This window comes from Streptomyces sp. IBSNAI002 (assembly GCF_052244475.1).
In the GTDB taxonomy this organism is placed as follows: Bacteria; Actinomycetota; Actinomycetes; order Streptomycetales; family Streptomycetaceae; genus Streptomyces.
This window is the reverse complement of record NZ_JBQPXG010000002.1, coordinates 2,421,682-2,532,825: the sequence shown is the minus strand read 5'-3', so window position 1 is coordinate 2,532,825 and position 111,144 is coordinate 2,421,682. Positions and strand designations below refer to the sequence as shown.

The 111,144-nt window shown below is 72.0% G+C and carries 108 protein-coding genes, 2 pseudogenes and 1 riboswitch (2 of these 111 cut by a window edge); of the genes and pseudogenes, 57 read left to right on the top strand and 53 right to left on the bottom strand.

Annotated features, from left to right (window positions below):
• Both ACTVZO_RS12320 and ACTVZO_RS12315 read left to right on the top strand, forming a co-directional pair.
• Positions 1-878, top strand: the 3' portion of a protein-coding gene (locus ACTVZO_RS12320; RefSeq protein ID WP_443298417.1) for an ROK family glucokinase. The gene continues 64 nt to the left of window position 1, outside the view; only the last 878 of its 942 coding nucleotides appear in the window; its start codon lies beyond the left edge, outside the window; it ends in the stop codon at positions 876-878.
• 73 nt (positions 879-951) lie between these two features.
• Positions 952-1,782, top strand: coding sequence for an endonuclease/exonuclease/phosphatase family protein (locus ACTVZO_RS12315; protein WP_443298416.1), 831 nt, complete (start codon positions 952-954; stop codon positions 1,780-1,782).
• A gap of 28 nt (positions 1,783-1,810) precedes the next feature.
• On the opposite strand, the gene ACTVZO_RS12310 is transcribed toward ACTVZO_RS12315, so the two are convergent.
• Together ACTVZO_RS12310 and ACTVZO_RS12305 are read right to left on the bottom strand one after the other, a co-directional pair.
• A complete protein-coding gene (locus tag ACTVZO_RS12310; protein WP_443298415.1) occupies positions 1,811-2,398 on the bottom strand; it encodes a hypothetical protein in 588 nt (195 codons plus the stop codon).
• Positions 2,391-3,170, bottom strand: coding sequence for an alpha/beta hydrolase (locus ACTVZO_RS12305; protein ID WP_443303135.1), 780 nt, complete (start codon positions 3,168-3,170; stop codon positions 2,391-2,393). Before ACTVZO_RS12305 ends, ACTVZO_RS12310 begins: the two co-directional genes overlap by 8 nt.
• Before the next feature lie 170 nt (positions 3,171-3,340).
• Between ACTVZO_RS12305 and ACTVZO_RS12300 the strand changes: the two genes are divergently transcribed.
• The 5 genes from ACTVZO_RS12300 (at position 3,341) to ACTVZO_RS12280 (ending at position 8,286) form a co-directional block, all read left to right on the top strand.
• Positions 3,341-4,093: a lysophospholipid acyltransferase family protein gene (locus tag ACTVZO_RS12300; protein ID WP_443303133.1), complete on the top strand. Its 753-nt coding sequence runs from the start codon at positions 3,341-3,343 to the stop codon at positions 4,091-4,093.
• 33 nt (positions 4,094-4,126) lie between these two features.
• Positions 4,127-5,338: a MacS family sensor histidine kinase gene (gene macS, locus ACTVZO_RS12295; RefSeq protein WP_443298414.1), complete on the top strand. Its 1,212-nt coding sequence runs from the start codon at positions 4,127-4,129 to the stop codon at positions 5,336-5,338.
• Between the two features lie 23 nt (positions 5,339-5,361).
• Entirely contained in the window at positions 5,362-6,006 is a 645-nt protein-coding gene (locus tag ACTVZO_RS12290) for a response regulator (protein WP_443303132.1), read from the top strand.
• A gap of 154 nt (positions 6,007-6,160) precedes the next feature.
• A complete protein-coding gene (locus ACTVZO_RS12285) occupies positions 6,161-7,189 on the top strand; it encodes a 6-phosphofructokinase (RefSeq protein WP_443303131.1) in 1,029 nt (342 codons plus the stop codon).
• A 98-nt stretch (positions 7,190-7,287) separates the two neighbouring features.
• Entirely contained in the window at positions 7,288-8,286 is a 999-nt protein-coding gene (locus ACTVZO_RS12280; RefSeq protein WP_443298413.1) for a 2-hydroxyacid dehydrogenase, read from the top strand.
• 53 nt (positions 8,287-8,339) lie between these two features.
• Here ACTVZO_RS12280 and ACTVZO_RS12275 read toward each other — a convergent pair whose 3' ends face one another.
• Positions 8,340-10,202 carry an anthranilate synthase family protein gene (locus ACTVZO_RS12275; RefSeq protein WP_443298412.1) on the bottom strand — a complete coding sequence of 621 codons (1,863 nt, stop codon included), beginning with the start codon at positions 10,200-10,202 and terminating at the stop codon, positions 8,340-8,342.
• Between the two features lie 368 nt (positions 10,203-10,570).
• Between ACTVZO_RS12275 and ACTVZO_RS12270 the strand changes: the two genes are divergently transcribed.
• Positions 10,571-11,890 carry a class II 3-deoxy-7-phosphoheptulonate synthase gene (locus ACTVZO_RS12270; protein ID WP_443303130.1) on the top strand — a complete coding sequence of 440 codons (1,320 nt, stop codon included), beginning with the start codon at positions 10,571-10,573 and terminating at the stop codon, positions 11,888-11,890.
• A gap of 146 nt (positions 11,891-12,036) precedes the next feature.
• Positions 12,037-12,309 carry a (2Fe-2S)-binding protein gene (locus ACTVZO_RS12265; protein ID WP_443298411.1) on the top strand — a complete coding sequence of 91 codons (273 nt, stop codon included), beginning with the start codon at positions 12,037-12,039 and terminating at the stop codon, positions 12,307-12,309.
• 56 nt (positions 12,310-12,365) lie between these two features.
• On the opposite strand, the gene bfr is transcribed toward ACTVZO_RS12265, so the two are convergent.
• Positions 12,366-12,842: a bacterioferritin gene (bfr, locus tag ACTVZO_RS12260; protein WP_443298410.1), complete on the bottom strand. Its 477-nt coding sequence runs from the start codon at positions 12,840-12,842 to the stop codon at positions 12,366-12,368.
• A gap of 189 nt (positions 12,843-13,031) precedes the next feature.
• Here bfr and ACTVZO_RS12255 point away from each other — a divergent pair, with 189 nt between their 5' ends.
• Positions 13,032-13,664, top strand: coding sequence for a sulfite oxidase-like oxidoreductase (locus ACTVZO_RS12255; protein ID WP_443298409.1), 633 nt, complete (start codon positions 13,032-13,034; stop codon positions 13,662-13,664).
• 21 nt (positions 13,665-13,685) lie between these two features.
• Here ACTVZO_RS12255 and ACTVZO_RS12250 read toward each other — a convergent pair whose 3' ends face one another.
• From ACTVZO_RS12250 to thiO, 6 genes are all read right to left on the bottom strand, one after another.
• The gene (locus ACTVZO_RS12250) at positions 13,686-14,165 is read right to left on the bottom strand and encodes a DUF4396 domain-containing protein (protein WP_443298408.1); all 480 of its coding nucleotides are present in this window, start codon (positions 14,163-14,165) and stop codon (positions 13,686-13,688) included.
• Between the two features lie 92 nt (positions 14,166-14,257).
• Complete coding sequence (locus tag ACTVZO_RS12245) at positions 14,258-15,115, bottom strand: deoxyribonuclease IV (RefSeq protein WP_443303128.1); 858 nt, start codon at positions 15,113-15,115, stop codon at positions 14,258-14,260.
• Positions 15,116-15,124: 9 nt separating this feature from the next.
• Positions 15,125-17,026 (bottom strand): Stk1 family PASTA domain-containing Ser/Thr kinase, encoded by a 1,902-nt coding sequence (pknB, locus tag ACTVZO_RS12240; RefSeq protein WP_443298407.1) that lies wholly within the window; start codon positions 17,024-17,026, stop codon positions 15,125-15,127.
• 98 nt (positions 17,027-17,124) lie between these two features.
• The gene (locus tag ACTVZO_RS12235; protein ID WP_443298406.1) at positions 17,125-17,919 is read right to left on the bottom strand and encodes a thiazole synthase; all 795 of its coding nucleotides are present in this window, start codon (positions 17,917-17,919) and stop codon (positions 17,125-17,127) included.
• Between the two features lie 5 nt (positions 17,920-17,924).
• The gene (gene thiS, locus ACTVZO_RS12230) at positions 17,925-18,125 is read right to left on the bottom strand and encodes a sulfur carrier protein ThiS (protein ID WP_384226841.1); all 201 of its coding nucleotides are present in this window, start codon (positions 18,123-18,125) and stop codon (positions 17,925-17,927) included.
• A complete protein-coding gene (thiO, locus tag ACTVZO_RS12225) occupies positions 18,122-19,291 on the bottom strand; it encodes a glycine oxidase ThiO (protein ID WP_443298405.1) in 1,170 nt (389 codons plus the stop codon). The genes thiS and thiO overlap by 4 nt, the downstream gene beginning before the upstream one ends.
• Positions 19,289-19,401: riboswitch (TPP riboswitch) on the bottom strand. It overlaps the preceding gene by 3 nt.
• An 80-nt stretch (positions 19,402-19,481) precedes the next feature.
• On the opposite strand from thiO, the gene ACTVZO_RS12220 reads away from it, so the two are divergent.
• From ACTVZO_RS12220 to ACTVZO_RS12200, 5 genes are all read left to right on the top strand, one after another.
• The gene (locus tag ACTVZO_RS12220; protein WP_443298404.1) at positions 19,482-20,702 is read left to right on the top strand and encodes an NAD(P)/FAD-dependent oxidoreductase; all 1,221 of its coding nucleotides are present in this window, start codon (positions 19,482-19,484) and stop codon (positions 20,700-20,702) included.
• Between the two features lie 75 nt (positions 20,703-20,777).
• Positions 20,778-21,143 (top strand): Rv2175c family DNA-binding protein, encoded by a 366-nt coding sequence (locus ACTVZO_RS12215; RefSeq protein ID WP_443298403.1) that lies wholly within the window; start codon positions 20,778-20,780, stop codon positions 21,141-21,143.
• A gap of 75 nt (positions 21,144-21,218) precedes the next feature.
• Positions 21,219-21,860, top strand: a complete 642-nt coding sequence (gene thiE, locus ACTVZO_RS12210) for a thiamine phosphate synthase (protein WP_443298402.1) — start codon at positions 21,219-21,221, stop codon at positions 21,858-21,860.
• A gap of 89 nt (positions 21,861-21,949) precedes the next feature.
• Positions 21,950-22,864 carry a methylenetetrahydrofolate reductase [NAD(P)H] gene (gene metF / locus ACTVZO_RS12205; RefSeq protein WP_443298401.1) on the top strand — a complete coding sequence of 305 codons (915 nt, stop codon included), beginning with the start codon at positions 21,950-21,952 and terminating at the stop codon, positions 22,862-22,864.
• A 51-nt stretch (positions 22,865-22,915) separates the two neighbouring features.
• Positions 22,916-23,851 carry a hypothetical protein gene (locus ACTVZO_RS12200; protein WP_443298400.1) on the top strand — a complete coding sequence of 312 codons (936 nt, stop codon included), beginning with the start codon at positions 22,916-22,918 and terminating at the stop codon, positions 23,849-23,851.
• Between the two features lie 22 nt (positions 23,852-23,873).
• On the opposite strand, the gene ACTVZO_RS12195 is transcribed toward ACTVZO_RS12200, so the two are convergent.
• From ACTVZO_RS12195 to ACTVZO_RS12175, 5 genes are all read right to left on the bottom strand, one after another.
• Entirely contained in the window at positions 23,874-25,316 is a 1,443-nt protein-coding gene (locus tag ACTVZO_RS12195) for a phytoene desaturase family protein (protein WP_443298399.1), read from the bottom strand.
• A gap of 35 nt (positions 25,317-25,351) precedes the next feature.
• Positions 25,352-25,978, bottom strand: a complete 627-nt coding sequence (locus tag ACTVZO_RS12190) for a DUF4126 domain-containing protein (protein ID WP_443298398.1) — start codon at positions 25,976-25,978, stop codon at positions 25,352-25,354.
• Positions 25,979-26,069: 91 nt separating this feature from the next.
• A complete protein-coding gene (locus ACTVZO_RS12185) occupies positions 26,070-26,471 on the bottom strand; it encodes a DUF3040 domain-containing protein (protein WP_443298397.1) in 402 nt (133 codons plus the stop codon).
• A gap of 279 nt (positions 26,472-26,750) precedes the next feature.
• Positions 26,751-27,509 carry a class I SAM-dependent methyltransferase gene (locus ACTVZO_RS12180; protein ID WP_384229288.1) on the bottom strand — a complete coding sequence of 253 codons (759 nt, stop codon included), beginning with the start codon at positions 27,507-27,509 and terminating at the stop codon, positions 26,751-26,753.
• A 121-nt stretch (positions 27,510-27,630) separates the two neighbouring features.
• On the bottom strand, positions 27,631-28,113 hold the full coding sequence (locus ACTVZO_RS12175) for an SAV_6107 family HEPN domain-containing protein (RefSeq protein WP_443298396.1): 483 nt from the start codon (positions 28,111-28,113) through the stop codon (positions 27,631-27,633).
• Between the two features lie 172 nt (positions 28,114-28,285).
• Here ACTVZO_RS12175 and ACTVZO_RS12170 point away from each other — a divergent pair, with 172 nt between their 5' ends.
• The 3 genes from ACTVZO_RS12170 to ACTVZO_RS12160 are packed head-to-tail and all read left to right on the top strand — an operon-like array spanning position 28,286 to position 31,788.
• Positions 28,286-29,074 (top strand): ATP-binding cassette domain-containing protein, encoded by a 789-nt coding sequence (locus ACTVZO_RS12170; RefSeq protein ID WP_443298395.1) that lies wholly within the window; start codon positions 28,286-28,288, stop codon positions 29,072-29,074.
• Complete coding sequence (locus ACTVZO_RS12165; protein ID WP_443298394.1) at positions 29,046-31,133, top strand: YhgE/Pip family protein; 2,088 nt, start codon at positions 29,046-29,048, stop codon at positions 31,131-31,133. Before ACTVZO_RS12170 ends, ACTVZO_RS12165 begins: the two co-directional genes overlap by 29 nt.
• 28 nt (positions 31,134-31,161) lie before the next feature.
• On the top strand, positions 31,162-31,788 hold the full coding sequence (locus ACTVZO_RS12160; protein WP_443298393.1) for a TetR/AcrR family transcriptional regulator: 627 nt from the start codon (positions 31,162-31,164) through the stop codon (positions 31,786-31,788).
• 324 nt (positions 31,789-32,112) lie between these two features.
• On the opposite strand, the gene ACTVZO_RS12155 is transcribed toward ACTVZO_RS12160, so the two are convergent.
• The 4 genes from ACTVZO_RS12155 to ACTVZO_RS12140 all read right to left on the bottom strand — a co-directional run bounded on the left by ACTVZO_RS12155 (position 32,113) and on the right by ACTVZO_RS12140 (position 37,611).
• Entirely contained in the window at positions 32,113-34,530 is a 2,418-nt protein-coding gene (locus ACTVZO_RS12155; protein ID WP_443298392.1) for a transglutaminaseTgpA domain-containing protein, read from the bottom strand.
• Positions 34,527-35,912, bottom strand: coding sequence for a DUF58 domain-containing protein (locus ACTVZO_RS12150; protein ID WP_443298391.1), 1,386 nt, complete (start codon positions 35,910-35,912; stop codon positions 34,527-34,529). Before ACTVZO_RS12150 ends, ACTVZO_RS12155 begins: the two co-directional genes overlap by 4 nt.
• A complete protein-coding gene (locus ACTVZO_RS12145; protein ID WP_069919928.1) occupies positions 35,912-36,922 on the bottom strand; it encodes an AAA family ATPase in 1,011 nt (336 codons plus the stop codon). The genes ACTVZO_RS12150 and ACTVZO_RS12145 overlap by 1 nt, the downstream gene beginning before the upstream one ends.
• A gap of 137 nt (positions 36,923-37,059) precedes the next feature.
• The gene (locus ACTVZO_RS12140) at positions 37,060-37,611 is read right to left on the bottom strand and encodes a beta-class carbonic anhydrase (RefSeq protein WP_443298390.1); all 552 of its coding nucleotides are present in this window, start codon (positions 37,609-37,611) and stop codon (positions 37,060-37,062) included.
• 342 nt (positions 37,612-37,953) lie between these two features.
• Between ACTVZO_RS12140 and rsmH the strand changes: the two genes are divergently transcribed.
• The 16 genes from rsmH (at position 37,954) to ACTVZO_RS12060 (ending at position 55,901) form a co-directional block, all read left to right on the top strand.
• The gene (rsmH, locus tag ACTVZO_RS12135; protein ID WP_443298389.1) at positions 37,954-38,883 is read left to right on the top strand and encodes a 16S rRNA (cytosine(1402)-N(4))-methyltransferase RsmH; all 930 of its coding nucleotides are present in this window, start codon (positions 37,954-37,956) and stop codon (positions 38,881-38,883) included.
• Positions 38,880-39,422 (top strand): hypothetical protein, encoded by a 543-nt coding sequence (locus tag ACTVZO_RS12130; protein WP_443298388.1) that lies wholly within the window; start codon positions 38,880-38,882, stop codon positions 39,420-39,422. The genes rsmH and ACTVZO_RS12130 overlap by 4 nt, the downstream gene beginning before the upstream one ends.
• A 93-nt stretch (positions 39,423-39,515) precedes the next feature.
• A complete protein-coding gene (locus tag ACTVZO_RS12125; protein WP_443298387.1) occupies positions 39,516-41,525 on the top strand; it encodes a peptidoglycan D,D-transpeptidase FtsI family protein in 2,010 nt (669 codons plus the stop codon).
• 46 nt (positions 41,526-41,571) lie between these two features.
• The gene (locus ACTVZO_RS12120) at positions 41,572-43,266 is read left to right on the top strand and encodes a UDP-N-acetylmuramoyl-L-alanyl-D-glutamate--2,6-diaminopimelate ligase (protein ID WP_443298386.1); all 1,695 of its coding nucleotides are present in this window, start codon (positions 41,572-41,574) and stop codon (positions 43,264-43,266) included.
• Positions 43,263-44,687 (top strand): UDP-N-acetylmuramoyl-tripeptide--D-alanyl-D-alanine ligase, encoded by a 1,425-nt coding sequence (locus ACTVZO_RS12115; protein WP_443298385.1) that lies wholly within the window; start codon positions 43,263-43,265, stop codon positions 44,685-44,687. The genes ACTVZO_RS12120 and ACTVZO_RS12115 overlap by 4 nt, the downstream gene beginning before the upstream one ends.
• On the top strand, positions 44,684-45,754 hold the full coding sequence (gene mraY / locus ACTVZO_RS12110; protein WP_443298384.1) for a phospho-N-acetylmuramoyl-pentapeptide-transferase: 1,071 nt from the start codon (positions 44,684-44,686) through the stop codon (positions 45,752-45,754). Before ACTVZO_RS12115 ends, mraY begins: the two co-directional genes overlap by 4 nt.
• Positions 45,736-47,181 (top strand): UDP-N-acetylmuramoyl-L-alanine--D-glutamate ligase, encoded by a 1,446-nt coding sequence (murD, locus tag ACTVZO_RS12105; RefSeq protein ID WP_443298383.1) that lies wholly within the window; start codon positions 45,736-45,738, stop codon positions 47,179-47,181. Before mraY ends, murD begins: the two co-directional genes overlap by 19 nt.
• A 63-nt stretch (positions 47,182-47,244) precedes the next feature.
• Positions 47,245-48,606 (top strand): putative lipid II flippase FtsW, encoded by a 1,362-nt coding sequence (gene ftsW / locus ACTVZO_RS12100; RefSeq protein WP_443298382.1) that lies wholly within the window; start codon positions 47,245-47,247, stop codon positions 48,604-48,606.
• Positions 48,607-48,612: 6 nt separating this feature from the next.
• Positions 48,613-49,707, top strand: coding sequence for an undecaprenyldiphospho-muramoylpentapeptide beta-N-acetylglucosaminyltransferase (gene murG / locus ACTVZO_RS12095; protein WP_443298381.1), 1,095 nt, complete (start codon positions 48,613-48,615; stop codon positions 49,705-49,707).
• 31 nt (positions 49,708-49,738) lie between these two features.
• Positions 49,739-50,578 carry a cell division protein FtsQ/DivIB gene (locus ACTVZO_RS12090; protein ID WP_443298380.1) on the top strand — a complete coding sequence of 280 codons (840 nt, stop codon included), beginning with the start codon at positions 49,739-49,741 and terminating at the stop codon, positions 50,576-50,578.
• Positions 50,579-50,856: 278 nt separating this feature from the next.
• Positions 50,857-52,062 carry a cell division protein FtsZ gene (ftsZ, locus tag ACTVZO_RS12085; RefSeq protein WP_384229337.1) on the top strand — a complete coding sequence of 402 codons (1,206 nt, stop codon included), beginning with the start codon at positions 50,857-50,859 and terminating at the stop codon, positions 52,060-52,062.
• A 17-nt stretch (positions 52,063-52,079) separates the two neighbouring features.
• On the top strand, positions 52,080-52,790 hold the full coding sequence (gene pgeF, locus ACTVZO_RS12080; RefSeq protein WP_443303127.1) for a peptidoglycan editing factor PgeF: 711 nt from the start codon (positions 52,080-52,082) through the stop codon (positions 52,788-52,790).
• Between the two features lie 3 nt (positions 52,791-52,793).
• Positions 52,794-53,513, top strand: coding sequence for a YggS family pyridoxal phosphate-dependent enzyme (locus ACTVZO_RS12075; RefSeq protein ID WP_443298379.1), 720 nt, complete (start codon positions 52,794-52,796; stop codon positions 53,511-53,513).
• 149 nt (positions 53,514-53,662) lie between these two features.
• Positions 53,663-54,286, top strand: coding sequence for a cell division protein SepF (locus ACTVZO_RS12070; protein WP_384229343.1), 624 nt, complete (start codon positions 53,663-53,665; stop codon positions 54,284-54,286).
• A 60-nt stretch (positions 54,287-54,346) separates the two neighbouring features.
• Positions 54,347-54,643, top strand: coding sequence for a YggT family protein (locus tag ACTVZO_RS12065; protein ID WP_007263603.1), 297 nt, complete (start codon positions 54,347-54,349; stop codon positions 54,641-54,643).
• Positions 54,644-54,725: 82 nt separating this feature from the next.
• A complete protein-coding gene (locus tag ACTVZO_RS12060; RefSeq protein ID WP_443298378.1) occupies positions 54,726-55,901 on the top strand; it encodes a DivIVA domain-containing protein in 1,176 nt (391 codons plus the stop codon).
• A gap of 538 nt (positions 55,902-56,439) precedes the next feature.
• On the opposite strand, the gene ileS is transcribed toward ACTVZO_RS12060, so the two are convergent.
• Entirely contained in the window at positions 56,440-59,598 is a 3,159-nt protein-coding gene (gene ileS, locus ACTVZO_RS12055; RefSeq protein ID WP_443298377.1) for an isoleucine--tRNA ligase, read from the bottom strand.
• 577 nt (positions 59,599-60,175) lie between these two features.
• On the opposite strand from ileS, the gene ACTVZO_RS12050 reads away from it, so the two are divergent.
• The 5 genes from ACTVZO_RS12050 to ACTVZO_RS12030 all read left to right on the top strand — a co-directional run bounded on the left by ACTVZO_RS12050 (position 60,176) and on the right by ACTVZO_RS12030 (position 64,821).
• Positions 60,176-60,991, top strand: coding sequence for a TraR/DksA family transcriptional regulator (locus ACTVZO_RS12050; RefSeq protein ID WP_443298376.1), 816 nt, complete (start codon positions 60,176-60,178; stop codon positions 60,989-60,991).
• Positions 60,992-61,100: 109 nt separating this feature from the next.
• The gene (gene lspA, locus ACTVZO_RS12045) at positions 61,101-61,664 is read left to right on the top strand and encodes a signal peptidase II (RefSeq protein WP_443298375.1); all 564 of its coding nucleotides are present in this window, start codon (positions 61,101-61,103) and stop codon (positions 61,662-61,664) included.
• A gap of 41 nt (positions 61,665-61,705) precedes the next feature.
• A complete protein-coding gene (locus ACTVZO_RS12040) occupies positions 61,706-62,647 on the top strand; it encodes an RluA family pseudouridine synthase (protein WP_443298374.1) in 942 nt (313 codons plus the stop codon).
• Positions 62,644-63,114: a GNAT family N-acetyltransferase gene (locus ACTVZO_RS12035; protein ID WP_443298373.1), complete on the top strand. Its 471-nt coding sequence runs from the start codon at positions 62,644-62,646 to the stop codon at positions 63,112-63,114. The genes ACTVZO_RS12040 and ACTVZO_RS12035 overlap by 4 nt, the downstream gene beginning before the upstream one ends.
• A gap of 120 nt (positions 63,115-63,234) precedes the next feature.
• Positions 63,235-64,821 carry a Na+/H+ antiporter gene (locus ACTVZO_RS12030; protein ID WP_443298372.1) on the top strand — a complete coding sequence of 529 codons (1,587 nt, stop codon included), beginning with the start codon at positions 63,235-63,237 and terminating at the stop codon, positions 64,819-64,821.
• 68 nt (positions 64,822-64,889) lie between these two features.
• On the opposite strand, the gene ACTVZO_RS12025 is transcribed toward ACTVZO_RS12030, so the two are convergent.
• The 22 genes and pseudogenes from ACTVZO_RS12025 to ACTVZO_RS11920 form a co-directional block, all read right to left on the bottom strand.
• On the bottom strand, positions 64,890-65,885 hold the full coding sequence (locus tag ACTVZO_RS12025; protein ID WP_443298371.1) for an SDR family NAD(P)-dependent oxidoreductase: 996 nt from the start codon (positions 65,883-65,885) through the stop codon (positions 64,890-64,892).
• Positions 65,882-67,084 (bottom strand): UDP-N-acetylglucosamine--N-acetylmuramyl-(pentapeptide) pyrophosphoryl-undecaprenol N-acetylglucosamine transferase, encoded by a 1,203-nt coding sequence (locus ACTVZO_RS12020; RefSeq protein WP_443298370.1) that lies wholly within the window; start codon positions 67,082-67,084, stop codon positions 65,882-65,884. Before ACTVZO_RS12020 ends, ACTVZO_RS12025 begins: the two co-directional genes overlap by 4 nt.
• A 145-nt stretch (positions 67,085-67,229) precedes the next feature.
• On the bottom strand, positions 67,230-68,420 hold the full coding sequence (locus ACTVZO_RS12015) for a site-specific integrase (protein ID WP_443298369.1): 1,191 nt from the start codon (positions 68,418-68,420) through the stop codon (positions 67,230-67,232).
• Between the two features lie 71 nt (positions 68,421-68,491).
• Positions 68,492-68,689 (bottom strand): excisionase family DNA-binding protein, encoded by a 198-nt coding sequence (locus ACTVZO_RS12010; RefSeq protein ID WP_079408054.1) that lies wholly within the window; start codon positions 68,687-68,689, stop codon positions 68,492-68,494.
• 343 nt (positions 68,690-69,032) lie between these two features.
• The gene (locus ACTVZO_RS12005) at positions 69,033-70,574 is read right to left on the bottom strand and encodes a YfjI family protein (protein ID WP_443298368.1); all 1,542 of its coding nucleotides are present in this window, start codon (positions 70,572-70,574) and stop codon (positions 69,033-69,035) included.
• Positions 70,571-70,882: a hypothetical protein gene (locus ACTVZO_RS12000; RefSeq protein ID WP_443298367.1), complete on the bottom strand. Its 312-nt coding sequence runs from the start codon at positions 70,880-70,882 to the stop codon at positions 70,571-70,573. Before ACTVZO_RS12000 ends, ACTVZO_RS12005 begins: the two co-directional genes overlap by 4 nt.
• On the bottom strand, positions 70,879-71,814 hold the full coding sequence (locus tag ACTVZO_RS11995; RefSeq protein ID WP_443298366.1) for a bifunctional DNA primase/polymerase: 936 nt from the start codon (positions 71,812-71,814) through the stop codon (positions 70,879-70,881). Before ACTVZO_RS11995 ends, ACTVZO_RS12000 begins: the two co-directional genes overlap by 4 nt.
• Before the next feature lie 85 nt (positions 71,815-71,899).
• Complete coding sequence (locus ACTVZO_RS11990) at positions 71,900-72,556, bottom strand: hypothetical protein (protein WP_443298365.1); 657 nt, start codon at positions 72,554-72,556, stop codon at positions 71,900-71,902.
• Between the two features lie 138 nt (positions 72,557-72,694).
• Positions 72,695-73,432 carry a DNA cytosine methyltransferase gene (locus ACTVZO_RS11985; RefSeq protein WP_443298364.1) on the bottom strand — a complete coding sequence of 246 codons (738 nt, stop codon included), beginning with the start codon at positions 73,430-73,432 and terminating at the stop codon, positions 72,695-72,697.
• 82 nt (positions 73,433-73,514) lie between these two features.
• Positions 73,515-73,679, bottom strand: coding sequence for a hypothetical protein (locus tag ACTVZO_RS11980; RefSeq protein WP_443298363.1), 165 nt, complete (start codon positions 73,677-73,679; stop codon positions 73,515-73,517).
• Between the two features lie 97 nt (positions 73,680-73,776).
• A complete protein-coding gene (locus tag ACTVZO_RS11975) occupies positions 73,777-73,938 on the bottom strand; it encodes a hypothetical protein (RefSeq protein WP_443298362.1) in 162 nt (53 codons plus the stop codon).
• 18 nt (positions 73,939-73,956) lie between these two features.
• Entirely contained in the window at positions 73,957-74,403 is a 447-nt protein-coding gene (locus ACTVZO_RS11970) for a DUF6197 family protein (RefSeq protein WP_443298361.1), read from the bottom strand.
• Positions 74,400-76,568 (bottom strand): hypothetical protein, encoded by a 2,169-nt coding sequence (locus ACTVZO_RS11965; protein ID WP_443298360.1) that lies wholly within the window; start codon positions 76,566-76,568, stop codon positions 74,400-74,402. Before ACTVZO_RS11965 ends, ACTVZO_RS11970 begins: the two co-directional genes overlap by 4 nt.
• Positions 76,569-76,582: 14 nt before the next feature.
• A complete protein-coding gene (locus tag ACTVZO_RS11960) occupies positions 76,583-76,975 on the bottom strand; it encodes a hypothetical protein (RefSeq protein ID WP_443298359.1) in 393 nt (130 codons plus the stop codon).
• A gap of 16 nt (positions 76,976-76,991) precedes the next feature.
• Positions 76,992-78,002, bottom strand: coding sequence for a hypothetical protein (locus tag ACTVZO_RS11955; protein ID WP_443298358.1), 1,011 nt, complete (start codon positions 78,000-78,002; stop codon positions 76,992-76,994).
• 148 nt (positions 78,003-78,150) lie between these two features.
• Positions 78,151-78,366, bottom strand: a complete 216-nt coding sequence (locus tag ACTVZO_RS11950; protein WP_443298357.1) for a hypothetical protein — start codon at positions 78,364-78,366, stop codon at positions 78,151-78,153.
• Positions 78,367-78,368: 2 nt separating this feature from the next.
• Positions 78,369-78,983: a hypothetical protein gene (locus ACTVZO_RS11945; RefSeq protein ID WP_443298356.1), complete on the bottom strand. Its 615-nt coding sequence runs from the start codon at positions 78,981-78,983 to the stop codon at positions 78,369-78,371.
• 41 nt (positions 78,984-79,024) lie between these two features.
• Positions 79,025-79,363: pseudogene (locus ACTVZO_RS11940) on the bottom strand (RRQRL motif-containing zinc-binding protein); the annotation flags it as partial.
• Positions 79,363-80,217: a hypothetical protein gene (locus ACTVZO_RS11935; RefSeq protein ID WP_443298355.1), complete on the bottom strand. Its 855-nt coding sequence runs from the start codon at positions 80,215-80,217 to the stop codon at positions 79,363-79,365. The gene ACTVZO_RS11935 and the pseudogene ACTVZO_RS11940, both read right to left, overlap by 1 nt.
• Positions 80,214-80,483, bottom strand: a complete 270-nt coding sequence (locus tag ACTVZO_RS11930; RefSeq protein WP_443298354.1) for a hypothetical protein — start codon at positions 80,481-80,483, stop codon at positions 80,214-80,216. Before ACTVZO_RS11930 ends, ACTVZO_RS11935 begins: the two co-directional genes overlap by 4 nt.
• Entirely contained in the window at positions 80,480-80,749 is a 270-nt protein-coding gene (locus ACTVZO_RS11925) for a DUF6284 family protein (RefSeq protein WP_443298353.1), read from the bottom strand. The genes ACTVZO_RS11930 and ACTVZO_RS11925 overlap by 4 nt, the downstream gene beginning before the upstream one ends.
• A 720-nt stretch (positions 80,750-81,469) precedes the next feature.
• Positions 81,470-82,186: a GntR family transcriptional regulator gene (locus tag ACTVZO_RS11920; RefSeq protein WP_443298352.1), complete on the bottom strand. Its 717-nt coding sequence runs from the start codon at positions 82,184-82,186 to the stop codon at positions 81,470-81,472.
• 52 nt (positions 82,187-82,238) lie between these two features.
• Between ACTVZO_RS11920 and ACTVZO_RS11915 the strand changes: the two genes are divergently transcribed.
• The 4 genes from ACTVZO_RS11915 to ACTVZO_RS11900 all read left to right on the top strand — a co-directional run bounded on the left by ACTVZO_RS11915 (position 82,239) and on the right by ACTVZO_RS11900 (position 86,069).
• Positions 82,239-83,054 (top strand): class I SAM-dependent methyltransferase, encoded by an 816-nt coding sequence (locus ACTVZO_RS11915; protein ID WP_443298351.1) that lies wholly within the window; start codon positions 82,239-82,241, stop codon positions 83,052-83,054.
• 502 nt (positions 83,055-83,556) lie between these two features.
• A complete protein-coding gene (locus ACTVZO_RS11910; RefSeq protein WP_443298350.1) occupies positions 83,557-83,784 on the top strand; it encodes a hypothetical protein in 228 nt (75 codons plus the stop codon).
• A 204-nt stretch (positions 83,785-83,988) separates the two neighbouring features.
• Positions 83,989-84,684 carry a response regulator transcription factor gene (locus ACTVZO_RS11905; RefSeq protein WP_443298349.1) on the top strand — a complete coding sequence of 232 codons (696 nt, stop codon included), beginning with the start codon at positions 83,989-83,991 and terminating at the stop codon, positions 84,682-84,684.
• A complete protein-coding gene (locus ACTVZO_RS11900; RefSeq protein ID WP_443298348.1) occupies positions 84,681-86,069 on the top strand; it encodes a sensor histidine kinase in 1,389 nt (462 codons plus the stop codon). Before ACTVZO_RS11905 ends, ACTVZO_RS11900 begins: the two co-directional genes overlap by 4 nt.
• A 27-nt stretch (positions 86,070-86,096) precedes the next feature.
• Here ACTVZO_RS11900 and ACTVZO_RS11895 read toward each other — a convergent pair whose 3' ends face one another.
• Positions 86,097-87,140, bottom strand: coding sequence for a mechanosensitive ion channel family protein (locus ACTVZO_RS11895; RefSeq protein WP_443303126.1), 1,044 nt, complete (start codon positions 87,138-87,140; stop codon positions 86,097-86,099).
• Positions 87,141-87,197: 57 nt separating this feature from the next.
• On the opposite strand from ACTVZO_RS11895, the gene ACTVZO_RS11890 reads away from it, so the two are divergent.
• Positions 87,198-87,767: a dienelactone hydrolase family protein gene (locus ACTVZO_RS11890; RefSeq protein ID WP_443298347.1), complete on the top strand. Its 570-nt coding sequence runs from the start codon at positions 87,198-87,200 to the stop codon at positions 87,765-87,767.
• 41 nt (positions 87,768-87,808) lie between these two features.
• Here the strand turns inward: ACTVZO_RS11890 and ACTVZO_RS11885 are convergent.
• The 6 genes and pseudogenes from ACTVZO_RS11885 to ACTVZO_RS11860 all read right to left on the bottom strand — a co-directional run.
• Positions 87,809-88,765 (bottom strand): annotated as a pseudogene (locus ACTVZO_RS11885) (serine/threonine-protein kinase); the annotation flags it as partial.
• A gap of 40 nt (positions 88,766-88,805) precedes the next feature.
• Positions 88,806-89,756, bottom strand: coding sequence for a zinc metalloprotease (locus tag ACTVZO_RS11880; RefSeq protein ID WP_443303125.1), 951 nt, complete (start codon positions 89,754-89,756; stop codon positions 88,806-88,808).
• Positions 89,757-89,980: 224 nt separating this feature from the next.
• A complete protein-coding gene (locus ACTVZO_RS11875; RefSeq protein ID WP_443298346.1) occupies positions 89,981-91,642 on the bottom strand; it encodes an alkaline phosphatase D family protein in 1,662 nt (553 codons plus the stop codon).
• Positions 91,643-91,774: 132 nt separating this feature from the next.
• Entirely contained in the window at positions 91,775-92,569 is a 795-nt protein-coding gene (locus ACTVZO_RS11870; RefSeq protein WP_443298345.1) for a DsbA family protein, read from the bottom strand.
• 44 nt (positions 92,570-92,613) lie between these two features.
• Positions 92,614-93,303, bottom strand: a complete 690-nt coding sequence (locus ACTVZO_RS11865) for a hypothetical protein (protein WP_443298344.1) — start codon at positions 93,301-93,303, stop codon at positions 92,614-92,616.
• 59 nt (positions 93,304-93,362) lie between these two features.
• Positions 93,363-94,718: a DUF2252 domain-containing protein gene (locus ACTVZO_RS11860; RefSeq protein ID WP_443298343.1), complete on the bottom strand. Its 1,356-nt coding sequence runs from the start codon at positions 94,716-94,718 to the stop codon at positions 93,363-93,365.
• Positions 94,719-94,885: 167 nt separating this feature from the next.
• On the opposite strand from ACTVZO_RS11860, the gene dnaE reads away from it, so the two are divergent.
• The gene (gene dnaE / locus ACTVZO_RS11855; protein WP_443298342.1) at positions 94,886-98,428 is read left to right on the top strand and encodes a DNA polymerase III subunit alpha; all 3,543 of its coding nucleotides are present in this window, start codon (positions 94,886-94,888) and stop codon (positions 98,426-98,428) included.
• Positions 98,429-98,502: 74 nt separating this feature from the next.
• On the opposite strand, the gene ACTVZO_RS11850 is transcribed toward dnaE, so the two are convergent.
• A complete protein-coding gene (locus ACTVZO_RS11850; RefSeq protein ID WP_443298341.1) occupies positions 98,503-98,667 on the bottom strand; it encodes a hypothetical protein in 165 nt (54 codons plus the stop codon).
• 223 nt (positions 98,668-98,890) lie between these two features.
• On the opposite strand from ACTVZO_RS11850, the gene ACTVZO_RS11845 reads away from it, so the two are divergent.
• The 4 genes from ACTVZO_RS11845 to ACTVZO_RS11830 all read left to right on the top strand — a co-directional run bounded on the left by ACTVZO_RS11845 (position 98,891) and on the right by ACTVZO_RS11830 (position 102,794).
• Complete coding sequence (locus ACTVZO_RS11845) at positions 98,891-100,201, top strand: NYN domain-containing protein (RefSeq protein ID WP_443298340.1); 1,311 nt, start codon at positions 98,891-98,893, stop codon at positions 100,199-100,201.
• A 28-nt stretch (positions 100,202-100,229) separates the two neighbouring features.
• Positions 100,230-101,267, top strand: a complete 1,038-nt coding sequence (locus ACTVZO_RS11840) for an ABC transporter ATP-binding protein (protein WP_443298339.1) — start codon at positions 100,230-100,232, stop codon at positions 101,265-101,267.
• A gap of 29 nt (positions 101,268-101,296) precedes the next feature.
• A complete protein-coding gene (locus ACTVZO_RS11835) occupies positions 101,297-102,088 on the top strand; it encodes an ABC transporter permease (protein ID WP_443303124.1) in 792 nt (263 codons plus the stop codon).
• An 85-nt stretch (positions 102,089-102,173) separates the two neighbouring features.
• Positions 102,174-102,794 (top strand): hypothetical protein, encoded by a 621-nt coding sequence (locus ACTVZO_RS11830; protein WP_443298338.1) that lies wholly within the window; start codon positions 102,174-102,176, stop codon positions 102,792-102,794.
• 28 nt (positions 102,795-102,822) lie between these two features.
• Here the strand turns inward: ACTVZO_RS11830 and ybaK are convergent, their stop codons facing one another.
• The 3 genes from ybaK to ACTVZO_RS11815 are packed head-to-tail and all read right to left on the bottom strand — an operon-like array spanning position 102,823 to position 105,708.
• On the bottom strand, positions 102,823-103,317 hold the full coding sequence (ybaK, locus tag ACTVZO_RS11825) for a Cys-tRNA(Pro) deacylase (protein WP_443298337.1): 495 nt from the start codon (positions 103,315-103,317) through the stop codon (positions 102,823-102,825).
• Between the two features lie 23 nt (positions 103,318-103,340).
• Positions 103,341-104,078: an LON peptidase substrate-binding domain-containing protein gene (locus ACTVZO_RS11820; protein ID WP_443298336.1), complete on the bottom strand. Its 738-nt coding sequence runs from the start codon at positions 104,076-104,078 to the stop codon at positions 103,341-103,343.
• Between the two features lie 34 nt (positions 104,079-104,112).
• Complete coding sequence (locus ACTVZO_RS11815; RefSeq protein ID WP_443298335.1) at positions 104,113-105,708, bottom strand: oxidoreductase; 1,596 nt, start codon at positions 105,706-105,708, stop codon at positions 104,113-104,115.
• Between the two features lie 138 nt (positions 105,709-105,846).
• Here ACTVZO_RS11815 and hisD point away from each other — a divergent pair, with 138 nt between their 5' ends.
• The 8 genes in view from hisD to hisF are tightly spaced (at most 1 nt apart) and all read left to right on the top strand, a layout consistent with a single transcriptional unit that may run on beyond the window.
• Positions 105,847-107,169, top strand: coding sequence for a histidinol dehydrogenase (hisD, locus tag ACTVZO_RS11810; RefSeq protein ID WP_443298334.1), 1,323 nt, complete (start codon positions 105,847-105,849; stop codon positions 107,167-107,169).
• Positions 107,166-108,284, top strand: a complete 1,119-nt coding sequence (locus ACTVZO_RS11805) for a histidinol-phosphate transaminase (RefSeq protein WP_443298333.1) — start codon at positions 107,166-107,168, stop codon at positions 108,282-108,284. Before hisD ends, ACTVZO_RS11805 begins: the two co-directional genes overlap by 4 nt.
• Positions 108,281-108,874, top strand: coding sequence for an imidazoleglycerol-phosphate dehydratase HisB (gene hisB / locus ACTVZO_RS11800; RefSeq protein WP_384224146.1), 594 nt, complete (start codon positions 108,281-108,283; stop codon positions 108,872-108,874). Before ACTVZO_RS11805 ends, hisB begins: the two co-directional genes overlap by 4 nt.
• A 1-nt stretch (position 108,875) precedes the next feature.
• Positions 108,876-109,043, top strand: coding sequence for a hypothetical protein (locus ACTVZO_RS11795; RefSeq protein ID WP_031148344.1), 168 nt, complete (start codon positions 108,876-108,878; stop codon positions 109,041-109,043).
• On the top strand, positions 109,040-109,690 hold the full coding sequence (gene hisH, locus ACTVZO_RS11790; RefSeq protein WP_384224144.1) for an imidazole glycerol phosphate synthase subunit HisH: 651 nt from the start codon (positions 109,040-109,042) through the stop codon (positions 109,688-109,690). Before ACTVZO_RS11795 ends, hisH begins: the two co-directional genes overlap by 4 nt.
• Entirely contained in the window at positions 109,690-110,427 is a 738-nt protein-coding gene (gene priA, locus ACTVZO_RS11785; RefSeq protein WP_443298332.1) for a bifunctional 1-(5-phosphoribosyl)-5-((5-phosphoribosylamino)methylideneamino)imidazole-4-carboxamide isomerase/phosphoribosylanthranilate isomerase PriA, read from the top strand. The genes hisH and priA overlap by 1 nt, the downstream gene beginning before the upstream one ends.
• A complete protein-coding gene (locus tag ACTVZO_RS11780; RefSeq protein ID WP_443298331.1) occupies positions 110,424-110,813 on the top strand; it encodes a RidA family protein in 390 nt (129 codons plus the stop codon). The genes priA and ACTVZO_RS11780 overlap by 4 nt, the downstream gene beginning before the upstream one ends.
• Positions 110,810-111,144 carry the beginning of an imidazole glycerol phosphate synthase subunit HisF gene (gene hisF, locus ACTVZO_RS11775; RefSeq protein WP_443298330.1) on the top strand. The gene runs 421 nt beyond the window's last position, so 335 of the gene's 756 nt are visible here — the first part of the coding sequence; it begins with the start codon at positions 110,810-110,812; its stop codon lies beyond the right edge, outside the window. Before ACTVZO_RS11780 ends, hisF begins: the two co-directional genes overlap by 4 nt.

Sequence of the window (111,144 nt, the reverse complement as noted above, 5' to 3'; positions counted from 1 at the left end):
AGGGCACCATCCTTGAGACGTACAAGGTGCCCACCCCGCCGACCGCGGACGGAGTGACGGAGGCCATCTGCGCCGCCGTCTCCGAAGTCAGCAGCAACCACACCATCGACGCCGTCGGCATCGGCGCCGCGGGCTACGTGGACGACAAGCGCGCCACCGTGCTCTTCGCCCCGAACATCAACTGGCGGCACGAGCCGCTCAAGGACAAGGTCGAGCAGCGCATCGGCCTGCCCGTCGTCGTCGAGAACGACGCGAACTGCGCCGCCTGGGGCGAGTACCGCTTCGGCGCCGGCCAGGGCCACGACGACGTCATCTGCATCACGCTCGGCACCGGCCTCGGCGGCGGCATCATCATCGGCAACAAGCTGCGGCGCGGGCGCTTCGGCGTAGCCGCCGAATTCGGCCACATCCGGGTCGTCCCCGACGGCCTGCTGTGCGGTTGCGGCAGCCAGGGCTGCTGGGAGCAGTACGCCTCCGGGCGCGCGCTCGTCCGGTACGCGAAGCAGCGCGCCAACGCCACCCCCGAGAACGCGGCGATCCTGCTCTCGCTCGGCGACGGCACCGCCGAGGGCATCGAGGGCAAGCACATCAGCCAGGCCGCGCGGCAGGGCGACCTGGTGGCCGTCGACGCCTTCCGCGAGCTGGCCCGCTGGGCCGGTGCGGGCCTGGCCGACCTGGCCTCGCTCTTCGACCCGTCGGCGTTCATCGTCGGAGGCGGGGTCTCCGACGAGGGCGACCTCGTCCTCGACCCGATCCGCAAGTCCTTCAAGCGCTGGCTGGTCGGCGGGGCCTGGCGTCCGCACGCGCAGGTGCTGGCCGCCCAACTGGGCGGCAAGGCCGGGCTCGTGGGCGCGGCCGACCTGGCGCGCCAGGGCTGACCCGCCCTCCTCGTACGTGACCGCCCGCCGCGCCCCTTGGGGGAGCGGCGGGCGCCGTCATATCGTGCGGGGCATGGACCAGCTGCCGAAGTCCCGTACGGAGCCCGACGGTTCTGCCGTGATCCGGGTGCTCAGCTACAACATCCGCTCGCTGCGCGACGACGAGGAGGCGCTCGCCCGGGTCATCCGGGCCTGTGCGCCGGACCTCGTGTTCGTCCAGGAGGCGCCGCGGTTCTTCCGCTGGCGCAAGCACGCGGCGCGGCTGGCCGCGAAATGCGACCTGGTCGTGCTGGGCGGGGGCGCGACGGCGGCCGGGCCGCTGCTGATGTGCTCGCTGCGGGTCTTCGTGGAGCGGACCCAGGACGTACTGCTGCCACGCGCCCCCGGCCTGCACCGTCGGGGCTTCGCGACGGCGGTGGTCCGGATCGGCGGCGTCAGGGCGGGCCTGGTCTGCGCGCACCTGTCCCTGGACCGGGCGGAGCGCCGGGACCAGGCGGGTCTGCTCCTGGAGCGGCTGGCGGGGCTGGACGCGCCGTACGGGATCGTCGCGGGCGACGTGAACGAGGGCCCGGCCGGAGCGGCCTTCGGGACGCTCGCGGGGGCCCTGCAGGACTGCTGGTCGGTGGCTCCCTGGGGCGGGGAGCGGACCTTCCCGGCGCCGGCGCCGGACCGGCGGATCGACGCGGTCTTCGCGACGGGGGGTGTGGAGGTGCTGGCCTGCGGTGTCCCCGCGGGACTGGCGGGGGTGAGCGCGGCGGACCTGGCGGCGGCCACGGACCACCTGCCGGTCCTGGCCGCCCTCCGCCTCCCGGCCGGAGCGCCGCCGCCGGGGACCCTGCCCCCGGCGACCCGCGCCCCACGATCCCCCGGACTCCGTCCGGAGGGACCCCCGGGCGGGGTTTGACGTGGCCGGGCCCCGGGGCGGGCCGGGGTCAGACCACGGCTCCGCGGCCGGGGTCGTCGTCTTCGTCGTCGCCCTGGGCCATCCGCGCGACCAGGGTCGCGAAGCCTCCCAGGAAGCCGCCGATGCCCAGCGTCGTCAGCCACCAGGTCATCTCCCACTGCAACAGCACCGCCAGGAGCAGCAGCACCGGCCCGCCGACCACCGCCAGCCAGGCGAACTTCGAGGTGGTGTCCGCCTCCGGCAGCTCCGGCTCCGGCGGGACGAAGTGGCCCTCGTCCGCCGGCTCCGCCAGCGTGTGGTCGCGCGGACCCGGCCCGACGCCCGGCGCGAAGACCACCGAGCTGCCCAGCGCCGCGGGCGGCTCGGGATCCGGCTCGGGCGCGGCCTTGGGCTTCGGCTCCGGCTCCGGCTCGGGAGCGGCCTTGGCCTCCGGCTCCGGCTCCGGCGGAAACGGCTTCACGTCCTCCTCCGGCAGCAGAAGGTTCTCGATCGGCTTGAACGGCCGGGCCCCCGGCGGGTCCGGCGGCTCCTGCCCGTACCCGGCGACGATCGCCGCCCACGCCGCTTCCTCGTCCAGCGGCGGAACCCCGCCCGACTGCTCCTCGTGCTCAGCCACCCGCCTGCGCCCCCTCCCTGCCCACGCTCTCCGCCAGTCGGCCGACGAACGCATAGCTGTCCGCGAAGATCCGCTCCGCGTCATGGTCCAACGTCGCGACGTGGTAGCTCTGTTCCAGCAGGGTCTCGGTGACGTCGGTGGACGAGATCCGCGACAGGATCCGGGCCGAGTCGACCGGCGGTACGACGTGGTCCTGCGGGCTGTGCAGCAGCAGCACGGGCTGCGTGACCTGCGGCAGCTCGGTGTCCACCAGCTTGAAGAGCTTGCGCAGCGAGTGCGCGGCCCGCGTCGGGACCCGGTCGTAGCCGACCTCCTCCGAGCCCGGCTTCGCGATGTCGCTCGCGATGCCCGGAGTGGAGCGGATGAAGTGCTGGGCCACCGGAAGGGCGAAGGCCATCGGGTCGTGGACCTTGTTCGCCGGGTTGACCAGGACGATGCCGCTGATGGCGTCCCCGTGCTTGGCCGCCAGCCGCAGGGTCAGCGCACCGCCCATCGACAGACCGAAGACGAAGACCTGCTCGCACCGGTCCAGCAGCTCCCGCAGCGCGCGGTCCACCTCGGCGTACCAGTCCTGCCAGCCCGTGAGCTGCATGTCCTGCCAGCGCGTGCCGTGCCCGGGGAGCAGGGGCAGCGACACCGTGAGCCCTCGCGCGGCCAGGTACTCGGCCCAGGGGCGCAGCGACTGCGGGGAACCGGTGAAGCCGTGGCAGAGGAGGACGCCGACCTCTCCGCCCTCGTGGCGGAACGGCTCGGCTCCAGGGAGGACGGGCACCAGGGTCTCCTTGATCATGATGTACATCAGGTGGGTGCGTTGCTCTGTGTGACTTCACCGTACGCGACCGGGGTGGCACCGACCAGGGTCGTCGGACGGCTGCCGGGAGAGCCACGGGATATGGTCTGTTCGACAGACACAGGAAGGCTTTCGAGTTGATCTACGGCGCAATGAAGTTCTCCATCGGCGGTTCCCTGAAGCTCGCCTTCAGGCCGTGGGTGGAGGGCCTCGAGAACATTCCCGCGGAGGGGCCGGCGATCCTCGCGAGCAACCACTTGTCCTTCTCCGACTCCTTCTTCCTCCCGGCCGTGCTGGACCGGAAGGTCACCTTCATCGCGAAGGCGGAGTACTTCACCTCCCCGGGCGTCAAGGGCAAGCTGACGGCCGCCTTCTTCAAGGGCGTCGGCCAGCTCCCGGTGGACCGCTCCGGTGCGCGCGGGGCCGGCGAGGCCGCCATCAAGAGCGGCATCGAGGTCATCGAACGCGGGGAGCTGTTCGGTATCTACCCCGAGGGGACGCGTTCACCCGACGGACGGCTCTACCGCGGCAAGCCCGGCGGGCTGGCCCGCGTGGCCCTGGCCACCGGCGCCCCCGTGATCCCGGTGGCGATGATCGACACCGAGAAGATCCAGCCGCCCGGCAAGGTGGTCCCCAAGCTGATGCGGCCGGGCATCCGGATCGGCAAGCCGCTCGACTTCAGCCGCTACCACGGCATGGACGGCGACCGTTTCATCCTCCGCTCGGTGACCGACGAGGTGATGTACGAGATCATGAAGCTTTCCGGCCAGGAGTACGTGGACATCTACGCGACGGCGGCCAAGCGCCAGATCGCCGACGCCGAGAAGGCCGCCGCCAGGGCGGACAAGGCCGAGAAGGCCGAGCAGACGGAAAAGACGGACAAGGCCGGCGGCAAGGCGGAGTAGCGACGGGCGCACCGCCCGCGGGGGGTGGGGGAGATGGCGAAACGCGAACGCGTCGTACGCATGTCGGTCGAGCAGCCGCTCTGGCGCGCCCTGACCGTCTACCGGCTGCTGACCATGGTCTATGCCGTGGGGCTGTTCGGCGCCGCGTACCAGCGCTTCGACCGCCCCGGGATCGCCGTCGGCTACCTCGCCGTCCTCGTGGTCTGGACCCTGGCCACGCACGGCAAGGTGGCCAACGCCGCCAGCTGCACCAAGCGGTTCCTCGGCGCCGACCTGACGGTCGCCCTCGTCGGGATCCTGCTCACCCCGCTCGCCGACACCCAGGAGCGGATCGCGGCCGGCGGTCCCACCCTGCCCACGATCTGGACGGCCGGCTCGGTCCTCGCCTTCGCCATCAAGGGCGGCTGGCGCTGGGCGTGCGTGGCCTCCACCTTCGTGGCCGCGGCCAACATCGCCGTCCACGGCGGCGAGCCGACCCGGGACGCCCTGCACAACGTCCTGCTGGTGTGGGTCGCCTCCGTGGCCATCGGCTACGTCGTCGAGGTGGCCCGGGCCAGTGAGGCCACCCTCGCCCGCGCGCTGGAGATCGAGGCGGCCACCCGCGAGCGCGAGCGCCTCGCCCGCGACATCCACGACGGGGTCCTCCAGGTCCTCGCCATGGTCCAGCGGCGCGGCACCGAGCTGGGCGGCGAGGCCGCCGAGCTGGGCCGGATGGCCGGGGAGCAGGAGGTGGCGCTGCGCACGCTGGTCAGCAGCGGGCTGGTGCACCCCTCCCGGATCTCCCGCGACGGGTCGCGGGGCGCGCTGGTGGACGCGTACGAGGTCGAGGAGCCGGGCGCCGACGAGGGCGAGCTGGACGTGCGGACGCTGCTGGCCCCGCACGCCGGGTGCCGGGTGAGCTTCGCCGAGCCGGGTACCGCGGTGCCGCTGCCGGTGCCCGCGGCGAAGGAGCTGGCCGCGGCCGTGGGCGCCGCCCTCGACAACGTGCGCAAGCACGCGGGGGACGGGGCCAGCGCCTGGATCCTGCTCGAGGACTGGGGCGACGAGGTGATCGTGACCGTCCGGGACGACGGCCCGGGCATCGCGGCGGGCCGGCTCGACCAGGCGGAGGGCGAGGGCCGGATGGGAGTGGCCCTGTCCATCCGGGGCCGGCTGCGCGACCTCGGCGGCAGCGCCGAGCTGGTGTCCGTCCCCGGGCAGGGCACCGAGGTGGAACTGAAAGTACCGAGGGGGAGGACCCAGTGAGCGAGCTGCACGAGATCAAGGTGATGGTCGTCGACGACCATCCGATGTGGCGGGACGCGGTCGCCCGCGACCTGGCCGCCGCGGGCTTCGACCTGGTGGCCACCGCCGGCGACGGCCCGGAGGCGGTGCGCCGGGCCCGCGCCGTCACTCCGCACGTCCTGGTCCTCGACCTCAACCTCCCCGGCATGCCCGGCGTCCAGGTCTGCAAGGAGCTGGTGGGGGCCAACCCCGCGCTGCGGGTGCTGGTCCTGTCGGCGAGCGGGGAGCACGCGGACGTGCTGGAGGCGGTGAAGTCCGGGGCCACCGGCTACCTGCTGAAGTCGGCCGGTGCCCAGGAGCTGATCGACGCGGTCCGCCGGACCGCGGCCGGCGACCCCGTGTTCACCCCGGGCCTGGCCGGGCTGGTGCTCGGCGAGTACCGGCGGCTGGCCACCGACCCGGCGCCGGCCGCCTCCGACGAGGCGAAGGCGCCGCAGCTGACCGACCGGGAGACCGAGGTGCTGCGGCTGGTGGCCAAGGGGCTCTCGTACAAGCAGATCGCGGAGCGGCTGGTGATCTCCCACCGCACGGTCCAGAACCACGTCCAGAACACCCTGGGCAAGCTCCAGCTGCACAACCGCGTGGAGCTCGTCCGGTACGCGATCGAGCGGGGCCTCGACGACGTGTAGCCGGTGGCGTCGGTGGCATCGGTCGTACTTATGTCCTCGTACGAGTGAACTGGTGTACGCAACGCCCCGTGATTCCGCCCGAATTGACTCTTCCGGACCTCTCGCTGTGACCTGGGTCACCACTAGCGTGGCCGTCATGGCGAAGGGAGATTCCATGAAGGTCGGAGTGCTGACCGGCGGCGGTGACTGCCCCGGGCTGAACGCGGTGATCAGGGCCGTCGTCCGCAAGGGCGAGCAGGAGTACGGATACGGGTTCGTCGGGTTCAAGGACGGCTGGCGGGGCGCGGTCGAAGGGGCCACGGTCCCGCTCGACATCCCCGCCGTCCGCGGGATCCTGCCCCGGGGCGGCACCATCCTCGGTTCCTCGCGCACCAACCCGTTCAAGACGGAGAACGGCGTCCGCGGCATCAAGGACAACCTCGCAAAGTACGAGGTGGACGCCCTGATCGCGATCGGCGGCGAGGACACCCTGGGGGTCGCGGCCAAGCTGTACGAGGAGTACGGCATCCCCTGCGTCGGCGTGCCGAAGACGATCGACAACGACTTGTCGGCCACGGACTACACCTTCGGCTTCGACACCGCCGTCGGCATCGCGACCGAGGCCATCGACCGGCTGCACACCACCGCCGAGTCGCACATGCGCGTGCTGGTCGTCGAGGTGATGGGCCGGCACGCCGGGTGGATCGCCCTGCACTCGGGCCTCGCGGGCGGCGCCAACGTCATCCTCATCCCGGAGCAGCGCTTCGACGTCGACCAGGTGTGCGCCTGGGTGACGTCCCGGTTCAAGGCGAGCTACGCGCCCATCGTGGTGGTCGCGGAGGGCGCCATGCCCAAGGACGGGGACATGGTCCTCAAGGACGCCACCAAGGACTCCTTCGGCCACGTCCGCCTGTCGGGCGTCGGCGAGTGGCTGGCCAAGGAGATCGAGGCGAGGACCGGGAAGGAGGCCCGTACGACGGTGCTCGGGCACATCCAGCGCGGCGGTACGCCGAGCGCCTTCGACCGCTGGCTGGCCACGCGCTTCGGGCTGCACGCGATCGACGCGGTGCGCGACGGGGACTTCGGCAAGATGGTCGCGCTGAAGGGCACGGACATCGTGCGGGTCCCCATCGCCGAGGCCACGGCGCGGCTGAAGACGGTGGACCCGGCGCTGTACCGGGAGGTCGGGGTCTTCTTCGGCTGAGCGGCGCGGGCGCCGAAGCGGCGGGCGGCGGGCGGCGGCACGGACCCATGGGTCGTATGGTGACAAACGACCCATGGGTACGAGGTACGGGAGCCGGCGTGGAGATCCTGGCATTCGGTGTGACGGCCGACGAGAAGCCGCTCCTGGAGCGTGCCTTCGCGGGGCAGCACGAGGTGCGCTGCCTGGAGGTGTTCATGACCGAGGACACCGCCCCCATCGCGGCCGGGTACGAGATCGTCTCCTCCAGCGTGAACGCGGACCTGAACGGCCGGGTGCTGCGGACCCTGGCCGCGGGCGGGACGAAGATGATCGCCCAGCGCTCCACGGGCTTCAACAACATCGACCTGGACGTGGCCCGGCAGCTGGGCATGACGGTGAGCCGGGTCTCCTACTACTCGCCGTACTCGGTGGCCGAGTTCGCATGGGCCCTGGCGATGGCCGTGAACCGGCGGATCGTCCGGGCCTCGAACCGGACCAGGGACTTCGACTTCCGCCTGAACGGGCTGATGGGCCGGGACATGCGCGGCCGTACGGTGGGCGTGCTCGGCACCGGAAAGATCGGCGAGGCGTTCACCCGGATCGCGCACGGCTTCGGCATGAACCTGCTGGGCTGGGACGTCGCACAGAACCCGGCCTGCGTGGAGCTCGGCATGAAGTACGTGGACAAGAGCGAGCTGCTCGCGTCCTCGGACCTGATCAGCCTGCACGTCCCGCTGCTGGAGTCCACCCACCACATCATCGACTCGGCGGCGCTGCGGCTGATGCGGGACGACGCGATCCTGGTGAACTCCAGCCGCGGCGGGCTGGTGGACACGGACGCGCTGGTCGCGGAGCTGAGGGCGGGCCGCTTCGCGGGGGTCGGCCTCGACGTGTACGAGGCCGAGGCCGGGGTGTTCTTCCTGGACAAGTCCCTGGAGGCCGTCGAGGACGACACCCTGGCCCGGCTCGTCACCTTCCCGAACGTGGTGGTGACCTCGCACCAGGCGTACTACACGACCGACGCGGTGGGCCAGATCATCGACACCACGGTCGCCAACGTCGCCGACTACGTGGCCGGCCGCCGCTCCGAGAACACGCTCGTCCCGCCCGCTCCGTAGCCGCATCGCGCGGGCGGATCCGGGCCGGCGCGCGCCCGGACCCGCCCGGCGGATCAGGCCGGGGCCGTGACCCCCGTCAGGAGCTCGCGCAGCAGGTCCGCTCCGCGCAGGGTGAGCACGGACTCCGGGTGGAACTGGACCCCCGCGAACCGGCCGGAGGCGGAGCGGAGGGCGTGCACATCGCCCGTCCCCGGGTCGCGGGCGACCTCCACCCCCGCGGGCTCGCCGCCGGCCTCGCACCGCGCGGTGTACGTGTTGTAGAAGCCGACCACCTCCCGCACCCCGAACAGGTCGATCGCCGTCTGCGCCCCCTGCGCCGGCTCCGCCTTGCGGACCAGCGGGAGCCCCAGCTCGGCCGCCAGCAGCTCATGGCCCAGGCAGACCCCGAGCAGCCCGCCCCGGTGCGAGGCCAGCAGCTCGGACGCCAGCCCGCGCAGCATCCGCATCTTGGGGTCGGCCGCGTCCGCCGGGTTCCCCGGGCCCGGGCCGAGCACGATCGGGCCCTCCCAGGCCAGGGCCGCCGCCCGCAGCCCCGGATCGTCGTAGCGGCGTACGGTCACCGTCAGCCCGGCCACCCGCAGGACGTGCGCCAGCATCGCGGTGAAGGTGTCCTCGCCGTCCACCATCAGCGCGTGGCCGGCCGGCGCGGCCGGCTGCTCCTGCATGCGCAGCCAGAAGGGGGCCAGGTCCGCCCGCCGGGCCTCCAGGGCCGCCCGCACCCGGGGATCGTCCGCCAGCCGGGCCCCCTCGAAGGCCGGCCGGGGCGCCGCCGGCCGTACCCCGAGCGCCGCCAGCACCCCCGCGGCCTTCGCGTGGGTCTCCGCGACCTCGCTCGCCGGATCGGAGTGCCGCACGAGGGTGGCGCCGACCGGCACCCGCAGCACGCCGTCCCCGTCGATGTCGGCGGTGCGGATCAGGATGGGGGAGTCGAGGGTCTGGGCGCCCGCCGGGTCCAGGCCGAGCAGGGCCAGCGCCCCCGCGTAGTAGCCGCGGCCCCCGGCCTCGTACCGCTCGATGACCCGGCAGGCGTTCTGCACCGGCGAGCCGGTCACCGTCGCGGCGAACATGGTCTCCCGCAGCACCTCCCGCACGTCCAGCGAGGACCGGCCGCGCAGCTCGTACTCGGTGTGCGCGAGGTGGGACATCTCCTTGAGCCGCGGCCCGATGACGACCCCGCCCCTGTCGCCCACGGTGCACATCATCTTGAGTTCCTCGTCGACCACCATCGACAGCTCCTCGGTCTCCTTGCGGTCGCCGAGGAAGTCGAGGAGCGACTGCGCCGTGGGGCCTTCGGCGGGATACCGGTAGGTGCCGCTGATCGGGTTCATCACGACGGTCCCCCCGGACATCCGTACGTGGACCTCGGGGCTGGCCCCGACCAGGGTGCGGTCCCCGGTGTGCACGACGTACGTCCAGTACGCGCCGCGCTCGCCCTCCAGCAGCCGCCGGAACAGGGCCAGGGCGTCGGCGCGGCCGAAGCCGTCGATCCGGCCCTCGAAGGTGCGCCGGATGACGAAGTTCGCGCCCTCCCCGCGGCCGATCTCGTCCTCGATGACCCGCTCGACCGTGGCCGCGTACTCCTCGTCGGACACGTCGAAGGCGCCCCCGTCGACCCGTACCCGGTGCGCGGGCAGCGCGGCCAGCGCCTCGGCGAGGGGGATCTCGTACGCCTCCTCGGCGGCCAGCACGCTCAGCGGCGTGCCGTCGTCGCGTACGTCGAAGCCGCGCTCCCGGATCTGCCGGAAGGGCACCAGGGCGAGGGTGGGCAGCTCGCGGACGGGTAGGTCGGCGAGGCGCGCGGCCTCGTGGACCGGTCCGATCAGCACCTCGACGGTGTCGTGGCCGCGGCCGGGGGTCCGCCGGCGCAGCAGTGCGAACGGCGGGCAGGAATCGTCGAGCAGTCGGCTGAGGTTCATGGGGAGTGGCGTCCTTCCGTGGGAGGAGCGGCCCATGGTCTGCGCCGAAACGCCGAAGGCCGCCTCTCGGGGCGGCCTTCGCGTCGGTCGGGTCGTTTTCTACGTACGCGCGAGGAGTGGGCCGCCGGAAGCGGGCCACCACCAGTTCAGGTTCGTGTGCGCATACATGCAGTACATCTTAGCCCAGATCGGTCGTGGCGCGCGGATTGTCCCACGGGGCGGGATGACCATGGACGGACGAATCTTCGGGAGCCGTCAACCTTCGGGCCGCTTCCGTCTCATCAGGTGGGCGTGAGGCTGGACGGGACGAATGACACCGTAATGTGTACGAGGTGACCGTGAACGCTGAAATCCAAGCCCCCGCCCCCATGGCGACCTGGCGAGACCTTCCCGCGGCGCAGCAGCCTTCGTACCCCGATGCCGAGGCTCTGCGCGCTGTCGTCGCGGACCTCGAGTCGTATCCTCCGCTCGTCTTCGCGGGCGAGTGCGACCAGCTGCGCGCCCGTCTGGGAGCCGTCGCCAAGGGCGAGGCGTTCCTGCTGCAGGGCGGCGACTGCGCCGAGGCCTTCGACGCCGTGTCCGCCGACCACATCCGCGCCAAGCTCAAGACGCTGCTCCAGATGAGCGCCGTCCTGACGTACGCGGCCTCCGTGCCCGTCGTCAAGGTCGGCCGCATCGCGGGCCAGTACTCCAAGCCGCGTTCCAAGGACACCGAGACCCGCGACGGCGTCACCCTGCCGACCTACCGCGGCGACTCCGTCAACGGCTTCGCCTTCACCGAAGAGGCCCGGATCCCGGACCCCGAGCGGCTCAAGCGCATGTACCACGCGTCGGCCTCGACGCTGAACCTGGTGCGTGCCTTCACCACCGGTGGTTACGCCGACCTGCGCCAGGTGCACGCCTGGAACCAGGACTTCGTGAAGACCTCCCCGTCCGGGCAGCGCTACGAGCAGCTCGCGCGGGAGATCGACAACGCGCTGAACTTCATGAAGGCCTGTGGCACCGACCCGGCCGAGTTCAAGGCCGTCGAGTTCTACGCCTCCCACGAGGCGCTGCTGCTCGACTACGAGGGCGCGCTGACCCGCACCGACTCGCGGACCGGCAAGCTGTACGACACCTCGGGCCACATGGTCTGGATCGGTGAGCGCACCCGCCAGCTGGACCACGCGCACATCGAGTTCTGCTCGCAGATCGCCAACCCGATCGGCATCAAGCTCGGCCCCACCACCACGGTGGACGAGGCGCTGACGTACATCGACCGGCTGGACCCCGAGCGCGAGCCGGGCCGGCTGACCTTCGTCGTCCGCATGGGCGCCGACAAGGTCCGCGACAAGCTCCCCGAGCTGGTCGAGAAGGTCACCGCCTCCGGCGCGACCGTCGCCTGGGTCACCGACCCGATGCACGGCAACACCTTCGAGGCGGCCTCGGGCCACAAGACGCGGCGTTTCGACGACGTGCTCGACGAGGTCAAGGGCTTCTTCGAGGTCCACAAGGGCCTCGGCACCCACCCGGGCGGCATCCACGTCGAGCTCACCGGTGACGACGTCACCGAGTGCGTGGGCGGCGGCGACGAGATCTTCGTCGACGACCTGCACCAGCGCTACGAGACGGCCTGCGACCCGCGGCTCAACCGCAGCCAGTCCCTGGACCTGGCGTTCCTGGTCGCGGAGATGTACCGCGATCAGTAAGTGGCAACCTACGACGATGGGGCGCGGATCGATGTGATCCGCGCCCCATCGTCGTATCGGGGGCTTTTAGGCGACCCTAACTTTGGGTACGGTTAGGTAAGCCTCACCGAATAGGGGTGGCTCGCAGAACCAGTCCGCCCAGGGAGGTGAACCGCGTGTACGTCTGCTCTTGCTTCGGGATCACCGATGAGCAGGTCAAGGACCATGCGGCCGCCGGGGCCTGCACTCCGCGCCAGATCGCCTCGGCCACCAAGGCCGGCACCGACTGCGGATCCTGTGTGCGCACCATCCAGGGCATACTCGGCCGCGGTGCGTGCCCGCGCCGGGAGCTGCTGGAGAAGGGCAACGGGGCGTCCGTGCTCGCCGCCGAGGTGTCGCCCGGCCCGGTTCCGGCACCCTCGCTCGCGGAAGCCGCCTAGACCGGCTGCCACCCGGCCCGCGCCACCGGCCCGGACGCCGTCCGGAGCCGGCCCTGCTAGCTCGGCTGCTCGATCAGCTGCGCGATGTACAGCGGCTCGCCCAGTGACTCGATGAGCTCCAGCTGGGTGTCGAGGTAGTCGATGTGGTGCTCCTCGTCCTCCAGGATGTCCTCGAAGAGGCGGGCGGAGGTGACGTCGCCCTTGCCGCGCATGACCTCGATGCCCCGCTTCAGCCGGTCGATGGCCTCGACCTCGACCTGGCGGTCCGCCTGGAACATCTCGGTGATCGTCTGACCGACCCGCACGTGGAAGAGGCGCTGGTAGTTCGGCAGACCGTCGAGCATCAGAATGCGCTCGGTGATCTTGTCCGCGTGCTTCATCTCGTCGATGGACTCTTCACGCGTGTACTTGGCGAGCTTGGTCCAGCCCTTGTTGTCCTGGATGCGGTAGTGCAGCCAGTACTGGTTGATGGCGGTCAGCTCGCCGGTCAGCTGCTCGTTCAGAAACTCAAGGACCTCGGGGTCGCCCTGCATCGCAGAGGCTCCTTCCAGACAATGTCGTCAATGACGGGGCTGGGGGTACCTCCCAGCCGTGGCCGGGGGATTGCGCGCATCCTTGCACCGCCGCTGAAGGCCGTCCAGTAAGTGCCTCCTTAGTGGGAGTTGCCCGAATCGGTCCAGACCTGGTCATGACCACCCCACCGCGTCTGTCACCATGGAGTCATGGGTCAGCCGGAAAGCCGGGAATCTCCGGGAGCAGAGCAGTCGGAGCTTCCACCGGGGCAGCGGTTGCAGCGGGGCTGGCCGGTCACCCACTACGGTCCTGTACCCAAGTTCAAGCCCGACCGCTGGGAGTTCCGCGTCTTCGGCGCGACGGCCGACGGTGACAAGCACTGCTGGAACCACGAGGAGTTCGCGGCGCTGCCGTTCGAGTCCGTCGTGGCGGACCTGCACTGCGTGACGAAGTTCAGCATGCCGGGCGCCGAATGGGGCGGCGTGCTCGCCCGTGAGGTCCTCGCCCTGGCGCCGCCCGCGCCGCAGGTCACGCACGTGATGGTGTGGGCCGAGTACGGCTTCAGCTCCAACATGCGGCTGGCCGACTTCGCCTCCGAGCGGACCGTCTTCGCCACCCACCAGGGCGGTGAACTGCTCACCGCGGAGCACGGGTTCCCGCTGCGCCTGGTCGTCCCGCACCTGTACGCGTGGAAGGGCCCCAAGTGGGTCCGCGGCGTCGAGTACATGACCGCCGACCGCCGGGGCTTCTGGGAGGAGCGCGGCTACCACAACATCGGCGACCCCTGGCGGGAGCAGCGCTACTCGTACCAGGAGGAGCCGGGGGACGGCCCCGAGTTGTAGGGCGCGTCCGCGTCCGGCGGGTCAGTGGTACCGGTGGACGACCGCATGCCCCTTGCCGCGGCCGATCAGCCACTTGTTGACCGGGACCGTGATCACGAAGGCCGCCGCGAGCGCGATCCCCAGGACGGCCCAGAACTTCGGGTCCGACAGGTGCGCGTCCATCGCGCCCGGCCACAGGGCGATCACGCCGTTGTCGATCAGTTCCATGACGGTGATCGAAAGAGTGTCCGCGGCCAGCGCCACCCGGACGGCCGTACGCAGGCCGACCCCTGCCGCGAGGATCCCGCGCAGGGTGAACGCGTAGCCGAAGAGGAACGCGAGGGCGATCGCCAGGACCATCGTCGGGACGTTCCCCCAGCCCAGCGCGGTCCCGATGACCATGCCGAGCACCTCGCCGACGGCGCACCCGGTGAGGCAGTGCAAGGTGGCCCGGGCGGCCGTGGCCCAGCCGGCGCGTCCATGGCCGTGCGGCTCGTGTGCGTGGTGCGCGTGCTGCTCCATGTCGACCCCCTGGTGGGAAAAGCCGGGTAGCGGTTCCGCCGATAGAGCAGAACCGTATACCCCCCAGGGGTATTCCTCAACGCATCGGGCGGTCACCCGCCCCCGCGCAGCTCCTTCAGCAGGGCCACGTCCGCCGCGTGCCCCTCCTTGCCGCCGCGAGTCTCGATGATCAGCGGTACGCCCGCCATCTCCGGGTGCGTGAACAGCTCGGCGAAGGCTCCGCGGCCGATGTGGCCCTGGCCGACGTTGGCGTGCCGGTCCTTGTGGGCGCCGACCCCCTCCTTGGAGTCGTTCGCGTGGACCAGCTTCAGCCGGCCCTCGCCCACCGTGTCCACCAGCAGGTCCAGCGTCAGCTTCGTCCCGCCCGGCTCCGCCAGGTCGTGGCCCGCCGCGAAGATGTGGCAGGTGTCCAGGCAGATCCCCAGCTTCGGATGGTGGTCCAGCGCGTCGAAGTACGGCCCGAACTCCTCGGCCCGCGAGCACAGCGAAGAGCCCTGCCCGGCCGTGGACTCCAGCAGCAGGAACGGGTCGTCGTCGTGCGTCAGCTCATCCAGCAGCGGCAGCATGTACTCCCTGACCTGCGCGTACGCCGCCTCACGCGGCCGGCCCCCGGTGGCCGAGCCGGTGTGCACGACCACGCCGAGCGCACCGATCTGCCGGGCCCTGCGCAGCGAGTGCCGCAGGGACTCCACCGACTTCTCGACGGTCGCCTCGGTGTGCGAGCCGAAGTTGATCAGGTAGGGGGCGTGCACGTAGGCCGGGAGCGACTCCTGCGCGCACCGCGTCCGGAACAGCTCGTCCTGCGCCGGATTGCCGACCGGCGTGGCCCAGCCGCGCGGATTCGCGACGAAGACCTGCACCGCCTCCGCGCCCATCTCCCGGGCGTACGTCAGGCCGACCGAGGCGAGCCCGCCCGCGACGGGCACGTGCCCGCCCACCGGATTGCGTATCACCGCTGCTCACAGCCCCTTGGTCTTGATGACGATCGTGGTGCCCTCGGGGGCGTTCTGGCCGCCGGCCACGGACTGGGTGTCCACGGTCTTGCTGAACGAGATGAGCGGCCGCTCCACCTTCACCTTGAAGCCCGCGCCCTCCAGGGCCTTGCGCGCCGCGTCCACGTCCTGGCCGGTCACGTCCGGGACGGGGAGCTGGCGCGGGCCCTTGGAGACGGTCAGCGTGACCGTGTCCCCGGCCGCGGCCTGGGTTCCGGCGCCGACCGACTGGTTGGCGACCGTACCGGCCGCGGACGGGGCGTTGACCTGTTCGGGGGCCGTGGCCACCTTCAGGCCGAGGCCCTCCAGGGCCGACTTGGCCTGCTCGAAGGGGAGGCCGGCCACGCTCGGCACCGGGACCGGGCGGCCCTTGCTGACGATCATGGCGACGGCCGTGTCGGGGGCCCGCTTCTCGCCGCCCGCCGGGTCGGTGCTGATCACCGAGCCCTGTGCGATGTCCTGGCTGAAGGCCTGCGTGACGATGCCGGGGGCCAGCCCGGCCTTCGTCAGCTCGGCCTTGGCCTCCTCGAGCGGGCGGCCCTTCAGGTTGGGCACGGCCACGACCTCGGGGCCCCGGGAGACGGTGAGGGTGACCGCGCCGTTGCCGCGGATCCGCTTGCCGCCCGCCGGGTCGGTGTTCATCACCGTGCCGCGGTCGAAGGTGCTGCTGAACTTCCGCTCGATCCGCTTCACGCCGAGGCCGGCCGCCGACAGCTCGGTCTTGGCCTGCTCCTCGGTCTTGCCGAGCAGGTTGGGCACCTTGGTGAACTGGCCGGAGTTGATGTACCAGACCCCCGTGCCGAGGCCGAGCGCCAGCAGCACGCCCGCGACGACCAGCAGCACGCCGCGCCGGGGCCCGCGCGCGGCCGCCGGGGCGGGCGGGAGCGGCGGCGGAACCTGGAACCGGGAGGTCTGGTGCACGGGCCGGTGCGCGGCGACCGGGCGCGGGATCACACTGGTGCGGTCCTCGGCGGCCGTCCGCTCCTCGGCGCGCGCCTGCGGCGGTACGGCGTCCAGCGCGGCGTCGCTGAGCTGTGCGCGGACCTCGCGGCTGAGGCCGAGCAGGGCGGCGGCGTCGTAGGGGCGCAGCTCCGGGTTCCGCGCGGTGGCCTGGGCGACGAGCTCGTCGAGGCCGACGGGCAGGCCGGGGACGGCCGCGGACGGCGGCGGCACGTCCTCGTGGAGGTGCTGGTAGATCACCTGGGCGGGGGAGCCGCCGGTGTGCGGCTTGCCGCCGGTGAGCATCTCGTACAGGACGACACCGCAGGCGTAGACGTCCACGCGGGTGTCGGTGACGCCGTTCTCGATCTGCTCGGGAGCCAGGTAGGAGACGGTGCCGAGGACGGAGCCGGTGGTGCTGGTCACCGAGTCCACGGACCGGACCAGCCCGAAGTCGGCCACCTTGACCCGGCCGTCGTCACCGATCAGGACGTTCTCGGGCTTCATGTCGCGGTGCACGAAACCGGCCCGGTGGGCGGCGCCGAGGGCGGCGAGCACGGGCTCGAGGATGTCCAGCGCGACCCGCGGCTGGAGCGCGCCGCGCTCGCGGAGCACGTCGCGCAGGGTGCAGCCGGAGACGTACTCCATGGCGAGGTAGACGTACGGCCCGTCCGTGCCCTGGTCGAAGACGGCGACGACGTTGGGGTGGGCGAGCCGGGCCACGGACTTCGCCTCCCGGATGAACCGGTCGACGAAGGCGGCGTCCGCGGCCAGCGCCGGGTGCATGACCTTCAGCGCCAGCACGCGGTCCAGGCGGGTGTCCACGGTCCGGTAGACCGTGGCCATGCCGCCGGCGGCGATGCGGGCGTCGACGCGGTAGCGGCCGTCGAGCACGCGCCCGACGAGGGGGTCATCCAGGGTCGTATCCACCCGGAGATTCTACGAGCCGCCGCGAAGCCCCCGGCCTGGGCGGGGCACGTTGCAGCGCAGCTGTGACGTGGGCGCGCCCGGGGCGGGACCCCGTCCCCTCAGAACGCCGGGCGTTCCGGGTCCAGGGCCGGGAGGCCCGAGGCCGGGGACGAGGCGTGGGCGAAACGGCGTTGGGGGATGCGGCCCGCGCGGAACGCGAGCCGCCCCGCCGATACGGCGTCCCGCATGGCCGCGGCCATCAGCGCCGGGGCCTGCGCCCGGGTCACCGCCGAGGCGAGCATCACGGCCGCACAGCCCAGCTCCATCGCCAGGGCCACGTCCGAGGCCGTCCCGGCCCCCGCGTCCAGGATGACCGGGACCCCGGCCCGTTCCGTGATCAGCTCGAAGTTGTGCGGGTTGCGGATCCCCATGCCCGACCCGATCGGCGACCCCAGCGGCATGATCGCCGCGCAGCCCGCGTCCTCCAGCTTGCGCGCCAGCACCGGGTCGTCGTTCGTGTAGGGCAGGACGGTGAAGCCCTCGTCCACCAGGGTCTCGGCCGCGTCGAGGAGTTCCACGCCGTCCGGCAGCAGGGTCCGCTCGTCCGCGACCACCTCCAGCTTGATCCAGTCCGTGCCCAGCGCCTCCCGCGCGAGCCGCGCGGTCAGCACGGCCTCGCCCGCCGTGAAGCAGCCCGCCGTGTTGGGGAGGACCGCGATGCCGAGTTTCGAGAGCACGGACAGGACGGAGCCCTGGACCGTCGGGTCCAGCCGCCGCATCGCCACCGTCGTGAGTTCCGTGCCGGAGGCCACCAGGGCCCGCTCCAGCACGTCAAGGCTCGGTGCCCCGCCCGTGCCCATGATCAGGCGGGAGGAGAAGGTCCGGCCGCCGAGCGTGAAGAGGTCGTCCGCCATGCCGCTCAGCCTCCCTGGACCGCGGTGAGGATCTCGACCCGGTCGCCCTCGCCCACCGCCGTGGCCGGCCACTGCCCGCGCGGGACCACGGTCTCGTTGAGCGCGGCGGCGACCCCGGAGGGAGCCGCGGTCAGGGTGGCGACCACCGCGTCGAGCGTGGTGCCGGCCGCGACCTCGCGCGGCTCGCCGTTGACGGAGATGGTCATGCGTACGACTCCTGACGTGCGGTGGAGAACCGGCGGGGGCTGAAGGGGCGGGCGATCGGCGGCAGTTCGCCGGTGGTCAGCAGGTCCGCCATGACCTCGCCGGTGAGCGGGGTCAGCAGCACCCCGTTGCGGTAGTGCCCGGTCGCCAGGTGCAGGCCCGGCAGGTCGGTCGGGCCGAGCATCGGCGCGTTGTCGGGCGAGCCGGGGCGCAGCCCCGCCCTGGTCTCCACCAGCGGGAGTTCGGTGATGCCGGGTACCAGCTCGTGGGCGTCGCGCAGGAGTTCGTAGACCCCGCCCGCGGTGACCGTGGTGTCCCAGCCCAGTTCCTCGCTGGTGGCGCCGATGACGAGTTCGCCGCTCTCCCGCGGCACCAGGTAGACGTGGCTGCCGCGTACGACGGCCCGTACGGTCCGTGACAGGAACGGCGCGTAGGCGGGGGGCACCGACAGGCGCAGCACCTGCCCCTTCACCGGGCGTACGGGTGCCACCACCTCCGCCGGTACGCCGGCCAGCCGGCCGCTGAGCGAGCCCGCCGCCAGCACCACCTGGTCCGCGCGCAGCTCCGTACCGTCGTCGAGGAGGGCGCCGGCCGCCCGGTCGGACGTGACGAGCAGCTGTTCGGCGGCCGCCCGGTGGACCTCCACCCCGGCCCGTTCGCAGGCGGCCAGCAGGGCGGCCGCGAGCAGCCGCGGATCGACCTGGTGGTCGCCGTCCACGCGCAGCCCGCCGCGTACGCCCGGGGCCAGCATCGGCTCCAGGCGGCGGCACTCGCGGCCGGTGAGCCACTCCGAGTCCAGGCCGCAGCGGCGCTGGAGGGCGTGCAGCTCGCGCAGGTGGAGGCGGTCGTCGGCGTCCAGGGCGACGGCGAGGGTGCCGCAGGCGCGGTAGCCGATGTCCAGACCGCCGCTCGCCTCGGCGAGCTCGGCGGCGAATTCCGGATAGCGCGCGGCGGAGGCGAGGCCCAGGCCCAGCAGGGCCTCCTCGCCGTAGTGCAGCTCCGTGACCGGGGCGAGCATGCCCGCCGCGACCTGGGCGGCCCCGCCGCCGGGGGCCGGATCGGCCAGTACGGTGCCGAGGCCCCGGCGGGCCGCCCGCCAGGCCGTGACGAGCCCGATGATCCCGCCCCCGATGACGAGGACGTCGGATCCCTTCCGAGATGAGTGCATGGGCGTCCAGCCCCTCCCTTCGCCGGCATGACCCGGATCAGGTTCGTACGGTCGGAGGCCGTCCAGCCTCCCTCTCAGCCCGGTGCGCCCGGACTCCCGCGATAGGTACGGTGGCCAGACTAACCCCGCCGCCGGCGGCGGGTAAGGGGCACCTATTCCTGACGGACCGTCAGATGATTAGGGTGGCCGGGTGAACGAGCAGACGGAACAGACTGAGAGCGGCGTCGTGATCGTCGGCGCCGGAATGGCCGGCGTGCAGACCGCCGTCGCCCTGCGCGAGGGCGGCTTCACCGGCCCCGTGACCCTGCTGGGCGCCGAACCCCACCAGCCCTACGACCGGCCCCCGCTGTCCAAGGCGGTCCTGCTCGGCAAGGCCGAGGACTCCGCCTTCGACGTGGACTTCGAGGCGCTGGACATCGGCCTGCGGCTCGGCACGGAGGTCACCGGGCTGCGGGCCGCCGCCCGCGAACTGGACACCGAGGCCGGGCCGGTCCCGTACGGGGTCCTCGTCCTGGCCACCGGCGCGCAGCCGCTGACCCTGCCCGGGACCGACGGCGTCCCCGGCGTGCACCTGCTGCGCACCCTGGACGACGCCGAGCGGCTGCGCCCCGTACTGGCGGCCGCGCCCTCGGTCGTGGTCGTCGGGGCGGGCTGGATCGGCGCCGAGTTCGCCACCGCCGCCCGGGAGGCGGGCTGCGAGGTGACCGTGGTCGAGGCCGCGGACCGGGTCCTGGCCGGCGCGCTGCCCGCCGAGGTGGCCGAGCCGATGGCCCGCTGGTACGAGGAGGCCGGCGCCGGCCTGGTCACCGGGGCCAAGGTCGCCGGCGTCGAGGAGGGCCGGGTGCTCCTCGCCGACGGGCGGGCGCTGCCGGCCGGCGCGGTGGTGGTGGGCATCGGCGCCCGCCCCGCCACCGGCTGGCTGGCCGGGACCGGCGTATCGCTCGGACCCGACGGCTCGGTCACCGCCGACGCCCACCTGCGGACCTCGCTGCCCGGCGTGTACGCGGTCGGCGACTGCGCCTCCTTCCCCTCGGCCCGCTACGGGACCCGGCTGCTCGTGCACCACTGGGACAACGCGCTCCAGGGACCGCGCACGGTCGCCGCGAACATCCTGGCCGGGGAGCCGGCCGAGGTCTACGACCCCGTGCCGTACTTCTGGTCCGAGCAGTTCGGGCGCTTCGTCCAGTACGCCGGCCACCACGGCGGGGCCGACACCCTGCTCTGGCGCGGCGACCCGGGGGAGCGGACCTGGTCGGTGTGCTGGCTGAAGGACGGGGCCCTGGTCGCGCTGCTGGCCGTCGGCAGACCCCGCGACCTGGCGCAGGGCCGCAAGCTGATCGAGACGGGGGTCCTCGTGGACCCGGCCAAGGCGGCGGACCCCGCGACCCCGCTGAAGTCGGCGACGGCCTGACGGCGAACGCCCGCCCGGTCCCCGGACGGGTCGCCCCGGTACCGGCGGCCCGGCCGAGGTGGCAGGCTTGTCCCCGTGACCGAGATTGACGCAAAGATCGATGCCCTTGTCCCCTCGTGGCTGTACCTCCCCGACATCGCGGAGATGCTCGACATCGAGGTGACCCGGGTCCGCCAGATGGTCAAGGAGGGGCAGCTCATCGCCGTACGCCGGGGCGAGAACCGCTCCCTGCAGGTACCGGCCCCCTTCATCGACGGAGACAAGGTCGTGAAGGGCCTCGTCGGACTGCTGACGGTGCTGCGCGACGACGGCTTCTCCGACGCGGAGATCCTGGAGTGGCTCTTCACGGCGGACCCGACCCTGCCCGGCACCCCCGCGCAGGCGCTGAGCGAGAATCGCGGCACGGAGGTCAAGCGCCGCGCCCAGGCGCTCGCCCTCTGACCCGATCGCATCCGCTCCACCGCGGTGTACGGGCCCCCGGGTCCGTACACCGCCTCCATCACGGGGGGTACACCCATGCAGCTGTCCGACGCCCGGCTCTACCTGTGCACGGACGCCCGCAAGCGCCAGGGTGACCTCCCCGAGTTCCTGGACGCCGTACTGGCCGGCGGCGTGGACATCGTCCAGCTGCGGGACAAGGGCATGGAGGCGGGCGAGGAGCTCGAGCACCTCCAGGTCTTCGCCGAGGCCGCACGGCGCCACGGCAAGCTGCTCGCCGTGAACGACCGGGCGGACGTCGCCCACGCCATCGGCTCCGACGTGCTCCACCTCGGCCAGGGCGACATCCCGGTGCCCGCCGCCCGCGCCATCCTCGGCGGCCCCGGCTCCGTGCTCATCGGCCGCTCCTGCCACGCCGAGGACGAGGTCGACGCGGCCGTGGCCGAGCCCGGCGTGGACTACTTCTGCACCGGCCCCTGCTGGCCCACCCCCACCAAGCCCGGCCGCCACGCCCCCGGCCTCGGACTCGTCCGGTACGCGGCCTCCCTCGGGCAGGACCGGCCCTGGTTCGCGATCGGCGGCATCGACGGCGGAAACCTGGACGAGGTGCTGGACGCCGGAGCCACCCGCGTGGTCGTCGTCCGGGCCCTCACCGAGGCCGACGACCCCGGCGCCGCCGCCGCGGAACTCGCCAAGCGGGTCCGCGCCCGCCTCGGCTAGGACGGGCCCGGCACCGGAGGGTGTCCAAAAACGTGTCCAAAAGGCGGACACCGCTTCGGTGTCCGCCAGCCCGCGTCTAACCTGCCCGTATGGCCTCTGGTACCGCTTCCACCTGGTCGGATCGTGCACACACGGTCCGCGACCTCCTCGCGTCCGGGCGCTCGTACTCCTTCGAGTTCTGGGCCCCCAAGACGGAGAAGGGCGAACGCAACCTCTGGAACGCGCTGCGGCGGATCGAGGCGGTGTCCCCGAGCTTCGTGTCCGTGACCTACGGAGCCGGCGGATCCACCCGCGGCGGCACCGTCAAGGCCACCGAGCAGATCGCCTCGGACACCACCTTGACCCCGGTCGCCCACCTCACCGCCGTCGACCACTCCATCGCCGAGCTGCGCCACGTCATCGGCCAGTTCGCCGACGCCGGCATCCGCAACATGCTCGCCCTGCGCGGCGACCCGCCGGGCGACCCGATGGCCGAATGGGTGGCGCACCCGGAGGGGGTCCACTTCGCCGCCGACCTGGTCCGGCTGCTCAAGGAGTCCGGCGACTTCTGCGTGGGCGTCGCCGCCTTCCCCGAGATGCACCCCCGTTCGAAGGACTGGGATACGGACATCCGGCATTTCGTGGACAAGTGCCGCGCGGGAGCCGACTATGCGATCACCCAGATGTTCTTCGATCCGGAGAATTATCTGCGGCTGCGCGACAGCGTCGAAAAGGCGGGCTGCGAGACCCCGATCATCCCCGAGGTCATGCCTGTTGTGGGCATCAAGCAGCTCGACCGGCTGCCCCAACTCAGCAACGCGGTCTTCCCCGCGGACGTGAAAGAGCGCATGCTCGCCGTCAAGGACGACCCGGCCGCTGTACGCTCCATTGGCATCGAGTTCGCCACGGAGTTCTGCGCGCGGCTGCTGTCCGAGGGTGTCCCAGGGCTGCACTTCATCACGCTGAATAATTCCACGGCGTCTCTCGAGATCTACGAGAACCTGGGCCTGCACCAGCGGGCCTGACCGGCGGGCCCCCGTAGCCTGGGCGGCCGGCCGTACCGAGAGGGGCCATGCATGGGTATGACGGTCCTCTACATCGCGTTCGGCTTCGTCGCGCTGTGGTTGCTTGCCGAGGTCCTGATGCAGTACAAGGCCCGGCTCCGCTGGCGCCTGCTCGCCTTCTCCGGCTTCCTCGGCGTGGTCGCCGGGGTGGTCCTGCCGTCGGTGCCGGTCATCGGCGCCGGCGCGGCCGCGTTCGCCGTGGGCCAGACCCTGGTCACGCTCTCCTTCCGCAAGGGCTTCGTGGCCGGCTGGGCGCTGCGGCGCGGCGGGGAACCCGTACGGCAGTCCGGCCGCCGGCGCTCCGGCGGCGCGCGTCCGGAACCGGCCCTCCAGGTCACCGCGCTGGAGTACGAAGGTGCGGACGGGGCCGCGGACACGGGCGAAGACCGCGCCTCGGAACGGCGGTTCCCGCCCGCGGTCGAGGACGTCTACAGCCCGCAGCCGATGCCCGAGGACACCGGCTCCTACGGCATACAGAGCTTCGCGCCCACCGCCGACGCGGGCCAGACGGCCGCCTTCGCCTCGCCGTTCACCACGGCCGAGCAGGACGCCCACCAGTACGCCGCGTACCACGACCCCACCGGCCAGGGCGGGGGCGGCGCGTACGACTACTCCGCCGGCTACCCGCAGGGCGACCAGCAGCAGGTCTACGCCGCCTACTCGGACCCGTACATCGGCACCGGCGGGGTCCTGGGACAGCCGACGTCCTACGACTACCCGAACGACGCGAACTACGCGAACTACGCCCAGTACTCCGCCTACACCCCGTACCCCGACCACGGGCAGCAGCAGTACTCCATGGACACCCCGCCCGGCGGGGTCTGGGTCCCGCAGCAGCGCACCACCGACGGGGGAGCCCAGCCCTACCCGGGGGACGAGCAGGGCGGCGAGCCACCGCAGCAGTACCCCTACCCCCAGCAGGGCGAGTACGAGCAGTACCGCTACTGAGCACCGGCCGGCCGCGGGCGGGTCACTGGGAGCCGCGGAACTCCGCGCCCTCCACGATCAGCCCGGCCACCAGGGCCCCGGTCATCCCGGCGTGCGCCAGCCCGCCGCCGGGGTGCGCCCAGCCGCCCGCCAGGTACAGCCCCGGCACCGCCGTGGCGTTGGCCGGGTAGAGCAGCCGCCCGCCGGCCCCCGCGAGGGCCGGCGCGGGCACCGAGCCGCCCGCGGCGCCGGTCGCCGCCTCGATGTCGGCGGGGGTGTGCGCCTCGTGCCACAGCAGCCGCTCCCGCAGCCCCGGCACGGCCTGCCCGGCCAGCTCCAGCAGCCGGTCGGGGGACGGCTCGGGCGCATCCGCCGCTCCCGCCGCACCCGCCGGGCCGCACACGGCGGTCACCGTGACCGCCTCGTGGGCCGCGCCGGGCCGGGTGGCGGGGTCGTCGGGACGCAGCACGGTGACGTCCAGGCCGGGGGAGTGCACGAGGGTGCGGTGGACGGTTCCCGGGGGCCGGGCGCCGCTCAGCGCCAGGAACAGGGTGAGCCGGCTCGGCAGGTCCGGCCCGCGGGCCGGGACCGCCTCGCGCGGCCAGGGCAGCGAGGCGGCGGGCAGCAGCCGCGGGTCGATCCCGCAGACGACGGAGTCGGCCGCGACCTCACTGCCGTCCGCCAGCCGCAGACCGGCCGCACGGCCCGCGTCGGTGCGGACCTCCCGGACCTCCGCGCCGAAGACGAACTCCACCTTCCGCTCCCGGCAGCGCTCGTGGACGGCGTCGGCCAGGGCCCGCATCCCGCCGCGCACGTACCAGCTGCCGAAGGTCTGCTCCATGTACGGCAGAACGGCGGCCGAGGCGGGGGCCCGCCCGGGGTCGATCCCGTACGCGCGCACCCGGCCGGCCAGCACCTCCCCGAGACCGCCGCCCAGCTCCCGGCCGGCCACGTCGGCCAGCGTCGGGGGGCGGCGGCGCAGCAGGCCGCCGCGGCGCAGGGCGGGATACGGATCGGCGGCCAGGGCCCGGCGGTCGGCGGGCAGCGGCTCCTCCAGCAGGGGCCGGCGGGTGGCGTCCCAGGCGTCCCGGGCGCGGCCCAGCACGGCGTTCCAGCGCTCGCCCGCGCCCTGCCCGAAGGCCCCGTCGAGGGCGGCGGCCACGCCGCCGCGGGAGGCGCCGGGGAGGGCGACGTCGACCCCGTGGTGGGGGAGGACGTGCCGGACGGCCGGGTCCGCCTGCGCCATGTCCACGCAGGTCTCCAGGGACCGCTTGCCGGTCTTGACGAACAGGTCGCGGTAGACGGCGGGCAGGTGCAGCAGGCCGGGCCCGGTGTCGAAGGCGAAGCCCTCGCGCTCGTACCGGCCGACCGCGCCCCCGTACGTCTCCCCGCGCTCGTACACCGTCACCCGGTGTCCCGCCACGGCCAGCCGGGCCGCCGTCGCCATCGCGCCCATCCCGGCGCCGATCACCGCAATTCGTGCCATGCGGCTGAGCCTATCGAGGGAGGCGTCCCCTCAGGTCAGGGAGGTGGGGCGGCCGTCTGCGCGCGGGCTTCGGCGGCCAGCCGCTTCTCCTCGCGGCGCTGGGCGCGGCGGCGCAGGAAGCGGCGGATCCGGGTCCAGAGGAAGATCAGCAGGGCCAGTCCGGCGGCCAGCAGGACCGCCGCGATGACGGCGGCGGCCTCGGGGTTGAACATCGCGAAGGTGACCAGGCCCGCCACGCCGAGGTCCTCGGCGATACTCATGGCGACGTTGCTGAACGGCTCGGGCGAGGTGTTGATCGCCATCCGGGTGCCGGCCTTGACGAAATGGCTGACCAGGGCGGTGGAACCGCCCACCGCGCCGGCGGCGATGTCGGAGAGCGAACCGCTCTGCCCGGCCAGCAGCGCGCCGACCGTGGCACCGGCGACCGGGCGGATCACGGTGTGGACCGAATCCCAGACCGAGTCCACGTACGGGATCTTGTCGGCGACGACCTCGCAGAGGAACAGCACGCCCGCGACGATCAGCACGTCGGTGCGTTGCAGGGAGGCCGGGACCTCGTCGGTCAGGCCGGTCGCGCCGAAGATGCCGAGCAGGAGGATCACGGCGTACGCGTTGATCCCACTGGCCCAGCCGCTGGTGAAGACCAGGGGGAGCACACTCACCCCCACATCATGCCGCAGCCCGGTGCCGCAGAGCAGTGAGGGGACGGAAGCCGGCAGGCTCCCGTCCCCTCACTCACGATGTCCGGGGGCGCTACTGCCCCTGTTCGTCACGGCGGCGCTGCCACCGTTCCTCGATGCGGGTCATCATCGACCGACGCTGCCGGCTGCGGCCACGGGCCGAACCGTCTGAACTTCCGGAGACGGGCTGCTCGCCAGGCTTGGGTGCCTTGCGCCAACCGGTGACGACGAGGACCGTGCAGCCCAGCATGACGAGAAATCCCACCACACTGACCCAGAGCACGTCCTGCCAGATCACACCGGCCATGAGGAGCGCGATACCCACCACAATGCCTGCGACTGCCTGGTAGACCCGTCGCCGGGTGTACGTGCGCAGTCCGCTTCCCTCAAGCGCTGTCGCGAACTTGGGATCTTCGGCGTACAGCGCTCGCTCCATCTGCTCGAGCATGCGCTGCTCGTGCTCCGAGAGCGGCACGGGAGTCCTCCTCATCCGTCGGTCGCGGGGGGTAGCGACCAGGGGTCCCCTTCAGGATAGGCGGGGAATCGCCCCCGTGATACCCGCCCTCTACGCCACGTTCTCGAATAGATCATTCATGGATCCGTATCGACAACGATCCGTGCCGCCGCGGGAGCGGCCACTGAGGCGCTTATTCCCCAATGGCACGTCCACCATGCCGGTCACTGCCCCGATCATACGGGGCCGATCGCCGGTTCGGAGGGTGTGTGGCCGACTCCGTCCGACGAAGATCGCAGATCAGGCCTGCTTCTCGCCCAGCACGTGCAACTGCGTGGCGACCGCGTGGAAGGCGGGCAGCTCCGCGGCGGCCTCCTCCAGGCGCAGCAGTGCCTCCACGGCGCCGGGCTCGGTGTCCACCAGGACCCCCGGGACGAGGTCGGCGAAGATCCGTACGCCGTGCACCGCGCCGACCTCCAGGCCGGCCCCGCCGACCAGCTCGGCGAGGGTCTCGGCGGTGAAGCGGCGGGGTACCGGGTCGCCCGAGCCCCAGCGGCCGGCCGGGTCGGTGAGGGCGGTACGGGCCTCCGTGAAGTGTCCGGCCAGGGCGCGCGCGAGCACGGCTCCGCCGAGTCCGGCGGCCAGCAGGCTGAGCGTCCCGCCGGGGCGCAGGGCGGCGACCGCGTTGGCCACGCCCTCGGCCGGGTCGTCCACGTACTCCAGTACGCCGTGGCAGAGCACCACGTCGTAGGCGTCCCGCTCGACGACGTCCAGCAGGCCCTGGGCATCGCCCTGGACCCCGCGGACGAGGTCGGCGACCCCGGCCTCGGCCACCCGGCGCTCCAGCCCGAACAGCGCGTTCGGGCTGGGGTCGACGACGGTGACGCGGTGGCCCAGGCGGGCCACCGGCACGGCGAACTTCCCGGTGCCGCCACCGGTGTCGAGCACGTCCAGGACATCCCGGCCGGTCGCCTTCACGCGGCGGTCGAGCGCCTCCTTGAGGACCTCCCACACCACGGCGGTGCGGAGGGAGGCACGGGGGCGGGAAGTGTCCGACACGGCTGATGGCTCCTCGGCGCGGTAGGCAACGGGTGAGGGGTCAGTGCCCCACCGGGCCCCACCCTATGGCCTTCCGCGTCGAGGGCCGGTCTTTCGGGGCCGGGTGCCGGGCCCCGGCGGCTCATCCCGCCTCGGGCCGCTCCGGACGGGGCTGGGGCAGGGGCTGTTGCGGAGGCCGGATCGCGAGCATCCGCTCCACCAGGCGCAGGAACATCGAGACCGCGCGCACCAGATCGTCCGCCTCCCGGCTGCTGGCCGCGCCCGGTATCCCCGCCTCGGCCCGGGCCCGGCGGGCGGCGCCGGAGGCGAAGAGCGCGCTCCACTCCGCCAGCTCCGGCGCTATCTCCGGCAGCACCTCCCACGCGCTGCGGATCCTCGGCCTCCGCCGCGGGTTCACCGGTTCGGGCCGCCCCCGCGCCGCGAGCACGGCCGCGGCGGTGCGCAGCGCGGCCAGGTGGGCGGTGGCGTAGCGCTCGTTGGGACGGGGCAGGCGGGCGGCCTCGGTCAGGCCCTCGTGGGCCTTGGCGAGCAGGTCGAGGGCGGCCGGCGGAGCCGCCGACCTCCGCAGGACGGGGTGGACAGGGGACGCGGACGGTGTGGCCATTGCGAACCTCCTGTCGATGCGTTGCCTCCATCGTGACCGGCCCCACTGACAATCGCCCTGACCTGCGGTTTTTGGAGTCTTGTGGGGGTAACTGCCCCCCGCTGCGCGCATGGTGCGGAAAGAGCTGATAGTTTTTGAACTGACCGGTCAGTTCAAAATGAAGGGGGACGGTGTGGACAGCCCGCACGGCGCGGCCGTCAAAGCCGAGGACTTCGGACTCAAGGGCCCGCGCGGCTGGGCCTTCCGCGGCATCGGCATCGACGCGGAGCCCGGCTCGCTCATCGCGGTCGAGGGCCCCTCCGGCAGCGGCCGCACCTGCCTGCTCCTTGCCCTCACCGGACGGATGAAACCCACCGAGGGACACGCCGAGGTCGGCCGCCACCGGCTGCCGAAGAGGATGGCCGCGGTCCGCCGGATCGCCGCCCTGGGACCGGTCTCCGGCGTCAACGAGCTCGACCAGGCCCTCACCGTCGCCGAGCAGCTGCGCGAGGGCGCCCTGCTCCAGCGCCGCTACGAGGGACCGGTCCGCGCCCTGCTGCGCCCCCGCGGCGAACGCCGCGCGAGCAGCACGGCCCGGATCAACGCGGCCCTGGACGCCGCGGGACTGGACCTCACCACGCTGCCCAAGGGGCAGCGCACCTCCGTACGGGACCTGGAACGCCTGGAAGCCGTACGGCTGTCCGTGGCCATCGCACTGCTCGGCTCGCCGCGGCTGCTGGCCCTGGACGACCTCGACATGAAGCTCTCGGACGCCGAACGCACCGAGGCCTGGGCCCTGCTCCGCTCGGTCGCCGCCGCCGGGACCACCGTCCTCGCGGTGTGCAGCGAGGCTCCCGACGACGCGCTCGTCCTGCGGACCGGCGGCAGCGCAGAAGCCGAAGCCGGCACCGAGAACGACACCGAGAACGACGACGACACGAAGGGGGCGGACGATGCGCTCGCCGAAGCTGGCCGCGCTTGAGCTGAAGCGGTTCGGGCGGGGGAAGTTGCCCCGGGCCGCTCTCGTCGCACTGCTCCTGCTGCCGCTGCTCTACGGAGCCCTGTACCTCTGGTCCTTCTGGGACCCGTACAGCCGCCTCGACAAGGTGCCCGTCGCCCTCGTCAACTCCGACCACGGCGCCACCGTCGACGGGAAGCGCATCGACGCCGGCGACGAGATCACCAAGAAGCTCCACGACAGCAAGACCTTCGACTGGCGCGAGGTCAGCGCGGAGGAGGCCGCCAAGGGTCTGGAGAACGGGACGTACTACCTGTCCCTCACCATGCCCGCCGACTTCAGCGAGAAGATCGCCTCCAGCTCCGGCGGGGACCCCGCCACCGGAGCCCTCCAGGTCCGCACCAACGACGCCAACAACTACATCGTCGGCTCGATCTCGCGCACCGTCTTCTCCGAGGTCCGCTCGGCGGCGTCCACCAACGCCTCCCGCGGCTTCCTCGACAAGATCTTCGTCAGCTTCTCCGACCTCCACGACAAGACCGCCGAGGCCGCCGACGGCGCCGACCGCCTCAAGGACGGCGCGGGCAAGGCCCAGGAGGGCGCGAAGGAGCTCGCCGAGGGCCTCGACACGGCCAAGGAGAAGAGCGGCGAGCTCGCCGGCGGCCTGCGCAAGCTCAACTCGGGCGCGGGCAAGCTGAAAACCGGCTCCAAGGACGTCGCGGCCGGCACCCAGAAGCTCGCGAACGAGGTCAACGGGGCCGCCGAGAAGGCCCGCCCGTTCGTCCGGGACCCCAAGAACCTGGCGGACACCGCCGAGCTGGTCGCCGACACCGCCAAGGTCGTCAAGAACCACCTCGACACCTTCGCCGAGAAGGCCCCGGCCGCCGCCTCCGCCGCCAAGAAGGCCTCCCAGGGCGCGGACGCCTACTACACCGAGCACTGCGTCACCCCCGGCAAGGAACCGCACCTGGCCTCCTGCCCCGACCTGAAGAAGGTCAAGGACGACGCGGCCGAGGCCGCCGAACTCTCCGGCGACGTCAGCACCCTGGTCAAGAACGCGAACGGCGACGTCGGCAAGCTCCGCACCCAGCTCACCGACCTGGAGAAGAAGGCCCGCCTCCTCGTCGACAAGGCCCCCGGCCTCGCCGCCGACCTCGACGCGGCCGTCGCCCAGGTCAACGCCCTCAACGACGGCGCCCACCAGGTCGCCACCGGCATGGCCGAGCTGCACACCGGCATCGGCAGCGCCACCACCGGCTCCGGCGCCCTCAGCGAGGGCGTGGGCAAGCTCGGCGACGGCGCGCACAGCCTGAGCGGCGGCATGTTCAAGCTCGTCGACGGCAGCGGGGAGCTCGCCGGCGGCCTGCACGAGGGCGTCGGCAAGATCCCCGACTACGACCAGCAGCAGCGCGACACCCGCACCGAGGTCATGGCCGACCCGGTCCGCCTCGCCAACCAGTCCCTGCACAAGGCGCCCAACTACGGCACCGGCTTCGCCCCGTACTTCATCCCGCTCTCCCTGTGGGTCGGCGCGATGGTCGCCTACATGCTGATCGCCCCGCTCAACCGGCGGGCCCTGGCCGCCGGCGCCTCGCCCTGGCGGATCGCGCTGGCCGGCTGGCTGCCCGTGGCGGCCCTCGGCGCCGCGCAGGTGAGCCTGCTCATGGCCGTGCTCCACTGGGGCCTCGGCCTGGAGCCCGCCCGCCCGGCCCTCACCGTCGGCTTCCTGATGCTGGTCACCGGCTGCTTCGCGGCGATCGTCCAGTGGCTCAACGCCAAGTTCGGCGCCGCCGGGCGGATCCTGGTGCTCGCCGTCCTGATGCTCCAGCTGACCTCGGCGGGCGGCACCTACCCCGTCCAGACCAGCCCGGGCTTCTTCAACGCCATCCACCCGTACCTGCCGATGTCGTACGTCGTCGAGAGCCTGCGCCGCCTCATCACGGGCGGCGACCTCGCCCCCGTGTGGCAGGGCGGCGCGGTCCTGGTGGCCTTCACGGTGGGCGCCCTGGCCCTCACCGCGCTCGCCGCCCGCGGCAAGCAGGTATGGACCATGGACCGGCTGCACCCCGAACTGAGCCTCTGAGAGCCGGTGACCTGTGAGAATCAGCGCCATGGAAAGCAGCAGCACCTCCGCCGCCGTGGGCAGCCGGCGGCAGGCCACCCGCCAGAAGCTCTACGAAGCGGCCGTGACCCTGATCGCCGAACAGGGCTTCTCCGCGACCACGGTCGAGGAGATCGCCGAGCGCGCGGGCGTCGCGAAGGGCACCGTCTACTACAACTTCGCGAGCAAGAACGACCTCTTCGAGGAGCTCCTGCGGCACGGGGTCGGGCTGCTGACCGTCTCGCTGCGGACGGCCGCGGAGGAGACCGAGGCGCGCGGCGGCAGCCGCGTCGAGGCCCTCGACGCGATGATCAGGGCCGGCCTCGTCTTCATCGACCGCTATCCGGCCTTCACCCAGCTGTACGTCGCCGAACTGTGGCGGACCAACCGGGCGTGGCAGTCCACGCTGATGGTCGTCCGGCAGGAGGCGGTGGCCGTCGTGGAGACGGTGCTGCGGGAGGGCGTCGAACGCGGTGAGCTGAGCGCCGAGATCGACGTGCCGCTGACCGCGGCCGCGCTGGTCGGCATGGTGCTGGTGGCCGCGCTGGACTGGCAGTCCTTCCAGAGCGAGCGGTCGCTCGACGACGTGCACTCGGCGCTGTCGCTGCTGCTGCGCGGCCGGGTCAGCGGGCACTGACCCCCGGGGCCGGCCGGCACTGACCCCCAGTCGGCGGTGCCGCCGGGGCGGCGGAGCCCGTACAACTGGTGGGGCCTGCCGCGGCGGCTGAGTATCCGTACCTAGGCACGGAAATGAGTACCTGCGCGGATGGGCCCCCACCTGCGCGGACGCCAGACTGGGGGCAACGGACAGGAGGCCCGGTCCGCACCGCCGACACGGGGCTGCGGAGCGGACCGGGTACCTCCTCCGTGACGTGGTACGCGAACGCGGCGGGGCTCGGGGGGATCGAGCCTCGCCGCGTTCGCGCGTCCGGGGGCGGCGCAAGCCCCCCTCCGGGTCCCCTCAGCCGCGGCCCCGGAGGGGGATGCGCAGGCGGACGCGGCTCGACAGCGCGCCCGCCCGGTCGGCCAGCGCCGACCAGCGGCGGGACGCCGCCCACGCGAGACGGGTCGCCGAACGCGGCAGCAGCAGGGCCCGCAGCCGGCCGAGACGGCCGACGCCGGCCAGCAGCCCCGCCCGCGCCAGCAGGACGTCGCCCGCCAGCTCCGGGTACGACACGGCCGCACCCGGCGGCGCGTACAGGGCCCGCTCCAGCGCCCCCGCGACCCGGTGCACCGCGGCCCCGGCCGCAACGTCCAGCCGCCCCAGCTCCACCACCCGTACGGCAGCCCGCCGCGGCGACAGCGCCTCGTCCGGCCGGACGCCCACGTCCCACGCGGCGTCGCCCAGCTCCCGCCACGCCGCAGCCACCTCCCCGGAACGCAGCCGGCGGGCCCGCACCCGGCCCCGCCACAGCAGCGGCAGCAGCGGCAGGCCGATCACCGCCACCGCCAGAGCGGCCCAGCCGAGCACCGCCGACACCGGGCTACCGCCGCCACCGGACGCGCTGTGCTGCGGCGCGGCCGCACCGCACTCGCCGAGCTTCTTCAGCTCCGGCGGGCACTCGTCCGACCTGGAGGGCGCGGGCGTCGGCTGCGCCGCGCCCTGCGAGGGCAGCGCCGCGGGCGCCGACGGCTGGGCCGTCGGGGCCTGCGCCCGGGAGTAGTCCGGCACGTTGATGCCCGCCCGGGGCGTCGGCTCGAACCGCGTCCACCCCACGCCCTCGAAGTACAGCTCCGGCCAGGCGTGCGCGTCCCGCATCGACACGTTCACGTTGCCGTCCGGCTGCTTCTCGCCCGGGGTGAAGCCCACCGCGACCCGCGCCGGGATGCCCAGCGAACGGGACATCGCCGCCATCGAGAAGGCGAAGTGGACGCAGAAGCCCTCCTTGTCGGCGAGGAAGCGGGCCACCGCCTGCGGACCGGTGCCCGAGGCCGTCTTCGTGTTGTAGCGGAACCCGCCGTTCACGGCGAAGTAGTCCTGGAGCTTCACGGCCCGCGTGTAGTCGTCCTTGGCCCCCTGCGTCACCTGGCGCGCCGTCTCGGTGACCACGGGCGGCAGGTTGTCCGGCAGCTTCGTGTACTCGGCACGGATCGCCGGGTCCGGCTCGGGCGCCGACCGCAGCTGCTGCGCCGTCGGCTTCAGCAGCAGGCTCCGTACGGAGTACTGCGCGCCCTGCACGTTCTGGAACCTGTCCTTGCCCAGCTGGTCCCCGACCAGGGTCCGGCCGGCCGGCTCGAACCGCCACTTCCCCGGGATCTCCACCGAGGTCGCCGGGTACGGCATGGGCAGGTAGCGCTGGGTGTAGGACTCCGCCGCCGACACGTTGGTCTGCACCTCGGCCGCACCCTGGCGGACGTCCCCGCTGAGCCCGGGCGGATTGGGCAGCCGCTCCGGGACGTCGGACAGGGCCCGCCCGGAGGCCTCCCACTTGCTCCCGTTGAACTCGTCCAGCGCCAGGATCCGCAGGTACTGCTCGCCCTGCTGGGGATTGTCCGTCCGGTACTTGAGCACGACCCGGTTGTCCTGCGCGTTCAGGTTGCTCTGCAGGGAGACCAGCGGGTTCACCGCCGAGATCGTCCCGCCCACACCGCCGTCGGTCGCGTCGCCGTCGCCCGGGCCGCCCAGCATTCCGCCGCCGAGCGAGGGCAGCGCCGCCGGCACCGCCAGCGCCAGGCCCAGGGCCATCGCGCCGATCCGCCGGCCGGTCCGCACCGGGGCCGTTAGCCGGCCCTCCCCGCCGCTGCCGAGGCCGGACGCGGACGAGACCCGCTCGCGCGGGGCCGAGCCGAAGACCCGCCCCCACTGCGCCAGCCGGTCCCGGCTCTCGGCCAGCAGCATCATCAGGTAGCCGCAGCCCGCGAGCAGGAAGGAGAACCAGGAGGCCTCACCGCCGCCCGACAGGCCGGCGGCCACCGAGTACAGCGCGAGCAGCGGCAGCCCCGCCGCCGCGGCCGTCCGCAGGGTCACCGCGAGGGCGTCCACCAGCAGCCCGATCAGCAGCACCCCGGACACCAGCAGCAGCCGGATGCCGTCCGTCAGCGGGGCCGGGATCGCGAACTCGCTCACGTCCTGCACACCGCGCTGGAACAGCGCCCCGAAGTCGGTCACCAGGTAGGCCAGCGGCCCGCTCCCGGTCGACTCGCCCTTGCCCGCGAAGAGGACCGCGAGGACCAGCAGCGACACCAGCAGCTGCGCGGCCACGGTCAGCGACCTGGCCAGCGGCACCCGCCGGGCCCCGGCCCCCACCGCGCTCTGCACGGCCAGCAGCAGCGCCGCCTGGAGCAGCCAGCCCGCCGATTCGACCAGCGGGACCAGCGACCACGCGGTGAGCAGCGTCGCCAGCGCCGCGAACAGCGTCACTCGCGCGCGCCCGCTCATACCCGGCCTCCAGAGGTTCCCGTACCGGACGCCGTGCTCCCGGCACGCCGCCACAGCTCGCCGAAGGCGACCCCGGGCGGGACGGCGAGCGCCGTCCAGCCCGCGTCGCGCAGCCTGTGCAGCCGCTGTTCCACCGGGAGCGGGCCCAGGTCCCGCGCCGGCTGCCCGGACCAGGCCGCGGAGTCCAGTACGAAGGCCACCGCGCCCCCGGTGCGCTGGCGCATCTTGGCCGCAAGATCCGTCTGTACGTCGTCCAGGTCGCCGAAGAAGGCGATGAGGAGCCCGTCCCCGCCGGCTTCGCCGAAGCCGCCACCGCCGCCTCCGCGCACGGCGTCGTAGGCCCGGGTCAGGCCCGCGCCGTCCGAGTGCCCGACGACCGCGAGGGTGTCCATCATCAGCCCGGCGGCCTCGGCGGACTCGTGCCCGCCGGAGGAGAAGCCGCCACCGCCCAGCCCGGGCACGCAGTCCCCGGTGTCGGTGAGCAGCCGTACCGCGTAGCCCTGCTCCAGCAGGTGGACCAGGCTGGAGGCGGCCGCGGAGACGGCCCACTCGAAGGCCGAGTCGGGTCCGGCGCCCTCGAAGGCGTCCTGCCGGGTGTCCAGCAGGACGGTGGCCCTGCTGCGCTGCGGCTGCTCCTCGCGGCGGACCATCAGCTCGCCGTAGCGGGCGGTGGAGCGCCAGTGCACCCGGCGCAGGTCGTCGCCGCGCCGGTAGCCGCGCGGGATCACGTCGTCGTCGCCGGCCAGGGCCAGCGAGCGGCGCGACCCGTCGCCGTAGCCGGAGGATTCGCCGGAGAGGCGCACCGGCGGCAGCGGCTCGGTGCGCGGGATGACGGTGAGGGTGTCGAAGGCGCTGAACGAGCGGGTCAGCTCGACCAGCCCGAAGGGGTCGGTCAGCCGCAGCTGGAGCGGGCCCAGCGGGTAGCGGCCGCGCAGGTCGGAGCGGACCCGGTAGGACACCTCGCGGCGGCCGCCGGGCTCGACCCGGTCCAGGACGAACCGCGGCCGCGGGCCGAGGACGTACGGCACCCGGTCCTGGAGCATCAGCAGGCCGGTGGGGAGCCGGGAGGTGTTGTCCATGCGCAGCTGAACCCGGGCCTCCGCGCCCGCGGGGACCCGGCCCGGGGTGAGCCGGCGGCTGCCGGAGACCCGGTGGCGGGTGCGGTGCAGGGCGTAGACGCACAGCAGCGGCAGCAGGGCGAGCAGCAGTCCGACCCGGAGCAGCGCGCCCTGGCCCAGTACGTACGCGCAGACGGCCGCGGCGATCCCGGCGGCCAGGAAGGAGCGGCCGCGGGTGGTCAGGCCGGAGAGCGACGCGCGCAGCCCGCCCCCCTGGCCGCGATCAGCCTGGCCGCCGGCGCCGCGCGGGGCACCGGCGCTCATCAGAAGCCCCGGATGCCCGCGCCGGGCGGCATCTCGCCGCGGGCGTGCGCGGCCGGGACCGGGGTGCGCTGGAGGATCTCGCCGACGACCTGCTCGGCGGTGCGCCGGTTCAGCTGGGCCTGGGCGGTGGGCAGCAGCCGGTGCGCGAGGACGGGACCGGCCAGTGCCTGGACGTCGTCGGGCAGGACGTAGTCGCGGCCGGCGAGCGCGGCCGAGGCCTTCACGGCGCGCAGCAGGTGCAGGGTGGCCCGGGGCGAGGCGCCGAGCCGCAGATCGGGGTGGCTGCGGGTGGCGGAGACCAGGTCGACGACGTAGCGCCGGACCGGCTCGGCCACGTAGACCTCGCGGACGGCCTCGATGAGCTTGACGATCTCGTGGGCGTGCGCGACGGCCGTCAGGTCGTCGAGCGGGGAGAGCCCGCCGTGCACGTCGAGCATCTGCAGCTCGGCCTCGGGGCTGGGGTAGCCGACGGAGACCCGCGCCATGAAGCGGTCGCGCTGGGCCTCCGGCAGCGGGTAGGTGCCCTCCATCTCCACCGGGTTCTGGGTGGCGACGACCATGAAGGGGCTCGGCAGCGTGTACGTCGTGCCGTCGATGGTGACCTGGCGCTCCTCCATCGACTCCAGCAGCGCGGACTGGGTCTTCGGCGAGGCGCGGTTGATCTCGTCGCCGATGACGATCTGCGCGAAGATCGCTCCCGGCTTGAACTCGAACTCGCGGCGCTGCTGGTCGTAGATGCTGACGCCGGTGATGTCGGAGGGCAGCAGGTCCGGTGTGAACTGGATGCGCTGCACCGAGCAGTCGATGGACTTGGCGAGCGTCTTGGCGAGCATCGTCTTGCCGACGCCGGGGACGTCCTCGATCAGCAGGTGTCCCTCGGCGAGCAGCACGGTCAGCGCGAGGCGCACGACCTCGGGCTTGCCCTCGATCACGCTCTCGACCGAGTGCCGCACCCGCTCGGCCGTGCTGGTCAGATCCGCGAGGCTCGCTCGGTCGTCATACGTCGTCACCTGGTTCTCCTCGGCCCATTTCCAGGGCCGACGCCCTTGGCGCATGACCGGCCCACCCCACACACGGACGCCGCACCCGGGGGGTTCCCGGGGGGGCGTCTCCCCGCATTGTTGACGGCGCCGGGGCCCCGTGTCACTCAGGAGTTGGGATCGATCTCCCGCAGGAGGCCGGTGTGCACATCGAAGACGAAGCCTCGCACATCGTCCCGGTGGGGCAGGAACGGGTTGGTACGGACCCTCTGCATGGACTGGCGTACGTCCTGGTCGACGTCCCGGAAGGCCTCCACGGCCCAGGCGGGGCGCTGGCCGACCTCGTCCTCCAGCTCGTGCCGGAAGTCCTCGGTCAGGCTCTCGAGGCCGCAGCCGGTGTGGTGGATGAGTATCACCGCGCGGGTGCCCAGGGCCCGCTGGCTGATGGTGAGCGAGCGGATGGTGTCGTCGGTGACCACGCCGCCGGCGTTGCGGATGGTGTGGCAGTCGCCGAGCTCCAGGCCGAGGGCGGCGTGCAGGTCGAGCCGGGCGTCCATGCACGCGACGACGGCGACCTGGAGGACCGGGTGCGCGTCCATGCCGGGATCGGTGAATTTCGCGGCGTACCGCCGGTTCGCGTCGACCAGCCGGTCGGTGACGGAATCGGCTCCGGCCGCCACGGGCGCGGAGTCGGCGGGCAGGGGTACGGAAGTCGTCATGCATACGACGGTAGTGGTCACAGCCGGTACGGGCATCGAGTGAGGGTGGACAAAGAAGGTCAACAAGCCTTGTTGTGAGCTAACCCACAGGAGTGGGGAGGACGCGGCCGTCCGGGTGATTCGCGGCTTTTGCGGGTTCACCCGGAGCCGCCCGCACGCCGCGCGGGGTGGTTCGTTGACCGCGGCGACCGTTGCACTAAAGTGACGCGAACCGGCCGGAGCCCGGCCCTGACCGGCCGCCCGGCCCCTTTGGTAACACTCCGCGTGCGCGGCGCGGCGTATGCCTGCCGCGCCGTTATCTGAGAGGGCGCTTTGACTAGCGAGTCCCGACATGTCCCGGTGATGCTCCAGCGGTGCCTGGACCTGTTGGCCCCGGCGCTGGAGAGGCCCGGGGCCGTCGTCGTCGACTGCACCCTCGGCCTCGGCGGCCACAGCGAGGCCCTGCTGACCCGGTTCCCCGAGGCGCACCTGATCGGCCTCGACCGCGACAAGGAAGCCCTGCGGCTCTCCGGCGAGCGGCTCGCGCCCTTCGGCGACCGGGCCACCCTCGTGCACGCGATCTACGCCGACCTCGCCGAGGTCCTCGACGGCCTGGGCATCCCGGCCGTCCAGGGCATCCTCTTCGACCTGGGCGTCTCCTCCATGCAGCTGGACGAGGCCGACCGCGGGTTCGCGTACGCGCAGGACGCGCCGCTGGACATGCGGATGGACCAGACGACCGGCATCAGCGCCGCCGAGGTGCTCAACACCTACGCGCCGGGCGAGCTCGTGCGGATCCTGCGCCAGTACGGCGAGGAGAAGCAGGCCAAGCGGATCGTCTCCGCGGTCGTCCGGGAGCGGGAGAAGGAGCCCTTCGCCAACAGCGCCCGGCTGGTCGAGCTGATCCGGGACTCCCTGCCGCAGGCCGCCAAGCGGACCGGCGGCAACCCCGCCAAGCGGACCTTCCAGGCGCTGCGCATCGAGGTCAACGGGGAGCTGTCGGGCCTGGAGCGGGCCGTCCCGGCGGCCGTGGACCGGATCGCGGTCGGCGGCCGGATCGCCGTGCTCTCGTACCACTCGCTGGAGGACCGCCTGGTCAAGCAGGTCTTCGCGGCGGGGGCGGCCTCGACCGCCCCGCCCGGGCTGCCGGTCGTCCCGGAGAAGTACCAGCCGAAGCTGAAGCTGCTGACGCGCGGCGCGGAGCTGCCGACGGAGGAGGAGATCGCCGAGAACCGGCGGGCCGCCCCGGCGAGGTTCCGCGGCGTCGAACGCATCCGGGAGGCGCGACTGTGACCAAGGCCGGGAAGGCCGCCACACGGCTCGGCCGGGCGATCGGCGGGCGCCCCGTCCGGCCCCGGCCCCGTCCGCGTCCGGGCGGGCAGGCGGCCAAGATGCCGTTCGTCCTGCTGGTGGTGGCGCTGCTCGGGGGCGGGCTGATCAGCCTGCTGCTGCTGAACTCGGCGCTGAACGAGGGCTCCTTCCAGCTGAGCCGGCTGAAGAAGGAGACGACCGCGCTCACGGACGAGGAGCAGGCGCTCCAGCGTGACGTGGACGGGCACTCGGCGCCGGACGCGTTGCAGCGGCGGGCGCAGGAGCTGGGGCTCGTCCCCGGCGGCAGCCCGGTCTTCATCGGCCCGGACGGCAAGATCGCCGGCACCCCGGCCGAGGCCGAGCCTCCGCCGCCCCCTCCGTCGCCGTCGGCCTCGCCCCCGGCCTCGCCCCCCGGGTCTCCCGCGGCGCCTCCCGCGGCCGTGCCGGGCTCCGGGGGAACCACCCCGCCGCAGTCCCCGTCCCAGCCTCCGCAGCAGCCCACCCCCAACCCAGGCAGGTGACGTCGTGACGCCGATGGCCAACCCTGCGGGGCCTCCCCCCACCCCGCCCTTCCCCTGTTCCCCCGGCCCGGCCCGGACCGCGGCGGTGGCCCCGTGAGCCCCGCCGGGGAGCCGCGGCGGCGGGTGCCCGGCCCCGGCCGCCCCCGCGGCGCGGCCACGGCACGCCCCGCGGCCTCGCGGCCCGCGACCCGGCGGCCCACCCCGCAGCGCAGGCCGCACACGATCCGGCTCGGCAGCCCCCGCCCCCGCCTGCGCCTCGTCAGCGTCGGCCTCACCCTGGTGATGCTCGCCTTCGTCGTCCGCCTGCTCCAGGTGCAGGCCGTCGACGCGCGGACCATCTCCGCCGAGGCCTCCAAGAACCGCTACACCAGCGTCAAGCTGGCCGCCGAACGCGGGGAGATCACCGACCGCAAGGGCGTGGCCCTCGCCGCCAGCGTCGACGCGTACGACATCACCGCCGACCCGAAGATGTTCACCCCGCAGGACAGCAAGGCCCCCGACGCCCCCGAGCAGGCCGCGGCCCTCCTCGCGCCCATCCTCGGCAAGGACGTCAAGGAGCTCACCAGGAAGCTGAGGACCGAGAACAGCCGGTACACCGTCCTCGCCCACCGCCAGACCCCCCAGGTCTGGAACCAGATCAAGGACCTCAAGCGGGTCTTCGCCGAGAAGGCGGCCGCCGACAAGAAGAACAACGGCCCCGGCGCCAACGTCCTGGCCGGGGTGTTCAACGAGAACAGCAGCAAGCGCGTGTACCCGGGCGGCGACCTCGCCGCCGGGATACTGGGTTACGTCAACGCCGAGGGCAAGGGCGCCGGCGGCCTGGAGTCGTCCCTGGACAAGAAGCTGTCCGGCAAGGACGGCGAGGCCACGTACGCCCAGTCCGGCGGCCGCCAGGTGCCCACCGCGGGCTCCAGCCAGAAGCCCGCTGTGCCCGGCGAGGACATCGAACTGACCATCGACCGCGACATCCAGTGGGCGGCGCAGAGCGCCATCGCCGAGCAGGTCCAGAAGTCCGGGGCCGACCGCGGCTACGTCATCGTCCAGGACACCCGCACCGGCGAGATCCTCGCCATGGCCAACGCCCCCGGCTTCGACCCCAACGACCTGACCCGTGCCCGCTCCGCCGCCATGGGCAACGCGGCGCTCCAGGACGTGTACGAGCCCGGCTCCACCGCCAAGGTGATGTCGATGGCCGCCGTACTGGAGGAGAAGAAGGCCACCCCGGAGACCCGCGTCGAGGTTCCCAACCGGCTGCACCGCGGCGACCGGCTGTTCAAGGACGACATCGACCACCCGACCTGGTACCTGACCCTCAACGGGGTCCTCGCCAAGTCCTCCAACATCGGCACCATCCTCGCCACCGGCCAGCTCGGCCCCACCCAGCCCGAGGCCAACAAGGTCCTGCACTCGTACCTGACCGAGTTCGGCATCGGACGGCCCACCGGCCTGGACTACCCCGGCGAGTCCCGCGGCATCCTCGCCGCCCCCGAGGACTGGTCCACCTCCCAGCAGTACACGATCCCTTTCGGCCAGGGCCTGTCCCTCAACGCCATGCAGGCGGCCTCCGTGTACTCGACCATCGCCAACGGCGGGGTCCGCATCGAACCGACCCTGGTCCGCGGCAGCAAGGGTCCCGACGGCCGCTTCACCCCGGCCCCGGCGCCCGAACGCAGCCGCGTGGTCAGCCCGGAGACCGCCAAGACCCTCGCCGAGATGCTCGAATCCGTGGTCGACGACCAGCAGGGCACCGGCACCAAGGCCCGTATCCCCGGCTACCGGGTCGGCGGCAAGACCGGCACCTCCAACCGGGTGGATCCGGCCACCGGCGGCTACAACGGCTACACCGCCTCGTTCGCCGGGGTCGCCCCCGCGGACAACCCGCGCATCACCGTCTACTGCGCGGTCCAGAACCCCACCAAGGGCAGCCACTTCGGCGGCCAGGTCTGCGGCCCCATCTACAAGAAGGTCATGGAGTTCGCCCTGAAGACCCTCCAGGTCGCCCCCACCGGCACCGCCCCCGCAGGGCTCCCGGTCACCTACGACCCGGGACCGCAGCCCGCCCCGCAGCCGAGTACGCAGCCCAGTCCGCAGCCCGGCCGGTGACCCCCAGCACCCGTCCGGCCCGCCAGAAACGCGTGAGGCACCATCAGTGACAACGATCACCCCGGAACCCGGGAACCAGTCGGCCGCCGGCGGCGAGGCCGGGCCCTCACTTCGCGGGCGGCCCGCCGCGCCCGGTACGCTCACCGCCGTGCCCCACGCTGATCAGCCCAGAACCACCCAGAAAGACGCCCCGGCAGCGCCGCCGGGAGCGCCCCGGCCCGTGTCCGCCCGCCCGACGCCCCTGGGCGAGCTGGCCGCCCTGCTGGGTGTCCGAGCGCCAGGCGAAGCGCAGATCACCGGCATCACGCACGACTCGCGTGCGGTGCGCCCCGGAGACCTGTACGCGGCCCTGCCGGGAGCCAGGACGCACGGCGCCGACTTCGCCGCCCAGGCGGCCGGCCTCGGCGCCGCCGCCGTGCTGACCGACCCCGCGGGCGCCGAACGCGCCGCGGCGACCGGCCTGCCGGTCCTCACCGTCGCCGACCCGCGCGGCCGGATGGGCGAACTCGCCGCGACGGTCTACGGCAGCCCCGGCGAGGACCTGCTCCAGATCGGCATCACCGGCACCTCGGGCAAGACCACCACGGCGTACCTCGTCGAGGGCGGGCTGCGCGCGGCCGGCCTCGGCACCGGGCTCGTCGGCACCGTCGAGATGCGCATCGGCGACGAGCGCATCAAGTCCGAGCGGACCACCCCCGAGGCCACCGACCTGCAAGCCCTCTTCGCGGTCATGCGCGAACGCGGGGTCGAGGCCGTCGCCATGGAGGTCTCCAGCCACGCCCTGGTGCTCGGCCGCGTCGACGGCTGCGTCTTCGACGTCGCCGTCTTCAACAACCTGAGCCCGGAACACATGGAGTTCCACTCCGGCATGGAGGACTACTTCCAGGCGAAGGCGGGGCTCTTCACGCCCCGCCGCGCCCGCCTGGGCGTGGTCAACCTCGACGACGAGTACGGCCGCCGCCTGGCCAAGGAGGCGACGGTCCCGGTCGTCACCTTCTCCGCCGACGGCGACCCGGCCGCCGACTGGCGCGCCGAGGACGTCGTCTTCGGACCGGCGAGCTCCACCCTGACCCTGCTCGGCCCCGAAGGACAGCGCGTCCGGGCCGCCGCACCGCTGCCCGGCCCGTTCAACGTGGCCAACACGGTCGCCGCGATCGTCACCCTCGCCGCCGCCGGCCTCGACCCGCAGACCGCCGCCGACGGCGTCGCCGCGGTGCCCGGGGTCCCCGGCCGGCTGGAGCGGGTGGACGCGGGGCAGCCGTACCTCGCCGTCGTGGACTACGCGCACAAGACGGACGCCGTCGAATCGGTCCTGCGCGCGCTGCGCGAGGTCACCGAGGGCCGGCTGCACATCGTGCTCGGCTGCGGCGGAGACCGCGACACCACCAAGCGCGGCCCGATGGGCGCCGCGGCCGCCCGGTACGCCGACGTGGCCGTCCTGACCTCCGACAACCCGCGGTCCGAGGACCCCCTCGCGATCCTCGCGGCGATGTTCGAAGGCGCCGCGTCGGTGCCGCCCGCCGAGCGGGGCACCGTCCTCGTCGACGCCGACCGGGCCGCGGCCATCGCCGCCGCCGTCGCGCGCGCCCGGCCCGGCGACACCGTGCTCGTGGCCGGCAAGGGCCACGAGCAGGGCCAGGACACCGCGGGCGTCGTACGCCCCTTCGACGACCGCGAGGTGCTCCGCGCGGCCATCGAGACCCAGCAGAGCAAGGCCCGACAGGCCGAGGAGAACCAGTGATCGCCCTCTCCCTCGCCGAGATCGCCGACATCACCGGCGGGCGGCCCCACGACATACCGGATCCGTCCGTGCGGGTCACCGGTCCCGTCGTCATCGACTCCCGCCAGGTGGAGGCCGGCAGCCTGTTCGCCGCCTTCGACGGCGAGCACGTCGACGGCCACGACTACGCGGAACGCGCCGTCGCCGCCGGAGCCGCGGCCGTCCTCGCGGCCCGGCCGGTCGGCGTACCCGCCATCGTGGTCCCCGACGTCGAGAAGGCGCTCGGCGCCCTCGCCCGTGCGGTCGTGGAGCGCCTCGGCACCGATGTGGTGGCCCTGACCGGCTCGGCCGGCAAGACCTCCACCAAGGACCTCATCGCGCAGGTGCTCCAGGCCCACGCACCCACCGTGTGGACCCCCGGCTCGCTCAACAACGAGATCGGCCTGCCGCTCACCGCGCTGAAGGCCACCGGGGAAACCCGGCACCTGGTCCTGGAGATGGGGGCCCGCGGGATCGGCCACATCGCGTACCTGACCGGCCTGACCCCGCCGCGCATCGGCCTCGTCCTCAACGTCGGCACCGCCCACATCGGCGAGTTCGGCGGCCGGGAGCAGATCGCCCAGGCCAAGGGCGAGCTGGTCGAGGCCCTGCCGTCCGAGGCGGAGGGCGGGATCGCCGTCCTCAACGCCGACGATCCGCTGGTGCGCGCGATGAGCAGCCGTACGAAGGCCCGTACGGTCCTCTTCGGAGAGGCCGACGACGCCGACGTGCGCGCCACCGAGGTACGCATGGCACCGGGGGGACAGCCCTCCTTCACACTCCACACACCCACCGGGTGCAGTGATGTGACCTTGCGGCTGTACGGTGAGCACCACGTGTCGAACGCGCTCGCCGCGGCCGCCGTGGCCCATGTACTGGGCATGTCCGTCGAGGAGATCGCCACCGCGCTCTCCGGGGCGGGCACCTTGTCCCGGTGGCGGATGGAGGTCACCGAGCGGGCCGACGGCGTGACGATCGTCAACGACGCCTACAACGCGAACCCCGAGTCCATGCGGGCCGCTCTGCGCGCGCTAGCCGCGATGGGCGGCGCCGCCAGGGCGAACGGGGGACGTACGTGGGCGGTGCTCGGCCCCATGGCCGAACTCGGTGACGCATCGCTCGCAGAGCACGACGCGGTGGGACGGCTTGCCGTCCGGCTCAACGTGAGCAAGCTCGTCGCAGTCGGGGGCAGGGAAGCGTCCTGGCTGCAACTGGGCGCATATAACGAGGGTTCGTGGGGTGAGGAGTCGGTGGTCGTGTCCGACGCGCGAGCGGCGGTCGACCTGTTGCGCAGTGAACTGCGCCCGGGTGACGTCGTGCTGGTGAAGGCTTCGAGGTCGATCGGTCTGGAGCGGGTCGCGCTTGCGTTGCTGGAGCGCGAGGGCGAGGTCGCCGACCGATGAGGCAGATCCTGTTCGCCGGAGTCATCGGACTCTTCCTCACGCTCATCGGCACCCCGCTGCTGATCAAGCTGCTGGCCCGCAAGGGCTACGGCCAGTTCATCCGCGACGACGGCCCCCGCGGCCACGCCGGGAAGAAGGGCACGCCCACGATGGGCGGCATCTCCTTCATCCTGGCGACGCTCATCGCGTACGCCCTGACGAAGGTCATCACCGGTGAGCCGGTGAGCCTCTCCGGCCTGCTCGTGCTGTTCCTGATGGCGGGCATGGGCCTGGTCGGCTACCTCGACGACTACATCAAGATCGTCAAGCGGCGTTCGCTCGGCCTGCGGGCCAAGGCGAAGATGTCCGGCCAGCTGATCGTCGGCATCGCCTTCGCGGTGCTCGCGCTCCAGTTCAAGGACTCGCGCGGGCTGGCCCCGGCCTCCATGAAGCTGTCGTTCGTCACGGACTTCGGCTGGTCGATCGGCCCGGTGCTGTTCGTGGTCTGGGCGCTGTTCATGATCCTGGCGATGTCCAACGGCGTGAACCTGACCGACGGCCTGGACGGCCTGGCCACCGGCGCCGCGGTGATGGTCTTCGGCGCCTACACCTTCATCGGCGTGTGGCAGTACCAGGAGTCCTGCGTGAACGCGCAGGACCTCACCAACCCGGGCGCCTGCTTCGAGGTCCGCGATCCGCTGGACCTCGCGGTCGTCGCCTCCGCCCTGATGGGCGCCTGCTTCGGCTTCCTGTGGTGGAACACCTCGCCGGCCAAGATCTTCATGGGCGACACCGGTTCGCTGGCGCTCGGCGGCGCGCTCGCCGGCCTGGCGATCTGCTCCCGCACGGAGTTCCTGATCGCCCTGCTCGGCGGCCTCTTCGTCCTCATCACCATGTCGGTCGTCATCCAGGTCGGCTCCTTCAAGCTGACCGGGAAGCGCGTCTTCCGGATGGCGCCGCTGCAACACCACTTCGAACTCAAGGGGTGGTCCGAAGTCCTTGTCGTGGTCCGCTTCTGGATCATCCAGGGCATGTGCGTCATCGTGGGCCTCGGTCTCTTCTACGCGGGATGGGCAGCCGACAAGTGACCTCCTGGCAGGGCAAGAACATCACCGTCGCCGGTCTCGGCGTGAGCGGCATCAGCGCCGCCCGCGCCCTGGCCGGCCTCGGCGCGGTCGTGACCGTCGTCGACGGGGGCGACAGCGAGGGCCACCGGGCCCGCGCCGCCGAGCTGGCCGAACTGGGCGTCTCCGTACGCCTCGGCGACGCGCAGACCCTCCCCGAGGGCACCGACCTGATCGTCACCTCGCCCGGCTGGAAGCCCGAGAGCCCGCTCTTCGAGGCCGCCGCGAAGGCGGGCGTCGAGGTCGTCGGGGACGTGGAGATCGCCTGGCAGCTGCGCGGCGAGGACGCCGCGCCGTGGCTGGCCATCACCGGCACCAACGGCAAGACCACCACCACCCAGATGCTGGCGTCGATCCTCAAGGCCGCCGGCCTGCGGACCGCTGCCGTCGGCAACATCGGCACGCCCATCATCGACGTGGTGCTCGGCGAGCAGCAGTACGACGTGCTCGCCGTCGAACTCTCCAGCTACCAGCTGCACTGGGCGCCCTCGCTGCGCGCCCACTCGGCGGCCGTGCTCAACCTCGCCCCGGACCACCTCGACTGGCACGGCTCCATGGAGGCGTACGCCGCCGACAAGGGCCGCATCTACGAGGGCAACACGGTGGCCTGCGTCTACAACGTCGCCGACCCCGCCACCGAGAAGCTCGTCGAGAACGCCGACGTGGAAGAGGGCTGCCGGGCGATCGGCTTCACCCTCGGCGCCCCCGGCCCCTCGATGCTCGGCGTCGTCGACGGCATCCTCGTCGACCGCGCCTTCGTGGAGAACCGGCAGAAGAACGCCCAGGAGCTCGCGCACGTCGAGGACGTCAACCCGCCCGCCCCGCACAACATCGCCAACGCGCTCGCCGCGGCGGCCCTGGCCCGCGCCTTCGGCGTGGAGCCGCGTGCGGTCCGCGACGGGCTGCGCGACTTCCGCCCCGACGCCCACCGGGTGGCGCACGTGGCCGACGTCGCCGAGGTCACCTACGTCGACGACTCCAAGGCCACCAACACGCACGCCGCCGAGGCCTCCCTGGCGGCCTTCGACACGGTCGTGTGGATCGCGGGCGGCCTGGCCAAGGGCGCGACCTTCGACGAACTGGTCCAGAAGTCCGCCAAGCGGCTGCGCGGCGTGGTGCTGATCGGCGCCGACCGGGCGCTGATCGCCGAGGCGCTGGCGCGACACGCGCCCGAGGTCCCGGTCGTCGACCTCGAGCGGACCGACACTGGGGCGATGCTCGCGGCGGTCCGGGAAGCGGCCCGGCTGGCCGAGCCCGGCGACACGGTGCTGCTGGCGCCGGCCTGTGCCTCGATGGACATGTTCGCGAACTACAACAAGCGCGGGGACGCATTCGCCGACGCGGTGCGCGAACTGGCCGCCGGGAGCGGTGCGGACACGGCCCGGGCCTAGGTTCCTGGAAGGGTTCCCTCCGGCCGGTGGCTCGCCTCGTACGAGTGGAGGGGAAGATCACAGATGCCGGCCAAGCAGATGCTGCCGGGACGGCGGCCGTCCGCCGTCAGGGCGCAGGGCCGCAAGCGCCCCGCCGCGGGCGTGCGGGGGCCCGCCGGGCGGGGGCCGCTGGCGGGGCTGAGGCGTACGCAGGAGCGGCTGCGCAAGGCCTGGGACCGCCCCCTCACCGCGTACTACCTGATTTTCGGCAGCTCGATGCTGATCACGGTGCTCGGCCTCGTGATGGTGTACTCGGCCTCCCTGATCAAGGCGAACTACCTCGGCCTCGGTGGCGCCTACTTCTTCAAGAAGCAGTTCCTGGCCGCGCTGATCGGCACCGTACTGCTGCTGGTGGCCTCCCGGATGCCCGTCAAACTGCACCGGGCGCTGTCCTATCCGGTGCTCGCGGGCACCCTGTTCCTGATGGTCCTGGTCCAGGTCCCGGGGATAGGGGTCGCCATCAACGGCAACCAGAATTGGATCTCCCTTGGCGGTCCGTTCATGTTGCAGCCCAGTGAGTTCGGCAAACTGGCACTGATCCTGTGGGGCGCCGACCTGTTGGCGCGCAAGGGCGACAAGGACCTGCTCAGCCAGTGGAAGCACCTGCTGGTGCCGCTGGTCCCGGTGGCCTTCCTGCTGCTCGGGCTCATCATGCTGGGCGGGGACATGGGCACCGCGATGATCCTCGGTGCCGTCCTGTTCGGCCTGCTGTGGCTGGCGGGCGCCCCGACCCGGCTGTTCGCCGGGGTGCTGGTCTTCGCGGGCGTGATCGTCGCACTGCTGATCAAGACGAGCCCGCACCGCATGGACCGGCTGGAGTGCCTCGGCGCGACGGACCCGGGCAAGGACGACCTCTGCTGGCAGGCCGTGCACGGGATCTATGCCCTGGCCTCGGGCGGATGGTTCGGTTCCGGCCTGGGTGCCAGTGTGGAAAAATGGGGGCAACTACCCGAAGCCCACACCGACTTCATCTTCGCCATCACCGGGGAGGAACTGGGACTGGCGGGGACGCTGTCGGTGCTCGCCCTGTTCGCGGCTCTAGGCTATGCGGGTATCCGCGTGGCCGGACGCACGGAGGACTCCTTCGTACGGTTTGCCGCGGGAGGCGTGACCACCTGGATCACGGCCCAGGCCGTGATCAACATCGGTGCGGTGCTCGGTCTGCTGCCGATCGCCGGAGTCCCGCTCCCGCTGTTCTCCTACGGGGGGTCGGCCCTGCTGCCGACGATGTTCGCGGTCGGACTGCTGATCGCGTTCGCGCGGGAGGAGCCGGCGGCGCGCGCGGCGCTCGCGATGCGCCAGCCGAAGACCGGCTGGAGGCGGACCGGGTTGAGATGGAAGTCGATGAGACGGCGCGTCAAGAAGCGTCCGTCCGGAGAGCGGTGAATTTCGGTGCATGTCGTACTCGCCGGTGGGGGGACCGCCGGCCACATCGAGCCGGCGCTCGCCCTCGCGGACGCCCTGCGCAGGCAGGACCCTTCAGTGGGCATCACCGCCCTCGGCACCGAGCGCGGGCTGGAGACCCGCCTCGTGCCGGAACGCGGCTACGAGCTGGGCCTGATCCCCGCCGTGCCGCTGCCCCGCAAGCCCACACCGGAGCTGATCACCGTCCCCGGGCGGCTGCGCGGCACGATCAAGGCCGCCGAGCAGATCCTGGAGCGCACCAAGGCCGACTGCGTCGTCGGCTTCGGCGGCTACGTGGCCCTGCCCGGCTACCTCGCGGCCAAGCGGCTCGGAGTGCCGATCATCGTCCACGAGGCCAACGCCCGGCCCGGACTGGCCAATAAGATCGGCTCCCGCTACGCGCACGCCGTCGCCGTCTCCACCCCCGACAGCAAGCTGCGCGGCGCCCGCTACGTGGGCATCCCGCTGCGCCGCTCCATCTCCACCCTCGACCGGGCCGCCGTCCGCCCCGAGGCGCGCGCCGCCTTCGGTCTGGACCCCAACCTGCCCACGCTGCTGGTCTCCGGCGGCTCGCAGGGCGCCCGCCGCCTCAACGAGACGATCCAGCAGGTCGCTCCGGTCCTCCAGCGCTCCGGGATCCAGATCCTGCACGCCGTCGGCCCGAAGAACGAACTGCCGCGTGTCGACAACATGCCCGGGATGCCGCCCTATGTGCCGGTACCGTACGTGGACCGGATGGATCTCGCGTACGCCGCCGCCGACATGATGCTGTGCCGCGCGGGTGCGATGACCGTCGCCGAACTGTCCGCCGTCGGGCTCCCCGCCGCCTACGTCCCGCTGCCGATCGGCAACGGCGAACAGCGGCTCAACGCCCAGCCGGTGGTGAAGGCCGGCGGCGGCCTGCTCGTGGACGACGCGGAGCTGACGCCCGAGTGGGTGCTCGGCCAGGTCCTCCCGGTGCTGTCGGACCCGCACCGCCTGTACGAGATGTCCCGCGCCGCCGGTGAGTTCGGCCGTCGCGACGCCGACGAGCTGCTGGTCGGCATGGTGTACGAGGCGATCGCGGCCCACCGGAACCGCTGAGGCGGGACGCACAGACGCAGGAGGCGCAGGAGTGGCCGGAGCGACGACCGCACAGCGTGGGACCCCGGGCTCCGGCCCGTCCGCCCGGAAGGGCGGCGGCCCTCCCAAGCCGCCCAAAGCCCCGAAGCCGTCGCGGGGATCCGGCCCTCCGGGCCCCGGTGCGCTCCTGCGCCGCCGGGGCCCCCTGCTGGCCGCTCTGGCCGCCGCGGCGCTCCTCGCGGGGGGCGGCACCTGGGTCCTCTACGGCTCCTCCTGGCTCCGCGTGGAGAAGGTCACCGCGACCGGCACCGACGTGCTCACCCCCGAGCAGGTGCTGTCCGCGGCGGCCGTTCCGGTCGGCGCCCCGCTGGTGAGCGTCGACACCGACGAGATCGAGAGCCGCGTCCGCGGCCGGCTGTCGCGCATCGATTCGGTCGATGTGGTGCGGGCCTGGCCGCACGGGATCGGGCTGAAAGTGACAGAACGCAAACCCGTCCTGCTCATCAAAAAGGACGCCAACTTCGTGGAAGTGGACGCTTCGGGTGTGCGATTCGACACGGTTCCGAAAGCACCCGCGGGCGTTCCGGTCCTCGAATTGAACGCGAAGCAGTCCCCGAGCGCCCGCCGCTTCGACGAGGAGCGGCTCCTGCACGAGGCCGTCCTCGTCGCCGGCTCGCTTCCGGAGCCGATCGCCAAGGAGACCGCGCAGGTCAAGGTGGGTTCGTACGATTCGGTGGTACTGCTGCTCTCGGGGGGCCGGACCGTGGTGTGGGGGAGCGGCGAACAGAGCGGGGCCAAGGGGCGCGCCCTGACCGCTTTGCTGAAGGCCGCGCCCAAGGCCGCCCACTTCGACGTGAGCGTTCCCACCGCCCCTGCGGTGTCCGGGAGTTGACGTCGGGTCGAACAGCGACGCACCCTGGTTGGCCAGCGATACGGGTGATCACATAGGGTGAAAAGAAAAACGGGAGGTTCGGCGTGTTCGTTGAACACGCGCTACTTGTCGACTTAGTGTCCTGTTCGGAAGAGTCCAGAGAACAGACACACCCCTCACCCTAAACTTCAGGGTGAGGGTTCGGGTCGGCGCGTTCGGACCGCCCCATTTCGGCATCAGTCGTCGCAACGCAGGCCCGCGAGGCGGCGACACGTAACTCGAGGCGAGAGGCCTTCGACGTGGCAGCACCGCAGAACTACCTCGCAGTCATCAAGGTCATCGGTGTCGGCGGCGGTGGTGTCAATGCCATCAACCGAATGATCGAGGTCGGTCTCAAGGGCGTCGAGTTCATCGCCATCAACACGGACGCCCAGGCGCTGTTGATGAGCGACGCCGACGTCAAGCTCGACGTCGGCCGTGAACTCACCCGGGGCCTCGGCGCCGGAGCCAACCCGGCCGTCGGCCGCAAGGCGGCAGAGGACCACCGCGAGGAGATCGAGGAGGTCCTCAAGGGGGCCGACATGGTCTTCGTCACCGCCGGTGAGGGCGGCGGCACCGGCACGGGCGGCGCGCCCGTGGTCGCCAACATCGCGCGCTCGCTGGGCGCCCTGACGATCGGTGTGGTCACCCGGCCGTTCACCTTCGAGGGCCGGCGCCGCGCGAACCAGGCGGAGGACGGCATCGCCGAGCTCCGCGAAGAGGTCGACACCCTCATCGTCATCCCCAACGACCGGCTGCTGTCCATCTCGGACCGCCAGGTCAGCGTGCTCGACGCCTTCAAGTCGGCCGACCAGGTCCTGCTCTCGGGCGTCCAGGGCATCACCGATCTCATCACCACCCCGGGTCTGATCAACCTCGACTTCGCCGACGTCAAGTCCGTGATGTCCGAGGCCGGCTCGGCCCTGATGGGCATCGGCTCGGCCCGCGGCGACGACCGCGCCGTGGCCGCGGCCGAGATGGCGATCTCCTCGCCGCTGCTGGAGGCGTCGATCGACGGCGCCCGCGGCGTGCTGCTCTCCATCTCCGGCGGCTCGGACCTCGGTCTCTTCGAGATCAACGAGGCCGCGCAGCTGGTGAGCGAGGCCGCGCACCCCGAGGCGAACATCATCTTCGGCGCCGTCATCGACGACGCGCTCGGCGACGAGGTGCGGGTCACCGTCATCGCGGCCGGGTTCGACGGCGGACAGCCCCCGGCCCGCCGGGACAACGTCATCGGCGCCGCGTCCACCAAGCGCGAGGAGCCGGCCCCGGCTCCGGCCCGCGCCGCCGAGCCGGCCCGCCCGGCCTTCGGCGGACTCGGCACGGTCACCCCGCGCGAGGACCCCCCGGCTCCGGTCGAGGCGGTTCCGGCCGAGGCCCAGGCCCCCGCGCCGCAGGTCCCGACGGCCCGGCCGTACCAGGACAGCCCGGCCGAGGAACTGGATGTCCCGGACTTCTTGAAGTGACACCGGAGCAGCATCACGTGGGCGGCGCCCACTTCGCCTTCACCGACCGGTGGGGCGGAGTGAGCGCCGTTCCGTACGAAGAGCTCAACCTCGGCGGCGCGGTCGGAGACGACCCGGCCGCCGTTCGCGCGAACCGGGCGCGCGCCGCGCGGTCCCTGGGCCTCGACCCGGACCTGGTGGTCTGGATGAACCAGGTGCACGGCCGTGACGTGGCGGTGGTGGACGGGCCGTGGGGTCCGGACGAGACGGTCCCCGCGGTCGACGCGGTGGTGACCGCCCGCCGGGGGCTCGCCCTCGCCGTGCTCACCGCCGACTGCACGCCCGTCCTGCTGGCGGACCCGGTCGCCGGAATCGCCGCGGCCGCCCACGCCGGGCGGCCCGGACTGGTCGCCGGAGTCGTGCCCGCCGCGGTGGAGGCGATGGTCGCCCTCGGCGCCGAGCCCGGGCGGATCGTCGCCCGGACCGGACCCGCGGTCTGCGGCCGCTGTTACGAGGTGCCCGCCGGGATGCGGGACGAGGTGTCCGGCGTGGTGCCGGCCGCCCGGGCCGAGACCGGCTGGGGCACCCCGGCCGTGGACGTGGTCGCCGGGGTGCACGCACAGCTCGCGGAGGCGGGGGTGGCGGATCGCCTCCGATCGGCGGTCTGCACACTGGAGTCGCGGGACCACTTCTCGTACCGCCGCGACCGGGTGACCGGACGGCTCGCCGGATATGTCTGGTTGGAATAGGAAATGACGGACCGTAAGTCGGAGCTCGCGGAGAACCTGGCGCGGGTGCAGGAACGTATCTCGTCCGCGTGCGCGGCCGCGGGACGCAAGCGGGAAGAGGTGACGCTCATCGTGGTCACCAAGACCTATCCCGCGAGCGACGTACGACTCCTGGCGGAGCTGGGCATCCGTCATGTTGCGGAAAACCGTGACCAGGACGCCGCCCCCAAGGCTGCGGCCTGCACGGATCTGCCGCTCAGCTGGCACTTCGTCGGTCAGTTGCAGACGAACAAAGTCCGTTCCGTGGCGGGATACGCGCACGTGGTGCAGTCGGTCGACCGTCTCAGGCTCGTGACCGCCCTCTCCGCGGCCGCCGTGAACGCGGGCCGCGAACTCGGCTGCCTCGTGCAGGTCGCCCTCGACGCCGAGTCGGGCGAACGGGGATCCCGCGGCGGCTCCGCACCCGAGCAGCTCGCCGAGTTGGCGGACCTGGTCGCCGGGGCGCCCGGACTGCGGATCGACGGCGTGATGACCGTCGCCCCGCTGTCCGGTCCGTACGCCGGACGCGAACAGGCGGCTTTCGAGCGGCTGGTGGAATTGTCATCCCGCCTGCGCGCGGACCATCCGGGTGCCACGATGGTGTCGGCCGGGATGAGCACGGATCTGGAACAGGCCGTTGTGGCCGGTGCGACACATGTACGCGTCGGCACTGCGGTACTCGGCGCGAGACCCCGGCTCGGGTAACGTCGCCAAGAAAGTCGGACCACAGCAGAAAATATGGTCATTACCGCTGATGGGCGGGCAGACCACGTGGATCGCGGGCAGTTGGTGACATTCGTGACACAGCAGCACCTGCGACAGGGCGATCCACCACAGAGCGGAGGACTCGGAGAATGGCCGGCGCGATGCGCAAGATGGCGGTCTACCTCGGCCTCGTGGAGGACGACCGGTACGACAACCCGGGGTACGACCCCGACGACGAGTTCGAGCCCGAGCCGGAACCGGAGCGTCCTCGGGACCGGGCCCGGGAACGAGACCGTCAGCCCATGCACCAATCGCCTGTAACGGACGAACCGGTGCGATCGGTGCAGCCTCCGGCGCAGCGGGAGCCCATCCCAATTCCGGTGGAAAACGGACGTCCTGCGCGAATTGCCCCCGTGGCATCCATCACACCTGACCGCACCAACCTGGAGAAGAACGCCCCCGTGATCATGCCCAAGGTCGTCTCCGAGCGGGAGCCGTACCGCATCACGACGCTGCACCCCCGGACCTACAACGAGGCCCGTACCATCGGGGAACACTTCCGTGAGGGCACTCCGGTGATCATGAATCTCACGGAGATGGACGACACCGACGCCAAGCGCCTGGTGGACTTCGCCGCCGGCCTGGTGTTCGGCCTGCACGGCAGTATTGAACGCGTGACACAGAAGGTGTTCCTGCTGTCGCCTGCTAACGTCGATGTAACGGCGGAGGACAAGGCCCGCATCGCGGAGGGCGGGTTCTTCAACCAAAGCTAGACCGATCCGTCAGATACGGGACCGGGAACAGAGCGGGAAACGGGGAGAGGGAAGCGCGGGATGGGCGTCGCACTACAGGTGGTCTACATCGCGCTGATGTGCTTCCTCATCGTGCTGATCTTCCGACTGGTCATGGACTACGTGTTTCAGTTCGCACGTTCATGGGCACCCGGCAAGGCGATGGTGGTGGTCCTGGAGGCCACCTACACTGTTACCGACCCACCGCTCAAGCTTCTCCGGCGGTTCATTCCGCCGTTGCGTCTCGGGGGCGTGGCACTCGACCTGTCCTTCTTCGTTCTGATGATCATCGTTTACATCCTCATCAGCTTCGTGAGCACCGCTGCGAGAAGCGTGTGAACGATGAACTTCTCCGCGCGCGCGGGGACAGTCCCGATACGGTCTTGCCGACTGCCGACGACTACGTAGAGGTGAAGAAGACATGCCGCTGACTCCCGAGGACGTGCGGAACAAGCAGTTCACGACCGTCCGCCTCCGAGAAGGCTATGACGAGGACGAGGTCGATGCCTTCCTCGACGAGGTCGAATCCGAGCTGACGCGCCTGCTGCGCGAGAACGAGGACCTGCGCGCCAAGCTGGCCGCCGCCACGCGTGCCGCCGCGCAGAACCAGCAGCAGCAGGGCATGCGCAAGCCGGAACCCCAGGACCAGCGTGGCCCCGGCGCCCCCGTGCCCGCGACCATATCCGGCCCGCCGCAGCAGCAGCAGCCGCAGATGGGCCCGCCGCAGCTGCCGGGCGGCCAGCCGCAGCTGCCCCCCGGCCCCGGCGGACACGGACCGCAGGGTCCGGGCATGGGCGGCCCCATGCAGCAGCACCCCATGGGCGGACCGCAGGGCATGGGTCAGCAGTCCATGGGCGGCCAGAACCCGCTCGGCCAGCAGATGCAGCCCATGGGCCAGCAGATGCAGCCGATGGGGCAGCAGATGCAGCCCATGGGTCAGCCCATGCACCAGCAGCCGCAGCAGCTCCCGCAGCAGGGCCCCGGTGGCGACAGCGCCGCCCGCGTCCTGTCGCTGGCGCAGCAGACCGCCGACCAGGCGATCGCCGAGGCCCGCTCCGAGGCCAACAAGATCGTCGGCGAGGCCCGGTCGCGCGCCGAGGGCCTGGAGCGGGACGCCCGCGCCAAGGCCGACGCGCTGGAGCGGGACGCGCAGGAGAAGCACCGCGTCGCGATGGGCTCCCTGGAGTCCGCCCGCGCCACGCTGGAGCGCAAGGTCGAGGACCTGCGGGGCTTCGAGCGTGAGTACCGTACGCGACTGAAGTCCTACCTGGAGTCGCAGCTGCGCCAGCTCGAGACCCAGGCCGACGACTCCCTGGCCCCGCCGCGGAACCCGGCCGGTCCGGCGCTCCCGCCGTCGCCGTCCCCCTCGATGGCTCCGGCCGGTGCGATGGGGCACTCCATGGGCGGACCCTCGATGGGCGGCCCGTCCCCCATGGGCGGTCCCTCCCCGATGGGCGGCCCGTCGTACGGCGGCCAGCAGCAGATGTCCCCGGCGATGACCCAGCCGATGGCTCCGGTGCGGCCGGCTGCGCCGCAGCCGATGCAGCAGGCGCCGTCTCCCATGCGGGGCTTCCTGATCGACGAGGACGACAACTAGGCGCCGCCGCGCCAGTCGGCAGTCACGGCCGGGCCCGGTACCCCTTCGGGGGCACCGGGCCCGGCCCGTTTCGCGTGCCCCGGCCGTTGCTCCTCCGTCTGCGGGCCGGCGGCCGCGCCTCAAACGCCGGCGGGGCTGGGTTGGCCCCGCCGGGGCCGGGTTCGGTCGGGTGGGGCGGGGCCCCTCCGGGGGCTCTCCTCGGCTCGGCGCGTGCGGCCCCGTCTCGGCCAGACGGCCCGGGTCGCGCGCTCGTCCTGCGGGGAGCCCCCGGAGTGTCCCCGCCCCACGGCCCCGGCGCGCGGCCGGTGGGGGTGGGGGGTGTCCCCGCAGGACGAGCGCGCGCCACCGGGTACAGCCGAGACCCCGAGTACCGCGCGAGCCGAGGAGACACCCCCCGGCGGCCCCCCGCCCCCACCCCCCGACCGGGGACGACAACCCAGCCCCGCCGGCGTTTGAGGCGCGGCCACCGGCCCGCAGGCGGGGAACGACAACGGCCCGCCCCCCCCGGGAGGGGAAGGGCGGGCCGGTTCGGGGCGGGTTACGCCTTGCGGAGGCGGAAGGTCAGCGACAGGGGCTCGTCCGTGAAGGGCTCGCCGTACGTGGCGTCGGCCTCGCCGGAGGCGAAGTCCGTGGCCAGGACCTCGTCCGAGATCAGGGCCGCGTGGTCGGTCAGGGCCGTCACGACCTCCGGGTCCGCGGCGGACCACCGCAGGGCGATCCGGTCCGCCACGTCGAGGCCGGAGTTCTTCCGGGCCTCCTGGATCAGGCGGATCGCGTCACGCGCCAGGCCCGCGAGCCGCAGCTCGGGGGTGATCTCCAGGTCGAGGGCGACCGTCGCACCGGAGTCGGAGGCCACCGACCAGCCCTCGCGCGGGGTCTCCGTGATGATGACCTCCTCCGGGGTGAGGGTGACCAGCTCGCCGTTCACCTCCACCGAGGCCTCGCCCGAGCGCAGCGCCAGCGACAGCGCCGCCGCGTCGGCCGCGGCCACCGCCTTCGCCACGTCCTGGACGCCCTTGCCGAAGCGCTTGCCCAGCGCGCGGAAATTGGCCTTGGCCGTGGTGTCCACGAGGGAGCCGCCGACCTCGGAGAGCGAGGCCAGGGAGGAGACGTTCAGCTCCTCCGTGATCTGCGAGTGGAGCTCGGGGGAGAGCGACTCGAAGCCCGAGACGGCGACCAGGGCCCGGGAGAGCGGCTGGCGGGTCTTCACGCCCGACTCGGCGCGCGTGGCCCGGCCCAGCTCCACCAGGCGGCGGACCAGCAGCATCTGCTGCGACAGGGCCGCGTCCACCTGGGAGGTGTCCGAGACCGGCCACGAGGACAGGTGCACCGACTCCGGGGCCTCCGGGGTCACCGGGACGATCATGTCCTGCCAGACCCGCTCCGTGATGAAGGGGGTGAGGGGGGCCATGAGGCGGGTCACCGTCTCGACCACGTCGTGCAGGGTCCGCAGGGCCGCGGCGTCGCCCTGCCAGAAGCGGCGGCGCGAGCGGCGGACGTACCAGTTCGACAGGTCGTCGACGAAGGAGGAGAGCAGCTTGCCCGCGCGCTGGGTGTCGTAGGACTCCATCGCATCCGTGACCTCGGCGACGAGGGTGTGGAGTTCGGAGAGGAGCCAGCGGTCGAGGACCGTGCGGTCCGCCGGGGCCGGGTCGGAGGCCGAGGGCGCCCAGTTCGAGGTACGGGCGTACAGCGCCTGGAAGGCGACCGTGTTCCAGTACGTGAGGAGGGTCTTGCGGACGACCTCCTGGATCGTGCCGTGGCCCACGCGGCGGGCCGCCCACGGGGAGCCGCCGGCCGCCATGAACCAGCGCACCGCGTCCGCGCCGTGCTGGTCCATGAGCGGGATCGGCTGGAGGATGTTGCCCAGGTGCTTGGACATCTTGCGGCCGTCCTCGGCGAGGATGTGGCCCAGGCAGACCACGTTCTCGTAGGAGGACTTGTCGAAGACGAGGGTGCCGACCGCCATCAGCGTGTAGAACCAGCCGCGCGTCTGGTCGATGGCCTCCGAGATGAACTGCGCCGGGTAGCGCTTCTCGAAGATCTCCTTGTTCTTGTACGGGTAGCCCCACTGCGCGAACGGCATCGAACCCGAGTCGTACCAGGCGTCGATGACCTCCGGTACGCGGACGGCCTCCAGGGAGCAGCCCTCGTGGGTGCAGGTGAAGGTCACATCGTCGATGTACGGGCGGTGCGGGTCCAGGCCGGAGAGGTCCGTGCCCGTCAGCTCGCCCAGCTCGGCGCGCGAGCCGATGCAGGTGAGGTGGTTCTCCTCGCAGCGCCAGATCGGCAGCGGGGTGCCCCAGTAGCGGTTGCGGGACAGCGCCCAGTCGATGTTGTTGTTCAGCCAGTCGCCGAAGCGGCCCTGCTTGACGGAGTCCGGGAACCAGTTGGTCTTCTCGTTCTCCCGCAGCATCGCGTCCTTGACGGCGGTGGTGCGGACGTACCAGGACGGCTGCGCGTAGTAGAGCAGGGCCGTGTGGCAGCGCCAGCAGTGCGGGTAGCTGTGCTCGTAGGCGATGTGCCTGAAGAGCAGGCCGCGCGCGTCGAGGTCGGCGGTCAGCTTCTCGTCGGCCTTCTTGAAGAAGACGCCGCCGACCAGCGGGACCTCCTCCTCGAAGGTGCCGTCGGGGCGGACCGGGTTCACGACCGGCAGGCCGTACGCGCGGCAGACGGCGAGGTCGTCGGCGCCGAAGGCGGGGGACTGGTGGACCAGACCCGTGCCGTCCTCGGTCGTGACGTACTCGGCGTTGACGACGTAGTGGGCCTCGGCCGGGAATTCGACGAGCTCGAAGGGGCGCTGGTAGGTCCAGCGCTCCATCTCCTTGCCCGTGAAGGTCTCGCCGGTGGCCTCCCAGCCCTCGCCGAGGGACTTCTCCAGCAGCGGCGCTGCGACGACCAGCCTCTCGGAGTCCTCGGCGCCGGTACGGCGCGCCACGACGTAGGTGACGTCCGGGTGCGCGGCGACCGCCGTGTTGGACACCAGGGTCCACGGGGTCGTCGTCCAGACCAGCAGCGCCGCCTCGCCCGCGAGGGGGCCGGAGGTCAGCGGGAAGCGGACGAAGACCGAGGGGTCGACGACCGTCTCGTAGCCCTGGGCCAGCTCGTGGTCGGAGAGGCCGGTGCCGCAGCGGGGGCACCAGGGGGCGACGCGGTGGTCCTGGGTGAGCAGGCCCTTGTTGAAGATCTCCTTCAGCGACCACCACACGGACTCGACGTACTCGGGGTCCATCGTGCGGTAGGCGTCGTCCAGGTCGACCCAGTAGCCCATCCGGGTCGTGAGGTCGGCGAACGCGTCGGTGTGGCGGGTCACGGACTCGCGGCACTTGGCGTTGAACTCGGCGATGCCGTACGCCTCGATGTCCTGCTTGCCGTTGAAGCCGAGCTCCTTCTCGACGGCGAGCTCGACGGGCAGGCCGTGGCAGTCCCAGCCGGCCTTGCGGGCCACGTGGTAGCCGCGCATGGTGCGGAACCGGGGGAAGACGTCCTTGAAGACGCGGGCCTCGATGTGGTGCGCGCCGGGCATGCCGTTCGCGGTCGGCGGGCCCTCGTAGAAGACCCACTCGGGGCGGCCCTCGGACTGCTCCAGGGTCTTGGCGAAGGTCTTGCTCTCGCGCCAGAAGTCGAGGACTGCGTGCTCGAGGGCGGGCAGGTCGACCTGGGCGGGGACCGGGCGGTACTGCGGCGGTGTGGTCATGAGGCTGAACTCTTCCTCCGGCGGGATGTCACGTCCGTCCGGAGGGACGAGAGCGCTGCGGCTCCCGCGGTACCACCCTCCTTGGCCGCCGGACGGATCCGGTGGCCCCCTCATTGGGGTGCGAAGCCGGTTCTACGGGCCCTACGGGGATCCGTACGGGCTTTCTTCCGGCGGCTCCGGGGTGATCCTTCACATCGCGCTCGCCCCCGGGCTCTCACCGTCCCCGGGTCGCTCCTGGCTGCGTCCGACGCTACTCGTCCCCATCCATGCCTTTCGCTGGGCCCAGTGTACGGGGCCCGGGGGCGCTCGGCAGACCGGTTTACGGGCGCCCGCGCGGGGGGCGGCGGGCACGGCGTGGCGGGGGCGCGGGAGGGCCGCCCGGGTGACCCGAACGGGCCTACGCGCCGGTACGGACTCCCGTGGGGCCTGTGGGGCGGATTACCGGGCCTGCGGATGGGCACAACGGATGCAGGTTGACCTCGATGGATGCGTGCCCCGTTGCCGCGGGGCTGGAGCCGATTTATCGTTCCGGCACGATTCGCGAGCAATGATCACAGTATGTGAAGGGGCCGCGGCCATGGTGGCGAAGAAGACCGCCGGTACTGCCGGAGAGGCGCTGGCCGAAGCACCCGTGAAGAAGGCGCCGGCCAAGAAGGCGGCTGCCAAGGCGGCGGCCGAGAAGACGTCCTCGAGGAAGGCGCCGGCGAAGAAGGAGCCGGCGCCCGCGAAGGCGTCCGCGAAGAAGGCGGCCGCCGCCGTGGCGGCGGCCGCGCACGAGACGCCGTCCAAGGAGGCGAGCACCGTCAAGAAGGCGACTGCCGTCGCGAAGCGGCAGGCCGCGGCCAAATCGGCCGGGGCCGAGGGGGCGGCGCAGGCCGCGAAGAAGACGGGAGTCGGAAAAGTGGTTGCCAAGAAGAGCACCGGTACGGCGAGGAAGACGGCCGCGGCCGCGACCAGCGGGCTGCCCAAGGCGAGGGTCACGGCGGCCACCACGCCCGGCGAGCTCGCCGTACGGCCCGGGGAGGACCCCTGGACCCAGGGAGAGGTCGACGAGGCCCGCAGCGAGCTGATGAGCGAGGTGCTCAGACTGCGCGCCGAGCTCGACGCCTCGGAGGTGGCCATCTCGGGCCTGATGCGGGACTCGGGTGACGGCGCGGGCGACGACCAGGCCGACACCGGCACCAAGAACATCACGCGGGAGTCGGAGCTGGCCCTCGCGGCGAACGCCACCTCGATGCTCGAGCAGACCGAGCGGGCCCTGGAGCGCCTGGAGGCGGGCACGTACGGGATCTGCGAGAACTGCGGGAAGCCCATCGGCAAGGCCAGGATGCAGGCCTTCCCGCGGGCCACGCTGTGCGTGGACTGCAAGCAGAAGCAGGAGCGCCGGCACTAGGCCGTCGCGCAGCGCCCGGGGGGTAGGCGGCAGGCGGGTGCCCTGACGTACTCTCGTGTCTCGTCAGGGTCCAGCAGGAGCCTGGTCCGAACCAGTTCGAGGGACTCACGTGGCAGAGGCGGAGCGCATCATCGGTACGCCGGACGTCGGGGACGACAGCCAGCCGGAGTCCGCCGGGCAGCCCCATGGGCGCCGGCGGATCGCGGCCCTGCTGGTCGTGGCCCTCCTCGCGTACCTGCTGGATCTCGGCAGCAAGATGCTGGTCGTGGCGAAGCTGGAGCACCAGCCTCCGATCGAGATCATCGGCGACCTGCTGCGGTTCGAGGCGGTCCGCAACGCCGGTGCGGCCTTCGGCTTCGGCGAGGCGTTCACGATCATCTTCACCTTCATCGCGGCCACCGTGATCGTGGTGATCGTGCGGCTGGCGCGCAAGCTCTACAGCCTGCCGTGGGCGATCGCGCTGGGCCTGCTGCTCGGCGGAGCGCTGGGCAATCTCACCGACCGGATCTTCCGCTCGCCGGGCGTGTTCCGCGGTGCGGTCGTCGACTTCATCGCGCCGTCCCACTTCGCCGTCTTCAACCTCGCCGACTCGGCGATCGTGTGCGGCGGCATCCTGATCGTTCTGCTGTCGTTCCGCGGGCTGGACCCGGACGGCACCGTCCATAAGGACTGATCGCGGGAAAGCCGCACTGCCGAGTCCTGCATACTCGACAGGTGAGTACGATTCCCGAGATCCGCACCCTGCCCGTTCCCGATGGCCTCGAGGGCGAGCGCGTCGACGCCGCCATCGCCCGTATGTTCGGATTTTCCCGGACGAAGGCGGCCGAACTCGCGGCCGAGGGGAAGGTGTCGGTCGACGGCAGTGTCGTCGGGAAGTCCGAGCGCGTGCACGGTGGCGCCTGGCTCGAAGTCGAGATGCCCGCGCCGCTGCGGCCGGTCGAGGTCGTCGCCGAGCCCGTCCCCGGCATGGAGATCGTCCATGACGACGACGACATCGTCGTCATCATGAAGCCGGTCGGCGTCGCCGCCCACCCGAGCCCCGGCTGGACCGGCACCACCGTCATCGGCGGCCTCGCCGCCGCCGGCTACCGGATCTCGACCTCCGGCGCGTCCGAGCGCCAGGGCATCGTGCACCGCCTCGACGTCGGCACGTCCGGCCTGATGGCCGTCGCCAAGTCGGAGCGGGCGTACACCTCGCTGAAGAACCAGTTCCGCGAGCGGGTCGTGGACAAGCGCTACCACGCGCTGGTGCAGGGCCACCCGGACCCGATGAGCGGCACGATCGACGCGCCGATCGGCCGGCATCCCAGCGCGGACTACAAGTGGGCCGTGGTCCAGGACGGCAAGGCGTCGGTCACCCACTACGACCTGATCGAGGCCTTCCGGGCCGCCTCGCTGCTGGACATCAAGCTGGAGACCGGGCGCACGCACCAGATCCGCGTGCACATGTCCGCGCACCGGCACCCCTGCGTCGGCGACCTGACGTACGGCGCCGACCCGACGGTCGCGAAGCGGCTGGGCCTGACCCGGCAGTGGCTGCACGCGGTGCGGCTGGGCTTCGAGCACCCGTCGGACGGCCAGTGGGTGGAGTTCGAGAGCACCTACCCGGCGGACCTCCAGCACGCGCTGGACGTGATCCGGGCCGAGAGCGAGTGACCGACGCGGCCTTCTCGGTCCGGGTGGCCTCGGACGAGGCCGATACGGCGGCCCGCCTCGAGGTCCGGACCGAGGTGTTCGTCGTCGAGCAGTCCGTGCCGGAGTCGGTCGAGTACGACGCGTACGACGCGGACGCGGTGCACGTACTGGCCGTTGCGGCGGACGGGGCGGCCCTGGGCACCGGCCGGCTGCTGCACGGGACCGCGGCCCGGGCCAAAACGGGCGACCCGGCGGTCGGCTCGCTGGGACGGCTGGCCGTGCGCAAGACCGCGCGCGGGCTGGGCGTCGGCGTCGCGCTCGTCCGCGCGATCGAGGCGGAGGCGGTCCGGCTGGGGCTGACGGCCGTGGACCTGGGCGCGCAGACGCATGCGGTCGGCTTCTACGAGCGGCTCGGATACGTGGCGTACGGCCCGGAATTCCGGGAGGCGGGCATTCCCCACCGCGCGATGCGGCGACCCCTGCCCTAGGGGGTGTCTGACGGATGCCCGCGGCGTCGCGACGCCGCGGGCATCCGTCAGACACCCCCTGGCCCGGGCCGGCGCCCGCGCCTTCCCACGCCGGCGCCGGCGGGCTGCGAAGGTGGGGGAGTGGATCAGCTTGCTCTGCTGTTCGTGCTTCTGCTCGGGGCCGTGATCACGGTGCCGCTCGGGGACCGGCTCGGGCTGCCCGCGCCCGTGCTCATGACCCTCGGCGGAGCCACCCTCGCCTGGGTGCCGGCCGTGCCCAACGTGGACATCCCGCCCGAGTTCATCCTGCCGCTGGTGCTGCCGCCGCTGCTGTACGCCTCCGTGCAGCGGACCTCCTGGCGGCAGTTCGCGGCCAACATCCGGCCGATCCTGCTGCTCGCCGTGGCCCTGGTGTTCGTCACGACCGCGGCCGTCGCCGCCACCGCGCACGCCGTCGTGCCCGGGCTGCCCATCGCCGCCGCCGTCGCGCTCGGCGCGCTCGTCGCCCCGCCCGACCCCGTCGCCGCCACCGCCGTGGCCGGATCGCTCGGGCTGCCCCGGCGCATGGTGTCGATCCTGGAGGGCGAGGGGCTCTTCAACGACGTGACGGCGATCGTGCTGTACCACGTGGCCATCGCCGCCGCCGTCAGCGGGACCTTCTCCTGGCCGGCCGCGCTCGGCGAGTTCGTGCTGTCCGCGGTCGTCGCCGTGGCCGTCGGGCTCGCCCTCGGCTGGGCCGCCCACCGGCTGATGGGGCTGCTGGGAGACGCCACGCTGCAGATCGGGCTGACGCTGCTCGTGCCGTTCGTGGCCTACGTCCTGGCCGAGGAGCTGCAGGGCTCGGGGGTGCTGGCCGTGCTGACGACCGCGCTCTTCCTGGCCGAGTACGCGAACGACGCCGACGACGTGCTGGGGCGGCTCGCCGGGCACACCTTCTGGGAGGTCGTCGACACGCTGGTCACGGGGGTGGCGTTCGGGCTGATCGGCCTGGAGCTGCACAACGTGTTCGGCACGGCGCGCGGACGCGAGTGGGAGATGGCCGGGTGGGCGGCGGCCGTGATCGGGGTGGTGGTCGGCGTACGGCTGTTCTGGCTGCTGCCGGCCGGCTGGCTCGCCAGGAAGCTGCACACGCGGCGCGACTACGCGGAGGAGATCCCGCTGAGCTGGCGGGAGAGCGTCGTCATGTGGTGGGCCGGGATGCGGGGCGTGGCCTCCGTGGCGCTGGCCATCGCGATCCCCCTGCGCACGGAGGCGGGCGAGCCGTTCCCGGCGCGGGACGAGATCGTCTTCATCGCCTTCGCCGTGATCATGGCGACGCTGGTCCTGCAGGGCCTGACCCTGCCGTGGCTGGTGCGCAGGCTCGGGGTGGAGGCCGACTCGGACGCGGACAAGGAGATCGAGCGGCAGCTGGCGATCCGCGCCGCGAAGGCCGCGAAGCGGCGGCTGAAGGAGATCGAGGAGGTGGAGGACCTCCCCGAGGACCTGGTGGAGACGCTGTACCGGCGCGCGTACGACGTGGGGGCCCGGATCAGCCCCGACATGGTGGACGAGGAGCGGCGGGAGGCCTACGTACAGCGGGTGGCGCGGATCCGGGACATCCAGCGGATCCAGCGCGAGATGATGTCGGCCGCCCGCCACGAGGTGCTCTCCGCCCGCAGCGAACCCGGCGCCGATCCGGAGATCGTCGACCGGGTGCTGCGGTACCTGGACGTGCGGAGCCTGCGGTAACAGACCTTGTGGGGGGCTGGGGGGTCTGGCGGATGTCCGCGACGCCGCGGACATCCGCCAGACAGCCCCTAGACCTGGTAGCGGTCCGGGGCGAAGAGCGCGAGGTTCGCCGCGATCCAGTCCGAGGTGCGGCGCAGGCCCTCGGCGAGGGAGACCTCCGGCTTCCAGCCCGCCCAGTCGCGGGCACGGGAGTTGTCGGACAGGAGCCGGTGGACCTCGCTGCCCGAGGGGCGCAGCCGGGAGGGGTCCACGACGACCTCCGCGTCCCGGCCCGAGGCGGCGATCAGCGCCTGCGCGAGGTCGCCGACGGAGATCTCCTCGCCGGTGCCGAGGTTGACCACCTCGCCCAGTGCCCGGTCGCACTCCGCCACCGCCAGGAAGCCGGCGGCGGTGTCCGTCACGTACGTGAAGTCCCGGGTCGGGGTGAGCGAGCCCAGGCGGATCTCCCGGGAGCCGGCGTGCAGCTGGGCCAGGATCGTGGGGATCACCGCGCGCGCCGACTGGCGGGGCCCGTACGTGTTGAACGGGCGCACCACCGTCACCGGCAGCTCGAAGGCGTGGTGGAAGGAGAGCGCCATCATGTCCGCGCCGATCTTCGACGCCGAGTACGGGGACTGGGGCTGGAGCGGGTGGCTCTCGGAGATGGGCGCGGTGAGCGCCGTGCCGTAGACCTCGCTGGTGGAGGTGTGCACGAGGCGGCGGACGCGGTGGCGGCGGCAGGCCTCCGCCACGTTCTCCGTGCCCGTCACGTTCGTCTGCACGTATGCGCCCGGGGAGGCGTAGCTGTACGGGATGCCGATCAGCGCCGCCAGGTGGAAGACGGTGTCGCAGCCCGCCACCGCGTCGCTGACCCGGCCCGCGTCGCGGATGTCGCCCGCCCACATCTCCACCGGGCCGTCCGGGTCGGCGAGGTAGCGCGCCAGGTGGCCCTTCTCCGCGTACGGCTTGTAGTGCACGAAGGCACGGACCCGTGCGCCCCGGGACACCAGCAGGTCCACCAGCGTCGAGCCGATGAAGCCCTCGGCTCCGGTGACGAGGACGGTGCGGTCGGTCCAGTTGTTCATATGCGCTCCAGCGTGGGGAGGGGGAGGGGGAGGGGGAGGCCGGCCACGCGCAGGACCTCGGCGGCCAGCAGTTCGGCGGCCCGCGCGTGCGGGCCGGGGTCGGCGGCGCCGGCCATCGACGCCAGCCGGGCCGGATCGGCCAGCAGCGGGCCGATGAGCGAGGCGAGCCGTTCGGCAGTGGTCTCGGCATCGGGCAGCAGCAGTCCGGCGCCCGCGTCGGACAGCACCCGGGCGTTGTGGGTCTGGTGGTCGCCCGGGGCGTACGGGTAGGGGACGAGCACGGCCGGGACCCCGGTCGCCGCCAGCTCCGCGACGGTCGCCGAACCGGCCCGGCACACGACCAGGTCGGCGGCCGCGTACACGAGGTCCATCCGGTCCAGGTACGGCAGGGCCCGCGCGATGCGCTGCCCGCCGGACGCGGTGAGCTCGGCGACGGTGTCCGCCAGCGCCGCCGGACCCGTCTTGACCAGCAGCTGTACGTCGTCCCGGTGCTGCCACAGCCCGGCCAGCGCGGCGGCGGCCCGGGTCAGGCGGACCGCGCCCAGGCTGCCGCCGTTGAAGACGACCAGGCGGCGCCCCCCGGGCACGCCCAGGGCCCGCCGCGCCTCGGCGCGCAGCGCCGCCCGGTCCGGTCCGGAGAGTTCCGCGAGCGCGGACAGGGCGGCGGAGATCGGCATTCCGGTGGTCAGCGCCCGCTCCCCGCCCGAAAGGTGGCCCCGGCTGCGGTCGAAGGCCACCGCGACGTGCGGGGTGAGACGGGCGGCGAACTGGTTGGCACGGCCCGGCACCGCGTTGGACTCGTGGATCACGGCGGGCAGCCCGGCCAGCCGCGCCCCGAGGACGGCGGGCGCACTGGGGTAGCCGCCCATGCCGACGGCCACGTGCGCGCCCTGCGCCCGGATCACCGACCGGGCCTGGTGCGCCGATCGCAGCAGCGCCGCGGGCAGCAGGTAGCGCTTCGCGCCCAGCGCCGGGTCGAAGGGGATCATGTCGACGGTGTGCAGGCGGTAGCCGGCACCCGGGATCAGCTCGGTCTCCAGGCCCCGCTCGGTCCCGATGAACGAGACCACGGCGCCGGGGACGGCCGCGCGCAGCGCCTCGGCGAGGGCGAGCCCCGGATAGATGTGCCCGCCGGTGCCGCCCGCACCGATCACGACGGAGGGGGCCGCGGGTGTGTGTCGAGTGCTTCGAGTGGTCATGGCCGCACACTCCCGGTGCGCCCTAAGAAGGTTCTAAGAGCCGTTCCTGCGCCCGCAGCAGATAGCCACAGGTCAAGGCCTCACTACCGCCCCGCGTCCGCCCGAGGGAGCCAATCCGGGAGCCACGAGCCGTAAGCGGACCGTCTTACGGCGCTTCAGCGTCGCCGTCGTGAGCACGGCCGAAGATCTCGTCCATCGCCTCGGCACCTTCGGTGATAACAGGCCGGATCTGCTTGCGGTACACGCGTTCCGTTGTGTTGCTTCCGTTGTGTCCGACCAGCCGGGAGATCGCTTCGATGGGAACCCCGTGGTCGGAGAGCAGGGACACGAAACTCGTCCTCAGTTCCCGGGTCGTCCAATCTCCCGGATTGCTGAACCCGGCATCCTTCAGTAGCGAGCGCAGGTTGATGCGCACGCTGCTGGCGGCCATCACACGGCCTTGGCCCTCCCTCGACGGAAAGACCAGGCCCTGCTCGGTCCAGGTCTTGCCAGCGGCCTTGAACTTGGCCTGCTGCCGATCCCGGTGCCCCTCCAGCACTTCCACCGCCTGCTTCGGCATGGCCAGGGACCGCCGGCTCTTCCGTGTCTTCGTGTCCCCGGTCCTTCGCACGGACCGCCACACGTCAATGTGCGGCTTGCTGCCGTCGTCCGGCGCGGTGTGGACGTGGGCCCAGGTCAAAGGACGCGTCTCCTCCGGCCGCGTCCCCACCAGGAGCGACAAGACCACGTACACGTGGATCCACTTCCCTTCCTTGGCGCTGAGCAACGCAGTTGCCTGCTCCAGGGTCAGGGACTTGCTGGGCCGGCCGGGCCGTCCTTCCGGCACCGCGACCAACTCGGCAACGTTGCGTGCTGCCCGGCCGCGCCTCTGCGCATGTGTAATGGACCGCCGCAGGACTGAAAGCAGCAGCCGCAGCGAACTGGTGGCCAGTACCTCGGCCTTCTCGTCAAGCCAGTCGTCCAGTGTGTCCGCCTCCAACACGCGCACCTTGGCCGCGCCGAGGGACGGGTAGATGTGCGTTGCGGCCAGGTACTGGTAGGTCTCCAAGCTCTTGGGTGCCCTGCCTTTGAGGCCCTGCGCGAGCCAGGTCTCCACGGCCTGCTTCACGGTGTAGTGGGCGGGCGCCTTGGCTCCCTGTTCGAGCTCCTTGCGGAGCTCCCGCAGCTTCCGCCGCACCTCGGTCTTCGTCTTGCCGGATACCTTGGGGCGGTGGCGCTTCCCCGCCGGGGTGTAGCCCAGCGAAACGGCGCCGATGAAGCGCTCCTTGGACTTGTCCCAGTAGATCGAGTCCTCGCCGTTGGCAGCCTTACGGCCCGGCACGCTCTCCTTGTCCATCTGGCACCTTTCAAGCATGAAAGCGGGGCCGCACCGGCATCGGTGCGGCCCCGTGTTGGGTTTGGTTGTTGCTACGCGGCGGCCTGGGCTTCGCGCTTGAGGAGTTCGACGTACTCGTCGACGTACTCGGTGGGGACGAGTCGGCGTCGGCCGACGCGGACCGTCCGCAGGCGTCCGAGCCTGATCTCCTCGAATGCTGTGGAGCGGCCGAAGTTGAGGAGCTCCGCTGCTTCCTCGACGCTGTGCAGCCGTCTCTCGGGTACGACCATCAGTGCCACGTGGTGACGTTCCTTCCGGTCCATGAGAGGTCAGTCGGGCGATGCCAGCCCTGCCGGAGGGCTGGAATCGCTGACAGAACTGACAGAACCTCGCCGCATGGCTCCTGACCTGTGGTTTTGTCGTGTTCGGACTGCGTGACAAAACCTCAAAAAACTCTGACAGAACCTCGAAAACCTAGGTTCTGTCAGACCGGACGGCTCGCCCCGCGGCGAGGTTTTTGGAGTTCTGTCAGAGTTTCCGGAGGTTTTGTCAGAGCTCCGAAAGTGCTCGTTTCCGCAGATCAGGGGCCTAGTCGGGAGGTTCTGTCAGTTCTGTCAGCGGGTTGGGGGGTTTTCAGGCGGCGGGGGTGATGCGGGGGTGGGTCTCGTAGCGGGGGGAGGGCGGTCGGCCGCCGCGTGTGGTGCGGGGTGGCGGGGGCTGCTGGCGGATCCAGCCGTGTTCCTCGAGGAGGTCGAGGGCGGGGTCGAGGTCGCTCATGGCGGGGAACTCGCTGCGGGGCATCGCGCGGAAGAGGTCGCGTTTGGTGAAGGTGGCGGTGCGGGTCTCGGTCAGGTGGGTCAGGACGGTGTGGGCGGCTTCCTGGGCGGGGTCGGCCTTCATGGCGTTGAAGACGTCGAGGGCGTGGGCGGTGTAGTAGTCCCCGAGTCGGGTGGCGGCGGCCATGGTGGCGGCGGTGATGGGCCGGGTCCAGGCGTCCTCGGGGTGGGTGGCGAGGTGGAGGAGGCCTGCGATGCGGGCGACGGCGCCGTCGCGCTTGCTGGCCCAGTTCACGATCGGCGCCAGGGGTCCGTCCTTGCGGAGGCGGGCTTCGGTGACGCGCTGGTAGGCCAGGAGGACGGCGTCGGCCTCCGGGGTGAGGGTGAGCGTTGTGGTCTCGGTCCAGGCCGCGAGGGTCAGGGCCAGCCCCCCGAGCGTTTGGGCGTAGGTGGTTGCGGTGTCGGGGTGGAGGAGTTCGGGGGTGAGGTTGCGGTAGCCGACGAGGGATTCGGGCTTGGAGTAGAGGAAGCGGGCGAGGAGGCCGCGGCCGTCGGCGCCTTTGATCTGTCCGATGGAGTCCAGGACGTCCGGCTGTACGGCGAGGCCCATGGTGATGGCGGGGTTCTCGATGTGCTGGGCGTCTCGGGCCTGGCGGTTGACGCGGGCCATGTCGCCGGCGTGGCCCTTGAGGAAGATCCCCATGTTCGGGACGCCGGAGTACCGTCCGGCGATGATCTCGAAGATCTCACCCTCGGGGGACAGGATCGCGATCCGTCCGTCCTGCTGTGCGAGGAGGCTGGTCAGGCTTTCGGCGGTGATGTCGTCCGCGACGAGCTGCGGCTCGACCGGGATGACGGCGCGCTCGGCTGCCTCCGCTAGGGAGATGGCCTGGGCGGTCAGCCCTGCCAGCTTCTCGGGATCGGCGTTGGCGGCGAGTTTCTCGGCCTTCTCGGCCGCGGCTTTCGCGATCCGGGCGGAGGCCGCGGCTTCGGCCCGCTGGGGTGCGGTGAGGTCGATGAGGGCCTTCTCGGCGGCGAGGAGGGGTTTGGTCATGAGGCCGAACACGGCGCTCTTGCGGTTGCCGGGCGGGAGAGCGACGGCGGTGTAGAGGTTGACGGGTTCGCTCCACTGCCCGCGCACGGTCACGGTGAGGCGTCCGCCGGCGGCGGTGCCGATGACGGCCAGTGCGAGACATCCGGCGAGGTCGACGGGCGTCTGCGTCTCCTCCGCGACTCCGGCCGTCATGGCGGCGAGCCAGTGGGGCAGGGCGTCCACGGGGAAGGCCGGGAGCGGTCCGCGCGGGTTGAGAGGGACGGGCTCGTCCCACCCGGGCCCGCCGAAGTCCTCCGGGGTCATCTGGTCGAACCCCTCCCACAGCTCGGGGTCGTGCGTGGTCATGCGGCTTCCCTTCGCCGGGTGAGACGGGGGCAGGTGGTGCGGTGCTGTTCGTGGTCGGCGATGAGCGCGAGGGCCCGGGCGCGGCCGGCGGCGAAGATGTCCCGGCCGCATGAGCACCAGGAGCGCACGCTGGGGCTGGCGCCGTAGGAGGGCGGGGCGACGGTGTGGAGCCAGGCCACCGGCCGCCGCCCGTCGTCCGCGAGTGGGTCAGGGAGAACGGATGAAGGGACGCCTTCGGCGACGGCTTTCGGCGCGCCACTGCCGTTCGGGGCGGGGGCCGGTTCGGCGGGGCTGGGGCGGTCGGTCACGATGTCCTCACCAGGACGGCGCCGAATCCGTTGTTGACGGCCCGCTCGGCGTACGCCTCGGGGACGTCTACGGAGACGGCTGCGTCGATGATGTGCCGGGCGAGGATTTCCAGGCCGCAGGGGCCGGGGCAGGTGGTGTGCTGGTTGGCGAGGAAGCGGGCGACGCCGTAGGCCTGGGATCCGGCGCCCTCGTCGCGGCAGGCGGTGATCCTGGCGAGCCCGCGTTCCAGTCCGGTGCGGATGAAGGTGTCGGTGTGGCGACAGCCGGTGGCAACCGATCGGTCCCAGGTGGCACGAGTAGGAGACGAAGAGTCCACCTCCCCTCGCCCGGGGTGGGTGGACTCTTCCCTGACGACCAGCGCGCGGACGGTGTCCGGCAGGACGGTGATGGTGCCGGTTCCGGTGCTGATCCAGCGGGCGTAGGACATCAGGGACTTGATGTCCACGCCGGGCCGGACCCCGTTGGCGGACTGCATGGCGCCCCGGTAGACCCAGTGTTCACCGCGGGTGGTCGCTACGGTCTTGGTCGCGGGGAGGGCCTGGCGGGCCCAGGCGACCGCTTCAGTGTTGTCGAGGTCCACGACAGTCAGCCCGGCCCCGCCAGCGTGGTAGGCGACGCCTCCGGCCTGGCGCCAGGCACGGGCCCACGCGGGAGAGGTGAGGACGGCCGGGTCAGTGGTGGCCGCGGCCCAGGCGTGGCAAGGGGCGGGGCACTGGCAAGGGCCGGCGAACTTCATGTTCGGGCGGTCCCCGCACCGGCAGGGCCCAGCGGCCTTGCTGCTGGTGCAGGCGTGGCAGTTCCCCACGGGGAGCTTGCTCGCGCGCAGGGGCAGGACTGGCAGTCCGACCTCGGCGAGCCAGAGCGCGGTACGCAGGTGGGCAGGTAAGGCCGGACGGCTGGGGTCTCGCGGGAAGTCGGTGGGGTGGGTCATGCTGGGTACCTCCACAGATCTGTTGATGGGTTGTGGACGAGGGCGGCCCCGGACTTTGGCGAGACGGGGGCCGCCCTCGGCGTAGCTAGCCCCGGTGCCCGTGTCGGGGTTCGAGGAGCGTGAAGGTGAGCGCGGATTCGGCGATCTGGCCGTACAGGAACGCCGCGTCGGGGAAGCCTTCGAGGTCTTCGAGGGTGTCCGCGATGTTGAAGCCGTCGGGGAAGTCGTGTTCGTCGAGGCCGATGCAGTCCCAGAGGTTGCCGAGGCGTTCCAGCTCCCTGCGGGCGTGCTCGAAGCGCTGGTGTCCGCTCCAGCGGTCCAGGCCCTTGAACGCGGGCGGGACGGGGAGCAGCTCGTCGGGGATGGCGGTTCGGCCGTCGGGCTTGCGTCCCAGTTCCACGAGCGGGGGCTGCTGGCCGTCGAGGACGCGGTGGATGGCCCAGGCGGCGCCGTAGGCGTATGCGGCGGCCGTGTTGTCGCAGAGCTCGGTCATGCGGCGCTCGTGCGCCCGGTGGGATGCGCCGATCTCGAACAGCGCCCGGTCGTGCGGCCTGTCCGGTACGCCGGACTGCCGGCCGGGGATGGTGATGGCGCCGTCGACGGGTCGGAGCCGGTCGGGGTTGTATTGCTCGCTGGCGGCCTGCGCGGCCCGGTGGGCGATGCGGGCCTCGCGGGCGGCAGCGCCGAGAGCGGACACGCTGTCGGTCAAGGTCTCGAACCACGGCATCGCGGTGCGGGGCATTGGGTACTCCTCAGTGGTTGTTGAGGGCCGGTGGCGGCCGGGACGTGGGTGAGGGCAGCCCGGACTTCGCCGAGATGGGGCCCTCGCTGTGCTCAGTGGCAGGTGTGGTCGCTGTGGGTTTCGCTGTCTGCGCGCGGGTCAGGCGGCTGTGAGGCCGGGCATGGGCGGGCAGATACACCTGTTGGTGCAGTCGCGCCAGTGGGCGCCCCATTGGCTGAGGGTGATCCACTGCTCGCCGATCCACTGGGTGTAGGCCGGCGGGATCGCTTCGGTCAGTTCCTCGTGGATGTCGGTCCAGTCGATGCCGAGCGCTGCCTGCATTTCAGGGACGTCGCCTTTGCCCCCGCCTTTGCCATAGGCGGCGATGTAGGGGCCGTCGCGGTAGACGCCGTGGCGCCAGCCGCGGACCGGGCCACGGTGCCTGCGGTGGACCGGCTTGGGGGTTGCGCAGTACCAGCCGATCTCGAACTGTCGGTGGCGGATGACTCCGAGCCCGAACATTTCGCCGCACAGGACGATGTCCCTGCGGACCTCGCTGCCCGGCACGTTCTCGATCACGTAGGGCACGCCGTACCACTCGCACAGTGCGCGGACCTCGGGGATGAGGTTGACGTACGTACGCCCCTGGTTCGTGCCCTTGGTGAGGGTGCACTGCGACTGACACGGCGGAGAGGCATGCACCAGATCGAAGTCCTGGACGATCTCCCGGAAGCAGTCAAGAGCATCGCCTTCGATGAACTTGAACGGGTAGTTCGGGCGGGGCTGGAGGTCGCAGCCGACGACGTCGAAGCCTGCACGGTGGTAGCCCATGCCTGCCCCTCCAGCGCCACAGAACAGGTCGAGGACTTGCGGCCTGCGGGGACCAAGTGGACGCATGCCAGGCCTTTCGAGCGCTGGGATGGCGGATCGTCGCGTGGGGGGTGCGGCCCGGTGACCGGTGCACCGGGCCGTCCCGTTGTCAGGCGTCGGCTTCGGCGTCGTGGCCGTCGACGGGGTGCCGCTCGTGGGCCCACCAGCCGCCGGTGGGGCAGGCGACCCAGCGGATGAGGCCCGCGCAGTGAACGCAGCGGCCGGTTTCGATGGCGGGCCGGTAGTCGTCCCCGGCCGGGAATGTGATGTACATGAGTCTCCTCAGATCTGATACACGGACTGGGAGATGAGGGCGGCCCGGCCCGGACTTCGCCGAGACGGGGCCGCCCCTTGTCGTGCTTGCGGTGCGCTCAGCTGCGGATCTGCGTGCGGACCTCGGCGGTGAGGCGGAGGATTTCGTGGGCCAGGTCGGCGATCGCCTGCAACTGCTCGTCCAGGTCCGCCGGGTTGGGCTCGGTGAAGGAGAAAGCTGGTTTGTTGTTCGGTCTGGGGTCGGTGAACGAGAACGACACGAGGTGGCTCCAGCCGGATCAGATGTTCTGGTGGTGTGCGCGCTGGATGGCTGCCTCCCACACGGCGCGTACCTGCGGGCCGGTGTGGGAGTCGTTCCAGGAGGGGATCGCCTCCCAGTGGTCGCCGTGCTGGCGGCGGGCTTCGTCCAGGAGGAGGTTCCCGGCGTCGCGGTAGGCGGTGTTGCGGGTGCCGGCGGCTGCGCGGAGGGCGCCGATGGAGCAGCGGGAGCCCTCGGGGTGGATGAGCCGGTGTTTGGCCCAGCCGTGGGTGTCGAGGAAGGCGAGGGCGTCGGTGAGGGTCTTCTCGACCGGCCCCGGCCGGTGCACGGGCGGGGCCGCGGAAACCGGCACGGGCGCGGCCAGCGATGCGGGGGCGTCGGGTTCCGGGGTGGGGTCGAGGAGCTGGAACGCGGTTGCGTACAGGTCGGGGTCGATGGGGTTGAAGCGGGTTGTGGTGCGGTTCATGTGGCCCTCCACAGTCCGTTTTCGTTGGTGACCTCGTCTCGCTTCTTCAGCTCGGTCAGGCGGGGCTTGATCTTGTTCGCGGTGGTGCCGAGCTTTCGGGCGATGATCTCGGCGGTCATGGGGATGGATGCCTCTCGCAGGAGTTCGAGGATGCGCGGCTTGATCAGTTCCTGTCCGTCCGAAGCGGGTGCGGGGTTGGCAGGGTCGTTCTGGGCTGGCTGCTGGGGCAGTGCGGATGCTCCGTGCTGGGCTTTGGTGAGGAGGTCGGCGAGGCTGCCGATCAGGTTTCTGCCGCGCTGGTCGACCATCGGGGTCTGCGTGATCGCGTCCGCGTGCTGCCAGGCTTCGCAGTCCTCCATGGCGACGGCGGGCTGGTTTCCGGCGAGGGTGGCGGGCGGGACGTCGAGGTAGAGGGAGCGGAACTGGACGGCCTGGGATCCGGGGGTGAGGAGGTAGCCCAGGCCGAAGGTGGCGTCCTCGGGCTTGGCGACGGCGGTGGTGTCCAGGCCGGACATGTCGCGGTCGGCGACTTTCCGGGCCTGGCCGGGCCAGGAGTCGGGGATCAGCGACAGGTCGATCCCCTCCGCCCCCTGGACCGCGTTCGCGCCGACCAGGGAGCCCTGGCCCTTGGCGCAGCGCAGGAAGACGGCGCCGCCGCCGATCAGGAGCTGTGAGCGGATGATGGAGGAGTTGCCGAGGTCTTCGGCGAGTGGGGTCTGGGTGGCCAGGACCATGCCGATGCCGCGTTTGAGGGAGCGGCGGGTCATCTGCTCGACGATCGCCTTGGCCTCTGCGTGGTAGGGGGAGGAGGTGGCCAGCAGCATGTGGGCTTCGTCGATGACGGTCAGGACCAGGGGGTCGGTGAAGGGGAAGGACGGGGAGCGGTAGCGGCTCTCGCGGTCGAGCATCAGCGCGTAGGCCAGGCGCAGGGCGCCCATCGCTTCGTCCAGGCCGTCGCCGCAGTGAGCGGCCAGGGGTGCTCCGGCGATGGTGCCGGCCTGCGGGGAGGAGAGGATGACCGCGATCCGGGACTGGTGGGCGGAGAGGAGGATCTGTTCCAGTACTCCGGATTTTCCGGAGCGGGATCCGCCGACGAGGTAGAGGTGGCGGGCGCCGGAGCCGGGCTGGGCGAGGGGGACGAGGGCGGCACTGGCGTCGATGTAGGTGCCCAGGCGGACGTATCCGCGGGAGTCGATCGCCAGCTCGTCGACGACGGCGGAGAGCATCGTGCCGTGCATGAGCGTGTGCTCCTTCATCACACGCACGCCCATCTGCGTGGGCTTGTCGGTGGCGGCCAGGGCAACCTGGATGCTCGAAAGGTCGAGGTTCCCGGCCAGGTCCTGGATGTTGACGGTTCCGATGGCCTTGCGGTCGCGGGTGGCGATGCCTTCCCAGTCCAGGGGGCCGTCGTAGCGGGTGAGGGTCAGGCGGGTGCCGGGCATCGCTCCGTCGGGGATGGCGACGTGCGCGGCCCACAACTCCTCGGGCGTCGTCGGCACGCCGGCCGCGATCTCCGGCACCGCCGACGGCTTCTTGAGGTGGACGGTGACCGGAAGCGCGTTCGGGGCGTAGTGCTTCGGGTCGCCCAGCTCCACCTGCGAGACAGGGATCCGGTAGACGGAGGCGATGTCGGCGGCCTTCACCCTCACCTGCTGGCCCTGAGGCACCGTGATGACCCCGGCGAACGACACGTGCTCGTCCCCGACGTCCAGGGCGAGGTGCGCGAGCATGGCCCCGGGCTGGATGAGCTTGCGGCCCTCGGTCTGGGTCGGGCCGGAGATGAACTCCGCCCACCAGGCTGTGATCACCTGCACCTGCGAGGACTGCCCCGCCCCCGCCGCAGCCAGCGTGGCGGTCAGCACTGCGGGTTCGCCGCCGGTGTTGCGGTAGTGGGCCAGGGCCGCGGCCCCGGCCGGTACGGCGAGGCCGAGGGCGAACAGAGGGTCCATGCCGGAGGTGAGGATCTGGTGGGCGGCGATGCCGCAGCCGCTGGCCGTGATCCCACAGGCGATCAGGGACCGCAGGGCGGGGGCGGAAGCACTGATGGCCCACGCCCCCGCCCCGGCCGCCGCAGCGGCGAGAGCGGACCACGGGCCGACCGCGAGCGCCCCCACGGCGAGAGCGGCGGGCGCGTACTGGATGAACTGTGCTCGAGTCGGCCCCATGGCCCTGCTCCTTCCTACTGCTGGGTGTAGAAGGCGGCTTCGGCCATCTCGACCGGCGAGGTCTCCACCGCGTCGGCGATGCCCCCGTGCTCGGACTCGACGGTCGTCTTGGCGTCGTCGGCGGCCGCGGCCGCGCTGTCCGCCGCCGCCGTATAGGCACCGGCCGCTTCCTTCGCGCCGGTCATGGTCAGCGCCGCGTCGGCGAACTCGGCGGTGGTGGCCGCGTCCACGGCCAGCGCCTTCATCGTCTCGGCAGCGTCCTGCATCTGCTCCGCCGTCTCGTCGACATCGGCGGCGACCTTGGTGACGGTCTCGCCGTGCGCGTGAACCTGATGGGTGAGCCAGGCCAGCTTCGTCCGCAGCGCCGCGTACGTCGCGGCGTCCTTCAGAGTCTCGGTGACAGACATCCGTACTGCTCCTCGTCTATCGGGCGTTGTAGAAGTCGCGTTCGGCGGGCTTGGTCAGCGGCGAGTCCGCCACGGCACGGAAGATGCCGCCGTGGCGGACTTCGGCGTTCGCCGACGCGGTCCGGCACGCCTCCTCACCGCCCTGGATCTGGTCATGAAGCTTCTGAGCGGCGGCAGCCTGGAGGTCGAGCTGCTCCTTCAGGTGCTCGCATTTGCCGATCAGGTTCGCGCCGACGCCCTTCTCAGTGATCTCGGCGATCAGCTCGTCGCAGTCCGCGGCCAGCTGCGTCGACTCGTCCACCAGCTCCAACGCGGTCTCGGAGCTGGACTGGCACAGGGTCGCGGCGCCCTCGGCGAGATCGATGACCTGCGTGAGGGTCATGACCTCACCGCCGCTGTAGGTACGGGACTTCCCCGCAGCGGTCGTGACGTGGACGCCCTCGGCATCGACAGTCGCGGTGTGCGGGATGGGCGGGTTGGGCTGCATCGCGGGGTCCTTCCTGATCTGCTCGGGGATCGTGACAACGGGCGGGCGAGGGATAGTGCCGGACGGCGGGATCGTTGGCTCCGCAGCAGGCGGGGGAGGCGCGTCGGCCGACGCGGGGTGCGCTTCGGTCGGCGGCGACGGAGGCGGTGCCGGGGGCTTCGGCGGCGTCGTCGGGGGCGTGGAGGGTGCCGGCGGGGTGGTCGGCTTCGGCGGCACCGTTGCCCCGGCGGCAGGCGAAGAGGGCCCCGGCGGCGTTGCGGCGGAAGCCGAACCGGAAGGCGCAACGCCCGGCTTCTTGAGATAGGCGGAGCGCCATCCGTCACGCAGTCCCCCGGCCCAATGAGCGCCCGCCAGCAGCCCGTAATGGGCTTTCGCGGCAGCGTTGTAGGGGGCGTTTCGGAAGGTGTCCGGTGCCCGGGTCGGCTGCCATGTGGATTTCGGTTTGGGCGGGGGCTTCTTGATGCCCGCCTGTTCGTACTTGCCGTGGGTGTTGTCCACGCCGACGAGATAGGTGATGGCGAGCAGGATGAGGAGTTCCACGACCCTCCTTCCGTGACACTGTGTAGTTGTCAGCGGTTACCGGTTACCGGTTACAGGCCCTGCGGACGCCGGTTCGGGCCGCCCAGAAGGGTTCTGGGGCGGAGTCTGGGGGCTGTAACCGGTAACCGGTAACCGGCGCAGGGTCGACTCAGCGTGATGTGCCGATGTCGTTGACGGTGTCGTTCGCGGTGTTGAAGACGGATTCGAGGGTGCTGCGGATCTCGTCGCTGAACGGCGTGTACGGGAGGAAGATCCCGGAGACGATCAGCATGATGCAGATCACCATCTGCTTTCCCTTGGTCTTCTTGAAGGTGAAGAACAGTGCCCAGCAGAACAGGGCCAGGGCGAAGAACTGGAGCGTCATTCTCAGGCACCCTTCTCGAAGGTGAATCCCTTGTTGTTCGCGGGGGCGACCGCACCGGAACCGGAGGGCGTCGAGAGCTTCTTGTAGGCGACCAGTCCGCCGCCGCCGACGAGCGCCACCCACAGCCACGGGCTCGACGTGATGCCGTCACCGGCGCCGCCGGCTTCCCCGGGCTTGGCCTTGGGGGTCTTGCCGCCGAGGGTCGGGGCGGCGCACGAAGGGATCCGCGAGACCTCATACGAGGCCGCCTTGGCCACGGCCGCCGCCCGGACCTTCATGCACTCCAGGTAGACCGCCATCTCCCGCTCGTACAGGGCCTTGGCCGCGGACTCCTCGGTCTGCGCCCGCTGCCTGTCGGCCTCCACCTCCACCAGGGTGTTCGCGGCCTGCTCCTTGGCGCGGGCGCGGTCCTGGGCGGCTTGGTCGCCCTGCATGCTGGTGACGGCCACGACCGTCCCGCACACGGCGAGGACGGCGATGGTGCCGCACACGGCGAGAGCGGCGGTGTTGCGGCGTACCCCGCCGAACTTGGCGGAGAACTTCGACGGCGTGCCGGCCTTCTCCGGGGTGGCGGGGTTCATGCGGGTGAACTCCTTGTCCCAGTCGATACCGGGCATGAGGGTTCCTCCTTCCAGTGCGTGGACGGTGCGGGTCTGACGGGCTGATCGGGCTGCGGGTAGGCGCACGGGGTGCACATGCCGAGCGAGGCCGGGATCACGTACCCGGCATCCCGGCGGCAGGACGGGCACCAGCGGCGGGCCGCGTTGGCCTTCGCGAGGGCAGCGGCCCGCCGTTCGGTCATCGGCCGGACCGGGCGGGCCCGGTCGACCCGGTAGAGGTAGGCGACCAGCGGCCCACGCCGTCGGCGGGGCCGCTCGACCTGGGCGACGACATCCTGGCCGCCGGGCCGCAGGCCCAGGGCGCGGAGCTGCCGACGGGTGGCGAGCCCGTCGGGAGCGAGCCTCCATGAGTAGACGGGGAGGTTGGCGGTGGCCATCAGGACACCGCCAGGGTGAGGACGTCGCGGGCTTGCCGGGACTCGTTGAGGCGCTGGTAGATCTTGTGGACGTAGGAGGTGGAACGGGTGGAAAGCCGGGCCGCCTCCGGCAGCGAAGTGCCCTGCACCCAGCAGGCACGGATCACGTTCGCAGCCTCCTCCGCCGACAGCCGAGCCGGTACCAACTCGTTGGAGTGGACCGGGGTGGACGGCAGGGGGAACTGGGGGTGGAACACCTGCCGGTCACCACAGATGACCAGCGGAATCGGCCGCACCGGCGCGGCCACCGGCTCCAGCGGCGCACTCAGCGGCCCGGGGCCGGTGGACGGGGTGGACGGCGTGGCGGCGGGGGTGGCTTCCACCCCTTCCACCGCAGCGTCCACCTGAGCCTGGAGCTCGGTGATTTTCGAGAGGATCTGGTGGCGGTAGTGGCTGATGGCCTCGGCCAGAACGATCAGGAGGACCGGGGGGACGGAGTGGAGCACGAGACCGGCCGGGTCCACCTCCCGGGGAATCCCGAAGGAGGATCCCGCCGGCCACAGCGACGTCCAGCAGTTCATCACCCAGGTCCCGAGACCGGCGAACCACCGCAGCACCGTCGCCCACCCCGACGGGTACAGGCCGTACTCCGACAGCCGCCCGTCGAAGATCAGGACCGTGCCGAGCGCCACCGCGACCATCGGGTCCAGCAGCCACGCGATCCACACGGACACGTGATGGTCGATGGCGAACATCGTCACGTTCGACGCGGTGAACACCAACGCCACGGACGCCACAGCCACCAGGACCCGAGTCAGCCGCGACAACAGCCCCGTCAGAGCGGCGATCTGCTCCAGCGGCGGACGCCCGCTCACCGGCCGTCCCCGTCCTCGTCCGGCTCGAACGGGGTGTAGGTGACGGGCTCTTCGGCGGTCCGGGTACGGATCGCGTCCGCAGCCATCCGCGGGTCCCTGCTGACGGTCCGGTTAACCTGCACGATGATCCGCACGGCGAGCGCCCGGCGCTCCAGCAGCCGGTGGTAGAGCCGCTCGTCCGCCTCCTCGATGGACGGCAGCGGCAGGCTCAGCGCTTCCACGATCGCTTCCAGCAGGTCGACGTGGGCTTCGGTGTGGTTGTTCATGCCGCGTCCCCCGAGACCTGCGTGCCGGTGGCGCGGTTGGCCGCGTCCCGGCGGGCGGTCAGCACCCGGTTGTGGGCCCTGCGGATCCGGCGGCCGTCGAACTCCGACGCAGGCCTGTCCAGTAGGACAATCAGCGCGTCCAGCAACTCGACCTCGGCCAGGACCACGGGCATCTCAGCCTCAATCGCATTCAGCTCCGCGTCCGACGGCTCCAGGCTGTCGGACCACGGCGTAACAACGTTCTGAAGTGCAGCGATGGACTTCATGGGTCTTGCTCCTTCTGTAGAGGAACGGGACTCAGCAGCCCTCGGCGCGGACACGCCGGGGGCTGCACTACGTTGGGGATGGAGCGGGTGTACTCGGCTCCCTGTCACCCCGCCCGTACGACGCCGAAGCGGCGGACGGGCAGAGGAGGCAGCCGACCGCGGATCTCCCGCGGCAGCGGCGTTCTGTTGTGGGACTGGGCTCACCCGGCGCCGCTCGCTCCAGAGGCGGTCCCTGTCTCTGGAGGTCATCGCGGCCCCATGTCGGCCGGGTGGTTCTTTAGAGCCGATGGCGTGTCCCCCTGTGGGGGTGTTGGGCCCGGTGTGACGCAGGCTCGTTCTCGATCGGCTGGTCTCCACTCGCTCCGGTCGGCGTGGTAGGCCGTGATACAGCGGTGGATCACTCTGTGGAGTTCTCAAACAACGACGGCTCTCCGACGGGCGCGGTAGGCCGCAAGGCCTCCCGCCGAAGCGGGACACGCCGGACGCACAAGGTGATGCGGGTGCTCCGAGCAGCCCAAAGAAGGCCCCTCGAAGTGACTTCGGCTCGCATTTCGGCGAGTCGTTGCCACGCACTAAGACTGGACCGGTGGACCGGTCCAGTCAACTCCCTTCGCCACGAGTCATGGTGATTGACCGTCAAAAATGCCTGGTCGGGACGCAGTTTTAAGGCAAGAAAAAAGCTGAACCGGTGGACCGGTCCAGCTGGCGGGAGGGGTTGGGCTACATCGGATAGCTCTCGGTGCGCTCGTATGTCCCCTCGGGAGTTACGCCCTCTTCGCACACCAGAGCGCCACCCTCGTGGTCCGTAGCCACGTGGAGTACCACCGCGACGGCAGTGGGCTGGTCCAACCGCAGGCGCTCCGCCTCGACCGGCGACGCCAGGCGAACGGTCGTTGTGTCCGATCCCTCGACAGGGAACCGACCGGTCTGCCGGCGGATGTACCGCGTCGTGCCCTCAGAGATGGGAGCCGTCTGAGCAAGCCGGGGCGCATTCCTCGCGATCGACGGCGGAAACCAGGCGGTGACGTAGCTGTGTGGCGTGCCATCCGGGTAGTGCATGAGCCGGGCTCGGAGGAGAGCCTCCTCACCCTCATCCATCCCGAGCGCCCCGGCGATGTGCGCCGGGGGGACGGTCCACTCCGGGTTGCCGATCCGCTGGAATGGCATCCCGCCCGAGACCCGTGCTGCGCCGGCGTGCCGCGCGCCAGCCGGGCGGCCCACTGGTGTCTCGACCACGATGAAGCCGGTCCCTTGGCGGGCCTCGACGATGCCGTCTGCGCGCAGGACGTCCACGGCCTTGATGGCGGTGGCGCGCGAGACCGACCACTGTTCAGCCAAGTCACGGCCGGATGGAATCGCCGTGCCGGGCGGAAACTCCCCGTTGGCGATCTGTGCCCGCAGAGACTCGGCGATCTCCTCGTATTTGAGTACAGCCATGATTCCCCTTAGGCCCTGGTGGACTGGTCCACCGGTACAGAATACTTCGGGCATGTCAACGTACGAGCTAGCACCAGAGGTCCGCACTTTCTACGAGAGCGCGATTGATGAGGGCGCGCGTCTGAGGACGTCGGCGGACGGACGCCTTGAGCTACTGCGAACCCGGGAGATCCTCCGCAGGTACTTGCCGGATGCCCCGGCTCGAGTCCTAGACGTGGGGGGCGGGACGGGGGTGCATGCAGAGTGGCTGGTTGAGGACGGGTACGACGTAGATCTGGTCGACCCGGTCCTCCGACATGTAGAGCAAGCTGCGAGGGTCTGCCGCGCGGACGTTGGGGACGCCAGGGCCCTCGCCGCGGCGTCGGATTCCTACGACGTCGTTCAGCTTCTTGGCCCGCTGTACCACCTTCCAGACGCTGCAGACCGGCGGGCGGCGCTCGCAGAGGCAGTGCGGGTTGCTCGGCCGGGCGGAGTGGTTGCTGCTGCGGCCATCAATCGGTATGCCTCGCTGTTCGAGCACGTGACATACGCCCATCTGCACACGGAGCGGCTACACACGTCCGTTTCATCCATCCTCCGGACGGCCGTGTACGACGGGAAACGGGGGTTCACTCTCGCCTTTTTCCACCGAGCTGAAGAACTGGCTGGCGAGCTGACTGCGGCGGGGCTGGAGGACGTCGTCGTCCTCGGAGTGGAGGGTCCCGCTTGGTCGGCTCTGAAGGCGGTGGAGCAGCAGTCGGGGGAAGCTCCTTCCGAAGCTCTCTTCGAGTCAGTCCTGGCGGCTGCTCGGATGGCAGAGCCCTACCCGGAGCTCCTCGCAGCCAGCTCACACCTGCTGGCGGTGGGAAGGGTTCCAGAGGTGCGCTAAGGCCATCGGAGATCAGCAGAAGTGTCCTAGGCCCGAATCTTCCGGGGCGCCGGGATCCCTGTGGGGAGGCTGCCGGGGCGGCTGGGCAACAGGGCAATTCGAGGCCCTGCGGGCCATACGTGGGCCAGAACCGCCGGATTGCGAGCCTGAGCACGGGAACGTGCAGGTCAGACAGAGATTGCCTCCGGCGTGCGGAGCGCTCTTGAAATCTGTCGTGGCGCAAGTTACCGCGGGTTCAAATCCCACGACCACCGCAGGTCGGTGGCCCCTGACCAGATAAATCGGTCAGGGGCCGCCATGCTGTGCGCTGTCCGTAAATGACGGCCGGGTCCCCGTGTTTTCCCGCTCGATCGGGCACGCCGGGGTACGGGAGATCGCCTGCTCCACCATCGGCCACGGTCCCCCGTACCCGACCACCTCTGGGTGTGGATCCCCGGACGCGCCGTCGGCCGGACCGTGCGCTCCACGTGCTGGACTGGCGCTGACGCGGCACGCTAGGGGCGTGTCGGACCAGACGGAAATCATCGTGCATCCAGTGTCCCCGAAGGGTGGTCGGAAGGTCACCGTTCATGCGCTCGGTGTGGACGTGGACCTCGGTCGCGCGCAGACGCCGAGGGACGTTGCCGAGTTTCTGCGTCGCGCCGGCCTGGAGGACGTGGACCTGAGCGAGGACGGGCCGATCACCTGGCAGGGTGGGGGTCCCGAAGTGTGGAAGCGCACCGAGGCCTGAGGGTCAGCGGTGGCACTCGGGGAGCCAATCGGGGAGCCACCCGAGGCAGCACAACTCGGATCTGCCTGGACTGTCATGGACGGTAGAGAGCCAGAAGCCTTGGGATGCGCGGGGCGTTGCGGCGCCGGTTCCTGAGGCGGCTCCTGTCCCCGACTTAAGAAGGTTCTAAGAGGTTCACACCGACGGCTTTGGCAGGCTTTGCCCATGAGCACCTTGCACAGGCATCGGATTCTGGTGGTCGACGACGAGCCCGAGGTACGGGCCGCCGTCGAGGACGGGCTGGCCGTCGAGGGGTACGAGGTGCGGGGCGCCGCGGACGGGCTGGCGGCACTGTCGGAGGTGGCGGCCTGGGAGCCCGACGCGGTCGTGCTCGACGTGATGATGCCGGTGCTCGACGGGCTCGGCGTGTGCCGGCAGCTGCGCGCCCTGGGCGACCGTACGCCCGTGCTCGTGCTCACCGCGCTGTCGTCCGTCAGCGAGCGCGTGGACGGCCTGGAGGCGGGGGCCGACGACTACCTCGTCAAACCGTTCGCCCTGGACGAGCTGGTCGCGCGGGTACGGGCGCTGCTGCGGCGGGCCGCCCCCGAGCCCCCGGACGCCGCTCCGCTCGCCTTCGCCGACCTCGCCCTGGACCCGGCGACCCGGACCGGGCGGCGGGGCGGGCGGCCGCTGGAGTTCAGCCGCACCGAGGCCGCGCTGCTGGAACTGCTCCTGCGCCACCCCGGCCAGGTGCTCCCGCGGGAGCTGATCCTGGAGCTGGTGTGGGGCCGGGACTTCGGGCCGGACTCCAACTCCCTGGCGGTGTACGTCGGCTACCTGCGCCGCAAGCTCGAGGCGGCGGGCGAGCCCCGGCTGGTCCACACGGTGCACGGGGTCGGCTACCGGCTGGACGAGGCGTGAGCGGCGCGGGCCGGCGCAGGCTCGGGGCCGCCTGGCGCAGGCGGCGGCCGCTGCGGACCCGGCTGGCGCTGGCCGTCACGGCCGCCGTGGCCCTGGTGGCGGTGGGGGTGTGCGCGGCGGCCTTCCTCGTCGTACGGTCCGCGCTGTACCGGCAGCTCGACCTCACCCTCGTGCAGTCCGCCGGGCTCGCCGCGCAGAGCGAACCGGGAGCCGCGCCGGGGGTGCTGGCCGGGCAGTGCCGCTACCTGGCGGCGCCCGCGTGTGCGCAGGTGGTGCCGGCCGACCCGGCCCAGGATCCCCGGACGCCGGGGCTGCTGCCGGTGACCCCGGCCACGCGGGAGGTGGCGGCGGGCAGCAGGAACGGGTTCTTCACCAACATCACGCTGGCCGGGTATCCGGCCCGGATGCTGACGACCGACTACGCCAAGGGCCGGGCGATCCAGGTCGCCCTGCGGGCCGACACCGTCGAGGCCGGGATCGAGAAGGCCGCGCGCCGGCTCGTCCTGACGGCGGCGGCCGGGGTGCTGCTCGCGGCGGTCCTCGGCTACTGGGTCTCCCGGACGGGCCTGGCCCCGGTCACCCGGCTGACGGCGACGGCCGAGCGGATCGCCGCCACCCGGGATCCCCGGCACCGCATCGAACTCCCACCGGGGCCTCCCGGGCGGGAGGACGAGATCACCCGGCTCGCCGGGAGCTTCAACACCATGCTGGGGGAGCTGGAGCAGTCGGTCACCGCCCAGCGGAGACTGGTCGCGGACGCCTCGCACGAGCTGCGGACCCCGCTGACGGCGCTGCGGACCAACGCGGAACTGCTGGGGCGGGCGGAGCGGCTCACACCGGAGCAGCGGGAGCGGGCGTCGGCCGCGCTGGGGCGGCAGCTGCGCGAGGTGACGGGGCTGGTGAACGACCTGATCGAGCTGGCGCGGGACGAGGAGCCGCAGCCGCTGGTGGAGGAGGTCCGGCTGGACTCGATCGTGGAGCACGGGGCCGAGGCGGCGCGGGCGCACTGGCCGGGGGTGCCGGTCCGGGTGCGGGTGCCCGAGCGGGGGGTCGTGGTGCCCGGGGTGCCGGCGCGGCTGAGCCGGCTGCTGGGGAACCTGCTGGACAACGCGGCGAAGTTCAGCCCCGCCGGGATGCCGGTGGAGGTGGAGCTGGCGGTCCTGCCGTCGGGTCCGGAGCTGACGGTGCGGGACCACGGACCGGGGATCTCGGCGCAGGACCTGCCGCACGTCTTCGACCGGTTCTACCGGGCCGATGCCGCCCGGGCCCTGCCGGGTTCGGGGCTGGGGCTGGCCATGGCCCGGCAGATCGCGCGGGCGCACGGGGCCGAGCTGGTGGCGGAGGCCGCACCGGGCGGGGGCGCGCTGTTCCGGCTGACGTTCTGAGGCACGGCCGGGCCGTCCGCGGCGGCCTCAGGCTCCGGGGCGGGGGGCGGCCTCGGAGGTGGCGATGCGGGGGAGGGCGTAGGGGTGGTGGGTGAGGAGCCAGGTGATCAGGCGCTCGCGGACCGCGCAGCGCACCGTCCAGACGTCGTCCGCGTCCTTCGCCGTGACCACCGCCCGGATCTGGACGGTGTGCGGGGTGGTGTCCGTCACCGCCAGGCTCGCGCCGCGGCCGTCCCACTCGGGGATGTCCTTCAGGATGTGCCGGAGCTGGTCCCGCATCAGTTCCACGGGGGCGCTGTGGTCCAGGTGCCAGAAGACCGTGCCGGTCATCTGCGCGCCGCCGCGCGACCAGTTCTCGTACGGCTTGCTCGTGAAGTACGAGACCGGCATCGTGATGCGGCGCTCGTCCCAGGTGCGGACGGTCAGGAAGGTGAGGGTGATCTCCTCGACCCTGCCCCATTCCTTGTCGACCACGACCGTGTCGCCGATGCGCACGGTGTCGCCGAAGGCGATCTGGAGGCCGGCGAACAGGTTGCTCAGCGAGGACTGGGCGGCGATGCCCGCCACGATGCCGAGCACCCCCGCGGAGGCCAGCATCGAGGCGCCGACCGTCCGCATCGGCGGGAACGTCAGGAGCATGGCCGCCGCGGCGACCACGACCACCACCGCGGTCACCACCCGCTGGATCAGCGTGACCTGGGTGCGGACCCGGCGGACCCGGGCGTCGTCCTCGGTGGCCGCGGCGTAGCGGGCGTAGGCGGAGTCGACGGCGGCCGTCGCGATCCTCACGGCCAGCCAGGCGGTGGAGGCGATCAGCACCAGGGTGAGGAAGCGGCCGACGCCCACGGGGTGGTCGGGGAGGATGCCCGCCTGGCGGTAGGAGCCGCGCAGCAGCGATGTGCCGAGCACCAGCTGGAAGGGCACGCGGCAGCGGCGCAGCAGGCCCCACAGGGGGGTTTCGGGATGCCGGGCGTCGGCGCGGCGGAGCAGCAGGTCCAGCACCCGGCCGGCGATCAGGGTGACGACCAGCGTGCCGCCGATGACCAGGGCGGGGCGCAGGACGGTGTCCATCTCCATGGGTATGAACGTAACCGGAAGCGGTCTGCGGAAACTGGCACGATGGTGGGTATGAACATCATGCTGTTCCATTCGACGTACGGGCTGCGGCCCGCGGTGCAGGAGGCGGCCGACCGGCTCCGCGCGGCCGGGCACCAGGTGCACGTGCCGGATCTCTTCGAGGGCCGCACCTTCGACACCGTCGAGGAGGGCATGGCCCACCGGGACGAGATCGGCCGTGACGAGCTACTCAAGCGCGCGGTGCTGGCCGCCGCCCCTTACTCCGACCAGGGTCTGGTCTACGCCGGGTTCTCCTTGGGCGGTTCCCTCGCGCAGCACCTGGCGCTGGCCGACGACAAGGCGCGCGGGCTGCTGCTCCTGCACGGCACGGCGGACCTGGAGGACGACGCCTCGGTGGACGGGCTGCCGGTGCAGCTGCACGTGGCGGACCCGGACCCCTTCGAGTCGCACGACTGGCTGACGGCCTGGTACCTGCGGATGCAGCGGGCCGGGGCCGACGTGGAGGTCCACGGCTATCCGGGCGCCGGGCACCTGTTCACCGACCCGGGTCTGGACGACTACGACGCCGAGGCCGCCGAGCAGGCCTGGAAGGTCGCGGCCGGGTTCCTCGACACGCTGTAGGGGGCGGCCCCGGAGGCCGGCGGGCGTCAGCCGCGGGGCGCCGGTTTCCGGGGCAGCGGCGGCGGCGGGCCGAAACGGCCGCGGGACGTGCCCGGCTGGGCGGGCGGGGACGGCTGGGCGGGCGGTGCCGGTGGTGGCGGCTGTGGCGGGACCCGGTCCGCGAGGGCGGGCGGGGGAGGGGCGGCCGCGCCGGCGGCTGCCGCGAGCCGGGCGTCGAGCTCCTCGGCGGCGGGCCGGGCCGCCGGATCGCGGACCAGCAGGTCCGCCAGTACGGGGCCCAGGGCGCCGGCCCGTCGGGCGGGCGGGACGGGATCGTCCAGGACGGCGGCCAGCGTGGCCAGGCCGGTGGCCCGCCGCATCGGGCTGACCCCCTCGACGCACACGTAGAGCATCACGCCGAGCGACCACAGGTCGGAGGCGGGCAGGTCCTGGCCGCGGATCCGCTCGGGCGCCAGGTACTCGGGGGTTCCGATGACGTCCCCGGTGGGTGTCAGCGAGGGGGCGTCCTGGATCGCGGCGATGCCGAAGTCGGTCAGGACGGCGGAACCGTCGGCCCGCAGCAGGACGTTGGCCGGTTTCACGTCCCGGTGACGGATCCCGGCGGCGTGGGCCGCGCGCAGTCCGGCGAGGACCTCGCGGCCGATCCGGGCCGTCTCGGCGGGTGCCAGCGGTCCCCGGTCCAGGCGCTGCTGGAGGGATCCGCCGGGCAGCAGTTCCATCACCAGCCAGGGGTGCGGGCCCTCGTCCACGACGTGGTGGACGGTGGCCACGTGGGGGTGGTTGATCCGGGCCTGGGCGCGGGCCTCGCGCAGTACGCGTGCGCGCAACCGCCGCGAGGCCTCGCCCTCCTCGTGACCGGCGGGCGGCCGGACCTCCTTGACGGCCACCTCGCGGTGCAGGACACGGTCGAGTGCTTTCCAGACCGTGCCCATGCCCCCGCTGCCGAGCTTCTCGACCAGCTCGAACCGTCCGTCGATCACGTCCCCCGGCGCGCTCATGGCGCCAGGGTAGTGCGGCGGGCCCGCCGGACGCCGTGCTTTACCCGGCCCGGTACGCCGTCCAGCTGCTCGTCATACGGGCGACCTGGCCGGCGGTGAACTGGTACATGCAGGAGTCGTACGTGTAGTCCATGAAGTTGCGGATGGGGTCCGCGCCCGGCTTGTTGGCGCAGCTGTCGCGGCCGGTCGGGCACTCGTACGCGGCGCTCTTCTCGGCGGGGGTGTCGGAGACGTAGTCGCCGTTGCCGTTACAGCCGCCCTGGAAGGTGTGGTACAGCCCCAGCCAGTGGCCGACCTCGTGGGTCGCGGTGTCGCCCTCGTTGTAGTTGGCCGCGGAGCCGCCCGGCAGCGAGCTGTCCAGGACGACCACGCCGTCCATCTTGGGGGCGGAGGCGTAGGAGGTCGGGAAGGTCGCCCAGCCCAGCAGGCCGCCGGAGAGCTTGGCGGTGTAGAAGTTGAGCGCGCCCGGGCCGCCCTTGCGCAGGGTGTTCTTCATGTTCTTCTCGGCCTGGGAGCCGGAGGCCAGGTTGTACCAGGAGGCGTTGTCCGTGTAGTCGGTGGCGGCGAGGGTGAACTGGAAGTTGGAGTTCACGTTGCCGGTGCCCTGGCCGCCGTACGCGGCGTTGAGGACGGCCAGCTGCTTGCCGACGTCCGTGGCCGTGAGCTTGCCTGCGCTGCCCGAGTGGACGACGTGGAAGTACACGGGGATGTTCGTGACGGCCTCGGCCGCGCGCAGGCTGCGCTGCGGCTGGTTCTTGAGGGCCTTGTCCAGCTTCGCCTTGAGGTCGGTGTCCATGGCCCTCGCCTGGGCCTCGGTGACCTCGTTCGGCTCGTCCGCCTGCTCCTCGTGGGCGCGCGCGACCCGGGCCGCGGCGCCTGCGGTCGTGCCGTCCTCGGCGCAGACCTCGGCGGGGGCCTTGGCTGCGGCCAGAGTGGTGGGAGCGGCGAGGGGGGTGAAGGCCAAGGTTCCGGCCAGGACCGCGGTGCCCATCAGGCGGCGGCGAAGAAGGGGGGATATGCGGGCGATTGCGCGCACGTGTGCTCCTCGCGAGTGGGGGGTGGTGGCGTGAAGGATCTTCTTCAGCTGGCGCGAAGCTTATGTGTGCATGACATATTCAGGTCAAGGTCTCGACGTAAAAGATTTGTTGCCACAAGCGCACAGAGGGCCCCTGGTGTGAACCAGGAGCCCTCCAACGCCGCAGATTTGACGGTCTGTCAGCGACTCGGCTGGTAGGACCGCTCCACCTTCTGCGTGCCGTTCAGGGTCCGGTACGAGCGGGACCACGCGGCCGTGGCGTCCTGCCGCCGCTTGTCCGACACCACGTAGTAGTCCATCTGCGAACGCTCCGCCGTCACGTCGAGCACGCCGTAGCCGTGCGCGTCCATGTCCACCCACTTCACGTGCCAGTTCGCGGCCCTGACGGCCGACTCGGCGACCAGCGAGGCGGTGTCCGCCGGCACGTGCAGGATGTCGTCCAGGTTGTCCGAGGTCACCGAGGTGACCACGAACTCGGTCGCCGCCGTGCCCGAACCGGGGTACGTGGCCATGTTGACCGGGACCTCGTTCGCCCATGCCATGTGGATGTCGCCGGTCAGGAACACCGTGTTCTTCACGCCCCGGTCCTTGAGGTGGCGCAGGAGTTCCTTCCGGTCGTCCGTGTAGCCGTCCCACTGGTCCACGTTGACCGCTATGCCGCCCTCGGGCAGGCCGAGCAGCTTGGCGAGCGGCCCCAGCAGGTGCGCGGGCAGCGATCCGAACGCCACCGGCGAGATCATCACCGAGGTGCCCACCAGCTTCCAGGTCGCGGTGGAGCCCGCGAGGCCCGCCTTCAGCCAGTCCAGCTGGGCGCGCCCGGTGATGGTGCGCTCCGGGTCGTCCACCGAACCGCTGCCGACCTTGGCCTGCTGGGAGCGGAAGGAGCGCAGGTCGAGCAGGTGCAGGTCGGCGAGGGTGCCGAAGCGCAGCCTCCGGTAGACGGTGCCCGCGACGGAGGTGCGGACGGGCATCCACTCGAAGTACGCCTGCTTGGCGGCGGCCGCGCGGGCCGCCCAGTCGCCCTCGGAGCCGGGCGTGTGGTTCTCGGCGCCGCCGGACCAGGCGTCGTTGGCGATCTCGTGGTCGTCCCAGATGGCGATGACGGGGTGCGCCCGGTGCAGGGCCTGGAGGTCGGCGTCCGTCTTGTATCTGCCGTGCCGGGTGCGGTAATCGGCCAGCGAGACGATCTCGTGCTTCGGCTCGTGCGCGCGGACGCCGTACTTGGCCTCCGGGTACCCGCCGGACTGGTACTCGTAGATGTAGTCGCCGAGGTGCAGGACCGCGTCGAGGTCGGCGCGGGCGGCCAGGTGCCGGTAGGCGGAGAAGTAGCCGGACTCCCAGTTGGCGCACGACACCACGCCGAAGCGGACCCCGGAGGTGGTCACGTCGTGGCCGGGGGTGGTCCGGGTGCGCCCGACGGGCGAGAGCGCCCCGCCGGCCGTGAACCGGTACCAGTACGCGGTCTGCGGCCGCAGACCGCGCACGTCCACCTTGACCGTGTGGTCGCCGGCGGCGCTCGCCGTGGCGGTGCCGCTCGCGACGACGCCGGCGAAGTCCTTGTCCGTGGCCACCTCCCAGCCGATCTGGACGGCCGGGCCGAGGCCGGAGCCGGGCACGGCCTCGGCGGTGGGGGTGACGCGGGTCCACAGCAGGATCCCGTCGGGCAGCGGGTCGCCGGAGGCGACGCCGTGCAGGAAGGCCGGTGCGTTCCCGGCGGCATGGGCGGCGGAGGCACCCAGGGAGCTGAGGGGGGCCAGGGCGGCGGTGGCCGCGGCAGCGAGAACGACCGTGCGACGGCGGGGGTTTGCCGCGGTCGCGGGGGAAGAGAGATGACTGGTCACGGATGATCAGATTACTGGCCGGTATGGTCACGAGGCCAGCACCGGGAATGCAACGGGCGGGCGAACTCTGGGAGTCCGCCCGCCCGTTGAGGGGTGACTTGTCCGGAAATCGGCCTCTGGAGCGGCCGGGGCTCAGCCCTGCAGCGCCTTGTCGATCGCGGCCGTGAAGGCCTCCGCCGTCTGCGGGGTGTCGATCTTCTTGCCGTCCATCTTCAGGGTGGGCGTGCCCTTCACCCCGGAGTTGTCGAAGGCCTTGGACATCTCCAGCGCCCACCGGTCGAAGGTGCCGTCCTCGACGGCCTTCTTGAACTCGGCGTTGCCCTTGAGCGCCGGGACCGTGTCGGCGACCTTCAGCAGGTAGTCGTCCTTGGCGAAGCTGTCGACGGTCTCCTCGGGGTGCAGGTCCTTCGAGTAGAGCGCGTTCTTGAACTCGAGGAAGGCCTCCGGGCTGACGTTCAGCGCCGCGCCGAGCGCGCTCAGCGCGTTCTTCGAGCCCTCGCCCTTGGCCATGTTGTCGATGAAGGTGGCACCGAAGTACTGGATCTTGTACTTGCCGGCGTCGACGTCCTTCTTGACCTGCTCGCCCGCCGCCTGCTCGAACTGGGCGCAGGCCGGGCAGCGCGAGTCCTCGTAGAGCTCCAGGGTCTTCTTCGCCTCGGCCTTGCCGATGACGACCGTGGTGCCGTCCTCGCCCTCGGTGTTCTTCGGCTTGACCAGCTCGGCCTTGGCGGCCTTGTCCCAGTGGCCCGGCTGGTTGGCCTGCATGATCCCGTAGCCGACGGCGCCGGCCAGGGCCAGCGTGGCCACGACCGCGCCGGCCACGATCACCTGGCGGCGCGCCTTGTCCTTCTTCGCCTGCGCCGCGCGCTCGGCGCGCAGCCGCTCGCGGGCGGCAGCCTTGTTGGCCTGGCTGTTGCGTGAACTCATCGTGATCTCCGTGGGATGTGACGTGATGGGGTGCCGTACGTGCGTCAGGCGCTCGCGAGCGCGCCGGGCACGGGAGGTCCCCGTCGTCCCACGGAGTGTGCGGGGAAGCGTGTACGGGCCCCCGTGCCCGGAGACACCGGCCGCGGCATCCGCTCCGCGGGACCCGCGACGGCCGCCGCCGGAGCCCCCGCCAGCAGCAGCGGCCGGAACGCGAAGGCGGCCACCGCCCGCAGCAGCCGGCCCAGCGCCCGCTCGCCGTGGCGGAGCCATCCGGCGGCGAGCAGCCCGACCGAGACGTGTGCGCCGAGCAGCAGCCAGGGCGCCCAGGGCCCGGGCGAGGACAGCAGCGCCGCCGGATCGCCGGCGTGCCCGGCCACCTCGGCGAGCGGCCCGCCCACCGCGGGGCCGCCGCACAGCTCCTCCAGGCCCAGGGCGCGCAGCGGGCCCGAGACCGGGCCGCCCGCCGGGCCGTAGCAGACGTGCTGGCCGGCGGTGAAGACGGTGTCGGCGGCCAGCTCGAGCGGGACGAGCAGCCCGGCGATCGAGCCGAAGCCCCGCTCGCGCCCGGCCAGCGCGTAGGAGAGCGTGAACACGGCGGCGAAGGCCCCGCCCACCAGCGCGGGCGGCAGCGGCACCTGGGACATGAGGACGTGCGAGCCCGCGGAGAGCAGCACGACGAGCGCGCTGAACAGCGCGGCCCGCAGCCCCCTGAGTCTCACCCCTGATATGTCCATCGCCGCGAGTGTGCCACGTGTCGCTGTGCGGCCGTCCCGCAGGTCCCGTTCCCGCCGTCCTACCGGGGGCCGGTCCCGGCGGTGGCCGGGGGAGGGGCGAGCCGGCCGTTGCGGAACAGGTCCACGAAGATCTGGTGGTCGGCGCGCGCCCGGGCCCCGTAGGCGTGGGCGAAGTCCACCAGCAGCGCCGCGAAGCCCTCCTCGTCGGCCGCGATGGCCGCGTCGATGGCCCGCTCGGTCGAGAACGGGACCAGGGTCTGGCCGCTCTCGGCCGCGTCCGCCGCCCCGTGCATGGTCGCCGTGGCCCGTCCCAGGTCCGCGACGACGGCCGCGATCTCCTCCGGGTCGTCCAGGTCCGACCAGTCCAGGTCCACCGCGTACGGCGAGACCTCCGCCACCAGCTGCCCGGAGCCGTCCAGCTCCGTCCAGCCCAGCCACGGGTCGGCGTGGGCCTGCAGCGCGCGCTGGGAGATCACCGTGCGGTGCCCCTCGTGCCGGAAGTAGTCCCGCACGGACCGGTCGGTGATGTGCCGCGAGACCGCCGGAGTCTGCGCCTGCTTGAGGTAGATCACGACGTCGTTCTCCAGGGCGTCGCTGTGCCCCTCCAGCAGGATGTTGTACGAGGGCAGGCCGGCCGAGCCGATCCCGACGCCCCGGCGGCCCACCACGTCCTTGACGCGGTAGGAGTCGGGCCGCACCAGGGACTCGTCGGGCAGCGTCTCCAGGTACCCGTCGAACGCGGCCAGCACCTTGTAGCGGGTGGCGGCGTCCAGCTCGATGGTGCCGGGGCCCGGCGCGAAGCGGCGCTCGAAGTCGCGGATCTCCGTCATCGAGTCCAGCAGGGAGAAGCGGGTGCGGGAACGGGCCGCGCGCAGCGCGCCGAGCAGCGGGCCCTCGGCGGTGTCCAGGGTGAAGGAGGGCACCTCGTCATTCTTCGCCCCGGTGGCCAGGGCGTGGATCCGCTCCCGGTAGGCGGCCGCGTAGACCCGCACCAGCTCGCTGATCTGGCCGTCGCTGAGCGCCTTCGTGTAGCCGATCAGGGCCACGGAGGCGGCGAACCGCTTCAGGTCCCAGGTGAAGGGGCCGACGTAGGCCTCGTCGAAGTCGTTGACGTTGAAGATCAGCCGGCCGTTGGAGTCCATGTACGTGCCGAAGTTCTCCGCGTGCAGATCGCCGTGGATCCACACCCGGCCCGTCCGCTCGTCCAGGTACGGGCCGCCGTGCCGGTCCCGCTCCAGGTCCGCGTAGAAGAGGCAGGCCGTCCCCCGGTAGAAGGCGAAGGCCGACGCGGCCATCTTCCGGAACTTGACCTGGAAGGCAGCGGGGTCGGCGGCGAGCAGCTCACCGAAGGCGGTGTCGAACACGTCGAGTATCTGCTCGGCGCGCTGCTCGTCGGTCGTCTCGGGTACCGCCATGGCGGATGCCTCCTGGTGGTGCGGGGTGGATCTGGGGGATCGCGTTTTTGGACAGGTGTCCTTGGCTCTGCAACGCACGAAGGTACCCGGCAGTGCCCCGGATGTGTCAGTCCGGAGACGTAGGATTCGTAGCTGCCGCCACTCTCTCCCGCCGGAGGACCCCCACCGTGACCAAGCCGCCGTTCACGCACCTGCACGTCCACACCCAGTACTCGCTGCTGGACGGTGCCGCGCGGCTGAAGGACATGTTCAACGCGTGCAACGAGATGGGCATGACGCACATCGCGATGTCCGACCACGGCAACCTGCACGGCGCCTATGACTTCTTCCACACCGCCCAGAAGGCCGGGATCACCCCGATCATCGGCATCGAGGCGTACGTCGCCCCGGAGTCCCGGCGCAACAAGCGGCGCATCCAGTGGGGGCAGCCGCACCAGAAGCGCGACGACGTCTCCGGTTCCGGCGGATACACCCACAAGACGATCTGGGCGGCGAACGCCACCGGCCTGCACAACCTCTTCCGGCTGTCCTCCGACGCGTACGCCGAGGGCTGGCTCACGAAGTGGCCGCGCATGGACAAGGAGACCATCTCCAAGTGGTCGGAGGGCCTGATCGCCTCCACCGGCTGCCCCTCCGGCGAGCTGCAGACCCGGCTGCGCCTCGGCCAGTTCGACGAGGCGCTCAAGGCGGCCTCCGAGTACCAGGACATCTTCGGCAAGGACCGGTACTTCCTGGAGCTGATGGACCACGGCATCGAGATCGAGCGCCGGGTCCGCGACGGGCTGCTGGAGATCGGCAAGAAGCTCGGCATCCCGCCGCTGGTGACGAACGACTCGCACTACACCTACGCCAGCGAGGCCGGCGCCCACGACGCCCTGCTGTGCATCCAGACCGGCAAGAACCTCTCGGACCCGGACCGCTTCCGCTTCGACGGCACCGGCTACTACCTGAAGTCCACGGACGAGATGTACGCCATCGACTCCTCGGACGCCTGGCAGGAGGGCTGCGCCAACACCCGGCTGGTCGCGGACCAGATCGACACCGAGGGCATGTTCAAGTTCCGGAACCTGATGCCGAAGTTCGACATCCCGGAGGGCCACACCGAGGTCAGCTGGTTCCGCGAGGAGACCATGCGCGGCATGCACCGCCGTTACCCCGGCGGCATCCCGGACGACCGGATGAAGCAGGCCGAGTACGAGATGGACACGATCATCTCGATGGGCTTCCCCGGCTACTTCCTCGTCGTCGCCGACTTCATCATGTGGGCCAAGAACCAGGGCATCGCCGTCGGCCCCGGCCGAGGCTCCGCGGCCGGCTCGATCGTCGCGTACGCCATGGGCATCACCGACCTCGACCCGCTCACCCACGGCCTGATCTTCGAGCGCTTCCTCAACCCCGAGCGCGTCTCCATGCCCGATGTCGACATCGACTTCGACGAGCGCAGGCGCGTCGAGGTGATCCGGTACGTGACGGAGAAGTACGGCCAGGACAAGGTCGCCATGATCGGCACCTACGGCACCATCAAGGCCAAGAACGCGATCAAGGACTCCGCGCGCGTCCTGGGCTACCCGTACGCCATGGGCGACCGCCTCACCAAGGCCATGCCCGCCGACGTCCTCGGCAAGGGCATCCCGCTCTCCGGCATCCTCGACCCCGCGCACCCGCGCTACGGCGAGGCCGGCGAGATCCGCGGGATGTACGAGAACGAGCCGGACGTGAAGAAGGTCATCGACACCGCCCGCGGCGTCGAGGGCCTGGTCCGCCAGATGGGCGTGCACGCCGCCGGCGTGATCATGTCCAGCGAGACGATCACGGATCACGTGCCCGTCTGGGTCCGGCACACGGACCAGGTCACCATCACCCAGTGGGACTACCCGAGCTGCGAGTCGCTCGGCCTGCTGAAGATGGACTTCCTGGGCCTGCGCAACCTCACGATCATGGACGACGCCGTCAAGATGGTGAAGGCCAACAAGGGGATCGACATCGATCTCCTGGCCCTCCCGCTCGACGACCCCAAGACCTTCGAACTGCTCGGCCGCGGTGACACCCTCGGCGTCTTCCAGTTCGACGGCGGGCCCATGCGCTCCCTGCTGCGCCTGATGAAGCCCGACAACTTCGAGGACATCTCCGCCGTCTCGGCCCTGTACCGGCCGGGCCCGATGGGCATGAACTCGCACACGAACTACGCCCTGCGCAAGAACAAGCAGCAGGAGATCACCCCGATCCACCCGGATCTGGAGAAGCCCCTCGAAGAGGTGCTCGCGGTCACCTACGGGCTGATCGTCTACCAGGAGCAGGTGCAGAAGGCCGCCCAGATCATCGCCGGGTACTCCCTCGGCGAGGCCGACATCCTGCGCCGCGTGATGGGCAAGAAGAAGCCCGAGGAACTGGCGAAGAACTTCACCATCTTCCAGGAGGGCGCCCGCAAGAACGGGTACACCGACCAGGCCATCCAGGCCCTGTGGGACGTCCTGGTCCCCTTCGCCGGCTACGCCTTCAACAAGGCGCACTCGGCCGCGTACGGCCTGGTCTCGTACTGGACGGCGTACCTCAAGGCGAACTTCCCCGCCGAGTACATGGCGGGGCTGCTCACCTCGGTCAAGGACGACAAGGACAAGTCCGCGATCTACCTGAACGAGTGCCGGCGCATGGGCATCAAGGTGCTCCCGCCGAACGTGAACGAGTCCGAGCCGAACTTCGCCGCCCAGGGCGACGACGTGATCCTCTTCGGCCTCACCGCGGTGCGCAACGTCGGCCAGAACGTCGTCGAGTCGATCATCAAGACCAGGAAGGCCAAGGGGAAGTACTCCACCTTCCCCGACTTCCTGGACAAGGTCGAGGCGGTCGTCTGCAACAAGCGGACCGTCGAGTCGCTGATCAAGGCGGGCGCCTTCGACGAGATGGGCCACACCCGCAAGGGCCTGGTCGCCCACCACGAGCCGATGATCGACAACGTGGTCGCGGTCAAGCGCAAGGAGGCCGAGGGACAGTTCGACCTCTTCGGTGGAATGGGCGACGAGGGCGCGAGCGACGAGCCCGGCTTCGGTCTCGACGTCGAGTTCTCCGACGTCGAGTGGGAGAAGTCCTACCTGCTCGCCCAAGAGCGCGAGATGCTCGGCCTCTACGTCTCCGACCACCCGCTCTTCGGTCTGGAGCACGTGCTCTCCGACAAGACCGACGCCGGCATCTCCCAGCTGACCGGCGGCGAGCACTCCGACGGGGCCGTGGTCACCATCGGCGGCATCATCTCGGGCCTCCAGCGCAAGATGACCAAGCAGGGCAACGCCTGGGCCATCGCCACCGTCGAGGACCTGGCCGGCTCCATCGAGTGCATGTTCTTCCCCGCGACCTACCAGCTCGTCTCCACCCAGCTGGTCGAGGACACCGTCGTCTTCGTCAAGGGCCGCCTCGACAAGCGCGAGGACGTGCCCCGCCTGGTCGCCATGGAGATGATGGTCCCCGACCTCACCTCGGCCGGCACCAACGCACCGGTGGTCCTCACCATCCCCACCGTCAAGGTCACCCCGCCGATGGTGACCCGGCTGGGCGAGATCCTGCGCCACCACAAGGGCAACACCGAGGTGCGGATCAAGCTCCAGGGGCCGCGCACCACCACCGTGCTGCGCCTGGACAAGCACCGGGTCCAGCCCGACCCCGCCCTCTTCGGCGACCTCAAGGTGCTGCTCGGCCCGTCCTGCCTGGCCGGATAACGCCGCCCGGCCCCACGTGAAGGGCCTGCCCGGCATCGCCGGGCAGGCCCTTCACGTCATCCGAAGCGGCCGCGTCAGTTGTGGCCGAACTTCTTCGACTTGCTCTTGTGCGCCAGATCCATCGGACTCGGCGCCTGCGAGGTGGACTCGGGCGAGGATTCCGTCGAGCTCCTCGACGGGTCCTGCGAGGACGAGCGCACCTGCTGCTTGGGCTGCTTCTGCTGCTTGTTCTTGGCCATGGTGGAGCCTCCGTGATGGGGTCTAGGGGCCAGGACCGCCTTCACACTCACACAGCGTCCGAAACCGCGCATTTTGGATCATTACCGCGCGTAGTCGTGACCCCGCCCCCACCCCCTTGTGAGATCCGCCACGCCGATGATCGAGTTCCGGCCGTCAACACCCTTGCGGTCGGGCAGACTCGGGGCACCCGACGAAAAGCACAGAGGACCCCCAGGGAAGAGGGTGGAACGCGTGGACCGCTGCGTCGTCCTGGTGGACGCCGGCTATCTGCTGGGCGCCGCCGCGAGCCTTCTCGCAGGGGAGCCCTCCCGCTCCCGCATCACCGTCGACCACGCCGCCCTCATCCAGGGCCTGCGCGAGCGCGCCGAGGCCGACACCGAACAGCCCCTGCTGCGCATCTACTGGTTCGACGGCGCACCCGACCGGGTGCCCCAGCCCGAGCATCGGCGGCTGCGCGTCATGCCCCGCGTCACCGTCCGCCTGGGCGCCCTGACCCGCAGCGACGGCCGCTGGGCGCAGAAGGGCGTCGACGCCGCCATGCACGCCGAGCTCACCGAGCTGGCCCGCAACCGGGCCTGCTCCGACGTCGTGCTGGTGACCGGCGACGGAGATCTGCTGCCCGGCCTGATGTCCGCCAAGGAGCACGGGGTCGCCGTCCACCTGTGGGCCGTCCAGGCCGCCGACGGGGACTACAACCAGTCCGAGGACCTCGTCGCCGAAGCCGATGAACGCCGCGTCCTGGACCGGGCCTGGATCACCCGGGCCGTCCGCGCCAAGGACCTCACCGGCCTGTGCTCCCCGCCGCCCGCGCCCCGCCCCGACATCGCCGCCATCCTCTCCGCCCCGCTGCCCGAGGCCGCGCTCGCCGAGGCAGCCCGCAACGGCTCCGCCGCCACCGGCGACGAGGACGGCGACGGCCTCCCGGTCCCCGCGCCCGCCTCCGGCGGCGGCAGGGCCGTCCCCACGCCCAAGGACCTCGCCGGCTCGCTGCGCGCCCCCGGGCAGCAGGCCCCGCCGCCGAACGGGCAGCACGGCGGGCACGCCCCGGCCGGCAGCGCCCTGCGCTGGTCCTCCGACAAGGGCTGGATCGACCGCGCCGGACCGCTCGGCGAACCCGCCGAGACCGCCTCCCTGCCCACCCTCGCCCAGCTCACCAGCGCCGAGCAGCGCTGGGCCGACCGGGAGGAGGACATCACCACCGTCGGCGGCGACCCCTTCGAGGTGGGACAGGTGTTCGCCCGGCGCTGGATGGAGCGCCTCCCGGAGACCGTGCACCTGCAGAAGCTGGCCACCATGTACCCGCGCATCCCGCACCGGATCGACGGGGAGCTGCTGCGCTACGCCGCCCGGTTCGGCCTGCTCGCGCACAAGGACGACCAGATCGACGAGCACGACCGCTACGCCATCCGGGCCGGGTTCTGGCGGGAGATCGACGTCCGGGCCGCCGCCGAACACGTGGCCGCCGTACCCGCCGCGGCCCCGGGAACCACGCCCCTGAACGCGACCGCCCCGGCGACCCCGGGGGCCGAGTAGGGGCGGGGGCCGCGTAGGCTGCTCCCTCGTGAGCACGGGCACAGCACAAGAGCAGAACGGCACAGCGGCGGCCGCGGAAGCCGGCCCCGACGTCGTCTGCGCGGTGCGTGACCTGGTCAAGACCTATCCCGCCGTACGCGGCCGGCGCGGGGCCCCGGCCCTGCCCGAGACCCGTGCCAGCGACGGCGTCCGCCTCGAGGTCCGGCGCGGCGAGATCTTCGGCCTGCTCGGCCCCAACGGCGCCGGCAAGTCCACCCTCGTCCGCCAGCTCACCGGCCTGATGCGCCCCGACTCCGGCAGCGTGACCCTGCTCGGCCACGACCTCGTACGCCACCCCGAACGGGCCTCGCGGCTGCTCGCCTACCTGGGCCAGGAGTCGACCGCGCTGGACGAGCTCACCGTGTCGCTGGCCGCCGAGACCACCGGGCGGCTGCGCGGGCTCGACGTACGGGCGGCCAGGGCCGCACGGGACGACGTACTGGAGGAGCTCGGGCTGACCGGGATCGCCGGGCGTCCCCTGAAGAAGCTCTCCGGCGGCCAGCGGCGCCTCGCCTGCTTCGCCGCCGCGCTGGTGGGCGAGCGGCCGGTGCTCGTCCTCGACGAACCCACCACCGGCATGGACCCCGTCGCCCGGCGCGCCGTGTGGTCGGCCGTGGACCGGCGGCGCGAACGGCACGGAGCCACCGTCGTACTCGTCACCCACAACGTCATCGAGGCCGAGACCGTCCTCGACCGGGTCGCCGTCATCGACCAGGGCAAGGTCATCGCCTGCGACACCCCGGCCGGCCTGAAGGCCATGGTCTCGGGCGAGGTCCGCCTGGAACTGGTGTGGCGCGAGACCGCCCCGCTGGACGTGCCGGAGGTCGCGGCGCTGCGCGCGCTCGCCGCCGAGTCCGGGCGGCGCTGGGTGCTGCGGCTGCCGGCCGACGAGGCACGGGCCGCGGTGGCCGCCGTCACCGGGGGGCCGGCCTTCGCCGCCCTCGACGACTTCACACTGGCCACGCCGAGCCTGGAGGACGTCTACCTGGCACTCGGCGGGAAGACGAAGGGGCTGGTGAAGTCGTGAGCGACCGTACGGCGAGCACTGTCGCGCCGATCGCCGCGCCGCCGGCCGGGCTCCGGCAGCCCGCCGCCGCGCCGCTGGCCCCGAGGGCGGGGCTCTTCCCGGCGCTGGCCGCCGTGTACCGGGCGCAGCTGTCCCGGGCGCGGGTGGCGCGGATCCCGCTGCTGTTCGTGGCCACCTTCCAGTCCGTCGGGATCATGATCCTGATGCGGGGGGTGGTGGACGGGGGCTCCGAGGCCCGGGCCGTCGTGGCCGGCTCCTCCGTCCTCGTCGTCGCCTTCGTCGCGCTGAACCTGCTCGCGCAGTACTTCGGGCAGCTGAGGGCGAGCGGCGGGCTCGACCACTACGCCACGCTGCCGGTGCCGCCCGCCTCGGTGGTGCTGGGCGCGGCCGCCGCGTACGCCTCCTTCACCCTGCCGGGCACGCTGGTCACCGCCGTGTTCGGGTGCGTGCTGTTCGGGCTGCCGATGAGCGGGCTGTGGATCCTGGCCGCGGTCGTGCCGCTGGCCGGGGCGGCGCTGGCCGGGCTCGGCGCGGCGCTGGGGCTGCTGGCTCCCCGGCAGGAGCTGGCCACGCTGGCCGGACAGCTCGGCATGTCGGCCGCGCTGCTGCTGGGGGTGCTGCCGCCCGAGCGGATGCCGGACGTGATCGTGTGGGCGCGGGACCTGCTGCCGTCCACGTACGGCGTGGAGGCCTTCGCGCAGACCTTCGCCCCGGATCCGGACTGGGCCGTCGTCGCCGTCGACCTCGGCGTGTGCGGGGCGGTGGGCGTGCTGTCGCTGGCCGTCGCCACGTGGGCGTACCGGCGGGCGTCGGTGCGCTGACGCCGGAGCCGGAGCCGGAGCCGGAGCGGGTGCGGGTGCCGGTGCCGGGCGGTGCGTTCCGTTCGGGACCTGGCACGATGTGGGGGTGACCGAAGCCGTGACCCCGCCGTCTCCTTACGACCCGCCGTCGCTCCCGCCCGAGAAGCCGGCCGCCGCCGCGGCCGTCACCCCCGGGGACATCCGGGACGGGGCCGCCGTCGCCCTCGCCGTCGGGGTGGCGGGACTGCTCCTAGGACTGCTCTGGGTGTGGCTGGCGCCGCGCGTGCAGTACGTCTCCAACGGGGAGGCGGTGTTCCTGCGCAACACCGAGAGCGAGGCGCGGATCGGCTCCGACGGCACGTTCTTCCTGCTGTCGGCCGGGCTGGGCGTGCTGAGCGCGGTCGGCACCTTCCTGTGGCGCCGGGCCGGCGGTGTGCCGCTGGTGGTCGGGCTCGCCGTCGGATCGCTCTTCGCCGCGCTGGTGGGGTGGCGGTTCGGGCTGTGGCTGGGGCCGTCGACGGATCTGGCCGCCGCTGCCGCCGAGGCGGGCAAGGGGGTGCCGTTCGACGCGCCGCTCCAGTTGCTGGCGCACGGGGCGCTGCTGGTGTGGCCGATGGCCGCGGTCCTGGTCCACCTGGCCCTCACGGCCCTGTGGTCCCCCCGGGACCCCGACCCGGGCCCCCCGCCGGGCTGGACGGGCTACTACCACCCCCAGCCGCCCGCCTGACCCGGAGGCCACGGCGGGCCACGGGAGGCTACGGGCGGGCGATCGGGGCAACCGTCGCGCCCGTCAGGGCGGCCAGGTCCGCGGGGGAGAGTTCGATCTCCAGGCCCCGGCGGCCGGCCGAGCAGCAGATGGTCGCGTGCGCCGAAGCGGAGGCGTCGAGCACCGTCGGCAGGGGCCGCCGCTGCCCCAGCGGCGAGATGCCGCCCCGTACGTAGCCCGTGGTGCGCTCCGCCGCCGCGGGATCGGCCATCGCCGCCCGCTTGCCGCCCACCGCGGCCGCCAGCGCCTTCAGGTCCAGCGATCCCGACACCGGGACCACCGCCACCGTCAGGACCCCGTCCACGTCCGCGACCAGGGTCTTGAAGACCTGCGCAGGCGACACTCCGAGCGCCTGCGCGGCCTCCTCCCCGTACGAGGGATGCGCCGGGTCGTGCTCGTAGGCGTGCGTCGTGAAGGCGACGCCCGCCGCCGTGAGGGCCGCGATCGCCGGGGTTCCGGCCGCCTGCTTGGATTTCTTCGCCATCGGTCCCGTCAGTTCGGTTCGGGTCAGTTCGGGCTCGTCGGAGCCCGGGTCAGGTCCACCGCGGGCAGCGAGGGCAGGTGGCGGATCACGGCCGTCTCGGCCCGCAGCAGCTTCAGCTCCTCCGCCAGCCGGGTCGCCGTGTCCGGGGCCTGGAGCAGCCGCTGCTTGGCCGGGATGTCCAGCACCGCCGCCGCTGCCACCAGGTACGAGACCACCGACGGGTCGTCGGGGAGCTCCGCACCCGTCAGGGACCGCTCACGGGCCCCGGCCAGCCGCTTCTGGTAGTTGCGGAACGCCCGCAGCACGCCCTCGGCCAGGGCGCCCGCGCCGTCGCCCGCGTCCTCCGGGAGCTCTTCCAGCTCCGCCGTGAGGAACGGGCCCGAGGAGTCGACCGAGAGCAGCCGCACCCGCGACGTGCCGGTCGCGAGGACCTCGAAGCTGCCGTCCTCCCGCTCGCGGATGGTCGCCGCGTCCGCGACGCAGCCCACCCGGTGGAAGGCCTGCACCGGGTCCGCGCCGAAGCCGGCGGCCGGGCCCCGCTCGGGCAGGGACGTCTGGTCGGGCAGGCCGGGCGCGGTCGTCGCGACCTCGCGGCCGTCGCGGATGGCGACGACCGCGAAACGGCGCGGCTCGTCCTCGCTCGTCTTCAGCAGCTCGCGCATCATGGCGCGATAGCGCTCCTCGAAGATGTTCAGCGGGAGGACGAGTCCCGGGAACAGCACCGAGTTCAGCGGGAAGAGGGGCAGGCGAACGGTGGTCACGAGGCACAGGGTAGTGGCCGCCGGGCCGGCGCCGTCACCCTCGCCTCAGCACGCGGGACGCCCCCGCCGCCACCGTCGTGGCCAGGATCCATCCCAGGAGGATCAGCGCCGCCGCTCCCCACTGCCATCCGCCGGCCACCTTCCACTGCGCCTGCTGGCCGAGGTCGATCACCGGGAGGATCAGGTCCAGGGCGTACAGGGCGGCATCCCACTCGGGATGCTCGTTCTCCTTGATCGGGGGCGGCCGGTGCTGCGAGAACAGCAGCGCGCCCGCCGCCCACAGGACCGCCATCCACAGCGCGGCCCGGCCCGGCCGGTAGCCGTAGACCACCGTCCAGTCCTGGAGGTGGCCCCAGGCCTTGGCCGCGAGGGGAAGCGTCCCCCGGCGGCGGCGCTGCTTGGCCAGCAGCACCTCGCGGGCGTCCGCGTCCTCCCCGCTGGCGCGCAGTACGGCCGCCAGGCGCTCGTACGGCTCCGGGGAGTACTCCGGGGTCGCCGCCTCCACCCACTCGAGCCGGCGGGACAGCGGGAAGTGGCCCCGCGGGGCGAGGTTCTCGTAGACGAACCCCTCGATCGACACGCCGCCCGGGCCCGGCCAGCTGGTGGACGTGTCGACGAGCTTGACCACCTTCGCCCCCGACACCACGACCCGCCCGCGCTCGGGCCGCTCGCCCACGAAGCGGAACTCGGGCGTCTGGATCCTGCGCAGGGATATCTCCTGCTCCTCCGTGAGCACGAAGCGGGCCCCGTAGAAGTCGATGGCGTCGCCGAAGCGGCCGTCGTCCAGCCGCATCCCGCCCCGGCACTCGAAGCGCTGCGCCCGCTGCCCCCGCGTCGGCGTCAGCCCCAGCCCGTACGGGGGAGTGGACGAGTTCGACCCGGGCACGTAGTCCAGCGCGATCGAGGTCAGGTACAGGGTCCGCTCGACGGTCAGCTGCGGGGCATTCAGCGCGTACTTCCCGTACGGATTGCGCAGCCGGGCCCCGCGCATGTTCATCGACACGCCGACCGTCGCCCCGCGCAGGCTCACCTCCCCGTACGTCTCCAGCAGCTCGCCCTGGAAGTCCTGCGCCACCGACATCCCGTCCGCCGTGATCGCCCGGCCCCTGGTGTCCCGCTGCACCACCGTCTGGCTGATCAGCAGGTCGGTGCCGATCTGCGCGTCGGTCAGCCGGATGCCGCGGGCCACCCGGCAGCGGGGCATGTGCAGATCGCCCTCGGTGTGCAGGCGGGCCGCCTCCAGCCGGGGGATCGCGCAGTTGATCAGGCGCAGGGTGCCGAAACGGGTCTCGGACAGCTGGATCTCGCTGTCGAAGCGGCAGGACTGCAGCTCCACGTACGGGCCGACCGTGCCCCCGGACAGGTCGAGCCGCCCCGTGATCCGTACCCCGCGCAGCTTGAGCGAGGCCACCCGGCCCGGGACCGGGGACGGCCCGTGCAACAGCAGCAGGGCCACCACCTGGGCGCGGACACTGCGCTCGGGGCCCCACACGTGCTCGGCGTGCGGATCGTCCCGGTCGGCGGAGCGGGCGTTCAGATCGCAGACGCTGCCCGTGCGGTACGCCTCCCACATGCGGTGCTCGGCTGCGGTGAGATCCGCCGGTTCCTCACCGGCGCGTGCCTCGGTCATGGCGGCCCCCCTCCGCTGTCACCCGTACGCGTCAAAGCGTCTGTGATCAAGGCTATCGGGGGCCTGTGACAACCGGGTCGTGTATCAGCCAGTGATACGGGCGAACGGTGCCGCTGGGCGGTCTGAGAGAATTGGGGAGTGATCTCTCGTATCGACCTGCGCGGTGACGCCCTCCCCGAGGGTGGCGCCCTGCGCGATCTGCTGCCCCGTGCCGAGTTCGACGTGGAAGCCGCCCTGGAGAAGGTGCGGCCCATCTGCGAGGACGTCCATCATCGTGGCACGGCGGCGCTGATCGAGTACGCGCAGAAGTTCGACGGGGTCGAGCTCTCGCAGGTCCGGGTGCCCGCGGAGGCCATCGAGGCCGCCCTGGAGCAGCTGGACCCGGCCGTCCGCGCCGCCCTCGAGGAGTCGATCCGGCGCGCCCGGATCGTGCACCGGAACCAGCGCCGCACCGAGCACACCACCCAGGTGGTGCCCGGCGGCACCGTGACCGAGAAGTGGGTTCCGGTGGAGCGCGTGGGGCTGTACGCCCCGGGCGGCCGTTCGGTGTACCCGTCCTCCGTCGTCATGAACGTCGTACCGGCCCAGGAGGCGGGCGTCGAGTCGATCGCGCTCGCGTCCCCGCCGCAGAAGGAGTTCGGGGGCCTGCCGCACCCCACCATCCTCGCCGCCTGCGCCCTGCTGGGCGTCGACGAGGTCTACGCGGCCGGCGGGGCCCAGGCCGTCGCGATGTTCGCGTACGGAACCGAGGAGTGCGCCCCCGCGAACATGGTGACCGGCCCCGGCAACATCTGGGTCGCCGCCGCCAAACGCTACTTCACCGGGAAGATCGGCATCGACACCGAGGCCGGACCGACCGAGATCGCGGTCCTCGCGGACTCCACGGCCGACCCGGTGCACGTGGCCGCCGACCTGATCAGCCAGGCCGAGCACGACCCGCTGGCCGCCGCCGTCCTCGTCACGGACTCCGCGGAGCTCGCGGAGGCCGTCGAGCGCGAGCTGGAGCCGCAGGTCGCCGCCTCGAAGCACGTCCACGACCGGATCAAGCCGGCGCTCGCGGGCAAGCAGTCCGCGATCGTGCTGGTCGACAGCCTGGAGGACGGCCTCAAGGTCGTCGACGCGTACGGCGCCGAGCACCTGGAGATCCAGACCGCCGACGCGGCCGCCCGGGCCGCCCGCGTGCGCAACGCCGGCGCGATCTTCGTCGGCCCGTGGGCCCCCGTCTCGCTCGGCGACTACTGCGCCGGGTCGAACCACGTGCTGCCCACCGGCGGCTGCGCCTGCCACTCCTCGGGCCTGTCCGTGCAGTCCTTCCTGCGCGGCATCCACATCGTCGACTACACGCGGGACGCCCTGGCCGAGGTCACCCACCACGTGGTGACGCTGGCCGAGGCCGAGGACCTGCCCGCGCACGGCGCCGCCCTCAAGGCGCGCTTCGGATGGAAGGTGCCCACCGTATGACCGCCGCCGGCATCGGCATCGACGACCTGCCCATCCGGGACGAGCTGCGCGGCAAGACCCCGTACGGCGCCCCCCAGCTCGACGTGCCCGTCCAGCTGAACACCAACGAGAACCCCTACGAGCTCCCCGCGGAGCTCGTCGCGCGGATCGCCGAGCGGGTGGCCGAGGCCGCCCGCACCCTCAACCGCTACCCCGACCGGGACGCGGTCGAGCTGCGCACCGAGCTGGCCGCCTACCTCACCCGTACGGCCGGGCACCCGGTCACGCGGGAGAACGTCTGGGCCGCCAACGGCTCCAACGAGGTCATCCAGCAGCTGCTGCAGACCTTCGGCGGTCCGGGGCGCACGGCGATCGGCTTCGAGCCCTCGTACTCGATGCACGCGCTGATCTCGCGCGGCACCGGCACCGGCTGGATCTCCGGCCCGCGCCGCGAGGACTTCCGCATCGACGTGGCGGCGGCCGAGCAGGCCATCGCCGAGAACGCCCCCGACGTCGTCTTCATCGCCTCGCCCAACAACCCCACGGGCACCGCGGTCGAGGCCGCGACGGTCCTGGCCCTCTACGAGGCCGCCCAGGCCGCCAAGCCCTCGCTGGTGATCGTGGACGAGGCGTACGTGGAGTTCAGCCACCGCGACTCGCTGCTGCCCCTCATCGAGGGACGGCCGAATCTGGTGGTCTCGCGGACGATGTCCAAGGCCTTCGGCGCCGCCGGCCTGCGCCTGGGCTACCTGGCCGCCCACCCCGCCGTGGTCGACGCCGTCCAGCTGGTGCGCCTGCCGTACCACCTGTCGGCCGTCACCCAGGCGACCGCGCTGGCCGCCCTGGAGCACACCGACACCCTGCTCGGCTACGTCGAGCAGCTCAAGGCCGAGCGCGACCGCCTGGTCGTCGAGCTGCGGGCCATCGGCTACGAGGTGACCGAGTCCGACGCGAACTTCGTCCAGTTCGGCAGGTTCGAGGACTCGCACGCCGCCTGGCAGAAGATCCTCGACCAGGGTGTCCTGGTCAGGGACAACGGGGTACCGGGCCGGCTGCGGGTCACCGCCGGCACCCCGGAAGAGAACGACGCGTTCCTGGAAGCGGTTCGCGCACTGAAGAAGGAGCAGCACGCATGAGCCGCATCGGACGGGTCGAACGGACCACGAAGGAGACCTCCGTCGTCGTCGAGATAAACCTCGACGGCACCGGCAAGGTCGACGTCTCGACGGGCGTGGGCTTCTTCGACCACATGCTCGACCAGCTCGGCCGCCACGGCCTCTTCGACCTCACCGTCAAGACCGACGGCGACCTGCACATCGACACCCACCACACCATCGAGGACACCGCCCTCGCGCTCGGCGCCGCCTTCAAGCAGGCCCTCGGCGACAAGGTGGGCATCTACCGCTTCGGCAACTGCACCGTGCCGCTCGACGAGTCCCTCGCCCAGGTGACCGTCGACCTGTCCGGCCGCCCCTACCTCGTGCACACCGAGCCCGAGAACATGGCGCCGATGATCGGCGCCTACGACACGACGATGACCCGGCACATCTTCGAGTCCTTCGTCGCGCAGGCCCAGATCGCCCTGCACATCCACGTCCCGTACGGCCGCAACGCCCACCACATCGTGGAGTGCCAGTTCAAGGCCCTCGCGCGCGCCCTGCGCTACGCCGCCGAGTTCGACCCGCGCGCGGCCGGCATCCTTCCCTCCACGAAGGGCGCCCTCTAGCGTGAACGGGCTCAACACGATCCTGATCGTCCTCGGCCTGTTCCTGGCCGGCGGCGTCTACTCCTTCCAGAAGCAGCAGATGCCCAAGTCGGTCGTCATCCTGCTCGCCATCGGCTCCGCGATGTGCCTCGCCGCCGGAGTCCTGCGAATCCAAGGAATCTGGGAATGAGCGCAGCACGCCCCACCAAGAAGGTCGTGGTCTTCGACTACGGCTTCGGCAACGTCCGCTCCGCCGAGCGGGCCCTGGCCCGCGTCGGCGCGGACGTCGAGATCACCCGCGACTACGACAAGGCCATGGACGCCGACGGGCTGCTCGTCCCCGGTGTCGGCGCCTTCTCCGCGTGCATGCAGGGCCTCAAGGACGCCCGCGGCGACTGGATCATCGGCCGCCGGCTGTCCGGCGGCCGCCCGGTCATGGGCATCTGCGTCGGCATGCAGATCCTCTTCGAGCGCGGCATCGAGCACGGCGTGGAGACCGAGGGCCTTGACGAGTGGCCCGGCACCGTCGGCCCGCTGAAGGCCCCGATCGTCCCCCACATGGGCTGGAACACCGTCGAGGCCCCGGCCGACAGCCAGGCCTTCGCCGGCCTGGACGCCGACGCCCGGTTCTACTTCGTGCACTCCTACGCGGTGCGCGAGTGGAGCCTGGAGGTCACCAACCCGGCCATCCGCGCCCCCCGCGTCACCTGGGCCACGCACGGCGAGCCGTTCGTCGCGGCGGTGGAGAACAGGGCCCTGTGGGCGACCCAGTTCCACCCCGAGAAGTCCGGCGACGCCGGAGCCCAGCTCCTCACCAACTGGATCGAGACCCTGTGATGACCGAGCCCGCAGCGAAGCTGGAACTCCTCCCCGCGGTCGACGTCCGCGACGGCCAGGCCGTCCGCCTCGTGCACGGGGTGTCCGGCAGCGAGACCTCCTACGGCTCCCCGCTCGAGGCGGCCCTGGCCTGGCAGCGCTCCGGCGCCGAATGGCTGCACCTCGTCGACCTCGACGCCGCCTTCGGCACCGGTGACAACCGCGCCCTGGTCGCCGAGATCACCCGCGCCATGGACATCAAGGTCGAGCTGTCCGGCGGCATCCGCGACGACGCCTCGCTCGCCGCGGCCCTCGCCACCGGCTGCACCCGCGTCAACCTCGGCACGGCGGCCCTGGAGACCCCCGAGTGGGCCGCGAAGGCCATCGCCGACCACGGCGACAGGATCGCGATCGGCCTCGACGTCCGCGGCACCACCCTCAAGGGGCGCGGCTGGACCAGCGAGGGCGGCGACCTGTACGAGACCCTGGCCCGCCTCGACTCCGAGGGCTGCGCCCGGTACGTCGTCACCGACATCGGCAAGGACGGCACGCTGACCGGCCCCAACCTGGAGCTGCTGAAGAACGTCTGCGCCGCCACCGACCGGCCCGTCGTGGCCTCCGGCGGCATCTCCTCCCTGGACGACCTGCGGGCCCTGTCCGAGCTGGTCCCGCTGGGCGTCGAGGGCGCGATCGTCGGCAAGGCCCTGTACGCCAAGGCCTTCACCCTGGAAGAAGCCCTGAAGGTGGTCAACGCATGAGCAGCCCTTCCGAAGTGCGCCGCATCTCCTCCGGCGGCCCCTACGAGGACGTCATCGGCTACTCGCGCGCCATCCAGCTCCCCAACGGCCTCGTCCTCGTCTCCGGCTGCACCGCGGCCGACGGCGGAGGCCCGTACGACCAGGCGAAGACCGCCTTCGGCGTGGCCTTCAAGGCGCTCGCCGAGGCCGGTCTCGGCCCCGAGCACGTGGTGCGCACCCGGATGTACCTCACGCACGCCCGGGACGTGGACGAGGTGGGCCGCGCCCACAAGGAGCTGTTCGACGCGGTCCGCCCGGCGGCATCCATGATCATCGTCTCCGGCTTCGTCGACCCCGGCATGGTCGTCGAGGTGGAGGTCGAGGCGTACAAGGGAGGCGCGGCATGACCCTCTCCGTACGGGTGATCCCCTGCCTGGACGTGGACAACGGCCGGGTCGTCAAGGGCGTCAACTTCCAGAACCTGCGCGACGCCGGCGACCCGGTGGAGATGGCCAAGCTGTACGACGCCGAGGGCGCCGACGAGCTGACCTTCCTCGACATCACCGCGTCCTCCGGCAACCGCGAGACCACGTACGACGTGGTGCGGCGGACCGCCGAGCAGGTCTTCATCCCGCTCACCGTCGGCGGCGGGGTCCGCACGGCGGACGACGTCGACAAGCTGCTGCGCGCCGGAGCGGACAAGGTGGGCGTGAACACCGCCGCCATCGCCCGCCCCGA

What these genes read in the sequence shown, in the direction of transcription:
- ACTVZO_RS12070 (WP_384229343.1), top strand. Translation starts at nt 53,663, where the DNA reads ATGGCCGGCGCGATGCGCAAGATGGCGGTCTACCTCGGCCTCGTGGAG.
- murD (WP_443298383.1), top strand. Translation starts at nt 45,736, where the DNA reads ATGGGCAGCCGACAAGTGACCTCCTGGCAGGGCAAGAACATCACCGTC.
- thiE (WP_443298402.1), top strand. Translation starts at nt 21,219, where the DNA reads ATGCAGCTGTCCGACGCCCGGCTCTACCTGTGCACGGACGCCCGCAAG.
- ACTVZO_RS12150 (WP_443298391.1), bottom strand. Translation starts at nt 35,912, where the DNA reads ATGAGCGCCGGTGCCCCGCGCGGCGCCGGCGGCCAGGCTGATCGCGGC.
- ACTVZO_RS12235 (WP_443298406.1), bottom strand. Translation starts at nt 17,919, where the DNA reads ATGGCGGACGACCTCTTCACGCTCGGCGGCCGGACCTTCTCCTCCCGC.
- ACTVZO_RS11960 (WP_443298359.1), bottom strand. Translation starts at nt 76,975, where the DNA reads ATGTCTGTCACCGAGACTCTGAAGGACGCCGCGACGTACGCGGCGCTG.
- ACTVZO_RS11995 (WP_443298366.1), bottom strand. Translation starts at nt 71,814, where the DNA reads ATGACCCACCCCACCGACTTCCCGCGAGACCCCAGCCGTCCGGCCTTA.
- macS (WP_443298414.1), top strand. Translation starts at nt 4,127, where the DNA reads ATGGCGAAACGCGAACGCGTCGTACGCATGTCGGTCGAGCAGCCGCTC.
- ACTVZO_RS11880 (WP_443303125.1), bottom strand. Translation starts at nt 89,756, where the DNA reads ATGGGCACCGCGGTCCTGGCCGGAACCTTGGCCTTCACCCCCCTCGCC.
- hisH (WP_384224144.1), top strand. Translation starts at nt 109,040, where the DNA reads ATGAGCGCAGCACGCCCCACCAAGAAGGTCGTGGTCTTCGACTACGGC.
- ACTVZO_RS12050 (WP_443298376.1), top strand. Translation starts at nt 60,176, where the DNA reads ATGGTGGCGAAGAAGACCGCCGGTACTGCCGGAGAGGCGCTGGCCGAA.
- ACTVZO_RS12250 (WP_443298408.1), bottom strand. Translation starts at nt 14,165, where the DNA reads ATGGAGCAGCACGCGCACCACGCACACGAGCCGCACGGCCATGGACGC.
- rsmH (WP_443298389.1), top strand. Translation starts at nt 37,954, where the DNA reads ATGCTCCAGCGGTGCCTGGACCTGTTGGCCCCGGCGCTGGAGAGGCCC.
- ACTVZO_RS11990 (WP_443298365.1), bottom strand. Translation starts at nt 72,556, where the DNA reads ATGCCCCGCACCGCGATGCCGTGGTTCGAGACCTTGACCGACAGCGTG.
- ACTVZO_RS11920 (WP_443298352.1), bottom strand. Translation starts at nt 82,186, where the DNA reads ATGGCTGTACTCAAATACGAGGAGATCGCCGAGTCTCTGCGGGCACAG.
- ACTVZO_RS12015 (WP_443298369.1), bottom strand. Translation starts at nt 68,420, where the DNA reads ATGGACAAGGAGAGCGTGCCGGGCCGTAAGGCTGCCAACGGCGAGGAC.
- ACTVZO_RS12300 (WP_443303133.1), top strand. Translation starts at nt 3,341, where the DNA reads ATGAAGTTCTCCATCGGCGGTTCCCTGAAGCTCGCCTTCAGGCCGTGG.
- ACTVZO_RS12275 (WP_443298412.1), bottom strand. Translation starts at nt 10,202, where the DNA reads ATGAACCTCAGCCGACTGCTCGACGATTCCTGCCCGCCGTTCGCACTG.
- ACTVZO_RS11980 (WP_443298363.1), bottom strand. Translation starts at nt 73,679, where the DNA reads ATGTACATCACATTCCCGGCCGGGGACGACTACCGGCCCGCCATCGAA.
- ACTVZO_RS12140 (WP_443298390.1), bottom strand. Translation starts at nt 37,611, where the DNA reads ATGACGACTTCCGTACCCCTGCCCGCCGACTCCGCGCCCGTGGCGGCC.
- ileS (WP_443298377.1), bottom strand. Translation starts at nt 59,598, where the DNA reads ATGACCACACCGCCGCAGTACCGCCCGGTCCCCGCCCAGGTCGACCTG.
- ACTVZO_RS11805 (WP_443298333.1), top strand. Translation starts at nt 107,166, where the DNA reads ATGACCGCCGCCGGCATCGGCATCGACGACCTGCCCATCCGGGACGAG.
- mraY (WP_443298384.1), top strand. Translation starts at nt 44,684, where the DNA reads ATGAGGCAGATCCTGTTCGCCGGAGTCATCGGACTCTTCCTCACGCTC.
- ACTVZO_RS11945 (WP_443298356.1), bottom strand. Translation starts at nt 78,983, where the DNA reads ATGCCCGGTATCGACTGGGACAAGGAGTTCACCCGCATGAACCCCGCC.
- priA (WP_443298332.1), top strand. Translation starts at nt 109,690, where the DNA reads ATGACCGAGCCCGCAGCGAAGCTGGAACTCCTCCCCGCGGTCGACGTC.
- ybaK (WP_443298337.1), bottom strand. Translation starts at nt 103,317, where the DNA reads ATGGCGAAGAAATCCAAGCAGGCGGCCGGAACCCCGGCGATCGCGGCC.
- ACTVZO_RS11915 (WP_443298351.1), top strand. Translation starts at nt 82,239, where the DNA reads ATGTCAACGTACGAGCTAGCACCAGAGGTCCGCACTTTCTACGAGAGC.
- ACTVZO_RS11950 (WP_443298357.1), bottom strand. Translation starts at nt 78,366, where the DNA reads ATGACGCTCCAGTTCTTCGCCCTGGCCCTGTTCTGCTGGGCACTGTTC.
- ACTVZO_RS12175 (WP_443298396.1), bottom strand. Translation starts at nt 28,113, where the DNA reads ATGGCCACACCGTCCGCGTCCCCTGTCCACCCCGTCCTGCGGAGGTCG.
- ACTVZO_RS12155 (WP_443298392.1), bottom strand. Translation starts at nt 34,530, where the DNA reads ATGAGCGGGCGCGCGCGAGTGACGCTGTTCGCGGCGCTGGCGACGCTG.
- ACTVZO_RS12025 (WP_443298371.1), bottom strand. Translation starts at nt 65,885, where the DNA reads ATGAACAACTGGACCGACCGCACCGTCCTCGTCACCGGAGCCGAGGGC.
- bfr (WP_443298410.1), bottom strand. Translation starts at nt 12,842, where the DNA reads ATGCAGGGCGACCCCGAGGTCCTTGAGTTTCTGAACGAGCAGCTGACC.
- ACTVZO_RS11905 (WP_443298349.1), top strand. Translation starts at nt 83,989, where the DNA reads ATGAGCACCTTGCACAGGCATCGGATTCTGGTGGTCGACGACGAGCCC.
- thiS (WP_384226841.1), bottom strand. Translation starts at nt 18,125, where the DNA reads ATGACCATCTCCGTCAACGGCGAGCCGCGCGAGGTCGCGGCCGGCACC.
- ACTVZO_RS12060 (WP_443298378.1), top strand. Translation starts at nt 54,726, where the DNA reads ATGCCGCTGACTCCCGAGGACGTGCGGAACAAGCAGTTCACGACCGTC.
- ACTVZO_RS12165 (WP_443298394.1), top strand. Translation starts at nt 29,046, where the DNA reads ATGCGCTCGCCGAAGCTGGCCGCGCTTGAGCTGAAGCGGTTCGGGCGG.
- hisB (WP_384224146.1), top strand. Translation starts at nt 108,281, where the DNA reads ATGAGCCGCATCGGACGGGTCGAACGGACCACGAAGGAGACCTCCGTC.
- ACTVZO_RS11985 (WP_443298364.1), bottom strand. Translation starts at nt 73,432, where the DNA reads ATGCGTCCACTTGGTCCCCGCAGGCCGCAAGTCCTCGACCTGTTCTGT.
- ACTVZO_RS11780 (WP_443298331.1), top strand. Translation starts at nt 110,424, where the DNA reads ATGAGCAGCCCTTCCGAAGTGCGCCGCATCTCCTCCGGCGGCCCCTAC.
- ACTVZO_RS11965 (WP_443298360.1), bottom strand. Translation starts at nt 76,568, where the DNA reads ATGGGGCCGACTCGAGCACAGTTCATCCAGTACGCGCCCGCCGCTCTC.
- ACTVZO_RS12010 (WP_079408054.1), bottom strand. Translation starts at nt 68,689, where the DNA reads ATGGTCGTACCCGAGAGACGGCTGCACAGCGTCGAGGAAGCAGCGGAG.
- ACTVZO_RS12195 (WP_443298399.1), bottom strand. Translation starts at nt 25,316, where the DNA reads ATGGCACGAATTGCGGTGATCGGCGCCGGGATGGGCGCGATGGCGACG.
- ftsW (WP_443298382.1), top strand. Translation starts at nt 47,245, where the DNA reads ATGCCGGCCAAGCAGATGCTGCCGGGACGGCGGCCGTCCGCCGTCAGG.
- ACTVZO_RS11930 (WP_443298354.1), bottom strand. Translation starts at nt 80,483, where the DNA reads ATGAACAACCACACCGAAGCCCACGTCGACCTGCTGGAAGCGATCGTG.
- ACTVZO_RS12270 (WP_443303130.1), top strand. Translation starts at nt 10,571, where the DNA reads ATGGCGACCTGGCGAGACCTTCCCGCGGCGCAGCAGCCTTCGTACCCC.
- ACTVZO_RS11970 (WP_443298361.1), bottom strand. Translation starts at nt 74,403, where the DNA reads ATGAACCGCACCACAACCCGCTTCAACCCCATCGACCCCGACCTGTAC.
- ACTVZO_RS12255 (WP_443298409.1), top strand. Translation starts at nt 13,032, where the DNA reads ATGGGTCAGCCGGAAAGCCGGGAATCTCCGGGAGCAGAGCAGTCGGAG.
- ACTVZO_RS12075 (WP_443298379.1), top strand. Translation starts at nt 52,794, where the DNA reads ATGACGGACCGTAAGTCGGAGCTCGCGGAGAACCTGGCGCGGGTGCAG.
- thiO (WP_443298405.1), bottom strand. Translation starts at nt 19,291, where the DNA reads ATGCACTCATCTCGGAAGGGATCCGACGTCCTCGTCATCGGGGGCGGG.
- ACTVZO_RS12200 (WP_443298400.1), top strand. Translation starts at nt 22,916, where the DNA reads ATGGGTATGACGGTCCTCTACATCGCGTTCGGCTTCGTCGCGCTGTGG.
- ACTVZO_RS11850 (WP_443298341.1), bottom strand. Translation starts at nt 98,667, where the DNA reads ATGGCCAAGAACAAGCAGCAGAAGCAGCCCAAGCAGCAGGTGCGCTCG.
- ACTVZO_RS11860 (WP_443298343.1), bottom strand. Translation starts at nt 94,718, where the DNA reads ATGGCGGTACCCGAGACGACCGACGAGCAGCGCGCCGAGCAGATACTC.
- ACTVZO_RS12005 (WP_443298368.1), bottom strand. Translation starts at nt 70,574, where the DNA reads ATGACCACGCACGACCCCGAGCTGTGGGAGGGGTTCGACCAGATGACC.
- ACTVZO_RS11890 (WP_443298347.1), top strand. Translation starts at nt 87,198, where the DNA reads ATGAACATCATGCTGTTCCATTCGACGTACGGGCTGCGGCCCGCGGTG.
- ACTVZO_RS12160 (WP_443298393.1), top strand. Translation starts at nt 31,162, where the DNA reads ATGGAAAGCAGCAGCACCTCCGCCGCCGTGGGCAGCCGGCGGCAGGCC.
- metF (WP_443298401.1), top strand. Translation starts at nt 21,950, where the DNA reads ATGGCCTCTGGTACCGCTTCCACCTGGTCGGATCGTGCACACACGGTC.
- ACTVZO_RS12065 (WP_007263603.1), top strand. Translation starts at nt 54,347, where the DNA reads ATGGGCGTCGCACTACAGGTGGTCTACATCGCGCTGATGTGCTTCCTC.
- ACTVZO_RS12290 (WP_443303132.1), top strand. Translation starts at nt 5,362, where the DNA reads ATGGTCGTCGACGACCATCCGATGTGGCGGGACGCGGTCGCCCGCGAC.
- ACTVZO_RS11865 (WP_443298344.1), bottom strand. Translation starts at nt 93,303, where the DNA reads ATGGACATATCAGGGGTGAGACTCAGGGGGCTGCGGGCCGCGCTGTTC.
- ACTVZO_RS11815 (WP_443298335.1), bottom strand. Translation starts at nt 105,708, where the DNA reads ATGACCGAGGCACGCGCCGGTGAGGAACCGGCGGATCTCACCGCAGCC.
- ACTVZO_RS12020 (WP_443298370.1), bottom strand. Translation starts at nt 67,084, where the DNA reads ATGACCACTCGAAGCACTCGACACACACCCGCGGCCCCCTCCGTCGTG.
- ACTVZO_RS11870 (WP_443298345.1), bottom strand. Translation starts at nt 92,569, where the DNA reads ATGAGTTCACGCAACAGCCAGGCCAACAAGGCTGCCGCCCGCGAGCGG.
- ACTVZO_RS12285 (WP_443303131.1), top strand. Translation starts at nt 6,161, where the DNA reads ATGAAGGTCGGAGTGCTGACCGGCGGCGGTGACTGCCCCGGGCTGAAC.
- ACTVZO_RS12315 (WP_443298416.1), top strand. Translation starts at nt 952, where the DNA reads ATGGACCAGCTGCCGAAGTCCCGTACGGAGCCCGACGGTTCTGCCGTG.
- ACTVZO_RS11925 (WP_443298353.1), bottom strand. Translation starts at nt 80,749, where the DNA reads ATGAAGTCCATCGCTGCACTTCAGAACGTTGTTACGCCGTGGTCCGAC.
- ACTVZO_RS11895 (WP_443303126.1), bottom strand. Translation starts at nt 87,140, where the DNA reads ATGGACACCGTCCTGCGCCCCGCCCTGGTCATCGGCGGCACGCTGGTC.